Origin of the sequence: Ensifer sp. R-19 (genome assembly GCF_049905105.1) — a bacterium.
GTDB lineage: Bacteria > Pseudomonadota > Alphaproteobacteria > Rhizobiales > Rhizobiaceae > Ensifer.
The window spans coordinates 1,067,015-1,180,398 of the sequence record NZ_CP184569.1 but is presented as its reverse complement, the minus strand read 5'-3'; the positions used below and the strand labels follow the sequence as shown (position 1 = coordinate 1,180,398).

Here is a 113,384-nt window from a genome sequence, read left to right as displayed (position 1 = left end):
CGGCATCGTGTTGCCGGGCTTGACGTCAACGGCCTTCTCCGAAGCGATGACCTTGTCGCCGGCAGCGAGGCGCTGCGGAGCGAGGATGTAGGCCTTTTCGCCATCGGCATAGTTGACGAGCGCGATGAACGCGGTGCGGTTCGGGTCGTATTCCAGACGCTCGACCGTGCCTTCAACGTCGAACTTGCGACGCTTGAAGTCGACCAGGCGGTAGGTACGCTTGTGACCGCCGCCCTGGAAGCGAACGGTGATGCGACCGAGGTTGTTGCGACCGCCCTTGGAGGACAGGCCCTCGGTCAGCGCCTTGACCGGCTTGCCCTTGTAGAGGCCAGCCCGGTCAACGATGACCAGCTGGCGCTGGCTCGGGGTCGTCGGATTGAAACTTTTCAATGCCATTTTCTTGTTCCCTTTTGGGTTTTTACCCTAATGGGCCTATCCGTTAGAGACCGGTGGAGACGTCGATGGACTGACCGTCGGCGAGCGTAATGATCGCCTTCTTCACGTCCTTCTGCTTTCCGGCAAAGCCGCGGAAACGCTTCGTCTTGCCTTTGCGGACGAGCGTGTTCACGGCCGTAACCTTGACGCCGAACAGAGCTTCGACAGCAGCCTTGATTTCAGGCTTCGAAGCGTCCTTGGCGACGTTGAAGACGACCTGGTTCTGCTCGGAAACCAGCGTCGACTTTTCAGTGATCGAGGGAGACACGATCACGTCGTAGTGGCGAAGATCCGTCATTTGAACCGCTCCTCCAGAGCTTCCACGGCAGCCTTGGAAAGCACGAGCTTGCCACGGCGCAGAATGTCGTAAACGTTGATGCCCTGAACCGGCAGAACGTCCACGTTCGGGATGTTCTGGGCTGCGAGCTTGAAATTGTTCTCGATCTCGGCGCCGCCGATGATGAGAGCGTTGGTGAGGCCGAGCGATGCGAATACGCCGGCGAGAGCCTTGGTCTTGGCTTCCTTGGCAACGAGATCGTCGATGACGATGATCTCTTCAGCCTTCAGCTTGGCCGACAGCGCATGACGCAGGCCGAGGGCGCGAACCTTCTTCGGCAGATCATGCTCGTGGCTGCGGACGACCGGGCCATGGGCCTTGCCACCGCCGCGGAACTGCGGAGCGCGAGCGGAGTGGTGGCGGGCGCGGCCCGTACCCTTCTGCTTGTACATCTTGGCGCCGGTGCGCGAAACTTCTGCGCGGCCCTTGGCCTTGTGCGTGCCCTGCTGCTTCTTGGCGAGCTGCCAGCGAACGACGCGGGCAATGATGTCTTCACGGGGTTCGAGGCCGAAAATGGCGTCAGAAAGGGAAACCTTTCCCGCGTCCTTGCCCTCGAGGGTTTTGACGTTGAGATCCATTACTCGGCTCCCTTACTTCGATGCTTCGGCGCGCACAGCGGCCGGGCGCGGAGCGCCTTCCGGGGTGCCCGACTTGATGGCGTCACGAACGACGATCCAGGCACCCTTGGAGCCGGGGACTGCGCCCTTGACCAGGATCAGACCGCGGTCTTCATCGGTCGATACGACTTCGAGGTTCTGGGTGGTGACGCGGGTCTGACCCATGTGACCAGCCATGCGCTTGCCCTTCCAAACGCGGCCCGGATCCTGGTTGGAACCGGTCGAACCATGCGAACGGTGCGATACGGAAACGCCGTGCGTTGCACGCAGACCACCGAAGTTGTGGCGCTTGATCGCACCAGCAAAACCCTTACCGATCGTGGTACCGGTGACGTCAACGAGCTGGCCGGCAACGAAATGGTTGGCCGTCAGTTCTGCACCGATGTCGATCAGGTTGTCCGCGGAAACGCGGAACTCGACGAGCTTCGCCTTCGGCTCGACGTTGGCAGCAGCAAAATGGCCGCGCATTGCCTTCGGCGTGTTCTTGACCTTCGAACGGCCGGCGCCCAGCTGGACAGCCACGTAGCCGTTCTTCTCTTCCGTACGCTGGGCTACCACCTGGCAGTTCTCCAGCTTCAATACTGTAACCGGGATATGCTCACCGGCGTCGTTATAGACGCGGGTCATTCCCACTTTCTGTGCAATCACACCTGAACGCATCGGTTCATTCCTCTTGAGAGTTAGTGATGGGGCGAGCCCCCTCACATCTCTGGTTTAAGGTTTCCTTGAGATCATCCGATCTTGAGGTCGCCCGTTTTCGGAAGCCGTTGGACCGGGGTCCACGTACCTTCCTTGTTATTAAAGCTTGATTTCCACGTCGACGCCGGCAGCCAGGTCGAGCTTCATCAGCGCGTCAACGGTCTGCGGGGTCGGGTCTACGATATCGAGAAGGCGCTTATGGGTGCGCATTTCGAACTGTTCACGGCTCTTCTTGTCGACGTGCGGCGAGCGGTTGACCGTAAACTTTTCAATGCGCGTCGGCAGCGGTACGGGACCGCGCACGCTTGCACCGGTACGCTTTGCCGTCGACACGATTTCGCGCGTCGAGGCGTCGAGGATCCGGTGATCAAACGCCTTGAGGCGGATGCGGATGTTCTGGCCGTTCATACGACTTATCCTTGTTCATGTTGTCTGCGGTTTCCGTGGAAAAACACGCATTGAACTTCGTTTAATGTTCGGCCAGTCCGCTAATTTTCAAAGATCGGAGGGACAGAGTTTCCCCTGCCCCTTCCTATTTGAGCGGCCGTGGCCGGCCTGTCTTTTTGTGAGCGCACAACGTCGAAGCACCGTGCAAATCACGCGTGGGCGCCATTTGCACTATTTCGTCGTCTTCGGCAAGCCGTGCGACCAACTAATTCTTTCGGGGCGGGTATGTTCGAGGCGCATAGCACATGCGCCTCGAATTTCTCCGCCCTCAGTCTCGTCGATTACTCGACGATCGAGGCAACGATGCCTGCGCCGACGGTACGGCCGCCTTCGCGGATCGCGAAGCGCAGCTTTTCTTCCATCGCGATCGGAACGATCAGCTCGACGGCAACGGTGACGTTGTCGCCCGGCATGACCATTTCCGTGCCTTCCGGCAGCGTCACGATGCCCGTCACGTCCGTCGTGCGGAAGTAGAACTGCGGACGGTAGTTCGTGAAGAACGGCGTATGACGGCCGCCTTCTTCCTTCGTCAGGATGTAGGCTTCGGCCATGAACTTCTTGTGCGGCTTGACCGAACCCGGCTTGCACAGGATCTGGCCACGCTCAACGCCGTCACGGTTAACACCACGGATCAGCGCGCCGATGTTGTCGCCGGCCTGGCCCTGGTCGAGCAGCTTGCGGAACATTTCAACGCCCGTAACCGTCGTCTTCGACGTGTCGCGGATGCCGACGATTTCAACTTCTTCGCCGACCTTGACGATACCGCGCTCAACGCGACCGGTCACAACCGTACCACGGCCCGAGATCGAGAACACGTCTTCGATCGGCATCAGGAACGGCTGGTCGATCGGACGCTCCGGCGTCGGGATGTAGGCGTCAACAGCGGCCATCAGCTCGCGGATCGCGTCTTCGCCGATCTTCTTGTCCGAATCTTCTAGAGCTGCAAGAGCCGAGCCCTTGATGATCGGAATGTCGTCGCCCGGGAATTCGTAGGACGACAGAAGTTCGCGAACTTCGAGTTCGACGAGCTCGAGAAGCTCGGCGTCGTCAACCTGGTCGACCTTGTTGAGGAACACGACGATTGCCGGAACGCCAACCTGGCGGGCGAGCAGGATGTGCTCGCGGGTCTGCGGCATCGGGCCGTCAGCAGCCGAGCAAACCAGGATCGCGCCGTCCATCTGAGCCGCACCGGTGATCATGTTCTTGACGTAGTCGGCGTGGCCGGGGCAGTCAACGTGAGCGTAGTGACGGTTCGGCGTCTCGTACTCAACGTGGGCCGTCGAAATGGTGATACCACGGGCCTTTTCTTCCGGCGCAGCGTCGATCTGGTCATACGCCTTGAACTCGCCGAAGTACTTCGTGATCGCTGCGGTCAGCGACGTCTTGCCATGGTCAACGTGGCCAATCGTGCCAATGTTAACGTGCGGCTTGTTGCGCTCAAATTTGCTCTTTGCCATTTCCGGCTCTCCGTTTTCTATCCCCTACCGGGGAAAACTCTTAACTTCTGTCAGCGAAAGGGTATTCCGGTCACTTCTGACCGGAATACTTCGCCTGGATTTCCTGTGCGACGTTCGACGGAACCGGCGCGTAGTGATCGAAGGTCATCGTGTACTGTGCGCGACCCTGAGACATCGAACGCAGGTTGTCGACGTACTTGAACATGTTCGCGAGCGGCACGTTTGCGGCGATGACGACAGCAACGCCACGCGATTCCTGGCCCTGGATCTGGCCACGACGAGAATTCAGGTCGCCGATAACGTCACCGACATAGTCTTCCGGCGTTACGACTTCGACCTTCATCATCGGCTCGAGAAGCTGTGCGCCAGCCTTCTTGGCCGCTTCACGGAAGCAAGCACGCGATGCGATTTCGAAGGCCAGAACCGACGAGTCGACGTCGTGGAATGCGCCGTCGATGAGCGTCGCCTTGACGCCCAGCATCGGGAAGCCAGCGAGCGGACCCGAAGACAGAACGCTTTCGATACCCTTCTGAACGCCCGGGATGTATTCCTTCGGAACAGCACCGCCGACGATCTTGGATTCGAACTTGAAGTCTTCGCCTTCCGGGTTCGGTTCGAAGACGATCTTGACGCGCGCGAACTGACCGGTACCACCGGACTGCTTCTTGTGCGTGTAGTCTTCTTCGTGCTGGCGCGTGATGGTTTCGCGGTAAGCAACCTGCGGCGCGCCGACGTTTGCTTCAACCTTGAACTCGCGACGCATGCGGTCGACGATGATGTCGAGGTGAAGTTCGCCCATGCCGGCGATGATCGTCTGACCGGATTCCTGGTCAGTCTTGACGCGGAAGGATGGGTCTTCGGCAGCCAGACGGTTGAGCGCGAGGCCCATCTTTTCCTGGTCGCCCTTGGACTTCGGCTCGATCGCGATCTGGATGACCGGCTCGGGGAACTCCATGCGCTCGAGGATAACCGGCTTCAGCGGGTCGCAGAGCGTGTCACCCGTCGTGGTTTCCTTGAGACCAGCCAGAGCAACGATGTCGCCTGCGAAGGCTTCTTCGATGTCTTCACGGCTGTTGGAGTGCATCTGCAGCATGCGGCCCACGCGCTCGCGCTTGTCCTTGACCGTGTTCATGACCGACGAGCCCTTTTCGAGCTTGCCCGAGTAGATGCGCGCAAAGGTCAGCGAACCGACGAAGGGGTCGTTCATGATCTTGAACGCGAGCATCGAGAGCGGCTCGGCATCATCAGCGTGACGCTCGATCTCTGCTTCGGTCTTGGCGTCGATACCCTTGATCGCCGGAATGTCGAGCGGCGACGGCAGGTAGTCAACAACAGCGTCGAGAAGCGGCTGAACGCCCTTGTTCTTGAACGCGGTACCGCAGAACATCGGGTGGAACTTCACGTCGATGGTACCGCGGCGAACGAGTTCGCGGATCTTGTCATTCGAGGGCATGTTGCCTTCGAGATAGGCTTCCATCGCAGCTTCGTCGATCTCGACAACGGTCTCGATCAGCTTTTCGCGATATTCTTCGGCCTTGTCCTTCAGGTCGTCCGGGATTTCGACAACGTCCCACTGAGCGCCGAGGGACTCGTCGCGCCAGACGAGGGCGTTCATCTCGATCAGATCGATAACGCCCTTGAATTCGGTTTCAGCGCCGATCGGCAGCTGCATGACGACAGCCGTTGCACCGAGACGGGTCTTGATCATCTCGACCGAGCGGTAGAAGTCGGCGCCGGTCTTGTCCATCTTGTTGCAGAAGATCATGCGCGGAACATTGTACTTCTCAGCCTGACGCCAGACGGTTTCCGTCTGCGGCTCAACACCGGCGTTGGCGTCGAGAAGCGCAATAGCACCGTCGAGAACGCGCAGCGAACGCTCGACTTCGATGGTGAAGTCAACGTGGCCGGGGGTGTCGATGATGTTGAAGCGGCGGGTCTTGCCGTCACGACCCTTCCAGAAGGTGGTCGTGGCAGCAGAGGTGATGGTGATGCCGCGTTCCTGCTCCTGCTCCATCCAGTCCATGGTCGCAGCGCCGTCGTGGACTTCGCCGATCTTGTGGGACTTGCCGGTGTAGTACAGGATGCGCTCAGTCGTCGTGGTCTTGCCAGCGTCGATGTGCGCCATAATACCGAAATTACGGTAGTCTTCGATTTTGTATTCGCGTGCCATAGTGGACTGCCTCTTGAGACGTTCGCGCCAGAATTACCAGCGATAATGCGAGAACGCACGGTTGGCATCAGCCATCTTGTGCGTGTCTTCGCGCTTCTTCACGGCGCTACCACGGTTGTTCGCTGCGTCCATGAGTTCGCCGCACAGGCGATCAACCATGGTCGTTTCGTTACGCTTGCGTGCGGCCGCAATCAGCCAACGGATGGCGAGGGCCTGGCGACGCTCCGGACGAACATCGACCGGAACCTGGTAAGTTGCACCACCGACGCGGCGCGAACGCACTTCAACGTGCGGCGCGATGTTGTCGAGCGCAGAGTGGAATACGGTGATCGGCTCTTGCTTCAGCTTGACCTGAACCGCATCGAACGCGCCGTAGACAATGCTTTCGGCAACAGACTTCTTGCCGTGCAGCATGATGGCGTTCATGAACTTCGTGACAACCAGATCACCGAACTTCGGATCCGGATTGATCTCGCGCTTTTCTGCTTTATGACGTCGGGACATACTTCTCGTCTCTTCAAACTGTTTCAGCGCTTTACCACGCGGAGGACCTCGCGCAGCGCCGGGATTTTCAAAACCGAATTACTTCGGACGCTTCGCACCGTACTTCGAACGACGCTGCTTGCGGTTCTTGACGCCCTGCGTATCGAGAACACCACGGATGATGTGGTAACGAACGCCCGGAAGGTCCTTAACGCGGCCGCCGCGGATCATGACAACCGAGTGTTCCTGAAGGTTGTGACCTTCACCCGGAATGTAGCCGATGACTTCGAAGCCGTTCGTCAGACGAATCTTGGCAACCTTACGGAGAGCCGAGTTCGGCTTCTTCGGGGTCGTGGTGTAAACGCGGGTGCAAACGCCACGCTTCTGCGGGTTTTCCTGCAGAGCAGGAACCTTATTGCGCTTTACCTGTGCCTGACGAGGCTTGCGGATCAGCTGGTTTACGGTAGGCATATACCCATCCCTTGCAAAATCTTATCACGTTACCCTTGCGGGCGGATCGTTGCCGTCGCCGGCAGTTTCGAACGCCTCATGAAATGCGCAAAACAGGGGCCGATCCGCTTTTCCGCAGATGGCCCCAAATAAAGCAGAGGACGCACTATCGTGCGCGTCTTGCGTGCAGCATTGTAGTCGTCGGCGTGCGTTTCGAACCTTGTTTGAGGCGAACTCCAGAACGCGACGTTCCGAACCAGCCAGCCTCACATGGGCTCCGATGCGGCGGGGTGTACTGATTTCAAGGCCAACAGTCAAGGGCAATTAAGAAATATTCTATCGCGCGCAGGCCTGACATGCCTGCAAAACAAGGCTTTTGCACATGGTTTCGAACCTGGTGCCCGCCTCTTTGGCCCTTCGACAGGCGGAGTGTCGGATAGGGTTAAGGAATCGGCAACCACTTTGTGGGGGTTTTCCACCATCTTCGAGTCGGTCGCTGCAGAAGCATTCGAGGCGCGATGCATTTCCATCGCGCCGGACAAAAAAGGGCGCTAAGGTCGCGCCAGCCAATCGAAAGGAAACAATATGGCCGTCACCCCAGACAACGACAATGCCCCGGACGAACCGATGGTGTTCATCATCACCGGCAAGGCCTATGAGACCGACGGCGACGAAGACGGCGTGGACATTCACGTGATGCTCAAGGCGCCCGACGACGATACCGCTGTTCGCGAAGCACTGAACGCCCTTGCCGAAGAGGGTTTTCTCGAGGCTGATCTGGACCAGATCGGCACACTGACCGAGATCCCGAGCGACGAACCCCACGCCTCCGCCTACCAGGGCGCACTCGAAGGCGAAGTGGCGATCATCCGCTTTAGCTAATCTTTGCAGTCAAGTGACCTTCGCCCTCGCCGTTGCCGCGCGGGGCGACCGCCCAAAAGAAGAAGCCGCCGAGATCGCTCTCGGCGGCTTCTTCTTTGTGTGGGTCAGAGGGCGGAATAACCCGCCCTCCCCGCTTATTCGGCTGCAGCGTTCTCGTTGGCGAGATCGGCAAGCATTGGCGTTGCTGCCTCGGCGCCCGTGCCACGACGACGTTCTTCCAGGATCATTTCGTCGCGCGCGGTTGCGATGCGGCGGATCTGGGTCATCGTGCCACCGGTACCGGCCGGGATCAGACGGCCGACGATGACGTTTTCCTTCAGGCCCTGCAGGCCGTCCGTCTTACCAGCGATCGCCGCTTCGGTCAGGACCTTGGTGGTTTCCTGGAACGAAGCCGCCGAGATGAAGGACGGTGTCTGCAGCGACGCCTTGGTGATGCCGAGCAGGACCGGATCGCCGTATGCCGGCTTCTTGCCCTGTTCGATCAGGCCGTCGTTGACGTCTTCGAGCTCGATCCGGTCGACATTGTCACCGACGATGTAGGTCGAGTCGCCGGCATCGGTGATTTCCACCTTCTGCAGCATCTGGCGAACGATGACTTCGATGTGCTTGTCGTTGATGACAACGCCCTGCAGTCGGTAGACTTCCTGGATTTCGTTGACCAGGTAGGAAGCAAGTGCTTCCACGCCCTTGATCGCCAGGATGTCGTGCGGCGCCGGGTTGCCGTCGAGGATGTAGTCGCCCTTTTCGATGTAGTCGCCATCCTGAAGATGGAAGGGCTTGCCCTTCGGGATCAGGTACTCGACCGGCTCGACACCGTCTTCCGCCGGCTCGATCAGAACGCGACGCTTGTTCTTGTAGTCGCGGCCGAAGCGAACGGTGCCATCGATCTCAGCGATGATGGCGTGATCCTTCGGACGACGGGCTTCGAACAGTTCGGCAACACGCGGCAGACCACCGGTGATGTCCTTGGTCTTGGCGCTTTCGAGCGGCGAACGAGCGAGAACGTCACCCTGGCTGACCTTCTGGCCGGGTTCGACCGAGAGGATCGCGTCGACCGAGAGCAAGAAGCGGGCTTCGCCGCCGCGCGACAGCTTGGCAACTGCGCCGTTCTTGTCCTTGATGACGATCGCCGGCTTGAGGTCCGTACCACGCGGGGTCGAACGCCAGTCGATAACCTGGCGCTTGGTGATACCGGTCGACTCGTCGGTCGCTTCGAGCACCGAGATGCCGTCGACGACGTCTTCGAAGTGAACGGTACCTTCTACTTCCGTCATCATCGGACGGGTGTAGGGGTCCCACTCGGCGAGACGCTGGCCGCGCTTCACCTTGTCGCCATCGTCGACGAGGATCTTCGAACCATAGGCAACACGCTGCGACGAACGCTCGACGCCACGCTCGTCCAGGATCTGGACCGCCATGTTACGGCCCATCGCGACGAGTACGCCGTCCGAGTTGCGCAGCATGTTGCGGTTCTTGATCTGGACCGTACCTTCGTAGGACGCTTCCAGGAACGACTGGTCGACCACGGTCGCCGTACCACCCAGGTGGAAGGTACGCATGGTGAGCTGGGTGCCCGGCTCACCGATCGACTGTGCAGCGATAACGCCAACCGCTTCGCCCATGTTGACCGGCGTACCACGAGCCAGGTCGCGGCCGTAGCAGACGCCGCAAACGCCCGTCTGGATTTCGCAGGTCAGCGCCGAGCGGATGCGGATCGACTGGATACCAGCCTTCTCGATCTCGATGACGTCGGGTTCCAGGATCATCCGGCCGGCATCGACGATGCGAGCGCCCGTGACCGGGTGATCGATGTCGTCCAGAGCCGTACGGCCAAGAATACGAGCGCCAAGCGAGGCCACAACCTGACCGGCGTCGACGATCGCCGTCATTGTGAGACCGTTTTCGGTGCCGCAATCGACGGAGTTGACGATGCAATCCTGCGCGACGTCGACGAGACGACGGGTCAGGTAACCGGAGTTCGCAGTCTTCAAGGCGGTGTCGGCCAGACCCTTACGGGCACCGTGGGTCGAGTTGAAGTACTCGTTAACGGTGAGGCCTTCCTTGAAGTTCGAGATGATCGGCGTCTCGATGATTTCGCCCGACGGCTTGGCCATCAGGCCGCGCATGCCGCCCAGCTGGCGCATCTGGTTCGGAGAACCACGGGCGCCGGAGTGCGACATCATGTAGATCGAGTTCATCGGCTTCTGACGACCGTTTTCGTCGAACTCCACCGCCTTAATGCGGGCCATCATTTCGTCGGCGACCTTTTCGGTCGCCTTGCCCCAGGCGTCGACAACCTTGTTGTACTTTTCGCCCTGGGTGATGAGGCCGTCGTTGTACTGCTGCTCGTATTCCTTCACGAGCGCTTCAGTATCGCCGACGATCTTCACCTTGGTGTCCGGGATGACCATGTCGTCCTTGCCGAACGAAATGCCGGCGCGGCAAGCATGGGCAAAGCCGAGCTGCATGATGCGGTCGCAGAAGATGACCGTGTCTTTCTGACCGCAGTGACGGTAAACCGTGTCGATCATCTTGGAGATGTTCTTCTTGGTCATTTCCTGGTTGCAGGTCTCGAACGGCACGTTGACGTTGCGCGGCAACAGTTCGCCGATGATCATGCGGCCAGGCGTCGTTTCGTAGATCTTCGAAACCGGGTTGCCCTCGGCATCGACGGTCTTGAAGCGGCCACGGATCTTGGCATGCAGGGTCACGGCCTTGGTTTCGAGCGCGTGATGCAGCTCGCCCATGTCCGAGAACGCCATGCCTTCGCCCGGCTCGTTCTGGTTCAGGATCGACAAGTAGTAGAGACCGAGAACCATATCCTGCGACGGAACGATGATCGGCGCGCCGTTTGCCGGGTGCAGAATGTTGTTCGTCGACATCATCAGCACGCGTGCTTCGAGCTGGGCTTCGAGAGACAGCGGCACGTGAACGGCCATCTGGTCACCGTCGAAGTCGGCGTTGAAGGCCGTGCAGACGAGCGGATGCAGCTGGATCGCCTTGCCTTCGACCAGGGTCGGTTCGAAGGCCTGGATGCCCAGGCGGTGCAGCGTCGGCGCGCGGTTCAGGAGAACCGGATGCTCGCGGATGACCTCGTCGAGGATATCCCAGACTTCCGGCTTTTCCTTTTCAACGAGCTTCTTGGCCTGCTTGACGGTCGAGGAGAAGCCCTTGGCGTCAAGACGCGCATAGATGAACGGCTTGAACAGCTCGAGCGCCATCTTCTTCGGAAGACCGCACTGGTGCAGCTTCAGTTCCGGACCGGTTACGATGACCGAACGGCCGGAATAGTCGACGCGCTTGCCGAGCAGGTTCTGACGGAAGCGGCCCTGCTTGCCCTTGAGCATGTCGGACAGCGACTTCAGCGGACGCTTGTTGGCGCCGGTGATGACGCGGCCGCGACGGCCGTTGTCGAACAGCGCATCGACAGATTCCTGCAGCATGCGCTTTTCGTTGCGGATGATGATGCCCGGAGCACGCAGTTCGATCAGGCGCTTCAGACGGTTGTTACGGTTGATCACGCGGCGGTAGAGATCGTTCAGATCCGACGTCGCGAAACGGCCACCGTCGAGCGGCACGAGCGGGCGCAGATCCGGCGGGATCACCGGAACGACCTTCATGATCATCCATTCCGGACGATTGCCGGAATCCATGAAGTTCTCGACGATCTTCAGGCGCTTCATCAGCTTCTTCTGCTTCAGATCCGAGGTCGTCTCAGCGAGCTCGGCGCGCAGGTCACCAGCGATCTTCTCCAAATTCATCGAAGCGAGCATTTCATAGATCGCTTCAGCGCCGATCATGGCGGTGAACTGATCTTCGCCGAACTCATCGACGGCGAGCATGTAGTCTTCTTCGCTGAGGAGCTGGTTTTCCTTCAGCGACGTCAGACCCGGCTCGGTCACGATGTAGTTTTCGAAGTACAGAACGCGTTCGACATCCTTCAGCGTCATGTCGAGCAGCGTCGAAATGCGTGAAGGCAACGACTTCAGGAACCAGATGTGGGCGACGGGAGCGGCGAGCTCGATGTGGCCCATGCGCTCACGGCGAACGCGCGACAGCGTGACTTCGACGCCGCACTTTTCGCAGATGATGCCCTTGTACTTCATGCGCTTGTACTTGCCGCACAGGCACTCGTAGTCCTTGATCGGGCCAAAGATGCGCGCGCAGAACAGACCGTCGCGTTCCGGCTTGAACGTACGGTAGTTGATCGTCTCCGGCTTCTTGATCTCACCGTAAGACCAGGAAAGAATCTTCTCCGGCGAGGCGATCGAAATCCGGATGGAATCGAAGGTCTGTGCAGGCACCTGCGGATTGAAAAGATTCATGACCTCTTGGTTCATGCCTGTCTCCTTTACGGGCTTTACGCCCTGAGCTTGGCGAGGGTGCCGACAAATCCCGGGCGCCGGCCCCTGCCCCTTAAACAGCTAAAACCGCATTGGCTGCGGCTCTGTTCCTGCCGAAGACGTCAGCGTCTTCAGGCGGAAACGGTGCGCGCCGCATCGCGGCACGCACCTTGGGTCTCTTTACTCGGCTGCGTCCGGCAACTGTGCCGCCCCAGCCTCGTCGACCTTCGAGTTTTCGAGCTCGACCGAAAGGCCCAGCGAGCGCATTTCCTTGACGAGAACGTTGAAGCTCTCCGGAATGCCCGCTTCGAAGGTATCGTCGCCACGGACGATCGCTTCGTAGACCTTGGTACGACCGGCAACGTCGTCCGACTTGACCGTCAGCATTTCCTGCAGGGTGTAGGCCGCGCCGTAAGCTTCCAGCGCCCAGACCTCCATTTCCCCGAAGCGCTGACCGCCGAACTGCGCCTTACCGCCCAGCGGCTGCTGGGTGACGAGCGAGTACGGACCGATCGAACGGGCGTGGATCTTGTCGTCGACCAAGTGGTTGAGCTTCAGCATGTAGATGTAGCCCACGGTCACCTGACGGTCGAACTGATCGCCGGTACGGCCATCGTAAAGCGTCGACTGACCGGTTACCTTCAGGCCCGCCTGCTCCAGCATCTCGTTGACGTCGGCTTCGACAGCACCGTCGAAGACCGGCGTCGCGATCGAAACGCCGCGACGGGTCTGCTCGGCCAAGCGCACGATCGACTCGTCGTCGTACTGCTTGATCGGCTCGCCCTTCGGGCCCGACCCGATGACGCTGTCGATGGTGTCGCGCAGCGGCTGGATGTCGGCGCCTGCCTTATAGGCATCGAGCATCGCGCCGATCTTCTTGCCCATGCCGGCGCAAGCCCAGCCGAGATGGGTTTCGAGGATCTGGCCGACGTTCATGCGCGAAGGCACGCCGAGCGGGTTCAGAACGACGTCGACATGCGTGCCGTCTTCCAGGAACGGCATGTCTTCGATCGGCACGATACGCGACACGACACCCTTGTTGCCGTGACGGCCGGCCATCTTGTCGCCCGGCTGGATCTTGCGCTTCACAGCGACGAAGACCTTGACCATCTTCATGACGCCCGGAGGCATTTCGTCGCCGCGCTGGACCTTCTCGACCTTGTCCATGAAGCGCTGTTCAAGGCGCGACTTGGATTCGTCGTACTGGGCGCGCAGAGCTTCGATCTCGCCCTGAGCCTTTTCGTCTTCGACGGCGAACATCCACCACTGCGAGCGGGGGTATTCGCTGACGACGAGGTTCGAAAGCTCGGTGCCCTTCTTGAAGCCCTTCGGGCCGGCAACGGCCGTGTGGCCACGCAGCATGTCGACGAGACGTGCGTAGACGTTGCGATCGAGGATCGCCTGTTCGTCGTCGCGGTCCTTGGCGAGGCGTTCGATTTCCTCGCGCTCGATCGCCATCGCGCGTTCGTCCTTCTCAACGCCGTGGCGGTTGAAGACGCGAACTTCGACGACGGTACCGAAGGTGCCCGGGGGCATGCGCATCGAGGTGTCGCGAACGTCGGAAGCCTTTTCACCGAAGATGGCGCGCAGAAGCTTTTCTTCCGGCGTCATCGGGCTTTCGCCCTTCGGCGTGATCTTGCCGACGAGGATGTCACCCGGCTGAACCTCAGCACCGATATAAACGATACCGGCTTCGTCGAGGTTACGCAGCGCTTCTTCCGAAACGTTCGGAATGTCGCGGGTGATTTCTTCCGGACCCAGCTTCGTGTCACGCGCCATCACTTCGAATTCTTCGATGTGGATGGAGGTGAACACGTCGTCGCGCACGATCCGCTCGGAGAGCAGGATCGAGTCTTCGTAGTTGTAGCCGTTCCACGGCATGAACGCGACGAGCGCGTTGCGGCCGAGCGCCAGGTCACCGAGGTCGGTCGAAGGACCGTCGGCGATGATGTCGCCCTTGTTCAGAACGTCACCGACGGTAACCAGCGGGCGCTGGTTGACGCAGGTGTTCTGGTTCGAACGCTGGAACTTCTGCAGACGATAGATATCGACGCCCGACTTCGACGGATCGAGGTCTTCGGTGGCGCGGATAACGATACGGGTCGCGTCAACCTGGTCGACGACGCCGCCACGACGGGCAGCGATTGCTGCGCCGGAGTCACGGGCAACGACCGGCTCCATGCCGGTGCCGACAAACGGCGCTTCGGCGCGCAGCAGAGGCACGGCCTGACGCTGCATGTTCGAGCCCATCAGTGCACGGTTGGCGTCGTCGTTCTCAAGGAACGGGATGAGCGCGGCCGCGACCGAAACGAGCTGCTTCGGCGAAACGTCCATCAGGTTGATGTTGTCGCGCGGAGCCAGCATAACTTCGCCGGCGTGACGGCAAACGACGAATTCTTCCGAGAACGAACCGTCGCTCTCAAGAACCGAGTTTGCCTGCGCGACGTGGTACTTCGCTTCTTCCATCGCCGAGAGATAGACGACGTCGTTCGTCACCTTGCCGTCAACGATCTTGCGGTACGGGCTTTCGATGAAGCCGTACTTGTTGACGCGGGCGAAGGTCGCAAGCGAGTTGATCAGACCGATGTTCGGGCCTTCCGGCGTTTCGATCGGGCAAATACGGCCGTAGTGCGTCGGGTGAACGTCGCGGACTTCGAAGCCGGCGCGCTCGCGGGTCAGACCACCCGGGCCAAGTGCCGAAAGACGGCGCTTGTGGGTGATTTCCGAAAGCGGGTTCACCTGGTCCATGAACTGCGACAGCTGCGAGGAGCCGAAGAATTCGCGGACGGCTGCGGCAGCCGGCTTGGCGTTGATCAGGTCCTGCGGCATGACCGTGTCGATCTCGATCGACGACATGCGTTCCTTGATCGCGCGCTCCATGCGCAACAGACCCAGGCGGTACTGGTTTTCCATCAACTCGCCGACCGAACGAACACGGCGGTTGCCGAGGTTGTCGATGTCGTCGATTTCGCCCTTACCGTCGCGCAGTTCGACGAGCATCTTGACGACAGCAAGGATGTCTTCCTTGCGCAGGATACGGACGGTATCCGCAACTTCAAGGTCGAGGCGCATGTTCATCTTGACGCGGCCGACGGCCGAGAGGTCGTAGCGCTCGGCGTCGAAGAACAGCGTGTTGAACATGGCTTCCGCGGAATCCATGGTCGGCGGCTCGCCCGGACGCATCACGCGGTAGATATCGAACAGAGCGTCCTGACGGTTCTCGTTCTTGTCTACGGTCAGCGTGTTGCGGATGTACGCGCCGACATTGATATGGTCGATGTCGAGAACCGGGATTTCGTCGAAGCCGGCCGACAGAATGACGGGAAGCGTCTTCTCGTCGATCTCGTCGCCTGCTTCGAGGTAGATTTCACCGGTTGCGAAGTTGACGACGTCTTCGGCAAGATAGTTGCCGTAGAGGTCATCATTGGTCGCCTTGAGCGCCTTCAGACCCTTGTCCTGCAACTGACGAAGCAGACGCGGGGTCAGCTTCTTGCCAGCTTCAACGACGACTTCACCGGTGTCGGCGTCGACCATCTCGGTGATGGCCTTCTGACCCTTCAGGGCATCCGGCTGGAACGGCACGCGCCAGCCTTCGCCGTCGCGCTGGTAAAGCGACTTCGTGTAGAAGGTGTCGAGGATTTCCTCGCCGTCCATGCCGAGCGCCATCAGCAGCGACGACACCGGAATCTTGCGGCGGCGGTCGATACGGGCATGCACGATGTCCTTGGCGTCGAACTCGATGTCGAGCCAGGAACCGCGGTAAGGAATGACGCGTGCTGCGAAGAGCAGCTTGCCCGACGAATGGCTCTTGCCCTTGTCGTGGTCGAAGAACACGCCCGGCGACCGGTGCATCTGCGAAACGATAACGCGCTCGGTACCATTGACGATGAAGGTACCGTTGTCGGTCATGAGCGGCATGTCGCCCATGTAGACGTTCTGTTCCTTGATGTCCTTGATCGACTTCGCGCCGGTATCCTCGTCGATATCGAATACGATGAGGCGCAGCGTCACCTTGAGCGGCGCTGCGTAGGTCAGATCGCGCTGACGGCATTCCTCGACGTCGAACTTCGGCGGCTCGAATTCGTAGGACACGAACTCAAGCATCGATGCGCCCGAGAAATCCTTGATCGGGAAAACGGACTTGAAAACAGCTTGGAGCCCCTCATCAGGGCGACCGCCCTTGGGCTCTTCAACCATCAGAAACTGGTCGTAGGATGCCTTCTGAACCTCGATGAGGTTCGGCATTTCTGCGACTTCTGGAATTTTACCAAAAAACTTGCGTACGCGCCTGCGACCGTTAAACGAAAGGGTCTGAGCCATCGTCGCTCCTTGTCAATCTTGCATCCGGGCCTGCAACGGACGGGAACCGATGGCCAGTCGACCCCGTCAATCAATGAGTAGTCCAATCTCGTCCAGCTAACGGAAAACGCTCAGCGCGGATTGCTGTGCTGCCTTCCGTTCGAGACCATCCTCTTGAAGAACCCATTACCCAAAAGCCGTTTTTCGACAGGCTTTTGGGTAATATGTTCCAAAAACGGTCAAAGAGAGGCGGCCGAAATGGCCACCTCCCCTTGCAAAATGCCGAATTACTTGACGTCAACCTTGGCGCCAGCGTCTTCGAGCTTCTTCTTGAGGTCAGCAGCTTCAGCCTTGGAAACTGCTTCCTTAACCGGCTTAGGAGCGCCTTCGACGAGGTCCTTGGCTTCCTTGAGGCCGAGACCGGTGATGGCGCGGACTTCCTTGATGACGTTGATCTTGTTGGCGCCAGCGTCAACGAGGATAACGTCAAATTCGGTCTTTTCTTCTTCAGCAGCAGCAGCAGCACCGCCGGCAGCGCCGCCAGCAACAGCAACAGCTACCGGAGCAGCAGCCGAAACGCCCCACTTCTCTTCGAGCAGCTTGGAAAGCTCAGCAGCTTCCAGAACGGTCAGCGAGGAGAGGTCTTCAACGATCTTTGCGAGATCAGCCATTTTACTTTTCCTTTTGTTCGGTTCGAACTGGTTTTAAATACAACAGCGAAAATCCGCCTTAGGCGGCTTCGTCCTTCTTGGCATAGGCCGAGAACACGCGAGCAAGCTGGCTTGCCGGTGCTGCAACAACCGTTGCGACGCGGGTTGCCGGGGCATTGAGAAGGCCCAGCAGCTTTGCGCGCAGCTCGTCGAGCGAAGGCAGGGTCGCGAGCGACTTGACTGCTTCGGCGTTGAGCGTGGTTGTGCCCATGGCGCCACCGAGAACAACGAGCTTGTCGTTGGTCTTGGCGAAATCCATGACGACCTTAGGAGCCGTGATCGGGTCTTCGCTGTATGCGATCAGCGTCTGACCCTTGAAGAGATTGCTCATCCCTTCCGACTCGGTGCCCTGAAGAGCGATCTTGGCCAGGCGGTTTTTCGCGACTTTGACGGTGCCGCCAGCAGCGCGCATCTTCGAACGGAAGTCGTTCATCTGCGCAACTGTGACACCAGCATAGTGGGCCACGACAACCGAACCGGAAGCCTTGAAGACTTCGTTCAGCTCCGTGACGAATTCGCGTTTTTCCGCTCTTTCCACTGTCTGTCTCCAGTAGGCAGGGTTGCAATACTGCAGCCCCGCCGGGTTTGCCTTTGTCACCCGAGATCGAGCTCGATCCCACGTAACGCTTAAGGATCCTGTCCCTTGGCGTTCCCGGAAGAGCCGGGTCTGACACAAGGCAAGCGAGGTTCGAACCGAATTTCGACGCCTCCGGCGCCATAGCGAAATTCAGATCTTACCCGTCTCATGCAGGCCGAAGTGATTAAGGTAAAACCACCCGCAATCTCGGACAGGAGTTCCGGACTTGACGTCCGGAATTCCCGGCCCCGAAAGGCCGGGAATTTGGTACCGGGCCGAAGCCCGAAAACGATTAAGCGACGCTGAGCGTGGCCGGGTCGATCTTGAGGCCTGGGCCCATGGTCGACGAAATAGCGACGCGCTTGACGTAGTTGCCCTTGGCGCCGGTCGGCTTTGCCTTGATCACTGCGTCTGCGAAGGCACGGATGTTTTCTTCCAGTGCCTTGGCATCGAAGGATGCCTTGCCGATGCCGGCGTGAACGATACCGGCCTTTTCGACGCGGAACTCGACGGCGCCGCCCTTGGATGCCTTGACGGCACCAGCGACGTCCATCGTGACGGTGCCGACCTTCGGGTTCGGCATCATGCCACGCGGGCCGAGAACCTTACCGAGGCGACCGACGAGCGGCATCATGTCCGGGGTTGCGATGCAGCGATCGAAATCGATCTTGCCGCCCTGAACGATTTCAACGAGCTCTTCCGCGCCAACGACGTCAGCACCGGCAGCCTTGGCTTCGTCAGCCTTGGCGCCACGTGCGAAAACGGCGACGCGAACCGAGCGGCCGGTGCCGTTCGGCAGGTTGACGACGCCGCGGACCATCTGGTCGGCGTGGCGCGGGTCAACGCCGAGGTTCATCGCAACTTCGATGGTCTCGTCGAACTTGGCAGTTGCACGTTCCTTGACCATCGAAACGGCCTCGGTGAGACCGTAGATCTTCGTCGGATCGACGCCCTCGCGGGACTTCTGTACACGCTTTGCAATCTTCGCCATGGTCTTAGCCTACCACTTCCAGGCCCATAGCGCGGGCAGAGCCCTCGATCATGGCCATTGCGCCTTCGATATCGGCAGCATTGAGATCCTTCATCTTGGCTTCGGCGATCGACTTGATCTGAGCCTTGGTGAGCTTGCCAGCCGAGCCACCCTTGCCGGGGGTCTTCGAACCGGACTGGATCTTTGCTTCCTTCTTCAGGAAGTAGCTGACCGGCGGCTGCTTCATGACGAAAGTGAAGGACTTGTCCTGGTAATAGGTGATGACGACCGGGATCGGCATACCCTTTTCCATTTCCTGCGTGGCGGCATTGAACGCCTTGCAGAATTCCATGATGTTAATGCCACGCTGACCGAGCGCAGGACCGATCGGCGGGGACGGATTGGCCGACCCAGCCTTCACCTGCAGCTTGAGCTGGCCTGCAACTTTCTTAGCCATTTCTCTCTGCCTTTCTGAAATCCCCTTGCGACGGATCGCACCGGGATCTGTTACGCCGGTTGCCCGGCTTGTTGCCGATCACGGGGATCGGCGGCTGCGGTTGCGTGGTACGGACGATCCGACCCGGCTAAGGTCGCTCCCCTTCCACGCGCATGCGGATTTCTCCGCCAGAACGGGTCGCAACCCGCCCTATCTCTTGAGATCTTCTCAGACCTTCTCGACCTGACCGTATTCCAGCTCGACCGGCGTCGCGCGACCGAAGATCGAAACCTCGACCTTGAGGCGCGAACGCTCTTCGTCGACGTCCTGAACGACGCCATTGAACGAGGCGAACGGACCATCCGAAACGCGGACCTGCTCGCCGATCTCGAACGAGACCGACGGCTTCGGACGCTCGACGCCATCCTGGACCTGACCAAGGATGCGCTCAGCCTCATGGTCCGGAATCGGAACCGGCTTGCTGTCGGTACCGAGGAAACCCGTTACCTTCGGCGTATTCTTGATGAGATGGAAAGCCTCATCCGTCAGATTGGCGCGAACCAGAACGTAGCCCGGGAAGAACTTGCGCTCGGCGTCGACCTTGCGGCCACGACGCACTTCGACAACCTTCTCGGTCGGCACGAGAATCTTCTCGAACAAATGCTCGAGACCCTTCTGCTTGGCCTTTTCTTCGATCGATTCAGCGACCTTCTTTTCGAAGTTCGAATAGGCGTGAACAATATACCAGCGCGCAGCCATACTACCCTCCACCCAATCAAGCGCCAACGTTGAGGATGAGGCCGATCGCCCAACCCATCAACTGGTCCGCAGCAAAGAAGAAGGCAGCGGCAAAAAAGACCATGACAAAGACCATCAGCGTCGAGATCATCGTCTCGCGCCGAGAAGGCCAAGTCACTTTCGACGTCTCCGAGCGAACCTGCTGCAGAAACGTTACCGGATTCGTTTTGGATGCCATGTAATGCTCACGCCATTACGGCGCGTAAAGCCGATGATTCAGCCCCACGCACCGCGTGTCTGTTTGGACCCTACATAAAGACCGATTCTGAAAACCACAAGAGCCAATCAGTCTTTTTTGTGAATTTCGTCGACCGGGTCACCGGTCCTTAAGCTTTAGTTTGCCGTCCCCTCAGCCTTTATGCAAGCGCGAGAGAAATGGCAGGGGCAGAGGGGCTCGAACCCCCGACCTGCGGTTTTGGAGACCGCCGCTCTACCAACTGAGCTATACCCCTATTCAGCTGCGCCTTCGTCTAACGACGCGTCGCCGCCTCAAGTCAGCGGCTTAATATTCAGTTTGCCGGAGGATGACAAGCACCTTTCACCGAAGAAGCGAAAAAATCCTCATCGAATTGCAACAACCCCCTGCCCTGCCGCCTCCGGCGTCACGAACGGGCGCAAGTCATTGTCGAGCCTGCCGTAATTCCCGCGGCGCGCGAAGTCGGGAATCCGCTATCCTGCCGGCAATTGCCGGGAGCCGAATCATACGTCGCGCATCACGCTGGCCGAATACGGTCCCTGCTGGCTTTGTTGTTTGAAGAGCGAGCCTCAGAGATCGCGACGCTGCTTCACCCTTCGTCCGCGAGGTCCATCACATCGGCAGCACCGCAGTGCCCGGATTGCCGGCGAAGCCGAAGATCGATATCGATGCGGTCATCGCGGATCTGAGAAGGCTGCCGGAGCTGACTGCGCGCCTTCGCAGCATCGGCTACACCTTTCACCGCGATCCGCACGCAAGCGGCCTCTGGACCTTCACCACCGATACGCGCCCCTACGGCACGCGCCTCTATCTTTGCTCTGGCGACAACGCCGCTCATGCGGCACGCCTCCTCTTCCGCGACCAGTTGCGTGAACGGCCGGACTATGCCGAGCGATACGAGACGCTGAAAAAGCGGCTTGCCACAGACGCCAATGGCGATTGGGATATCTACACCCACGGCAAGCGCGACTTTATCGATGAAGTCCTGGCAGCTCCTGCAACGAAAAAGGCCCCGCCGTTGCCAGCGGGGCCTCTCTACTGATCTGAAACCAGCAGATTACTCGACGATCGAGGCTACGATGCCTGCGCCGACGGTACGGCCGCCTTCGCGGATCGCGAAGCGCAGCTTTTCTTCCATCGCGATCGGAACGATCAGCTCGACGGCAACGGTGACGTTGTCGCCCGGCATGACCATTTCCGTGCCTTCCGGCAGCGTCACGATGCCCGTCACGTCCGTCGTGCGGAAGTAGAACTGCGGACGGTAGTTCGTGAAGAACGGCGTATGACGGCCGCCTTCTTCCTTCGTCAGGATGTAGGCTTCGGCCATGAACTTCTTGTGCGGCTTGACCGAACCCGGCTTGCACAGGATCTGGCCACGCTCAACGCCGTCACGGTTAACACCACGGATCAGCGCGCCGATGTTGTCGCCGGCCTGGCCCTGGTCGAGCAGCTTGCGGAACATTTCAACGCCCGTAACCGTCGTCTTCGACGTGTCGCGGATGCCGACGATTTCAACTTCTTCGCCGACCTTGACGATACCGCGCTCAACGCGACCGGTCACAACCGTACCACGGCCCGAGATCGAGAACACGTCTTCGATCGGCATCAGGAACGGCTGGTCGATCGGACGCTCCGGCGTCGGGATGTAGGCGTCAACAGCGGCCATCAGCTCGCGGATCGCGTCTTCGCCGATCTTCTTGTCCGAATCTTCTAGAGCTGCAAGAGCCGAGCCCTTGATGATCGGAATGTCGTCGCCCGGGAATTCGTAGGACGACAGAAGTTCGCGAACTTCGAGTTCGACGAGCTCGAGAAGCTCGGCGTCGTCAACCTGGTCGACCTTGTTGAGGAACACGACGATTGCCGGAACGCCAACCTGGCGGGCGAGCAGGATGTGCTCGCGGGTCTGCGGCATCGGGCCGTCAGCAGCCGAGCAAACCAGGATCGCGCCGTCCATCTGAGCCGCACCGGTGATCATGTTCTTGACGTAGTCGGCGTGGCCGGGGCAGTCAACGTGAGCGTAGTGACGGTTCGGCGTCTCGTACTCAACGTGGGCCGTCGAAATGGTGATACCACGGGCCTTTTCTTCCGGCGCAGCGTCGATCTGGTCATACGCCTTGAACTCGCCGAAGTACTTCGTGATCGCTGCGGTCAGCGACGTCTTGCCATGGTCAACGTGGCCAATCGTGCCAATGTTAACGTGCGGCTTGTTGCGCTCAAATTTGCTCTTTGCCATGGGTACGTTTCCTGTGGTCAAGTATGAATGATCAGCCGGCAGGGCCGGTTTGTGGAGCCGTTTAAGGGTTTCAGGGGATTTGCGCAAGACTTAATTGCGTACGCCCGGACCGGTCGCCGACGGCCTTTTCCTGCCGATATGTAAGAACGCTGAAGCGCCGACACAAGGGCAGGCATGCGCGAATCACGGATCGCTCCGCAAGCAAGACAAACAATGACTTACCGCGAAGCGTTGGAGCATCGGATTAATTCGGATAAGGAGGCTGTTCGCTGCTGGAGCGGGTAGCGGGAATCGAACCCGCGTATTCAGCTTGGAAGGCTGCTGCTCTACCATTGAGCTATACCCGCGGGCCTTCGATCCAGAAGCAGAATGGTGGAGGGAGTTGGATTTGAACCAACGTAGGCTGAGCCAACGGATTTACAGTCCGTCCCCTTTAACCACTCGGGCATCCCTCCATTATTCTGTCGGGATCTTTCGACCAAGCATTTGAGATCGTGAGACAACCAGCGACGCGTCGTTGCCGCCTCTCGATCTGTGGCCGGGTATATGACCGCCCTCTTTCCTCCTGTCAACACGGGTCAGTGGAAAATTTCCGAATTTCTCCACAGCGACAATTCCGGACCGCTCATCGAAAACCATTTCGCCACGCCTGCAACCCCTCTATAAGACGCCCATGAGCAAAGATCACACCGGCGACAAGAGCGCCAAGGACACCCATTACGCCAACCTCAGGCGCGCCCACCGCGACGCCAAGCGGGAACGCGGCGAAATCCCAACGCTAAAACAGGAGAAGCGCCGCAAGGCGCCGGCCGACTGGAAGCCACCGCAGCTCGCGCCCGAGCAGGTTCTGCTCTACGGCCTGCATACGGTTCGCGCCGCCCTCGACAATCCGGCGCGCCAGTTCGTTCGCCTCAGCGTGACGCCGAACGCCGCTGCAAGATTGGAGCTCGACGAGCTTTCGGCCCTGCCCTTCCCGGTCGAAACCGTGACGCCGCAGGATCTCGACAAGATCCTCGGCCCCGATGCGATCCACCAGGGCGTGATGCTCGAGACGCGCCCCTTGCCGCATCGCAAGCTCGAAGCGCTTCGCGACTGCCCGCTGATTCTGGTGCTCGACCAAGTGACGGATCCGCACAATGTCGGCGCCATCATGCGTTCCGCCGTCGCCTTCGATGCCGGTGCGTTGATCACCACCATGCGCCACAGCCCGACCGAATCGGGCGTTCTCGCCAAATCCGCCTCGGGCGCGCTGGAAATGATTCCCTATATCCAGATCACCAATCTTGCGGATGCCATCGAAGAACTCCATCGGCTGGGCTTCCAGACGATCGGCCTCGATTCGGAAGGACCGCAGCCGCTTGAAGGAACATTCAGCGGTGAGAAGATCGCGCTCGTTCTCGGCTCCGAGGGCAAGGGACTGCGGCAGAAGACCCGTTCGATCGTGACCGACCTTGCCCGCCTCGACATGCCGGGCGCGATCAAGTCGCTGAACGTGTCGAACGCGGCAGCAATCGCCATGTATGCCGCGCGCCAGTTCCTGAACCGCTGACATCCACGCGCAGCCGGCCGCCCATGGCGACGACCAAGCGGGCGACGGCGTCATCCCACACTGCTGCAAGGGCTGGCGCATTGACGCGAAAATGTGACTGTGGAAATCTCCGCGCGTTGGGATCGGAGAGCTCCATGGTTGTCGCAGTTGCGTCACGCGTTCCTATGTTTCGGCTGCTCGTTCTGGGTGCAGTCTGCCTCGGTTCACACACCGCCTTCGCCGCCGGCGACATCGATCCCGGGATCATCGCGGCGCAGGCGGGCGACTATCTGGTCGCGCCGCTCGATGGCGCCGAAGGATGCAAGCTCACCCTCACCGCCGATGAGGCGATCGGCGGCTACGCAGTTACCGGAGCCGAGGGTTGCGCCAAGAGTGTGCCAACCCTTGCCGACGTCGCCGCCTGGAATTTCGACGGGAACGGCGGCCTGCTGCTGATCGACGTCCTGCGAAAAGTCCATGCCCGCTTTGAAGAGAGCGAGGGATCCCCGCTCCTGACGAACGGCGAGGACGGGCCTCGACTGGCCCTCGTAACCGCGGTGGACGGCATCTCGCATCTGCCGGCGCCGGCAAACATGAAAGGCGCGTGGCAGATGAAACGGCCGGGCGGAACCGCCATCTGCCATGTGCGCTTTAAGGAGGCTGCCGACAGTGACGGCAATTTTGCACTGTCCGTCGAAGAGCCATGCGATAGCGCCGTCAGAAAATTGAAACTGAAGAGCTGGACGGCGAACGGACTTGGCATAACCCTGCTCGGCGAAGACGGCAGCTCGCTCGCGTTCACCGCCACACCTTCCGGCTTCGAAAAAGACCGTAATGAGGGCGGCAAGCCGCTGCTCCTCGTCAGAAACTGACCAATTGCTCCGTAGGGCTCAGCGGCGTGCTCATGCCGGCCGCCGTCGGGCAGCCGTCACGCAGCTTCTTCCAGGTGGAGACGTTGAGGTTCATTTCGCAGCGCGCCATATAGACGTTGCCGTCGACCCTTAGGCAGGCGATCTGTCCGAGCTCATATTTCGAACCGTCGCGGTTGCGGCACGTGCAATTGTGTGCGCGCGCCGCGTCGGCGGCGAGCAGTGCAGCCACCGCAGCGGTCATGCCCAACAGAATTGTCCGCCGGTCCACCATCGATGCATTATAAAGCAGATTGTGAAATCCCAAAACGGACAATGCCGGCTGCGTTTGCAACCGGCACCGTCCGCACGCAGGGCCTGGGCCCCTCCACCGGATCACGTCAGTGACCCGCTGAACCTATATGTTAGCTCGCCAGGCGAAGGACGTTGCCTTCCGCGATGGCCTTTTCAGCCTCAGCGATCGCAAACTGCTTGGAATCGGCGCTGAGGTTGAGACCTTCGGCACGGACAAATTCCACATCTGTGACGCCCAGGAAGCCGAAGACCGTCTTCAGGTAGGATTCCTGGTGGTCCATGACGGCGGCCGGGCCGGCGGAGTAGTGACCGCCGCGGGTCGAGGCGACGATGATCTTCTTGCCCTTGGCGAGGCCTTCCGGACCATTTTCGGTGTAGCGGAACGTCTTGCCGGAGACGGCGATGCGGTCGATCCAGGCTTTCAGCTGGCTCGGGATGCCAAAGTTGTACATCGGGGCGCCGATGACGACCGTGTCGGCCGCCAGGAATTCTTCGAGCATGTCGCGGCCAAGCTTGACGTCGGCGGCAAGGTCGGCATCCACGCCTGCGAGATCGGCGGGAGCCATGATCTGGGCGCCGGTCAAATGCGGGAGCGAGCTGGCGGCGAGATCACGATAGGTCACGGTGGCATCCGGGCGGTCAGCCTTGATCTGAGCGGCGAGTGCGGCCGTCAGGCGACGGGAAACCGAGTGATCGCCGAGGATACCAGAGTCGATATGAAGAACGTTCATGGGAACACCTTTGTGTTTGCGTTGCGGTGCTCCACATATGAGCGGAAAACAATCGACCGATAAGCCAGCGGATATTTGACATACTGTTTCCAGACGGAAACAATCGGGCAAAGCATCCGGACCTCGGAGACAGGACAATGCAGGATCTGAACGATCTCGGGCTCTTTGCCGCCGTCGTGCGCAACAACGGCTTCAGCGCTGCCGCACGCGATCTCAATATACCCAAATCCAAACTCAGCAAACATGTGGCCCGCCTCGAGGAACAGCTCGGCGTGCGGTTGCTTGAACGTTCGACCCGCAAGCTGCGTGTCACCGACATCGGCCGGGTTTTCTATGAACATTGCCAGGGGCTGCTCGACGGCGTCGCGGCCGCCGAAGCCGAAATTGCGGCGGTGCGGGCTGAACCTTCGGGCACCGTCAGGCTCGCCTGCCCACTCGGCTTCACCCCGATGCTCGCGGATATCCTGCCGGCGTTTCACCGGCGTTATCCCGGCGTGCGGCTCCTGATCACCGCCACCAACCGGCGCATCGACCTGATCGAAGAACGGATCGATGTGGCGCTCCGCGCCCGCGGCCAGCTCGATACCGACAATCAGCTGATCATCCGCAAATTCGGCGAGGTTCGCGAGCGGCTCGCCGCTAGCCCGACGTTCCTTGCCCGCTCGGGCGACATCACCATCGACAACCTCAGCCAGCAGGCGACGCTGTCGATGAACGAACAACACCCGACCGACGTCTGGCGGCTCGTCTCATCCGACGGAAACACGACGGAAATCTCCCATCGTCCGATCATCGGCTGCAGCGACTTCCTGATCCTCGAACGCGCCGCGATCGAAGGCATGGGCGTGGCGCTGTTGCCGGACCATATCTGCGAGCGCGCCTTCCGCGCCGGCGTGCTCGTGCCGGTGCTGCCGGAATGGACCTCGAACGACGTCGTGGTGCACCTCGTCTTCCCGTCTCGCCAGGGCATGCTGCCGGCGACCCGGGCGCTGATCGACTATCTCGCCGAAAACCTTCTCAACGCCCTGCAGAAATGCCGGGAGGTTCCGATGCGCATGGCCCCCTCGTTCGACATCTGACATCGCGAGGCAGTCCCGCTCAGCACCGGCAAATCATCAAGACATTGCCGTCGGGGTCGCGGATCGTGAACCATTGCTCGAATTGCACCGGCGTGACGATCTCGACACCGAGGGCGACCGCGTGATGATGTGCCGCAGCCACGTCTTCGGTATCGAAATGAAAGAGCGGCGCATCCTGCGGCCTCCCGAGAGCGAATATTCTCGCATCGAGAATCAATCGTGCGCCGTTACCCTTTGGAAAGACCGCGAGGTGGCCGTGCACGGTTTCCGGTTCGTCGACCTGGATCGGCACGCCTTTCTTATGGCGATCCTTGCTGAACGTGATTGACTGCTCAATTCGCAGCTTGGCCCCGCGTCTCAAATCCGAATGCGGTTAAAGCTTCAAAACATGCGCGATTTCAGCAGAAAAAGGCAGATGTGGTGCCCCCAGAGAGACTCGAACTCCCGACCTACTGATTACAAATCAGCCGCTCTACCAACTGAGCTATAAGGGCACTTGCTGCGGTGGGAGTTACCATAATCTCATCCGGTGTAAAGCAAAATTGCGAATTCTCCCAATTTTTCAGATGCGTTCGGCTTCGGGCCATGCCAGAAACGATGGACAGAGATCGCCGCTAGCGGCATGCAACGCATCGAACGGACCACTGTTTCATGGCCAGAACGTTCAACTCCTTCGCCTTCCTCGCCTCTTCTGCGGAGGAGGCGCAAAAGGCTGCGGCTGATCTCAAGGCGATCTATGGTGACAACGATCCGGCGAAGGCCGATGTGATCGTAGCGCTCGGCGGCGACGGCTTCATGCTGCAGACGCTGCACCAGACCATGAACAGCGGCAAACTGGTCTACGGCATGAACCGCGGCTCCGTCGGCTTCCTGATGAACCGGTACAGCACCGAGAACCTGACGGACCGCATCTGCCAGGCAGTCGAGAACGCGTTCCATCCGCTGGAGATGCAGACGACCGACGTCTACGGCGAGAGCTTCACGGCGCTTGCGATCAACGAAGTCTACCTCTTCCGCCAGTCCTATCAGGCTGCAAAGCTTCGCGTCCTCATCGACGGAAAGACAAGGCTCCAGGAGCTGACCTGCGACGGCCTGCTGGTGGCGACACCAGCCGGTTCCACCGCCTACAACCTCTCCGCCCATGGGCCGATCCTGCCGCTCGAAGCACCGCTTCTGGCCATGACGCCGGTCAGCGCCTTCCGTCCACGCCGCTGGCGCGGCGCGCTCTTGCCGAACCATGTCACGGTCGAGATCGAAATCCTGGAAGCCGACAAGCGGCCGGTGAACGCCGTGGCGGACCATCAGGAAGTAAAGTCGGTGGTCAAGGTGCGGATCGCCGAATCGGAGAACATGACGGCGCGCATCCTCTCGGATCCCGATCATTCCTGGTCGGACCGCATCCTGGCCGAGCAATTTTCGAACTGAACGCACGTTCTCCGCGCGATATGTTATGATCCTCCACGGCTCGTTTTCCGACGGCTACTGCATGTTTTCCTTTAATCGTAGCCGATTAAAGGACAAAAACATGCAGCAATTCAAAGTGCTACAGCGACCTTTGCGCGTCTGATAAGACGCGCGGCGCTGTAGGAGCGAAGCGGCAGCGGAGCTGCGGTTTGAAAGGACGACAATCCCCAATGCAAAGATCCGCCCTCCTCGCGCTTCTCCTGTTCGTGAGCACCGCCGGCGCCAGGGCCGAGGACGCCAACGTCGTGCCGCCGCAGGCTACCTTTGTCACGAGCACCGGCTACTGGGAGGAAAGCGGAGCGCCGCTTTCATCACTCGATCCCAATGCGGCCGCCGAGAAGCAAACCGACGCCCGCCGCGGCTACTACAAGCTGATCGCGCTTCGCCAGACGGATGGCACGGCACAGGTCCATCTGCAGCAGATCGAAGCGACGCCAGCCGGACCGGTGGTGGTTTCCTCGGCGGAGCTCGAAGAGTTCTCGGCGCTCAAAGCCTATGTCACCGACATTCGCCCGGAGACCTCAACCGGCGTCACCGCGCAGCCGGGCATGTTCGCGACCGTCTATCTGAAGACAGATCCGACCGCCCGCGAACCGGAGACCTGGACCGTGCTCATCGATGATCTCGGCGACATCAAGGTCGAGCGCGCCTCGAACTGAGCAAAAGAAAAGGCCGGATGCGAACACCCGGCCTTCTTCAATTCAAGAACTCTCGCAACGACGCTTAGTTCAAATCGTCGACGACTGCATCCGCGCCACCGCTGACACGGTGCGCAAGCGCCGCCTCCATGAACTCGTTGAGCTCGCCGTCGAGCACATCGCCCGGTGCGGTGCTCTCGACCCCGGTGCGCATGTCCTTGACCAGCTGGTAAGGCTGCAGAACGTAGGAGCGGATCTGGTGGCCCCAGCCGATATCCGTCTTTGACGCAGCCTCGGCGTTTGCCGCCTCTTCGCGCTTCTTCAACTCCGACTCGTAGAGACGCGCACGCAGCATGTCCCAGGCCTTGGCCCGGTTCTTGTGCTGTGAGCGCTCCTGCTGGCACTGCACGACGATACCGGACGGCATATGCGTAATACGCACGGCCGAGTCGGTCGTGTTGACGTGCTGGCCACCGGCACCAGACGAGCGGTAGGTGTCGATGCGGCAGTCACTCTCGTTGATGTCGATCTGGATCGAATCGTCGACCACCGGGTAGACCCAGATCGACGAGAACGAGGTGTGGCGGCGCGCATTGCTGTCATAGGGCGAAATGCGAACGAGGCGATGCACGCCCGATTCGGTCTTCAGCCAACCATAGGCATTGTGGCCCTTGACGAGCAGCGTCGCAGACTTGATGCCGGCTTCTTCACCGTCCTGGATTTCAAGAAGCTCGACCTTATATCCCTGGCGCTCGGACCAACGGGTGTACATGCGCAGAAGCATGTTGGCCCAGTCCTGGCTTTCGGTACCGCCGGCGCCGGAATGCACTTCGAGATAGGTGTCGTTCTGATCGGCCTCGCCGGAAAGCATGGCCTCGACCTGCTTCTTGGCCGCTTCGTTGCGCAGTTCACGCAGCGCCTGTTCGGCATCCGCGATGATCGCCGCGTCGCCCTCTTCCTCGCCGAGCTCGATGAGTTCGATGTTGTCGTTGAGCTGCTGCTCGAAACGACGCAGGCCATTGATGCCGTCGTCGAGTTGCTGGCGCTCGCGCATCAGCTTCTGTGCTTCCGAAGCATCGTTCCACAAGGTCGGATCTTCCGCCTTGTTGTTCAACCAGTCCAGTCGTCTTACCGCCTGATCCCAGTCAAAGATGCCTCCTCAGCAGGCTTATGGCCTGCTTGATTTCGTCGACAATGTTCTCGATTTCGCTGCGCATAATCCTGCTTCTTGTGAACCCGATATGAAATTGAGCGTCAAATAGCGATGCCCGCCGCTGATGTAAAGGCGGCGGGCATCGCGAGAGGGGAAAGGCTTAGAACAGACCGTTGGAGCCCGAGGTCACCGCCTGGTTCGCCTGCGGCGAGTTCTTCAGGATTTCCTCCGGCGGCACGTATTGATCGAGCCCGCCGATGACCGAGAAGGTGTCGGCCGGGCCGGTGCCGGGCTTGAAGGCCTCGATGATCGTGTCCGGCTCACCCTCTTGGGCGGCCATGCCGGTCTTGCGGTTGACGGCGACCATGCTCATGCCCTCGGGCACAACGAACTTGCTCGGGCGGGTGTCCTTGACGGCTTCCTGCATGAAGTCGTTGAAGATCGGCACCGCGAGGCTGCCGCCGGTTTCACCATAGCCCATCGGCTTCGGCGTGTCGTAGCCAAGGAAAACGCCGGTGACGATGTTCGGGGTGAAGCCGACGAACCAGGCGTCCTTTTCGTCATTTGTCGTGCCGGTCTTGCCGGCAACCGGACGATCGAGCTTGATCTTGCCGGCGGCCGTGCCGCGCAGCACGACACCGCGCAGCATCGAGGTCACCTGATAGGCGGTCATCGGGTCGAGCACATAGTCGCGATCGTCGACCGGCACAGGCTCTTCCTGGCCGGTCCAGTCGGCGCCGTTGCAATCGTCGCAGCGGCGCTGGTCGTGGCGAAAGATCGTGCGGCCGTAGCGATCCTGGATGCGGTCGACCATCGAGGGCGTGACCGCCTTGCCGCCATTGGCGATGACCGCATAAGCGGAGACCAGCCGCAACAGCGTCGTTTCGCCGGCGCCGAGCGACATCGCGAGCAGATACGGTTGCAGCTCGTCATAGATGCCGAAGCGCTTGGCATATTCTGCCACGAGATCCATGCCGAGATGCCGGGCGAGACGCACGGTCATCAGGTTGCGACTGTTTTCCAGGCCGAGGCGCAAGGTGGAAGGACCGGTGAAGCGCCCGTCGTAGTTCTTCGGCTTCCATGTCCTGACGGCACCGTCGGCAAGGGCGATCGGCGCATCCATCACCAGCGTCGTCGGCGCATAGCCGTTGTCGAGTGCTGCGGCGTAGACGAAGGGCTTGAAGGACGAACCCGGCTGACGCATCGCCTGCGTCGCGCGGTTGAATTCCGACTGGCCATAGGAGAAGCCACCGGCGACTGCGAGGACGCGGCCGGTCTTCGGATCCATCGCGACGAGACCACCCTGCACCTTCGGCGGCTGGCGCAGGCGATATTCGCCCTTTTCGGCGAGCGGCTCAACGTAGACAACGTCGCCGGCGCCGAAGACGCCTTCGGGGGATTTCGCCGACTTGCGGTCGCCAGTCGCCGAACGGTAGGCCCACTGCATGTTCTTGGCGGAGATGTGTCCGGTGACGCGCTCGGCCACGATTTTGCCCGATGCTTCCTTCTCCGGCTGGATGCCGATCTCGGCGCCCTGTGCGTCGACAGAGAGAACAACGGCGAGCTTCCACTCCGGCACGTCGCTGAAGGCGACGACGGCACCAAGCGGCTCACCCCAATCGCCACCGATCTCGATCGACTTCACCGGACCATGGAAGCCGCGGCGCTCGTCGTAGGTCAGCAGACCCGCCTGCAGCGCCTTACGGGCCGCGATCTGCAGACGCGGATCGAGCGAGGTGCGAACCGACAGGCCGCCCTCATAGAGCGCGTTGTCGCCGTATTTCTGAATGATCTGCCGGCGGACTTCCTCGGCGAAGAAATCGGAGGCGAAGAGATGCGCGCCGCCGCGGCGCGGGTTGACACCGAGCGGCTGCTTCTTGGCTTCTTCGCCGTCGGCCTTGGTGACGTAGCCGTTCTCGACCATGCGGTCGATCACCCAGTTGCGGCGTTCGATGGCGGCTTCGGTCTTGCGGAACGGATGGTAGTTGGCCGGTCCCTTCGGGAGCGCTGCGAGATAGGCGGCCTCAGAAACGGTAAGCTCGGTCACCGGCTTGTCGAAATAGGTGAGCGCCGCACTGTGCAACGCCATAGGAACGCCGCGCCGAAGAAGATCTCGTTGAGATAGAGTTCAAGGATCCGGTCCTTGCTGTAGGCCTGCTCGATGCGGAACGAAAGGATCGCTTCCTTGACCTTGCGGTCGATCGTCTGGTCCGAGCTCAGCAGGAAGTTCTTTGCCACCTGCTGCGTGATCGTCGATGCGCCAACCGGGCGACGGCCGGAACCGAAGTTCTGCAGGTTCACCGCGATAGCGCGGGCGAGACCTGTGATATCGACACCCGGATGCTGGTAGAAGTTTTTGTCTTCGGCGGAGATGAAGGCTGCCTTGACGCGATCAGGAATCGCCTGGATCGGCAGATAGAGACGCCGCTCACGGGCATATTCCGCCATCAGCGCGCCATTGCCGGCATGAAAGCGCGTCGTTACAGGCGGCGAGTATTTCGCCAGCACCTCGTAGTCCGGTAGATCCTTGGTGACGACGCCCAGATAAAGCGCCACGGCTCCAGCCACGCCAAGCAGCAGAAACGCACCAATCCCGAAGAAATATCCAATCAGCCTGATCATCAGTCAGATACCGGTACCTTAATTATCGTTCAATTGCCGGACCGCCGAGCGACAGTCCATGCTCTGTCCCGCCGGCTTAATTGCGTCAGTCCGACCAAACTCTTCCGTCAGAAATCGTCTGGCTTCGCAGCAACCCGCTAAGCCCGGCTCCTCATATGGCGAGGAACCCCGGGCTTCAACTCGTTTCTCAACAAATCCGGGCGCAATTCCGGTTAGGTTCCCGGAATGTGCGTAAAATAGGGCTGTTTCCGATTATCGCGTGCGCATCCAGTTGAAAAGCATAACGCTGTTACCAAGGCGACACAAATCACTTCGTTCCTGGGCATGCCTTCAAACGTCAGCCGCCGCTGGCAACCGCCTGCTCGCGATAACGCCGAACCGCGACGGCAAGACGCTCCGAAACCTTCTTGCGCCATTCCGGATCCAGCAGCAATTTCTCATCCTCCTTGTTCGACAGGAAGCCCAGTTCCAGCAGGATCGACGGCACGTCGGGTGCCTGCAACACGCGGAACCCGGCGAAGCGGTGCGGGTTGTTGATGAGATTGATCTGGCCCTCGAAGGAAGAAACCACCGCGCGCGCCATGTTGACGGAAAAGGCCTGCGTCTCGCGGCGGGTCAAATCGATCAGGATATCGGCGACCTCCGCGGGCTCGCTCTGAAGCGGTACGCCGGCGATTTCGTCCGAAAGGTTTTCGCGAGCGGCAAGGCTTGCGGCCAGATGGTCCGACGCCTTGTCAGAGATAGTATAGACCGTAGCGCCGCGGATGTCCTTCTGGCGGAGCGCATCGGCATGGAGCGAGATGAAAAGATTGGCGCCCTTGTTCCGGGCAATCTGCACGCGCTGCGGCAGCGAGAGAAAAACATCCTTGTCGCGGGTGAGAAAAGCCTCGATCCCGGCACCCTTGTTCAGGGCCTCGACGAGATCCTTGGCAAAGGCCAGCGTGACGTGTTTCTCTTCCGTCTTCGTCTCGGCGGCAAGCGCACCGGTGTCGATGCCGCCGTGGCCGGCATCGATCGCGATGATGAAGGGACCGCCGTCCTTGGTGGGCGCAACGGCCACAGGTCTGTCGGTTTTCGTCGCAGCGACGGAACCGGTCCATTGCTGTTCGCCGAGAAGCGCATCGAAGCGCGTCTGGTCGACCCGTTCGGCGTCGATAACCAGGCGGTAGCCCTTGCCCCCCTCCTCCGCGATCACCTCCGCATGGGTTACCGCAACAGGCCCCTTCGCGGAAAGAACGATACGGGAATTGCCCGCGCCCATGCCGCCGTAGCGGATCGCGTCGAACAGGCCGCGCGGTTGGAGGCTGTCCGCCTTCAGGCCGAAGGCTGTTTCCGGCAGGTCGACGACAACGCGAACGGGGTCGGCCACGTAATGAACGGAAAAATCCGGCTTGCGGTCGAACTCGACGACGACCCGGGTGCGCGCGTCGTCGCCGGCGATCCGCGCGCCAAAGGCGAGCAACGGGCCCGGCTCGGCAGCACGAGCGGCCGGCACGCTCAGGAGGAGACCGCCGACGAGCACCGAAGCACCGAACAAACGCCAACCCATCCGCGACATCAACGACAACAGCGAACCGCGCATACAAACCGCCAAAGGCTTCACCTTGGGCTCCCCGCCACTTTCTCAAAACCAGACGGCGGCCGATGCGGCCACCAAACGCATACCTTGATCAATGAACCCTTATGGTTAATCAAAGCTTGACAAAGGCCATCTTCCACCTCGCACCGGCGCCATCGATTCATCATTTGCCGGCCTACTCCACGTGGACAAGCGAATCGATCATTATTGTGGCGGCACGGGCTTTTCCCTTGCCAATGTGACATAGAAAACATAAAAGCGTCACAAGGAGAAAGTGTTGACGGGATAGAACAGTCGACCGGGCAGCCGGAGCTTCTCCAAAGCTTGGCGCCAGGGAGTGGTCGAACCGGATCAACCGGTTAAACGCATCGCACTTCCGCGGTCGCAAGGTGTTCATCCGCCGTCGCTGCATTTCCTCCTCGTACACTGGATCGCAAATTTCCGGCGGTGGCCGGAGTTCTTGATGGTGATTTTTCACCAACGCCCGCAAGCGGGCGAATTCATTGGGTCTTCATGAGACCTTGGACATTGGCATTCTTGTTTGGTCATTGATGTTGACTCAGCAGTATCGGTCAGAAGTAGAGCGGCCCCGGGACACAGGTGTTCCGGCTGTCGTCTGGCTGCTGCACCATCGCCTGCACCAAACAGGAACTTTCATATCCGGCGCACCTTCCGACGTGTTTGGCAGTCTTCCCAAGGAAGCAGGTCTGTCTCCCGTTCCGCTGGTGCGCCGAGGAGCACAGCTTAGATGGCAGAGAAAATGCTTATCGATGCGTCTCACTCCGAGGAGACGCGCGTCGTTGTCGTACGCGGAAACCGCATAGAAGAGTTCGACTTCGAGTCGGAACATAAGAAGCAAATCCGCGGCAATATCTATCTGGCGAAGGTCACCAGAGTGGAGCCTTCGCTGCAGGCCGCCTTCGTCGACTACGGCGGTAACCGCCACGGATTTCTGGCCTTTGCCGAAATTCACCCCGACTACTACCAGATTCCGCTTGCCGACCGTCAGGCACTGCTGAAGGCCGAAGCCGAAGAAGCGCGACGCGACGACGACATCGAACATGTCGAAACCGCCCCGGCGCCGGTGAGCGAACTTTCCGTTCCCGTCGACCTCGAGGTCGTAGCGGAGACCGAAGTCGAGGCGCAGCCGGCAGAAGCCGTCACCGCCGAACCGGTGGTCGAAGAGGAAGTGCCGGTCGAAAAGCCCAAGGCAAAGCCGAAGCGCACCCGCAAAACCAAGGCCAAGGCTGCGGAAGAAGCGGCTGCCGCTTCCGTCGATGGCGACGAAAGCAACGGCGGCGAAATGGCCGCGATGGTCGATACCGACGCGATCTCCGAAGACGTCGACAGCCGTCGTCGCCATGACGACGACGATGATGATGACGACAGCCACGATGGCGAAAAGGAAATCATCGAATCCGTCGGCGCCGAAGATGCCATGGAAGAGGTTCCGGATCGCCAGGTCCGCAAGCCGCGCAAGCAGTACCGCATCCAGGAAGTCATCAAGCGGCGCCAGATCCTGCTCGTCCAGGTTGCCAAGGAAGAGCGCGGCAATAAGGGCGCGGCGCTGACGACCTACCTGTCGCTGGCCGGCCGCTACTCTGTCCTGATGCCGAACACGGCACGCGGCGGCGGCATCTCCCGCAAGATCACCAACCTGCAGGACCGCAAGCGCCTGAAGGAAATCGCGCGCGGCCTCGAAGTGCCGCAGGGCATGGGCGTCATCCTGCGCACCGCGGGTGCGAACCGAACCAAGGTCGAGATCAAGCGCGACTTCGAATACCTGATGCGCCTGTGGGAAAACGTCCGCACGCTGACGCTGAACTCCACGGCCCCCTGCCTCGTCTATGAGGAAGGCAGCCTGATCAAGCGCTCGATCCGCGATCTCTACAACAAGGATATCGGCGAGATCATCGTTTCCGGCGAGGAAGGTTACAAGGAAGCCAAGGGCTTCATGAAGATGCTGATGCCGAGCCACGCCAAGGTGGTTCAGCCCTATCGCGACGTACATCCGATCTTCTCGCGCTCCGGTATCGAAGCGCAGCTCGACCGCATGCTGCAGCCGCAGGTGACATTGAAGTCCGGTGGCTACATCATCATCAATCAGACCGAAGCGCTGGTTTCGATCGACGTCAACTCCGGTCGTTCGACGCGCGAGCACTCGATCGAAGACACGGCGCTGCAGACGAACCTGGAGGCTGCCGAAGAAGTGGCGCGCCAGCTGCGCCTGCGCGACCTTGCCGGCCTCGTCGTCATCGACTTCATCGACATGGAAGAAAAGCGCAACAACCGCGCCGTCGAGAAGAAGCTGAAGGACTGCCTGAAGAACGATCGCGCCCGCATCCAGGTCGGCCGCATCTCGCATTTCGGCCTGCTCGAAATGTCGCGTCAGCGCATTCGCGCCTCGGTGCTCGAATCGACGATGCAGACCTGCCCGCACTGCAACGGCACGGGCCACGTTCGCTCGCAGTCCTCCGTCGCCCTGCACGTGCTGCGCGGCGTCGAAGAACATCTGCTCAAGAACACCACGCACGACATCACCGTGCGCACCATCCCGGATATCGCGCTCTATCTGCTGAACCAGAAGCGCGGCACGATCATGGATTACGAGGCCCGCTTCGGCGTTTCGATCATCATCGAGGCGGACGCTCATGTCGGCGCACAGCACTTCGCAATCGATCGCGGCGAACCGGTCGAAAACCCGGTCAAGATCGAGCAGCTCCTGCACTTCCAGCCGGAGCCGGAAGAAGATGACGTCGTGATCGAAGAGGATCTCGACGAAGAAGAAGCCGAAGAAGTCGTCAGCGAGCCGCGCCAGGAGCAGCCGAAGGCTGCCCAGTCCTCCGACGACCAGAGTGGACGCAAGCGCAAGCGCCGTCGCCGCCGTCGCGGCAAGGGTGGCCAGCAGGCCGAAGGTGCCGTCGGCCAGGCGTCCGAAGCGGCAGGCGATGTCGATGACGACGCCGACGAAGGTGATGCGGACGACGAGGGCGTCGATGCCGAGGCCACAACCGCTGACGGCGAGCAGAAGCGCAAGCGCCGCCGCCGCGGCAAGCGCGGTGGCCGCCGCAATCGTCCGGAGGGCGAAGGTGAAGGCGAAGGCCAGATCGAGGCCGATGCCGAAGGTGATGACGCCGACGAGCCGGAAGCCGTTGACACGCCGGCCGTCGCCGCAGAGATCGAAGTAGCCGTCGCCGTCGAGGAAACCGCGGCAGTCGTCGCGGAAGCCGAGGCCGTCGAGGCCAAGCCGGCCAAGCCGAAGCGGACCCGCAAGAAGGCTGTAAAAGCCGAAGAACCGGTCGCAACCGTCGATGAAGTCGCTCAGGCGGTTATCGAAGACCAGCCGGCAGGCGTCGATGTCGCCGCCGAGGCGGTGGAAGAGGCTGCGGCCGACCTCGCGGAAACCAAGCCGGCGCGCGCGAACCGCGACCTTTCGAAGATCGCCTCGGAGCCTGTCGTGACCTCGAGCTCTCCGAAGGCCGAAGGCGAAGAAGAAGACCCGACCAAGCCCAAGAAGGGCGGCTGGTGGCAGCGCCGCGGCTTCTTCTAAGAAGTCGCCTCTGGTCCCGGCTCGAAGCCGAACCGGGATCCTGACGCCGAAGCGTTGGACGCGAAAGAGCACAAATAAAAAGGCCCGGATCGCTCCGGGCCTTTTCTTTTACGGGTGATGGCCACAGCAGACGGGGCGTCTTCGCTCCCCTGCCCGTCCAGTCGGGCAATCAGGCAAGCCAGCGCGCGATCCGGTCCATTGCCTCGACCATGTCAGCCTCCGCGCCGGCATAGGAAAAGCGCATCGTGCGATGCCCTTCCAACGGATCGAAGTCGAAACCCGGCGTTGCCGCGACATTGATCTCGGCGAGCATCCGCCGGGCAAAGGCCATGCTGTCATTGGTAAAGCGGCTGACATCCGCATAGGCATAGAAGGCACCGTCCATCGGCGAGGCGATCGAGAAGCCGATCTCCGGCAGGCGCTTCAGCAGCATGTCCCGATTGACGGCATAGGCGGCCTTGTAGCGGTCGAGTTCCTCATGCGCGTCAAGCGCCGCTTCAGCGGCGATCTGCGACAGTTCCGGCGGCGAAATGTAAAGGCTCTGGGCGATGCGCTCGAAGCCCCGCACCTTATCGGCGGGCAACACCATCCAACCGATGCGCCAGCCGGTCATGCAGTAATATTTCGAGAAGGAGTTGATGACGATCACTTCGTCGGTAACCTCCAGCGCGCTCGCCTCTTCGCCGGCAAAAGTCAGCCCGTGATAGATCTCGTCGGAGATGAACGCGATCTTTTCCGCGCGGCAATAGTCGGCCAGCGCCTTGAGGCCGGCCCTCCCCGTCACGGTGCCGGTCGGGTTCGCCGGGCTTGCCAGCAACACACCCTTCAGCGGTCGGCCGACCTTTGCAGCGGCCCGCTTCAGGCTTTCCGGCGTCAGTGTGAAGCCGGTCTCGGCATTCGCCTCGACCTCGACCACCGTCAGCCCGAGAGCGGCGAGGATGTTGCGGTAGGCCGGATAGCCGGGCCGCGCGATGGCGACGCAGTCGCCAGGATCAAACAGCGCAAGGAAGGCGAGATTGAAGCCGGCGGACGATCCCGTGGTGACGGCCACCCGCTGCGGATCGAGCGCGATACCGTGGCGCTTCTCGTAGTGGCGGGCGATCGCGGTTCGCAGCGATAGCGTGCCGAGTGCGTCGGTATAGCCAAGGCGCCCATGTTGGAGTGCGTTGCGCGCAGCTTCGAGAGCGGCCTGCGGCGCCGGGTGGGCAGGCTGCCCGACTGCCATCGAGATCACCGGGTGGCCGGCATCACGGCGGCGGGTCGCCTCCGCCAGCACATCCATCGCGTGAAAAGGTTCGACGGCGCTGCGTTTTGACAAGTCTACCAACGGAAAATCCTCGATAAGCGGCTGTTATCCAGCCCCTTTGCCCGATGAAATTGACCTTCACAAGTCCGCGAGTGCCGTATTTCTGCCGATTTTGCCGTTTCGTTTCCGCGGCACCCACCCTATGCTGCCAGCATATTGCGGATACGAGGATTCCTGTTGTCTTTCAGAACTGCCGGTTGACGTGACGACGGGGGATGAACGACACACAGGACACGCAAGGACAACGAGGTAGAAATGAATTTCAGCACCAAGATGATTGCCGCCGGGACGCTCGCAGCGCTCGTGGCCGGGGTCAGCCTGCCGCAAAGCGCGTTTGCGCTCGACGCGAAGCAGAAGGAAGAGATCGGCGCGTTCATCAAGGAGTACCTGATCGCCAATCCGGAGATCATGCTTGAAGTCCAGGAGGCGCTGACGACGAAACAGCGCGCCAAACAGCAGGAAGCGGCTGAGAGCGCGATCACCGAGAACAAGAAGGCGATCTTCAACTCCGACTATGACATGGTCCTTGGCAATCCCAAGGGCGACGTCACCATCGTCGAGTTCTATGACTACAATTGCGGCTATTGCAAACGCGCCCTCTCCGACATGGATGACATCCTCGCCAAGGATAAGAACGTCCGTTTCGTGCTGAAGGAACTGCCGATCCTCGGTCCGGATTCGCTTGCCGCCCATAAGGTGAGCGCCGCGTTCCGCCTGGTCGCTCCGGAAAAGTACGGCGACTTCCATCGTGCGCTGCTCGGCGGCGAAGATCGTGCCACGGAAGAGACCGCAATTGCGGTTGCCGCAAAGCTTGGCGTCTCGGAGAAGGACCTGCGCGCCAAGATGGAAAAGGAGCCGCATGATGCGGCCGTGCGCGAGGCCTATGGGCTTGCCAACGACCTCGGCATCACCGGCACACCGTCCTATGTCATCGGTAACGAAGCGGTCTTTGGTGCCGTCGGCGCCGAAGAGATCGAGGGCAAGGTCTCCAATATGCGCGAATGCGGCAAGACGGCCTGCTGACAAACCTTCCCATGACTGTGGACAAATCCCGCGGGGGCCCAAAGGGCTTTTCCTCGCGGGACCATCAGTCTATAGGTAACCCTCCATCACCGGACCGGAATCCCTTATGCCATCGACCATTTTCGTGCTGAACGGCCCCAACCTGAATGCGCTGGGCAAGCGCGAACCGGGTATTTATGGCGGCCAGACGCTCGCCGATATCGAGGCCATGTGCAAGGCGGAGGGCAAGACGCTCGGTTTCGAGGTCGATTTCCGCCAATCGAACCATGAGGGCACGCTGGTCGACTGGCTGCATGAAGCCGGCAACGTCGCCGCCGGCGTGGCGATCAATCCGGCGGCATACGGCCATACGTCGATCGCACTTCACGACGCCATCCGCGCCATCGGCATTCCAGTCGTCGAACTCCACCTCTCGAACATCCATGCGCGCGAGGAATTCCGTCACAAGTCGATGATCGCGCCGGCTGTCAAAGGCGTCATCTGCGGCTTCGGTGCCCAGAGTTACATTCTTGCGCTGCATGCGCTAAAGAACCTGACACATCCGTCGAAATAAAAAGAACACAAGAGGCTCATATTCCATGGCTGACAAGAAACCAGGTATCGACCAGGCGCTGATCCGCGATCTCGCCAACATTCTCAAGGACACCGATCTGACCGAGATCGAAGTCGAGCAGGACGACTTGCGCATTCGCGTCTCGCGCAACGGCACGCCGGTTGCAATGCCGATGGCCATGCCGCAGATGCCGGCCTACCAGTTCCCTGCCGCAGCCGCAGCGGTTGCCCCTGCAAACGCTGTCGCCGCTCCCGCCGCCGAGAGCGCCCGCGCATCGAAGAACGCCGTGACCGCACCGATGGTCGGCACCGCCTATCTGTCTCCGGCACCGGGCGCCCGCCCCTTCGTTGAAGTCGGCGCCACCGTCAAGGAAGGCCAGACGATCCTGATCATCGAAGCCATGAAGACGATGAACCAGATCCCGGCTCCGCGCTCGGGCAAGGTCACCGAGATCTTCGTCCAGGACGCAGCCCCCGTCGAATATGGCGAACCGCTGATCGTAATCGAATAAGGCGGCGTGGCGATGATCTCGAAAATTCTCATTGCCAATCGCGGCGAAATCGCCCTTCGCGTGCTCAGAGCCTGCAAGGAGCTCGGCATTGCTACGGTTGCCGTTCATTCCACGGCCGACGCTGACGCCATGCATGTGCGCCTCGCCGACGAGAGCGTCTGCATCGGCCCGCCGCCTTCGCGCGATAGCTATCTGAACATTCACCAGATCGTCGCTGCCTGCGAAATCACCGGCGCCGATGCCGTGCACCCGGGCTACGGCTTCCTGTCGGAAAACGCCAAGTTCGCCGAAATCCTGGAAGCGCACGACATCACCTTCATCGGCCCGACGGCGGAGCACATCCGCATCATGGGCGACAAGATCACCGCCAAGAAGACGGCGCAGGAGCTTGGCATCCCGGTCGTTCCGGGTTCCGATGGCGAAGTGAAGCCGGAAAACGCGCTTGAAGTCGCCCGCAAGATCGGCTTCCCGGTGCTGATCAAGGCAACAGCCGGCGGCGGTGGCCGCGGCATGAAGGTCGCTCGCTCCGAGGCTGACCTCGAAGAAGCCGTCTCGACTGCCCGCGCCGAGGCGCTTGCTGCCTTCGGCAACGACGCCGTCTACATGGAAAAGTACCTCGGCAAGCCGCGCCACATCGAGATCCAGATCGTTGGCGATGGTGCCGGCAACGCGGTGCACCTCGGCGAACGCGATTGCTCGCTGCAGCGTCGTCACCAGAAGGTTTGGGAAGAAGCAAACTCCCCAGCCCTCAACGTCGACCAGCGCATGAAGATCGGCCAGGTCTGCGCCGACGCGATGAAGAAGCTGAAGTACCGCGGCGCCGGCACGATCGAATTCCTCTACGAAAACGGCGAGTTCTATTTCATCGAAATGAACACCCGTCTTCAGGTCGAGCATCCGATCACCGAAGCGATCACCGGCATCGACCTCGTGCACGAGCAGATCCGCGTCGCCTCCGGCGGCGGCCTCTCGGTCAAGCAGGAAGACATCGTGTTCTCCGGACACGCCATCGAGTGCCGCATCAACGCCGAGGACCCGCGCACCTTCGTCCCCTCCCCGGGCACGATCACGCATTTCCATGCTCCGGGCGGTCTTGGCGTACGTGTCGATTCGGGCGCCTATCAGGGCTACCGCATCCCGCCGTACTACGACAGCCTGATCGGCAAGCTGATCGTGCACGGGCGTACCCGCGTCGAATGTATGATGCGTCTGCGCCGTGTGCTTGATGAATTTGTCATCGATGGCATCAAGACCACGCTTCCGTTGTTCCAGGACCTGATCAATAATCAGGATATTGCCAACGGCGACTACGATATCCATTGGCTGGAAAAGCATCTGGCCGCCACGTCCGAGTAAGGACCGTACATTGAAAGGGACGCGCAGCAAGCAGCCCGACATTACACCGGACATGCTGCTGCGCGCCTATTCGATCGGCCTGTTCCCTATGGCCGATTCGGCCGATGACCCCGAGCTTTTCTGGGTCGAGCCCGAAATTCGCGGCGTTATCCCGCTCACGGACTTTCACGTCTCCCGCAGCCTCGCCAAGACGATCCGCCGAAAACCCTTCGACATCCGCTTCAACACCGCCTTCGAAGCAGTGATGGAAGGCTGCGCCGCCCCGGCCCCTGACCGCCCGACGACCTGGATCAACAACAAGATCCGCACCCTCTACGCAACGCTGCACACGATGGGTTACGCCCACAGCGTCGAGGCCTGGGAGGACGACCTGTTGGTCGGCGGCCTCTACGGTGTCTCGCTCGGCTCGGCATTTTTCGGCGAAAGCATGTTTTCAAGGCGCACCGACGCCTCAAAGATCTGCCTTGTACATCTGGTGCAGCGCCTGCGTGCCCGAGGCTTTGAGCTGCTGGACACCCAATTCACGACCGAGCATCTGAAATCTTTCGGTGCGGTCGATGTGCCGAAGGCCGAGTACGAGATCATGCTCGGCAACGCGATGAACTCGCCAGACCTTTCCTTCTAGAGCGTCTTCCCGCTTCCAGTGATTCCACTTGAGAGCGGGATACTCTTCGTTGGATATCTCCACCTGGAGATGTACTTCGCTCACATGTTCATCCACAGTTCAACCGTTTTCGAGGGCACATGGATGAACAAGTTTATATTGGCATTGTCGGTTTTCATGGCTTCCAGCGCGATTGCGGAAGCAAAGACATATCGCGAGATGTTCGGCAGCGAACCGAACCTGTCGCCTGAGTACTCGGCCATCGTCGGGTCGCTTGATTTCAAGCAGGGCAAGGTCTCGCTGCCCGCAGCCCAGGCGCAGCTCGATATTCCAGCGGAGTTCTATTTCCTGAATCCTGCCGACACAAAGAAGGTCCTTGTCGACCTGTGGGGCAATCCTCCGGGCTCTGCCGAGGGTCATCTCGGCATGGTGTTTCCCGCCAAGTATGCGCCTGACGCCGACAAAGCCTGGGGATCGGTCATCGATTACCTGAAGGACGGTTACGTCTCGGATGCGGATGCGCTGACCACCGATTTTACCGAACTGCTGGCACAGCTGAAGGAAGCGTCTGCCGAAAACAACATCGAGCGCGAGAAGCAGGGCTACGATCCGATCACGCTGGTCGGCTGGGCCTCCCCTCCCCATTACGATCTGGCAACGCACACGATGCATTGGGCACGCGACCTGATCTTCGGCAAGGATCCAAACGCGCCCCATACCCTGAACTATTCTGTTCGCATCCTCAGCCGCGAAGGCGTGCTGCAGATGAACTTCGTTTCGGGGCTGGAGCAGCTCGACGAAATCAAGTCGGGACTGCCGGGTGTTACGGGCATGGTGCAGTTCGACGCCGGGCAGGCCTACGCGGACTTCAAGGAGGGCGATGCTGTCGCGGCCTATGGAATGGCGGGCCTTATTGCAGCCGGCGCCGGCGCCAAGGTCGCCGCCAAGGCCGGCTTGCTTGCCGTCGCGCTGGCCTTTCTGAAAAAGGGCGGCGTGCTGGTCGTGATTGCAGGTGCTGCGGCTATGCGTTTCTTCAAGGGCCTGTTGGGCCGCAAGGAACCGCCAAGCGCATAGCGCCAAGGTGATGAGGTAGATCGATTACGGGTTAGGCTGCCGCTCTTATGTCCGGCAGCCTCAGCGAATTACTGCTTCGCCGCGGTATCCGGTGGCGGCAGATCGGACGTCGCCTTGCAGGACTGCAGCCAGACGTCATAGACCGGATGCTCCACAGCGTTCAGGCCCGGGCTATCGGCAAACATCCAGCCTGTAAAGATGCGGCGGATCTTGCGGTCGAGCGTGATCTCCTCGACCTCGACAAAGGTCGTGATCTTTTGCGCTTCGGTATCATCGCGGCTGTAGCAGACGCGCGGCGTCACCTGGAGGGCGCCGAACTGGACCGTCTCGCCAATATAGACGTCGAAGGTGGTGATGCGGCCGGTGATCTTGTCGATGCCGGAGAAGACAGCGACGGCATTGGAGAGGCGCGCCGCGTCAACGGCTCCCGCCGAGGCGATCAGCGGCAAACCGGCAAGCAGGGACAAGCCCAACCGCCGTGCTCCTTGGCCGATTGCTTTGCGCAGATCAGAACCTGCCATTGTCGCCTGTCTCCCGCGTGCCCTGTTCATCGTCGATGGATTTCAGGCGCTAACCATCAATTGTGGCCGCGCCGTGATCGAGGAACCTATTCCGCGGCCCGTCGTCGTCTCTGAGAACAGATTATTCAGGAGCCAGGCGTCCAGGCGTCGTAGTCGCCGGTCACGCGCGGACGCTTGCCGGTGGCTGCAATCGAGCCCTGCGGGCGGTAGGCGCTGGCCGTACCGGTCGGGTTCGCGCGATGCGGCTTCTGCCATTCGCGCGGCGTGTATTTCTCATCGGCCGGCGAGACGTCGGTTCGGTGATGCATCCAGCCGTGCCAGCCGGCCGGAATGGCGGAGGCTTCGGCATAGCCATTGTAGATCACCCAGCGGCGGGTGCGGCCTTCTGAGTCCTTGCCGCCCTGATAGTAGACATTGCCGAGTTCGTCTTGACCGACCCGTTGACCATGGCGCCAGGTGTGAAAGCGCGTTCCGATCGTCTGTTCGTTCCACCAGGTGAAAATCTGCAGCAGGAGCTTCATGGATGCCGTCCTTGACCGGCCGTTGGGAAGGCGGCCAGATACCAAAACTATGTTCCCGCTTATGCCCCGCCGCTCATGGCTTGTCCAGTGATTCCGAGGCAAAGGCCGTCATTTCAACGGCATGAGGAAGCCGAAGTGACTGCGCGTGAAGCCGAGCCGCTCGTAGAAACGGTGCGCGTCGGTGCGCACAGCATTGGACGTCAGCCGGACCTTCTTCGCTCCTCGGTCGCGAGCCTCGGCGATCGCGTGGCGCATCATGCGTTCGCCGATCCCACGGCCACGCATATCCTCGCGCGTCTGAACCGCTTCGACGATCAGGCTCGAGCTGCCGCGACCGGAAAGCGACGTATGCAGCGCCGTCTGAAAGGTACCGACGATCTCCCGGGCAAGAACCGCGACAAAGAGTGTCTGCAGCGACGAGGCTTCGATTTGTTCGAAGGCGGCGACGTAGTCTCCGAAGGCTTCCGGAGCGGTCGTATCGCCATGACCACCGAGCTGATCATCGGCAAAGAGTGCCACGATGGCGGACAGATCTTCGCGCTCGGCCTTGCGGATCAAGAGTTCGGCTATCGCGTCCATGGTTCCCTCGGCTCGCTTCGTTCATCGACGGCGGACCAAGCACTGCAGTGCAAAGGTTTCATGACAGAGCCGCCCCCGATGAAGTTATCCACAGGGAGCTGCCAGGACTTGCACTTAGCCGAGAAGCCGCTTTTCCAGGATGATCGCCGGCAGACCGGATTGCTCGTCACCATGGTTGGCCGTCTCACCGACCTCGGCGAAGCCATGCGTTCGATAGAAGGCAAGCGCGTGCAGGTTCTGCGGCTCGACTTCGACGCGCATGCGCTCGGCATCCGGGAAGCAGGTTTCGAGCTCGGCGAAGATGTCGCGGCCGATGCCCTGCCGCTGGAACTTCGGCAGCACATAGAGCTGATGCAGCACGGCAGTCTTGGCTTGCGTGTCGGACATGGCCGCAAAACCCATGCCGCCGATCTGGCGACCGTCATCTGCGACCAGGAACTCGGCGTTCTTGCGCGCGACCCGCGCTTTCAGCGCCGGCAGCGAATGCCAGCGCTCCGTCAGTTCGTTGACCTTCTCGACGCCGTAGAAGGTGTCGTAGGTCGCATGCCACGTCTCGACCAGCAGGGCGCGAACCTTTTCGAGATCACGCTCGCTGGCCGTCCGCACGAAGAACATCGCTTATTCCTCGATGCCGAGCTTGGCCTTCACGAGGGCCTGCACGGCCTGCGGGTTGGCCTTGCCGCCCGTCGCCTTCATCACCTGACCGACGAACCAGCCGGCAAGCGAGGGCTTGGCCTGGACCTTGGCGACCTGGTCCGGGTTGGCGGCGATGATCTCGTCCACTGCCTTTTCGATGGCGCCGGTGTCCGTCACCTGCTTCATGCCGCGGGCTTCGACGATCTCGGCCGGGTCGCCACCTTCGTTCCAGATGATCTCGAAGAGGTCCTTCGCGATCTTGCCCGAGATGGTCTCGGCCTTGATGAGATCGATGATGCCGCCGAGCTGAGCCGGGGAAACGGGAGTCTCTTCAATGGCTTTGCCGGCTTTGTTCAAGGCGCCGAGCAGGTCGTTGATGACCCAGTTCGCGGCGATCTTGCCATCGCGTCCTTCGGCTACAGCCTCGAAGTAGTCCGCGATCGACTTTTCGGAAACGAGCACCGAGGCATCGTAGACCGAAAGGCCGAGGTCTCGAACGAACCGGTCCTTCTTGTCGTCGGGCAATTCCGGCAGATCGGCCTTCAACGCTTCAACGAAAGCATCGTCGAACTCCAGCGGCAACAGGTCCGGGTCCGGGAAGTAACGGTAGTCGTGCGCGTCTTCCTTGGAGCGCATCGAACGGGTCTCGCCCTTGTTCGGATCGAACAGGCGGGTTTCCTGATCGATAGAGCCACCATCTTCGAGGATGCCGATCTGGCGGCGCGCCTCGTACTCGATTGCCTGGCCGATGAAGCGGATTGAGTTGACGTTCTTGATCTCGCAACGGGTGCCGAAGCCCTCGCCCGGACGGCGCACGGAAACGTTGACGTCGGCGCGCATGGAACCTTCGTCCATGTTGCCGTCGCAGGTGCCGAGGTAGCGCACGATCGAGCGCAGCTTCGTCATATAGGCTTTGGCCTCATCCGACGAACGCATGTCCGGCTTGGAGACGATCTCCATCAGCGCCACGCCCGAACGGTTGAGGTCGACATAGGACATGGACGGATGCTGGTCGTGCATCGACTTGCCGGCATCCTGCTCGAGATGCAGCCGCTCGATGCCGACCTCGACGTCCTCGAACTGGCCCTGGCGATCAGGGCCGATCGAAATCATGATCTTGCCCTCGCCGACGATCGGATCCTTGAACTGGGAGATCTGATAGCCCTGCGGCAGGTCCGGATAGAAATAGTTCTTGCGGTCGAAGATCGAGCGCTTGTTGATTGCGGCCTTGAGGCCGAGACCGGTGCGCACCGCCTGCTTCACGCATTCCTCGTTGATGACGGGCAGCATGCCGGGCATGGCGGCGTCGACCAGCGAAACGTTGGCATTCGGCGCATTGCCGAACTCCGTCGAGGCACCCGAGAACAGCTTCGAATTGGAAAGCACCTGGGCATGGACTTCCATGCCGATGATGACTTCCCAGTCGCCGGTGGCGCCGGGGATGAAGCGTTTCGGATCGGGGGTGCGGACGTCGACAATGCTCATATCATGCTCTTCTTTGAAGCCTGAATTCTTGGTTTCTCGGTAGAACAATTGGTCCGCCGGTGCAAGTTGTTCGGCAGCATGCGGCCGCATCTCCGGACAGCCGCGCGTTGGGAGCGCCGCTTAACCATCGTTTAGCACCCTTGCGCCAAGATTTGCCGATGTCCACCGCCACCGCACTCGCCTTGTACGCAGCCTACATCAACATCTTAAGCTTCGGGCTGTTCTGGTTTGACAAACGGGCGGCGCGCGCGGGCCGTTGGCGCATCAGCGAACAGACGCTGTTGACGATTGCTTTTCTCGGCGGAAGTCCGGGGGCGATGGCTGCCCGGCACATATTTCGCCACAAGACACGCAAGGAACCATTCAGAACCCGGCTGGCGCTCATCATCGTCTTTCAGGTGGCAGCCGCGGCGTTCGGCACCCTGGCGTTGCAGGGGCATCTTGACGCGCTCGCGAACGTCTTTTAGGAAAGCACCGTCTTTCTGGAGTTTTGATGTTCTCGTATTCGCCTGAGTCCCGGTAAGGGCCCGTCCCCGCAATCTTCCTTTGATTGCGCGCACGGGCCGGAAACGTCACCCCGCTTTCCCAGTGATTTGCGGAACGTTTTCCTGCGTTCTTCCGAACGCTTTTCCGGAACATTCAGACAATGGACATCTCGCGCGCAGAACAGCGCATTCTTCATCATTTGGCCCAGGGCGGCCGCATCGAAATCATCCGCGAAAGCAAGGCGATCACCGAGATCCGCTGCTTCACCCGTGACGGCTGGGTCTACCCCGGCTTCGACCTGGAGCTCTTCCGCAAACTGAAGCGCAAGAAGGCGATATCGTCTTCCGGCGGAAATCCCTATCGCATCACGGAACGCGGTTTGCAGCTCGTGCGCTCCGAATTCAACAACCGCTGAGCGGCTGAAACGGCGATAACGGACATCGAACGATGTCCGGTATCGCCGGCGCTTCACGCAAGGTGAAGCGACGAGAAGCCTCACCTTGCATCAATACCGGAAGCTGCGCATTTCCGGGTGGCAGCCGTGCACGGATATGCGCAGGGTCGGCGGTTCTAGTCTTGCTCGGTGAGGACTTTGCTCAGACCGATAAACTCGACATCACTGTCGAGTTGCGGGGCGTAGGCGGTGGAAAGCCAACTCACGCCGTAGCCGCGGTTGCGGAAAAGGTCACGGCTCGGTCGTTGCGCGCATGGGTCTTGGTGGTGGCGACATCGAACCCGTCCGCAACGATGCAACGCTCGATCTCGCCGAGGAGCAAAGCACCGAGCCCCCTGCCCTGGACTGCCGGCTCGATCCACAGGTCGGATATCGCGTTGTCGAAGTCCTCTCGCGCCGCCCAACCGCGAATGCCGCCTTCGGCTTCGATCAGCAAAACAGACAACCAGTGATCGGAAAGAAAACGGAAAAACGAGGCTTCTGCCACACGCCGCATTATCTCACCATCGGCAAGACCGGCAATGGCGGATTGCCAAGCGGCGAGACCGATCGCCGTCAGCCGGTCGACATCGCCGGCGCGGGCATGACGGATGGCGGGCATGACGCGGGCTCCTTCCGCGACAAGAGTGACTGATCGCCTTCAGAAACAGTGGCGGCGCCTGTCCGGCACCGCCATCAAAGCCTTACCACCACTTGGTGGGCGTGAAGCGACCGGCGGCCTGTTCGATGATATGCGCCGTCTTGAACAGCGTCTCTTCCTCAAACGGCTTGCCGATCAGTTGGAGGCCAAGCGGCAGACCCTTGTGGTCGAGGCCGCCGGGAACGGCAATGCCGGGAAGACCAGCCATGTTGACCGTTACCGTGAAGATGTCGTTCAGGTACATCTTGACCGGATCGGACGCCAGGTCCTCGTCGGCGATACCGAAGGCGGAGGACGGTGTAGCGGGCGTCAGGATGGCATCGACGCCGGCGTGGAAGGCCAGTTCGAAGTCGCGCTTGATCAGCGTACGGACCTTCTGCGCCTGCAGATAATAGGCGTCGTAATAACCGGCCGAAAGCACGTAGGTGCCGATCATGATGCGGCGCTTGACCTCCTGGCCGAAACCGGCGGCGCGGGTCTTCTCGTACATGTCGACGATGTCCTTGCCGTCGACGCGCAGGCCGTAGCGCACGCCGTCATAGCGGGCGAGGTTCGAGGAAGCCTCGGCCGGAGCGACGATGTAATAGGCCGGCAGCGCATACTTCGTGTGCGGCAGGGTGATGTCGACGATCTCGGCGCCGGCGTCCTTCAGCCAGGCGATGCCCTGCTGCCAGAGCGCCTCGATCTCTTCCGGCATGCCGTCGACGCGGTATTCCCGGGGAATGCCGATCTTCATGCCCTTGACCGACTTGCCGATGGAAGCTTCGTAATCCGGCACCGGCAGATCGACCGAGGTCGTATCCTTGGTGTCGACGCTTGCCATCGACTTCAAGAGGATCGCAGCATCGCGCACGTCACGGGCGATCGGGCCGGCCTGATCGAGCGACGAGGCGAAGGCGACGACGCCCCAGCGCGAGCAGCGGCCATAGGTCGGCTTGATGCCGACGGTGCCGGTAAAGGCGGCCGGCTGGCGGATGGAACCGCCGGTATCGGTCGCCGTGGCACCGGCGCAGAGATGCGCAGCGACGGCTGCAGCCGAACCGCCGGACGAGCCGCCCGGAACGAGGTCGAGATTGGAGCCCTTGGCGCGCCACGGGTTCTTCACGGCACCGTAGTAGGAGGTCTCGTTCGACGAGCCCATGGCGAATTCGTCCATGTTCAGCTTGCCGAGCATGACGGCGCCGTCGTTCCAGAGGTTCTGGGTCACGGTCGATTCGTAGCGCGGCGCGAAACCGTCGAGGATATGGCTGCAGGCCTGTGTGTGCACGCCTTCGGTGCCGAAGAGATCCTTGATGCCGAGCGGGATGCCTTCAAGCGCACCGGCCTTGCCGGCGGCGATACGCGCGTCCGAGGCTTTCGCCATCTCGCGCGCCTTGTCCGGCGTTACGGCGATGTAGGCATTGATCGCCTCATTGGCGGCATCGATCGCGCCGATGTAGGCATCCGTCAGTTCGACGGCGGTGATTTCCTTGGCGGCGAGTTTCGCGCGGGCTTCGGCAATCGTGAGGCTGATAAGGTCGGTCATGATGAAATCGGGCTTTCGCAATCGGGAACGTCGGGGCGGCAGGGGGTCTGGTTATTCGACCACCTTCGGAACGAGGAAGAAATTGCGATCGGAATTCGGTGCATTGGCAACGATATCGTCGGCCTTGTTGCCGTCCGACACGATGTCCGTCCGCTTCTTCATCTCCATCGGCGTGACCGAGGTCATCGGCTCGACGCCATCGACATTAACTTCGGAGAGCTGTTCGACAAAACCGAGGATGCCATTGAGCTCGCCCATCATCCGCTCGGCTTCCTCTTCGCTGACGGCGATACGGGCAAGGCGCGCAACGCGCTTCACGGTGGCAAGGTCTACGGACATGATCGTCTCCGGTAACTGGAACTTCCCCCGCTATAATGGCGCACGGCGAGCCACGCAACGGGGGAATTGCCGGAGTACCGGACCTCTCGTCAAAAGGCCCGGCGCAACATCAGACCTCGACGACGACGCCGACGTAAGGTGTCTCCACCTTGGTGGATGCACTTTCCATGCCGGCAACGAAGGTCGCGGGGGTCTGGTCGATGATCGGGAACGAGCCGTAATGGCAGGGGATCGCCGTCGAGAACTTGAAAAAGCGCTGGCAGGCGAGTGCCGCCACCGCGCCGCCCATGGTGAAACGGTCGCCGATCGGCACGATGCCGATTTCCGGCTGGTGCAATTCGTTGATCAGCGCCATGTCGGAAAAGATGTCCGTGTCACCCATGTGGTAGAGCGTCGGCTCGTCCTCGAAATGCAGCACCAGGCCATTGGCATTGCCGAGCGAATGGGAAACGCCGTCCTCGGTGAGCTGCGCCGAGGAATGGAGCGCGTTGACGAAGGTCGTTGAAAACGCGCCGAGGTTGATGGTGCCGCCGGTATTTCCCATTTCGAGCGCCTTGACGCCATGCCGCCCGAGCCAGGCGGCGAGATCGGCATTGGCGACCACGGTCGCACCGGTCTCCTTGGCGATCGCAATCGTATCGCCGACATGGTCGCCATGACCATGGGTCAGGAGGATGTGGGTGAGCCCGGCGGTCGCGTCCCTGCGATCCTCGTCCCGGAAGGCGGGATTGCCGGTGAAGAAGGGGTCGATGAGGATTTTGGACTTTGCCGTTTCGATGTGAAAGGCGGCATGACCGAGCCATTTGATCTTCATGACGATCTCCCTGATGATTTGCGTGTCGGAACAGCATATGGAACAGACAGCCCTCCGCGCAAAGATCGAATCGACACCGACATGGCAATTCTCACCATCGAAGAGCTGGCATCCCAGCTTCAACAGAACCAGGCGATCGCCGGGCTCGACCTCGGCACCAAGACGATCGGCCTTTCGGTCTCCGATCTCGGCCGCAGGTTCGCAACACCCCGAGAGGTGATCCGCCGGATCAAGTTCGGGGTGGACGCGGAAGCGCTGCTGTCAGTGGCAGGAAAAGAAAAGATCGCAGCCTTCGTCATCGGCCTGCCCGTCAACATGGACGGCAGCGAGGGACCGCGTTGTCAGGCGACCCGCGCCTTCGTGCGCAACATGGAGCAAAAGACGCCGCTGCCTTTCATCTTCTGGGATGAAAGGCTTTCGACCGTTGCGGCCGAGCGTGTGCTGATCGAAATGGATGTGTCGCGACGGAAGCGGGCCGAACGCATCGATTCGGCCGCCGCCTCCTTCATTCTTCAGGGCGCGCTCGACAGGCTGGCTTCGCTCGCGAGGGACGGCCTTTCGGACTGAGCTACGCCGGCACCGAAACGACGGCGATACCAGGCTGCGATCTCACGGCGCTTGCGAAAGCCGATAATGGCAAAAACCACAAAACTATCGAAGACGATCGCACGCGCGACGAGGGGCGGGATCGTCTCTGGCGGAATGCCGAGGACATGGCCGTAGACCTGGAACACGAGATCATGGGTCTGCCGCGTCAGCATGAAGAAGCCGAAGCTCATGTCGTAGTAGGAGAGACCATACCACGACGTGAGGAACATGACCGGGCAGGCCCAAAGGATCAGAAACCACTTCATGCGGCTCCCCTTTCCGAGATGCGGCGGTAGACTAGCGGATATATGGCGCGGTCTGCCAGCAACAAGGCAAGCAGGACCATCGTTGGGACCGCAATATCCAGCGCCAGTCCGGCGAAAAACATCATCATGATGATCAAAAGACCAGTTCTCACCGAACCGCTCCACTCCGGATCTGTTGAAATTCCTGGTCAATTTCGCGCCTACAGGCAAGGCGTGCAACGTAAACCATTTGTTAAGGTTAATTTTCACAAGCTAGGTTTTCTTGCGCTCACGCTTGCGGTTGCGCCCGATCATTCACCACAAAGCTGCAAGCCCATTCCGGTCTCTGCAAAATTCGGGTAGCGGTATCCCTCCCCCTCGCAGGTCCTCCTCCATGACCGTCGTCTTTGAAAGCATCCTTCCGATCTTCCTGCTGGTTCTGCTCGGCGTCTGGCTCAAACGCTCGACATTCGTCGACCAGAGCCTTTGGCTCGGGCTCGAGCAGTTCGGCTACTTCATCCTGTTCCCTGCCCTGCTGTTCTCGACGCTTGCCCAGGCAGACTTTGCCGGGTTGAAAGCCGACGCGACGGCCATCGCGACGATCGGCAGCGTCAGCCTGATGTCGGCCTTCGTGCTGCTCCTCTGGCCAGTGCTGCGAGACCGGCACGTGTCCGGCGCCTCGTTCACCTCAGTCTTCCAGACCGCAACACGCTGGAACGGCTTCATGGCGCTGGCGATCGCGCAAAAACTCTATGGACCGATCGGCCTGACGCTGACCGCGCTGGTGATGACGCTCGTGATCATCCCCATCAATCTCTACAATATCGGCGTGCTGGTCTGGTTCGGCGGGGGCAATCGTGACTTCAGGCGCTTCTTCGCAAAGATCGCCACCAATCCGCTGATCGTCGCCTCGGTGCTCGGCATTCTCGTCAACCTGGTCGGACTTAAGATCTACGGCCCCGTGATGACCACGATCGAGATGCTGGCAAGCGCCTCGCTCAGCCTCGGGCTGGTGATGGTCGGGGCAGGTTTGCGCGCTTCCGATGCGCTGAAGCCGAGCGCGACGGCGCTGCTCGCGGTCTTCCTCAAGTTGATCGTCATGCCGGTCTTCATGGTGAGCGCGAGCTATCTGCTCGGCATTCGGGGGGACGCCCTGCTGGTCATCGCGCTTGGCGCGGCCGTGCCGACGGCGATGAACGGCTATCTGCTGGCCAAGCAGATGGATGGCGACGCCGAACTCTATGCGGCGGTCGCAACCGTGCAAACGGTCGTCTCGTTCTTCACGATACCACTCGTCCTTTACCTGACGACCTACGTCGCAGGGATCTGACGACGTACATGGCAGCGGACTGACGACGTACGTCGCAGCGGCTGACGGCATACGCCGCCGGGACCTGACGACGTACGTCGCAGGGGGCCGACGGCCTACGCCGCAGGGGGATAGAGAAGATCGAGGATGTAGGCGGAATCGAAGCGCGAATCGAGCATGCCGTAGGTCGAGCGCCATCCGGCAGCCAGTCGCGATTCGAGGAAAGCGTCGGCGATGCGGCCGGCACCGAGACGATAGAGTTCGGCGGCGGCGGCGGCGAGCGCCAATTGCTCGACCAGCATGCGCGCAGCACCCTCGTCCCGTTCGCAGAGCGACATGGCGGCGCGCAACACGTCGATCGTCTTGCGGCCGGCTGGTCCGAGATCGCGCGCCAAAACGACGAAGAGCTGCTCGAAGAGGTCCTTGCCCTTGGCGAGTACGCGCAGCACGTCCAGCGCCATGACGTTGCCGGACCCTTCCCAGATAGCGTTGACAGGTGCTTCGCGGTAATGGCGCGCCAGCGCGCGCTCTTCCACATAGCCGTTGCCGCCAAGGCACTCCATCGCCTCGTAAATCAGTGCCGGGGCGATCTTGCAGGCCCAGTACTTGGCAACAGGCGTCATGATCCGCGCATAGGCCGCGTCTTCAGGGCTGTTGCGGGCCTTGTCGAACGCTTCAGCCAGACGGAACGAAAGGGCGCTTGCCGCCGCCACATCGAGCGCCATGTCGGCAAGCACGCGCGTCATCATCGGCTGGCTCACGAGCGGCTTGCCGAAGACCTTGCGGCCGCGGGTGTGGTGCACGGCTTCGGCAAGCGAGGCACGCATCATGCCTGCGGATGCCAACGCGCAGTCGAGGCGCGTCAGCGTGACCATGTCGAGGATCGTCCGGATGCCGGCGTCCGGAGCGCCGAGGATGAAACCGAACGTGTCGGAGAACTCGACCTCCGACGAAGCGTTGGAGCGGTTGCCGAGCTTGTCCTTCAACCGCTGGAAGCGCAGGCCGTTGGCGCTGCCGTCTTCCAGAAGACGCGGCACGAGGAAACAGGCAAGGCCCTCGCGGGTCTGCGCCAGCATGACGAAGGCGTCGCTCATCGGTGCCGACATGAACCACTTGTGGCCATTCAACCGATAGATGCCCTCGCCTACACGCTCGGCCGTCGAGGTATTGGCGCGGACATCGGTACCGCCCTGCTTCTCGGTCATGCCCATACCGACGGTGACGGCCGACTTCTGCATCCAGGGACGGTTCGTCGAGTCGTATTTGCGTGACAGGATCTTCGGCGCCCATTCCTTCTGCACCGCCGGAGACGCGGTGATCGCGGCAAGCGACGCGCTCGTCATCGTCAGCGGGCAGAGATGGCCGCATTCCAGCTGCGCCGTCAGATAGAAGCGGATGGCGCGTGTCTTGTGCGACTGGTTGCGCTCGTCGGCCAGGTTTTCCCAGGCCGACGCATGCAGGCCCGACGACATTGAGCGGCGCATCAGCGCATGCCAGGCCGGGTGGAACTCGACGACATCGAGACGCTCGCCGCGCGGGCCATGCGTCTTCAGCTTCGGCGGACCTTCATTCGCCATACGCGCCAGTTCCTGCGCTTCGGGCGAGGTGACGTAACGGCCGAGCACATCGAATTCGTCGCGCAGCGTCTTGCTCATCGACGAGGTGATGTCCACCACGAGCGGATCGGAGCGATAGGCGTTGACACCGGACCAGGGCTTGGGCTGGTTCAGCTCGGCGAGTTTCTGTTCAGTCCGGTTCATCTGATTCATGGGCCGGTTCTAGCGCAAGTTTCTCGACCACGGAACGGGGCGCGAAAAAGATAGGATGGCCGTTGCAAGTTTTCTGCGGACGATGACGCCCAAGCCTTGCCGTACCGGGGGCCAAGTCTTATAGAGCGACCACATTTCCAGAGCGCAAGGGCGGCCCATGATCACTTTCCCGCATCGCCACCTGCTCGGCATCAAGGGGCTCACGGAGCAGGATATAACCTATCTGCTCGATCGCGCCGATGAAGCCGTCCAAATCTCCCGTCAAAGAGAGAAAAAGACCTCCACGCTGCGGGGGCTGACGCAGATCAACCTCTTCTTCGAGGCTTCGACCCGCACGCAATCGTCCTTCGAGCTCGCCGGAAAGCGGCTTGGCGCCGACGTCATGAACATGTCGGTCGGCAACTCCTCGGTGAAAAAGGGCGAAACGCTGATCGATACGGCGATGACGCTGAACGCCATGCACCCGGACGTGCTGGTGGTGCGCCATTCCTCGGCGGGTGCTGCCGCACTCCTGGCGCAGAAGGTCTCCTGCTCCGTCGTCAATGCCGGCGACGGTCAGCACGAGCACCCAACCCAGGCCCTGCTCGACGCGCTGACGATCCGCCGCGCCAAGGGTAAGCTCTCGCGCATCATCGTGGCGATCTGCGGCGACGTGCTGCACTCGCGCGTGGCGCGCTCCAACATCCTGCTCCTGAACCAGATGGGCGCCCGCGTGCGCGTCGTCGCTCCGGCGACGTTGCTTCCCTCGGGGATCGCCGAAATGGGCGTCGAGGTCTATCACTCGATGGCCGAGGGCCTGAAGGATGCGGATGTCGTCATGATGCTGCGCCTCCAGCGCGAGCGCATGGCCGGCTCTTTCGTGCCTTCGGTGCGCGAATACTTCCACTACTACGGACTCGATGCGCAGAAGCTGAAGGCGGCCAAGGACGATGCGCTCGTCATGCACCCCGGGCCGATGAACCGCGGCGTCGAGATCGCCTCGGAAATCGCCGACGGCCCGCAGAGCGTGATCGAACAGCAGGTCGAGATGGGCGTTGCCGTACGCATGGCGGTGATGGAAACGCTGCTTCTCTCGCAGAACCAGGGGCCGCGCCTATGACCAGACCACTCGTTCTGAAGAACCTCCGCATCGTCGATCCCTCGCGCAGCCTTGACGAGGTCGGCACTGTCATCGTCGGAAACGACGGCCGCATCCTGGCCGCCGGCGCGGATGCACAGAACCAGGGCGCGCCCGATGGCGCCTTCGTCAAGGACTGCGATGGCCTGACCGCCGTTCCCGGCCTCGTCGATGCCCGCGTGTTCGTCGGCGAACCGGGCAGCGAACATCGCGAAACCTTCGAATCCGCGTCGCGCGCAGCAGCGGTCGGTGGCGTCACCACCTTCATTGCGATGCCCGACACGGATCCTGTGATCGACGATATCGCGCTGGTCGAGTACGTAAAGAAGACGGCGCGCGACAAGGCCCTCGTCAATGTCCATCCTGCCGCGGCCCTGACCAAGGGACTGGCCGGGGAAGAGATGACCGAATTCGGCCTGCTGCGCGAAGCCGGCGCCGTCTGCTTCACCAATGGCCGACGGTCGATCCACGACACGCTGGTTCTGCGCCGCGCCATGACCTATGCGCGCGAATTCGGCGCCGTCATCTCTCTTGAGACCCGCGACAAGTATCTCGGCGCCAACGGCGTCATGCACGAAGGCCTGCTCGCAAGCTGGCTCGGCCTTGCCGGGATCCCGCGCGAATCGGAGATCATCCCGCTCGAGCGCGACCTGCGCATCGCCGGCCTGACGAAGGCCGCCTACCACGCCGCCCAAATCTCGGTTCCCGAATCGGCTGAGGCCATTCGTGCAGCACGCCAGCGCGGCGCCAACGTCACCTGCGGCATCTCGATCAACAATCTGGCGCTCAACGAAAACGACATCGGCGAGTACCGCACCTTCTTCAAGCTTTCGCCGCCCCTTCGCAGCGAAGACGACCGGGTGGCCATGGCCGAGGCGCTGGCCGACGGCACGATCGACATCATCGTCTCCTCGCATGACCCGCAGGACGTCGACACCAAACGCCTGCCGTTTGCCGACGCTGCCGACGGTGCGATCGGCCTTGAAACGCTGGCAGCGGCCGCTCTTCGGCTGTACCACAGCGGCCAAGTTCCATTGATGCGCCTGATCGATGCCATGTCGACCCGCCCGGCGGCGATCTTCGGTCTTAACGCCGGCACGCTGAGGCCGGGCGCCAAGGCCGATATCGCGGTCCTCGACCTCGACGAGCCGTGGGTGCTCTACAAGGAAGCCATCGTCTCGCGCTCCAAGAACACGCCGTTTGAAAATGCACGCTTTACCGGCCGGGTTGTGCAAACCTATGTTGCCGGCAAGCTTGTGCATTCCGCATAAGCCCAAAGCGGTCGCGCGGGAGGGGAACCGGTGGATCTATTTTCCTGGCAGCTTGGGCTGCCCTTGACGTTGTTGAGCCTGGGCTTCGGTTATCTGCTCGGCTCGATCCCATTCGGACTGATCCTGACCCGCATGGCCGGGCTGGGCGACGTCAGAAAGATCGGCTCGGGCAACATCGGCGCGACCAATGTGCTGAGAACCGGCAACAGGAAACTTGCGGCAGCAACATTGCTTCTGGACGCCCTGAAGGGCACCGCCGCGGCCTTCATCGCCTCCTACTGGGGCGTGGAAGCGGGGATCGCCGCCGGCTTCGCCGCCTTCATCGGCCACCTCTATCCGGTCTGGCTCGGCTTCAAGGGCGGCAAGGGTGTTGCCACCTATATCGGCGTCCTGCTCGGCCTCGTTCCCGCCATGGTGCTTGCCTTTGCGGTGATCTGGCTCGCCATGGCGAAAATCAGCCGTTACTCCTCATTGTCCGCCCTGGTTGCAACGGCTATCATTCCGGTACTACTTTACGCGGTAGGGAACGAAAAGGTCGCCCTGCTCTTCGCGGCAATGACCATCATTAGCTGGGTGAAGCATCGCGCCAATATTCAACGGCTGATCGCCGGCACGGAAAGCAAGATCGGGGACAAGGGATAATGTCTGAGGACAGCGCAGGACGAACCGGAGTGGCGCTGACTGAACGACAGAAAATATCCTGGCTGCGGCTGATCCGCAGCGACAATGTCGGCCCCATCGCCTTCAGGGACCTGATCAACCACTTCGGCACCGCGGAAAACGCGCTCGACGCGCTTCCAGAACTATCCCGGCGCGGAGGGACCAAACAGGCCTATCGCGTGGCAACGGTAAGCGAGGCCGAACGGGAACTGGAAGCGGCGCGACGCTGCGGCGCGGTCTTTGTCGGCATCGGCGAGCCAGGTTATCCTTCAGCGCTTCGGCAGATCGACGGCGCTCCCCCTCTCCTCGCGATGAAGGGCGATCTCAAAGCAGCAACCCGCCCGTCGCTCGGCATTGTCGGCTCGCGCAACGCGTCGGCCAGCGGCGCCAAGTTCGCGGCGATGATTGCCCGCGATGCCGGTCGCGCCGGCTATGTCGTCACCTCGGGTCTCGCGCGCGGCATCGATACCGCCGCCCATCGCGCAAGCCTCGAAACCGGCACGATCGCCGCGCTTGCCGGCGGCTTGGATCGGCCCTACCCGCCCGAAAACATCGGCTTGCTGGATGAGATCACCGCTGGCCGGGGTCTGGCGATCAGCGAAATGCCCTTTGGCTGGGAGCCACGTGCACGCGATTTCCCGCGGCGCAACCGGCTGATTGCCGGCGTCAGCCTCGGCGTGACCGTCGTCGAGGCGGCCAATCGCTCCGGCTCGTTGATCACCGCGCGTTATGCCGCCGATTTCGGCCGGCTGGTCTTTGCCGTTCCGGGATCCCCACTCGATCCCCGGTGCCATGGCACGAACGACCTTTTGAAGCAGGGCGCGATCGTCACGACGTCATCGGACGATGTCCTTGAAGCATTGGCGCCGCTCAGCCAGTTCGAGCTACGCTTGCCAAGTGTCAGGGAACCGGAGGGGCATGCGCAACCGAGCACCCCTGCCGCGACCAATGACAGCGACCGTGCGGCCATCATCAATGCGCTTGGTCCGACGCCGGTCGAAACCGACGACATCGTCAGGCACACCGGGCTTTCGCCGGCACAGGTCTACCTTCTTCTCCTAGAGCTCGATCTCGCTGGGCGGCTCGATCGCCACGCCGGAGGACTCGTGTCTCTCACGGCAAGCGAATGAGCACCGGCGATGGCGACCCCGCGGCCGTGAGGAAGCGAGCAGGCACCCATTCCAGATTGCAGATGCGATGCAATCTTGCATGAGTTGCATCACCTCCTCTCGTCGTTATTTTGGGTGAACCCTCTTGACCCCGCACGAATCCCTGTCCATTTCGGGGCATCGATACCAGGCGACACACGGCGCTGACAGCGCTGACGCCCGAACCAGAACCGGTTGTCTCAGAAAATGACGATGAATGTTGTAGTGGTGGAGTCGCCTTCCAAGGCAAAGACGATCAACAAGTACCTCGGGCCTAACTACAAGGTGCTGGCTTCGTTTGGCCATGTGCGCGATCTGCCGGCGAAGGACGGTTCGGTCCGTCCGGATGAAGACTTCGAAATGTCCTGGGAGGTCGATGGCGCCTCGGCCAAGCGCATGAAGGACATTGCCGACGCGGTAAAGTCCGCTGACGGCCTCATTCTCGCAACCGACCCGGATCGCGAAGGCGAAGCCATTTCCTGGCACGTGCTCGACCTCTTGAAGAAAAAGAAGGTGCTCGGCGACAAGCCGGTGAAGCGCGTCGCCTTCAACGCCATCACCAAGAAGGCCGTGCTCGAGGCGATCGCCCATCCGCGCGACATCGACATCTCGCTGGTCGACGCCTATCTGGCGCGCCGCGCGCTCGACTATCTCGTCGGCTTCAACCTGTCGCCGGTCCTCTGGCGCAAGCTTCCGGGCGCCCGCTCGGCCGGCCGTGTGCAGTCCGTCACGCTGCGCCTTGTCTGCGATCGCGAGTCCGAGATCGAGCGCTTCATCTCCGAGGAATACTGGAACATCTCCGCGCTGCTGAAGACCCCGCGCGGCGACGAGTTCGAGGCCCGCCTCGTCTCGGCCGATGGCAAGCGCCTCGCGCCAAGGGCTGTCGGCAACGGCGAAGAGGCCAACCGGCTGAAGACCCTGCTCGATGGCGCCGCCTATGTCGTCGACAGCATCGAGGCAAAGCCGGTCAAGCGTAACCCGTCGCCGCCTTTCACCACCTCAACACTGCAGCAGGCCGCCTCCTCCAAACTCGGCTTCTCCGCATCGCGCACCATGCAGGTCGCGCAGAAGCTCTATGAAGGCGTCGACATCGGCGGCGAGACGGTCGGTCTGATCACCTATATGCGTACCGACGGCGTGCAGATGGCGCCGGAAGCGGTCGAGGCCTCGCGCAAGGCGATTGCCAGCCAGTTCGGCGACCGCTACCTGCCGGAAAAGCCGCGTTTCTATTCGACCAAGGCGAAGAACGCCCAGGAAGCGCACGAAGCCATCCGCCCGACCGACTTCAATCGGACGCCGGACCAGGTCCGCCGCTTCCTCGACGGTGACATGCTGCGCCTCTACGATCTGGTCTGGAAGCGTGGCATCGCGAGCCAGATGGCATCGGCCGAGATCGAGCGCACCACGGCAGAAATCACTGCCGACAACGGCGGCCAGAAGGCGGGCCTGCGCGCCACCGGCTCGGTCATCCGCTTCGACGGCTTCATCGCCGCCTATACGGATGCCAAGGAAGACGGCGAGCAGACGGATGATGGCGAGGAGGATGGCCGCCTGCCGGAAATCAACGCGCGCGAAAACCTCGCCAAGCAGAAGATCAACGCCTCGCAGCACTTCACCGAGCCGCCCCCGCGCTACTCGGAAGCGAGCCTGATCAAGAAGATGGAAGAGCTCGGCATCGGCCGGCCGTCGACCTATGCCGCGACGGTCACGACCCTGCTCGACCGCGACTACATCACCAACGACAAGCGCAAGCTCATACCCCAGGCCAAGGGGCGGTTGGTGACGGCGTTTCTGGAAAGCTTCTTCACGCGCTATGTCGGCTACGACTTCACGGCGTCGCTCGAAGAAAAGCTCGACCAGGTCTCGGCCGGTGAGGTCAACTGGAAGGATGTACTTCGCGACTTCTGGAAGGATTTCTTCGCACAGATCGAGGAAACAAAGGAGCTGCGCGTCACCAACGTGCTCGATGCGCTGAACGAGGAACTGGCGCCGCTGGTCTTCCCGAAGCGCGAAGACGGCGGTGATCCACGCATCTGCCAGGTCTGCGGCACCGGCAAGCTGTCGCTGAAGCTTGGCAAATATGGCGCCTTCGTCGGCTGCTCGAACTATCCGGAGTGCAACTTCACCCGCCAGCTTTCCTCCGAAAGCAACGGCGACCAGGAAGCGGCGGTCTCCAATGAACCGCAGGCGCTCGGCAAGGATCCGCATACCGGCGAGGAAATCACCCTGCGCAGCGGCCGTTTCGGCCCCTATGTCCAGCGCGGCGACGGCAAGGAAGCGAAGCGCTCGAGCCTGCCGAAGGGCTGGACGCCATCGACGATCGACCATGAGAAGGCGGTCGCGCTGCTGTCGCTGCCGCGCGATATCGGCGCGCACCCCGAAAGCGGCAAGATGATCTCGACCGGCCTTGGCCGCTACGGACCGTTCGTGCTGCACGACGGCACCTATGCCAATCTCGAATCGATCGAAGACGTCTTCTCGATCGGCCTCAATCGCGCCGTGTCGGTTCTCGCCGACAAGCAGTCGAAGGCCGGTGCCGGGCGTGGCCGCACCGCCGCCGCCTCGCTCAAGGAACTTGGCGACCACCCGGACGGCGGCTCCATCACCGTTCGTGACGGTCGCTATGGCCCCTATGTAAACTGGGGCAAGGTCAACGCGACGCTGCCGAAGGGCAAGGATCCGCAGTCGGTGACGGTCGAGGAGGCACTCGTGCTGATTTCGGAGCGTGCCGCCAAGGGTGGAACTACCAAGGGCAAGCCCGTGAAGGCCAAGACGACCAAGGCGGCGGCAAAGTCCGAGGACGGCGCAACCAAGTCGACCAAGGCCAAGGCACCTGCCAAGAGCAAAACGAAGACGGCCGCCAAGGCCAAGAAGGGCTGATCTTGACCAGAATACCGCGCGATCCGACCGAACAGTCCGGCAGAAGAGCCATGGGCAAGAAGCCTGCTCGCGCGGCCAAGGGAGGACCGGCTCCGGCAAGCGAGCCCATCATCCACGGCGCGGTTCCGCCGCGTGACGTGCTGATGCGTTTCATTGCCGAAAACCCGGACCGCGCCTCCAAGCGCGAGATCGCCAAGGCCTTCGGGCTCAAGGGCGATACCCGTGTCGAGCTCAAGGCGCTGCTGAAGTCGCTGGAAGTGGACGGCCTCGTCGAAAAGAAGCGCAAGTCGCTGGTGCGTCCCGGCGCCCTGCCCCCGGTGACCGTGCTCGACATCACCATCCGCGACGTCGACGGCGAACTGATCGGCCGTCCCGCCGAGTGGCTGGACGATGACGGCGTCGCGCCGGCGGTGCTGATCAAGCAGTCGGTTGTCGGCAAGGCCAAGGGCAAGGTACCGGTCGGCGGTCTCGGCGACCGGGTGCTCGCCAAGATCTTCCCCGCCAAGGAGCGTGGCGGTCCTGCCTATACGGCGCGCATCATCAAGGTTCTCGACAAGCGCAAGGACGCCGTGCTCGGCGTCTTCCGCGCCACTCCAGGCGGCGGCGGCCGGCTGATGCCGATCGAGAAGCGCGGCGAAGAAGTGCTCGTCGATCCGGAGTTCACCGGCAACGCGCAGGATGGCGATCTGGTCGAAGTGCAGCTCTCGCGCCTCGGTCGCTACGGTCTGCCACGGGCCCAGGTCCAAAACGTCATCGGCTCCGTGGCCTCGGAGAAGGCAATCTCGATGATTGCCATCCACGCGCATGGCATCCCCCACATCTTCCCCGAGCGTGTGATCGAAGAGGCGAACGCCGCCGGTCCCGCCACCATGGCCCATCGCGAGGATTGGCGCACGCTGCCGCTGATCACCATCGACCCGGCCGATGCCAAAGATCACGACGATGCGGTTTATGCCGAACCCGACCCGTCCGAGGACAATCCCGGCGGCGTCATCGTCACGGTCGCAATCGCCGACGTCTCCTATTACGTCCGTCCGAAATCGGCGCTGGACCTGGAAGCGCTGAAGCGCGGCAACTCGGTCTATTTCCCCGACCGGGTGGTACCGATGCTGCCCGAACGGATTTCGAACGACCTCTGCTCGCTGAAGGAAGGCGTCGATCGTCCGGCGCTTGCCGTGCGCATGCGCTTCTCCAAGGAAGGCCGCAAGGCCGGCCACACCTTCCACCGCATCATGATGAAGAGTGCTGCCAAGCTCTCCTATCAGCAGGCACAGGCGGCGATCGACGGCAACCCGGACGACAAGACCGGGCCGATCCTCGACGCGATCCTGAAGCCGCTCTGGGAAGCCTATCGGATCCTCACGCGCGGGCGCGACCGGCGCCAGCCGCTCGAACTCAACATGCCCGAGCGCAAGATCATCCTGAAGCCCGACGGCACGGTCGATCGCGTTTTCGTCCCGGAACGCCTCGACGCCCACAAGCTGATCGAAGAGATGATGATCCAGGCAAACGTCGCGGCCGCCGAGACGCTGGAGCAGAAGCGCCAGGTGCTGATCTATCGCGTGCACGACCAGCCGTCGCTCGCCAAGCAGGAAAGCCTGCGCGAGTTCCTGGCGACGCTCGACATCTCGCTCGTCAAGGGCGGCAACATGCGCTCGAACCATTTCAACGGCATTCTCGCCAAGGCCGAGGGAAAACCCTTCGAGACGATGGTCAACGAGATGGTGCTGCGGTCGCAGAGCCAGGCGATCTACAGCCCCGAGAACATCGGGCACTTCGGCCTGAACCTTTTGAAGTACGCACATTTCACCTCGCCTATCCGGCGCTATGCCGACCTGATCGTGCACCGGGCGCTGGTTGCCTCGCTCGGCCTTGGCGAAGGCGGGCTGACGCCGCAGGAAGAGGGCGTGCTCGACGACATCGCCGCCGAGATCTCGACCTTCGAGCGTCGCGCCATGGCGGCGGAGCGCGACACCGTCGACCGGCTGATCGCACACCATCTGAATGGCCGTGTCGGCGAGGAATTCGAAGGCCGCGTCTCCGGCGTCACCAAGGCGGGACTCTTTGTCACCCTGCCCGCCTATGGCGCCGATGGCTTCGTTCCGATATCTACGCTCGGGCGCGACTACTTCATCTATGATGAGGCGCATCAGGCGCTTTCCGGCGAAAAGACCGGGCTCGGCTATCGCCTCGGCGATCCGGTGCGCGTTAAGCTCGTTGAAGCTGTGCCGCTTGCGGGTGCGCTCAGGTTCGAGATGCAAAGCGAGGGGCGCAAGATGCCGACGGCAACGCGCTCCTTCCACAAGTCCGGCCGGCGCGATCGCACCGGAGCACGTAAGACGCCGGGAACGCGGCCGCCGCGAGGCAGGCGTTAGAACTCCCGTAAGGCAGAGGATTAGGCATGAAAGCAGCGGCAGGCGAAACACTTCAACTGGGCGGTAGCGAAAGCGACAAGCGCTCCGTTGGCCTTTCGATGAAGCGCGGCTTTCTCGGCCGTTGCCCGGCCTGTGGCAGCGGCAAGCTGTTTCGCAGCTACGTCAAGTCCGTCGATGCCTGCGCCGCCTGCGGCGAACGCATGGACCATCACCGCGCCGATGACTTCCCGCCCTATATCGTCGTGACGATCGTCGGCCACGTCGTGCTTGCGGGCTACATGATGACCGATCTCATCCTGCCGCTGACAACGTGGCAGCATCTGGCAATCTGGGCACCGATCACCGTGATCAGTTCGTTGGCGCTGCTGCAGCCGATCAAGGGTGCCGTCATCGGCTTGCAATGGGCGCTCAGGATGCACGGTTTCGGCGGCCACGAAGACGCACCGGAAGATGTCCTGCCGCCGCGAGACGACAGGGCATGACGTCTGCGCGGGGCCTGGGCGGCGAGGTCGAACGCCAACGTTCCGCAGCCGTCAGGCCACGCGATGCGGCCTCCGTCATGCTGCTTGACCGCCAAGGGGGACGCGTGCGCGTCCTGATGGGCAAACGGCACAGCGCCCATGTCTTCATGCCGGATCTCTATGTCTTCCCCGGTGGGCGGCGCGATGCCGGCGATCACCGCATCGGCTTCGGCTCCGACCTGCACCCTTCCGTCCTGCATGCGCTGAAGGCGGCCGGCACGCGCGAGCTGACGGATGCACGCGCACGCGCGCTCGCCCTTGCCGCACTGCGCGAACTTTACGAAGAGGCCGGCATCGCCGTCGGGCAACCGGCTCCCTCTGCCACAGCGCCGGTTCCATTTCTTCCCGATCTTGCAAAGTTGCGCTATATGGCTCGGGCCATTACCCCTCCGGGCCACGCGCGGCGGTTCGATACGCGCTTCTTCGCATTGTTTGCGGACGAGGCCAAAATCGATCCGACACGCTTCCTGGACAGCCGGGAGCTTCAGGATTTGCAGTGGATCGATGTGAACGATTCTCCGTCTCTACGGATACCCGACATCACCGCCATCATACTTGCTGACCTCAGAAGCAGTCTCGACACCGATCCGTCGCTCCCCTGCGAACGAGAGGTGCCACTTTATGCCGCGCGCCGTGGGCGCCTCGTCCGCACGTTGCTCTAAGGACCCTCGTCGCATGTCACAGCCGTCGCCCGGTACAGTTGCACCGGTTGAGGAAATTCACTGGCGGTCGCTGATCGCCGCCGTTGCAGCGATCAGTGCGGTCGGCATTGCAATTGGTCTCGGTCTGCCGCTCCTGTCGATCATCATGGAGAAGCGCGGAATCTCCTCGACGCTGATCGGCTTGAACTCCGCCATGGCTGGCGTGGCATCGATGGTTGCCGCCCCGTTCACGACCAAGTTCGCTCATAGACACGGCGTCGCGCCGACAATGCTGTGGGCCGTCCTGATCGCAGCAACGAGTTCGTTCGGCTTTTACTACATTACCAACTTCTGGCTCTGGTTCCCGCTGCGGATCGTTTTCCATGGGGCGATCACCGTCCTCTTCATTCTCTCCGAGTTCTGGATCAACGCCACGGCGCCGCCGGCAAAGCGCGGCTTCGTGCTCGGCATCTATGGCACGTTCCTGTCGCTGGGCTTCCTGACCGGGCCGCTGTTGTTTTCAATCCTCGGCAGTGAAGGCATCCTGCCTTTCATGGTTGGCGCCGGCGTCATCCTGCTTGCCTCGGTGCCGATCTTCCTCGCACGCGACGAAAGCCCCGTCATAGACGAGAAGCCGGAGCGGCATTTCCTGCGCTACGTCTTCCTCGTGCCCACCGCAACCGCCGCCGTGTTCATCTTCGGCGCGGTCGAATCAGGCGGTCTTTCGCTGTTCCTCATCTTCGGCACGAGAGCCGGTTTCAGCGAATCGCAGGCGGCCCTCCTGCTGACTGTCATGGGGGTCGGAAATTTCATCTTCCAGATCCCGGTCGGCATGTTGTCCGACCGCGTCAAAGACCGGCGAACCCTGCTCTCGGCCATGACTGTTATCGGCCTTGTTGGCGCGCTGTTCCTGCCGCTTCTGGTCGAAAGCTGGTTCCTGATGGCGATCGTATTGCTGTTCTGGGGCGGCTGCGTCTCCGGGCTCTACACGGTCGGTCTCAGCCACCTTGGCTCGCGGCTGCAGGGCGCCGATCTTGCCGCCGCCAACGCCGCTTTCGTGTTCTCCTATGCCGTCGGCACGGTTGCGGGGCCGCAGGCCATCGGTGCTTCAATGGATGCCACCGGCAACAATGGCTTTGCCTGGGCGATCGCCGGCTTTTTCGGCCTCTATGTCGCGCTTTCGGTGGTCAGGATCGTTTTGAAGCCAAAACGGCCTTGACTTTTCGGCCGCGATTTGTAGTTTCGCGCCAACCTTGCCCGTGGCCCGCAACCGGTTGTCCACGGCTTTCATTGTTACAAAGGCAGGACGACCATGGCAAAAGCCACCACCATCAAGATCAAGCTGCTTTCGACAGCCGACACGGGTTTCTTCTACGTCACGACCAAGAACAGCCGTACGATGACGGAAAAGATGACCAAGACCAAGTACGACCCGGTCGTCAAGAAGCACGTTGAGTTCAAGGAAACCAAGATCAAGTAAGATCGACCGTTTCTCGGGAATTTAGGGCGCCGACCGCAAGGTCAGGCGCCCTTTCCTTTTGGACGTCCGGGAAACGGCGCGCAAGGCACCGCTGGCTTCGGTGACAGGTCAAAGGATGCTTGAAAGACATGCCGACACGGCGCCCCCTCGCCCGGTGCCGAGAAAGCAAAAACGCCGCCCCAAGATGGGACGGCGCTTCGGAAAAGGGGGTCGGCTGGCGTCTGACTGCGGCACGAGGATTCCGCAGAAGTCAAAAGCCAACCGACCGACCCCACGACCCAGGAGATGCGGCGGACCTGAGCATCATGGGGTAAGTAAAATGTTGGTAGGCGATGCCTACTTGTTCATCAGCATCACCTGAAAATGGAAAAAAATCAACGAATTCTTAATGCGCGAAGCGGTGCCGCTAAGCGCATGGTTAATTTTGTATCAGACTGAGACAGGCACACGCATGGGCGCCGCGGCTACCCAATCTCCCCGGTAGCATCGGCTGTGGCGAGAATACAACTTTAAATGCAACCCGCAAGAGGTGACCCAAGAAAATCACTGGGTCGCGGAGCGCCCGGATTGGACGGCCAAACGCTCAGGCGGCCGCCGCCACCACTCGGTTGCGGCCCTCGTGCTTGGCTTGGTAGAGCGCCGTATCCGCGCGCTTCAACAGAGCCTCGGCCGTGTCAGCACCCGGCCTGAGCGTCGCTATTCCCATCGACGCCGTTACCTTCAAAACGCCATCCGCCTGCGGAACCGGGAACGGCAGGCTTTCGATAATCGTGCGCAAGCGCTCGGCGACGCCCGCCGCCATTTCAGCCGACGTATCCGGCATCACGACGACGAATTCCTCTCCGCCGAAACGGCAGGCAAGATCGGCACCGCGCACGGTGGTGCGAATGCGGTTGGCGAACTCCCGAAGCACTTCGTCGCCGGCATCATGGCCGTAGGTATCATTGACCTGTTTGAAACGGTCAATGTCGGTCATGCAGATGGAGAGCGGCCGGCCGCGCGCCGCAGCCCGGTCCATCAACAGTTTCAGGTGGGTGTCGAAATAGCGGCGGTTGTGCAAGCCTGTCAGGCCATCGGTGACGGCAAGTTCGATGGTCTGCTGCACGCTCGAGCGCAGCCTGTCATTGCAATGCTTGCGCCGGATCTGGGTCATGGAGCGGGCAATCAGTTCATTGGGATCAACCGGCCGCATCAGATAATCGGTCACGCCGAGATCGAGCGCACGCACCACCATCTCGTCGCTGCCCTGCTCCGCGATCAAGAGGATCGGGATGAAGCGCGTCCGCTCCAGCGAGCGCAACTGCGAACACAGCCGCAGGGGATCGTAGTCGTCGAAATTCGCATTGACGATGACCAGGTCGAAGTTGTTCTCGGCCGCTTCGAAGAGCGCCGCCTGCGGATCGGAAATCACCGAAACATCGGCGATCGGCTTGAGGGCGCGTTGCAGCCGCTCCTGTGACGAGCCACGGCCATCGACGAGCAGAACATTGCCCGGCTCGTCCGGACGATCCGCACCGCCGACGTCTTCGAGGCCGATGGTCTGCGCCGTCTGGGCGCGCAGGCGCAATTCATCGCTGACATTCTTCAACCGCACCAGGCTCTTCACGCGCGACATTAGCTGGAGATCGTTGACGGGCTTGGTCAGGAAGTCGTCGGCGCCGGCCTTCAGGCCGCGCACGCGATCCGACGGCTGGTCGAGCGCCGTCACCATGACGACGGGAATATGCGCCGTGCGCGGATTGGCCTTCAGACGTTCGCAGACCTCGAAGCCATCGAGGCCGGGCATCATAACGTCGAGAAGCACGAGATCGATGGGCGTCTTCTCGCAAAGCGCCAGCGCCGAATAGCCGTCATTGGCCGTCAGTACATCGAAATACTCGGCGAGCAGCCGGGCTTCGAGCAACTTCACATTGGCCGGAACATCATCAACGACAAGAATACGCGCAGTCATATCAATTTTCCCGCCGCTCAGGCATCGCCCAGGTAGGTTTTGATCGTTTCTATGAACTTCGGTACGGAAATCGGCTTGGAAACATAGGCTTCGCATCCACCCTGGCGGATCCGTTCCTCGTCGCCCTTCATCGCAAATGCGGTGACCGCAATGACCGGAATGACGTGAAGCTCGTCATCTTCCTTCAGCCATTTCGTCACTTCCAGACCGGATACTTCCGGCAACTGGATGTCCATGAGAATGAGATCGGGCCGGTGCTTGCGCGCGAGCTCGAGCGCCTCCATGCCGTTGCGCGTCTGGATCGTCGCGTAGCCGGAAGCCTCAATCAGGTCGCGGAACAGTTTCATGTTCAGCTCGTTGTCTTCAACAATCATTACCTGTTTGGGCATGTCGATCCCTTGCTGTCCATCATCGTCTTGCAAGTCTCCTCAGGACATTTAACTTGCAGAGCCGACGACTCGACCCATTTCCTCAACTTCAGAGATAGGCCTATTTGGTTGAAAAATAGGTAACTCCGCACGTAAAAACCATACGGGGACGAAGCATTGAAGAGCGCTGACGAAATCGCCATCGACATCCTTGCCTGGCTCGCGGGCGAGCCTGAGCTTCTGTCCCGTTTCCTGGCACTGACGGGCACCGATCCAACGGCGTTGCGCAATGCCATTGCCGAACCCGGCTTCATGGGCGGTCTCATCGCCTTTCTCATGGACCACGAGCCGACGCTGATGGCATTCTGCCAGGCAACCGGCACGGCACCGGAAGATGTCGTGCGCGCCCATGCGGCGCTTTCTGACCATTCGGGTTTTGAGGATTGAGCGTGCCAGGCACGTCCACGAGCGACCGCATTCAGCTTCGAGAGCGCCCGCTGATCGTCAGTGACGTCGATGAAGTCGTGCTCGAATTCATCAATCCCTTCAAAGCCTTTCTCGATAGCTGCGGCCACGTGCTGCTGCCCCGATCGTTCCGCCTGACCGGCAACATCATCGATCGCGCGAACGAACAACCGCTGGCGGAGGCGGAGGTCAAAGCCCTGCTTAATTCCTTCTACGGGACGCAGGATCGCTGGCAGACGCCGGCTGCACAGGTCGTCGAGACTTTGGCTGCTCTGTCGAAAGAAGCGGACATCGTTTTCCTGACGGCGATGCCGCCGCATCACGCGGCGGTCCGCCGTGCCTTGCTCGACCGGCTTGGCCTTCCCTATCCGCTGCTTGCCTCCGAGGAACCGAAGGGACCGATCGTCCAAAATTTGCACGGCGGACGCCCGGTTCCGCTGGTCTTCGTGGATGATATTCTTCGCAACCTGCAGTCGGTCCAGCATCACACGCCGTCCTGCCTGCTGATCAACCTGATGGTTAACGCGGAGTTTCGCGCCCTTGCCCCAAAGCCGGACGCCGGCATCCGCGCTGTGGCCGACTGGCCGGAAGCGGCGGCCACCATCCGCGCGCATTTCGAGGGTTAGTTCAGCGCCGGTTCCCATCAGTGCAAATCCAAGCGCATCAGCGGTCTACCATCCTTGCGGCGCGCCACGACATCGAATCCCGCAGCCTCGAAGACCGTCGTCGCGCCGACCCAAAGGGCGACTGACTTGGACTGTTTGGCACGATCGATCGGACAAGCATCGAGATAACGTGCGCCGCCCGCCCTGGCGTGGTCGATCGCGGCGCGCACGAGTTGATGGCTCAAGCCCCTGCCGCGTAGCTTCGACTGCATTAACAGACAGCTCAGCGCCCAGATCGTCGGATCGGTCGCCTCGCGGTCCTCCAGCGGTCGCGCGACCGTGCGCGGCGAATTGAACTGCGGAACATCCTGGCGCGGACCAATCTGAACCCAGGCCACCGGCGTTCCCTCGAAATAGCCGAGGATACCGGGCGACGGCGCGGTATCGATACGAGCCTTGATAAAGGCCCTGCGCTCCCTTGCCGGCATCGCCGTTCGAACGGAATGCGGCAGGCGCAACGCGGTGCACCAGCAACCGCCATAGGCACCGTTCGGCCCAAAAAGCTGCTCGAAATCCGCCCAACTATCCGCCGTGACAGGTGAGAACTGGAGTGTGATTTCCAACAGAGCCTCCCTTGAGACTCACTAGCGTAGAGCGTAAGGTCGCGATGTTCAATATTTGTTCCTGATATGCCCGACAGCGCTGCTCAATCTCCAGGCTTCTGCCGCGACTGCCTCAAGGAACAGGCCGCTAGCGCGCGGCGCTGCACGGCCTGCGGCAGTCCGCGCCTGCTGCGCCATAGCGAGCTCTACGATCTCACCTTGGCGCATATCGATTGCGACGCGTTCTACGCGTCGATCGAGAAACGCGACGATCCGGAGCTTGCCGACAAGCCGGTGATCATTGGCGGCGGCAAGCGCGGCGTGGTGTCCACGGCTTGCTACATCGCCCGCATTCACGGCGTGCGCTCGGCAATGCCGATGTTCAAGGCGCTGGAGGCCTGCCCGCAGGCCGTGGTCATCAAACCCAACATGGAGAAATATGCGCGCGTCGGCCGCGAGGTGCGGACGCTGATGCAGGAGTTGACGCCGCTGGTGCAGCCACTGTCGATCGACGAAGCATTTCTTGAGCTCAGAGGCACCGAGCGACTGCATCACGATCCGCCGGCCCGCACCCTCGCGCGCTTCGCCCGCCGTGTCGAGCAGGAGATCGGCATCACCGTTTCGGTTGGCCTCTCCTACTGCAAGTTCCTCGCCAAGGTGGCTTCCGATCTGCAAAAGCCGCGCGGCTTTTCCGTCATCGGTCAGGCCGAGGCGCTGGAGTTCCTGAGGGAAAAGCCGGTCACTCTGATCTGGGGCGTCGGCAAGGCCTTCGCCGCCATCCTGGAACGCGATGGCGTGCGCACGATCGGGCAATTGCAGACCATGGAGGAAGCCGACCTCATGCGCCGTTATGGCACCATGGGGCAGCGGCTCTATCGGCTGTCGCGCGGGCTCGACGAGAGGGCGGTCGAAATCGACGGCGAGGCGAAGAGCGTTTCCGCGGAGACGACGTTCAATGACGACATCGCACGCTACGACGACCTGGTCACGCACCTTAGGCGCCTGAGCGAGCAGGTGGCCCACCGGCTGCGAAAGTCCGAACTCGCGGGTCAGACCGTCGTTCTGAAGCTCAAAACCACCGACTTCAAGCTTCGCACCCGCAACCGGCGGCTCGACAGCCCCACCCGGCTTGCCGACCGCATTTTCCGCACCGGGCTTCAGCTTTTGGAGAAAGAGGCGGATGGCACGAAGTATCGCCTGATCGGGATTGGCGTCAGCGATCTATCCGCCCCAGATCTGGCCGACCCTCCGGACCTTGTCGATCCGGCGGCAACCCGCCGGGCAGCGGCCGAAGACGCCATGAACAAGCTGCGCGACAAGTTCGGCAAGGAGAGCGTCGAGACCGGCTATACCTTCGGTACCCGGAAACGCGATCACTGAACGTAAACGTGCGGCGATCACGCAACCTTGATGTGGCCGACACACGGACTGGATGAATTCCTTAAAGATTGCCGGCTAGGCTCGTTCGCCAAGTCACGTGTTGGGTTGAGTGTATGGTATCGCGTTTCGCTCTCACCGCCAGCTTCGTCGCTCTGCTTTTGTCGCCGGCCACCGGCTTTGCAGGCAGTCGCGGGCCGCTGCAAATCATTGTCTCGAAAGACCAGCAATCGCTCGTGGTCTATGACGGCGATGCCGTGATTGCGACGTCACCGGTGTCGACCGGCAAGGCCGGCCATGCGACGCCGACCGGAATCTTCTCTATCCTCGAAAAGCGGCGCCATCATAAGTCGAACATCTATTCGAATGCGCCGATGCCGTTCATGCAGCGGCTCACCTGGTCGGGCATTGCGCTGCACGGCTCCAACCACGTGCCCGACTACCCCGCCTCACACGGATGTGTGCGCCTGCCAAGCGCTTTCGCCGCGTCGCTCTACAAGATGACCGAGCGCGGCGTGCATGTGCTGATCTCGGACCGGCAGATATCGCCCGCAGAGGTTAAAAGCGCCCTCCTCTTCCGTCCGGTTCCGGTAAATATCCAGCCGCCGCTTTCCGATGTTCCGCTCAGACCGGCGATCAGCCAGGCCGGAGATACGCCGGTGGAAGTGGCGATGAGAGAGCCGACCGGCGGTGCCGGCACCTCCAGATCCATGGAAGAACCGATCCGCATCCTGATCACGCGCAGCGACGCGCGCGACACCATGCGCGAGGTTCAAACCTCGTTGGAATTCCTCGGATACGCGCCCGGCTCGATCGACGGCCATGCGGGCACGGCAACCACTGCGGCGCTCCGCGCCTTCCAGACGGGCGAAGGTCTCGAGAGCGATGGCAAGCTGACGCCGGAACTGACCGACAAGCTCCTGCGTAAGGCCGGCCGAACGCCGCCGCAGAACGGCAAGATCCTCGTGCGGCAAGGTTTCAAGCCGCTTTTCGAAGCCGGCCTCACCATCGACAAACCGGAAGAGGCCCTTGGGACGCATTTCCTCCAGTTCCGGCACAATGAAGAAGAAGGCGCCGAAGGCAAATGGTTCGGCGTTTCGCTTGAAAACCACCTGCCCGCCTCGATGAAGAAGCGGCTCGGCATTTCCATTGAGGCGGACCCCTTCGCTTATAACGGCATACAGCGCACGCTGGCGCGAATGACGATATCCGACGACGTTCGCAAGCGGGTTGAAGGACTGCTGGCCGAGGGCTCTTCGCTCTCGATCGCCGACACGGAAAGCGGGCTGGAGACCGGCCAGGGAACCGATTTCATCACCGTCACCCGATCGCGTCCGGGTGACTGATCCCGGGGAACCGCAGGAAAGCACAATGTGCGCTTTCTGTCCCAGCTGCCCACCCTCAAGGTGATCGGTGTGATTTCTTCGCTTCGAACGAAACGGAGAAACCTGCCGATCAAACCAACTCGACGTCGACCACGCCCGGCGCCGAGCGCAGCGCCGCAGCGATCTCGGGCGAGATCCGGAACTTCTCGCTCAGTTCCACCTCGATCTCGCGCTGACCGTTGTCCTTGATGACGACGAAGGAGACGAGACCGTCGCCCCTGGTGTTGAGGTGCGAGGCGATCGATTTCAGTGGGCCGGAATCGCGCACATAGACGCGCAGCGCCTTCTGCAGTTGCAGCGATTCTTCCTCGAGCGAGCGCAGGGTCTGGATGCGCAGCCCGATGCCTTCCGGCCGCTCCTCGGCGGCAACGGTCATGACCAGCGATTTGCCCGGCTCCAAGAGGTCGCGATACTGGTGCAGCATTTCGGAGAACAGCACGGCCTCGAATTGGCCCGAAGAATCCGAGAAGGCGACGATTCCCATCTTGTTGCCGGTGCGCGTCTTGCGCTCCTGCTTCGAGGTCACTGTGCCGGCAAGCCGGCCGGCGGTTGCCCCCTTCTTCACCGCGCCGGCGAAATCGCCGAAGGTCTGCACGCGCATCTTGGCGAGCAGCGCATTGTAGGTGTCGAGCGGGTGGGCGGAGAGGTAGAAACCCAGCACCTGGAATTCGCGATGCAGCTTCTCCGAAGCGAGCCAGGGCGTGTAGGTCGGGAGCGCGATACGCTCCGGCCCGGTTGCCGCCCCTGCCCCGAACATGTCGCTCTGGCCGCTCGTCTTGTTCTCCTGCGCACGCTGGGCGAAGCCGAGGATGCGGTCGAGCCCGCCGACCAGTTCCGCACGGTCATAGCCGAAGCATTCGAACGCACCGGCAGCGATCAGGCTTTCGAAGACGCGACGGTTGAGAAGCTTGGGGTCGATCCTGAGGCAGAAATCCTCAAGGCTCACGAAGGTCCGGTCGCCGCGCACTTCGACGATATGCTCAACCGCGGATTCGCCCACGCCCTTGATTGCGGCAAGCGAATAATAGATGCGGTTTTCGCCCGTCTGGAAATGTCGGAATGAAGACTGCACCGACGGTGCAATCACCTCGATGCCCAGGCGCTTTGCGTCCTGACGGAAGTCGTTGACCTTTTCCGTGTTGGACATGTCGAGCGTCATCGACGCCGCCAGGAACTCCACCGGATAGTGCGCCTTCATATAGGCGGTCTGGTAGGAGACGATGGCGTAGGCCGCTGCGTGCGACTTGTTGAAGCCGTAGTTGGCGAACTTGGCGAGCAGGTCGAAGATCAGGTCCGCCTGCGGCTTCGACACCTCGTTCTTCACCGCGCCGTCGACGAAGCGGGCGCGCTGCTTGTCCATCTCCTCCTTGATCTTCTTACCCATGGCGCGGCGCAGAAGATCGGCCTCGCCGAGCGAGTAGCCCGAGAGCACCTGGGCGATCTGCATCACCTGCTCCTGGTAGACGATAACGCCCTGCGTTTCCTTGAGCAGATGATCGATCTTCGGATGGATCGACTCGACTTCTTCCTCGCCATGCTTGCGGGCATTGTAGACCGGAATGTTCTCCATCGGGCCCGGGCGATAGAGCGCCACCAGCGCGATGATATCCTCGATGCAGTCGGGCCGCATGCCGATCAGCGCCTTGCGCATGCCGGCGCTTTCCACCTGGAACACGCCAACCGTTTCGCCGCGCGACAGCATCTCATAGGTCTTCGGGTCGTCGAGCGGGATGCTCGCCAGATCAACCTCGATGCCGCGCTGCTTCACGAAATCGACCGCGACCTTCAATACGGTCAGGGTCTTCAGGCCGAGGAAGTCGAACTTGACGAGGCCCGCCTGCTCCACCCATTTCATGTTGAACTGGGTGACCGGCATGTCGGAGCGCGGATCGCGATACATCGGCACGAGCTGAGACAGCGGACGGTCGCCGATCACGATACCGGCGGCGTGGGTCGAGGCGTGGCGATAGAGGCCTTCGATCTTCTGGGCGATGTCGAGAAGCCGCGCGACGACTGGCTCCTTCTCGGCTTCCTCCTGCAGGCGTGGCTCTTCCTCGATCGCCTTGGAGAGCGGCGTCGGATTGGCCGGGTTGTTCGGCACCAGCTTGCAGATCTTGTCGACCTGGCCATAGGGCATTTCGAGCACGCGGCCGACGTCGCGCAGTGCGGCACGCGCCTGCAGCGAACCGAAGGTGATGATCTGCGCCACCTGCTCGCGACCATACTTGCGCTGCACGTAGCGGATCACCTCTTCGCGCCGGTCCTGGCAGAAGTCGATGTCGAAGTCGGGCATCGAGACGCGCTCGGGATTGAGGAAGCGCTCGAACAGCAGCGAGAAGCGCATCGGATCGACGTCGGTAATCGTCAGCGCATAGGCAACGAGCGACCCTGCACCCGAACCACGGCCCGGCCCAACGGGAATATCGTGCTGCTTCGCCCATTTGATGAAGTCGGCAACGATCAGGAAGTAGCCGGGGAACTTCATGCGCTCGATAACGCCGAGTTCGAAGGCCAGGCGCTCGCGATACTCCTCTTCGCTATAGCCGGGCGCCATGCCGAGCCTGGCGAGACGCTCTTCGAGCCCCTCCTCCGCCTGGCGGCGCAGTTCGTCCGCCTCGGCGCGCTCCGCCTCTTCCGGATCTGCGGTGGCGCCGGTAAAGCGCGGCAGGATCGGTCCGCGGGTCTTCAGCATGAAAGAGCAGCGCCGTGCGATCTCGACAGTGTTTTCCAGCGCCTCCGGCAGATCGGCAAAAAGCGCAGCCATCTCCTTGCGGCTCTTGAGGTAGTGGTCCGGCGTCAGGCGGAAGCGGCTGTCGTCCGAAACCATCGCGTTGTGCGCGACCGCCATCAGGGCGTCATGGGCGTCATAGTCGGACGGTGACGGAAAGAAGGCTTCGTTGGTGGCAACCAGCGGAATGTCGAACTTGTATGCAAGGTCGATAATCCGGCTCTCATGGCGGCGGTCAAATCCGCCGTGCCGCTGCAGCTCGATATAGAGCCGGTCGCCGAAGAGATCATGCAGCGCCTCGAGACGCGCTTCGGCCAGTGCCGTCGAGCCCGCCTTCAGGGCCAGGTCCACCGGACCGCCCGACGCACCGGTCAGCGCGATCAATCCGTCCGTACCGTTTTCGGCAAGCCAGGAGCGCGTGATCCGAGTCGCCTGGCTGCCCTCGCCGCTGAGATAGGCACGGCTCACCAGATCCACGAGCCGGGTGTAACCATCATCGGTCGCGGCGATCAGGACGATCGCGGGCAGCTTCGCGAGATGTTGCGCGTGGCCGCGCCGTTCGCCATCCGCCTCGTCTTCCATGTCGATGGAAAGCTGGCAGCCGGTAATCGGTTGCAGTCCGTCGTCGGCTGCTTTCTGCGAAAACTCGAGCGCGGCAAAGAGATTGTTGGTGTCGGCGATCCCGATCGCCGGCTGATTATCGGCAACCGCCTTGCCGATGACCTTCTTCAGCGGCAGCGCACCTTCGAGCAGGGAGAAGGCCGAGTGGACGCGCAGATGCACAAACTGCGGGTCCGAACCAAGCGCCTCGCTCGATGCTGCTTTGCCGTCGTCTGCCATTATTCGCACCCTGATTCCTGTCTGGTCGGCAGGATATCCCGTTTATCACCCGACATGTCCAGTTTCACCTGACACGTCGCCCCCCTTATTCAATCCAGGGGGCGCATTTCGGGAGGTGCTTGAGAGGAAATATCGACGCTCCTCAGAGGCCGAGCGCGATGAAAGAGATGCTTGCGATGAACAGGCTCATCGAAGCGAAGGCGGCGAGGTCACGAACAAAATCAGTCATAACATGGCTCCTTTTCCGTTATGTTTTTACTTTGTTCTATTTTTGTTCACGCGTCAAGCCGAGCACAGACGTTCTGTTGACGATGGTTAACACGGCAGTCGAATGCAGGTTAACTGCCAGGAAGCCGCTTGAGGAAAGCGCCGCGCCCGCATATCAAGAGGAACAACCAAGCGGAGCGTTCCGACATGCATGCACGCCTGATTCTGCCATTGCTGTTTCTGGTTCCGGCCGTCGCCTCCGCGGCCGAAACGATCGACCCTGCCCGCATCGTCTCCGCGGCGACCGGCGACTGGAACAAGGACGGTGACGCGGACCTCGCCCTGATCGTGCGCCCCGCAGATGGAAGCGACGATGACAACGGTGTCTATCTCTATCTGACCGGTGAGAATGGCGCTCTTGAGCTGAAGGCGGCGATCCCGAACAAGATTTGGGGCGACTTTGACTTTGCCGGACAGGCGCCGTGGGTCGAGGCGCTGCCGAGCGGTTCTTTGCTCATCTCCAGCCACAACGATTCCATCGGACGTGACCGCTGGGAACAGAAACTGACGGTCGCCTACCGCAATTTCGAGTTCGTGGTCGCCGGCTATACCTACTCATCCTACGATACACTCGATCTAGACAACACGTTGAAGTGCGACCTCAACGTTCTGACAGGCAAGGGCAAATCCAACGACAAGGCCATAGCCACCAAGGGCGAACTCGTCCTGCTCAAGGACTGGAACGACGATCGCGGCCAGAAGGCTTGCGGCGTTCAGTAATCAGGTGATTGTTCTCTATTTGTTCTTTACAACCAACACGGACCACGGCATCCTCGGCCAGAACATATGAGGAACCCACATGGCCGCGCTCGAACAACTGAAGGACTTTATCGTCGAAGCCAAATCGAAAACCTATGTCGGCGGCGGCGTGCCGCGGCCTTCCTCTCGCCAAGGCTCCCATGACATCGGCTACGAAACGGGCAGTTGGCGCTATCTCGACAGCTATTACGGCGGAACCGATTTTGCAGGACAGGAAACGGTCTGGCAGGATGGCGAACCGCGCTGGGCGATGAACTACTTCGGCCGGATTATGCGCCCCGAGCTCATAACTGGAGAGAAGGCAGGTCTGGTCATCAAGGCTGCGCTACAGGCGATGTATCGTGAGAAGCGGCACTTCCTCGGCGGTATGGAGTTTCGGCATGCACATGGCTACTACATCGATAGCAGCCGCGGCGACACCGAACATTTTTCCGGCCGCGAGGTCATCTTCGTCGATGGCGAGGAAGCTTACGAACTCGACTATCGTGGCGGGCTGATCCGGCGTTAAAAGCGGCGCCAGAAGACGCGTACGCCGCGCCCAGGGCGGCGTGGGACGTGAACTGTGAGACGTTTCTTCCGCGCTGGCCAAAGACAGTGAGCGGCAACGGCGCTGGGCGATCAATGCGCCCGCTCGGCCGGTGCCATCAGTTCATCTCGACGACTTTGCCGTCCTCGATCGTCACGCGCCGATCCATCAGCCCGGCGAGTTCATGATTGTGCGTGGCGATCAGGGCCGCGAGACCCGACTGGCGCGCGAGCGCCTCAAGCGCTTCAAAGACATAGCCGGCGGTTTCCGGATCGAGATTGCCTGTCGGCTCGTCCGCAAGAAGCACGAGCGGCGCGTTGGCGACGGCGCGCGCGATCGCGACGCGCTGCTGCTCGCCGCCGGAGAGCTCCGTCGGGCGATGATCGGCACGGTGACCGATGCGCATGTAGTCGAGCAGCGCCCTTGCCCTATCGGCGGCCTCAGCCTTGGGCAAGCCGGCGATCAGCTGTGGCATCATGATGTTCTCAAGTGCCGAGAACTCGGGAAGCAGATGGTGAAACTGGTAGACGAAGCCGATCTCGTTGCGGCGGATCGCCGTGCGCCGATCGTCGTTGAGGCCACCACAGGAGACGCCGTTGACCAGCACTTCGCCGCCATCCGGGCGCTCCAGCAGGCCGGCGACATGCAGGAGCGTCGACTTGCCGGTTCCCGAAGGCGCGACCAGCGCAACCGTCTCGCCACTTCTCAGGGTAAAATCCGCACCCTTGAGGATGGACAGGAACGTTTCGCCTTCCCCGTAGTGTCGCTCGACGCCGGAAAGCTGCAGTGCCACGCGCGCATTCATTCAGTTGATGTCCTTGTCATTCGTAACGCAGGGCCTGCACCGGATCGAGGCGCGAAGCACGCCAGGCCGGGAAGATTGTGGCGAGGAAGGAAAGGGTAAGTGCCATGACGATGACGAGCGCGGTCTCATCGGCATTCATGTCGGCCGGAAGCTGGCTCAGGAAATAGAGCTCTGGGCTGAAAAGTGTGGTTCCAGAGATCCAGGAGAAGAACTGCCGAATGGATTCGATGTTGAGGCAGACGACGACGCCGAGCGCCACGCCCGCGACCGTTCCCGCCGCGCCGATCGCGGCACCCGTCATGAAGAAGATGCGCATCACCGAGCCGGAGGTCGCGCCCATCGTTCTGAGAATCGCGATGTCGCTGCCCTTGTCCTTCACCAGCATGATCAGGCCGGAAATGATGTTCAGCGCGGCGACCAGCACGATCAGCGTCAGGATCATGAACATGACGTTGCGCTCGACTTCGAGCGCCGAGAAGAAGGTCTTGTTGCGGTCGCGCCAGTCGGTAATGAAGATCTGTCGTCCCGCGGCATCCTCGATCGGCTGGCGCAGTTCGTCGACGACATCAGGATGCTCGACGAAGATCTCGATCGACTGCGCAAGCCCCTCCGCGTTGAAGAAAAGCTGCGCCTCTTCAAGCGGCATGAAGATGATCGTCGAGTCGTATTCCGACATGCCGATCTCGTAGATCGCCGAGACGGTGTAAGCCTTGACGCGCGGATTCATGCCAAGCGGCGTCACGTCGCCATTGGGCGAGGTCAGCGTGATTGTTCCGCCGACGCGAATGCCGAGTTGCTCGGCCATGCGGGAGCCGATCGCGACACCGGAGCCGGAGGCAAAGCCGACCATGTCGCCGGACTGGATATGGTCGGAGACCGACTTCATCTTGCCGAGATCGTCGGCGCGGATGCCGCGCACCAGAGCACCAGTAGAACTGTCGCCGATGCCTTGCGCCAGAACCTGGCCCTCGACCAACGGGATTGCCATGGTGACGCCCTTGACGCCCGAGAACTTGGTCGCCAGCTCCGCATAGTTGTTGAGTGGCCCGTCGATCGGCTGCACGATCATGTGACCGTTGATGCCGAGAATGCGGGAAATGAGCTCGGTGCGGAACCCGTTCATCACGGCCATGACGATGATTAGCGTCGCAACGCCGAGCATGATGCCGATGAAGGAGAAGCCGGCGATAACCGAAATGAAGGCTTCCTTGCGCCTGGAACGCAGGTAGCGCCACGCCACCATGCGCTCAAAGGCGGAAAAGGGACGGCTGGAGGACTTTTCAGGCTGCGTTGCGGCCTGCACCTGATCTTCAGTCACGGCGGTCATCCTGCCTTCCCTCGCCTCTTCACTTCGTTGCTATCAGCTTGTTGATCGCAGCTTCGACGGTCATGGTCTCGCGCTCGCCGGTCTTGCGATCCTTGACCTCGACTTCGCCGTTGGCGATCGAACGCGGGCCGACGATGATCTGGACCGGGACACCGATCAGGTCCGCAGTCGCGAACTTTGCACCGGCGCGGTCGTCCGTGTCGTCGAGCAGTGTGTCGAATCCCGCCTTGCCGAGTTCGGAGTAGAGCGTCTCGCAGGCGCCGTCGCAAGCGGCATCGCCCGCTTTCATGTTGATGATGACGCCATCGAACGGCGAGATCGACTTCGGCCAGATGACGCCGTTGTCGTCATGCGACGCTTCGATGATCGCCGGCACGAGGCGGGTCGGGCCGATGCCGTAGGAGCCCATGTGCACGGCATGCTCCTTGCCGTCGGGGCCGAGAACCTTGGCGCCCATGGCTTCGGAATACTTGGTGCCAAAGTAGAAGATGTGGCCGACCTCAATGCCGCGGGCCGACAGGCGGTCGCCTTCGGCAACCGCATTGAAGGCGGCCTCGTCGTGCATTTCCGATGTTGCGGCGTAACGCGAGGTCCACTTGTCGAAGATCGCCTTCAGGCCGGCGACGTCCTCGAAGTTGGTTTCTTCGCCCGGAATATCGAAGCCGAGGAAATCCTTGTGGCAGTAGACTTCAGATTCGCCGGTGTCGGCGAGGATGATGAATTCGTGGCTGAGGTTACCGCCGATCGGGCCGGTGTCGGCACGCATCGGAATGGCGCGAAGACCCATGCGCGCAAACGTGCGCAAGTAGGCCGCGAACATGCGGTTATAGGCGTGTTCTGCCCCCTCGCGATCGAGATCGAAGGAATAGGCGTCCTTCATCAGGAACTCGCGCGAACGCATGGTGCCGAAGCGCGGACGGATCTCGTCGCGGAACTTCAGCTGGATATGGTAGAGGTTGAGCGGCAGGTCACGATAGGACTTCACGTAGGACCGGAAGACGTCCGTGATCATTTCCTCGTTCGTCGGGCCGTAAAGCATCGGCCGGTCCTGGCGATCCTTGATGCGCAGCATCTCCTTGCCATAGGCGTCGTAGCGGCCGCTTTCCTGCCAGAGCTCTGCGGACTGCAGCGTCGGCATCAAGAGTTCGATTGCGCCTGAGCGGTTCTGCTCTTCGCGGATGATCGCATTGACCTTGTCGAGAACCCGCTTGCCCAGTGGCAGCCAGGTATAGATGCCCGAGGACTGCTGCCGGATCATGCCGGTACGGAGCATGAGGCGGTGGGAAACGATTTCCGCTTCCTTAGGATTTTCCTTCAGGATGGGCATGAAAAAGCGGGACAGGCGCATGACGGGTTCCAGAACTTGATGAACGTCGCACTATCGGCGGATTCGGGCGAAATGACGTTGAGCTCGGGTGCCTTCTTCGCCGGTAGACTGGCAAGGGCGACCGTTGCTTCTCGGGGTCGAGCTCTCCATTATCCATCGCCGGCAAAGCCAACGTGAACCTTTATGAGCCTTGCGTTCATAGCTGCTTCGCAGGCGGAAGAAAACCCTACTCTCAGGCCATCGCCGGAAAGATCGGAGCCACTGATTTTGAGGGGAAAAGACCGGAAAAGCCTGCGTCAAAGAGCACGCTAGTAACAAGATTACGACAGGAGTTGTCAACGGGAATATTTTACCCAACTGTAGCAAAAATGCAAAAAAACAGGATGACACAGCTTAATGTTTGGGCTAATTTCGGCTCACAAAACAGGCATGAAGACTAAATTCTTGCCGACTTTCGCGGTCAAGTCTTGGGAGGATAAGATCTTAGGCGCGCCTCGTCGCTGCCGCCGGAAACGGATTAGGATCACGCGAAACTTGAAAAACAAGGCTTTTAGCCTTGTTTTTTTTTGCTTTTCTCGACTCCGTCGCGAGCACGAAGCAGGTGTAGAAATTGAACTATGTCAATTCGGCGGCGGTCAATCCTGCAATTGCGCTGGTTCCACCCACAGCATCGCGCGCGGCGTCATCATGACGCAGAAATCCAGCACTCGGCATCCTGAAAACTCTCCGATTGCCTTGCGGTTCGGCTCAGCCCATCCGCCTTGCCGAAATTCTCAATAGAATTTCGGGTAAAACCGCGGAATAGAATCGATCCCGTAGCCAAGTTTGACGGAGACGATATACCAGGCGAGTTGGATGACAGCCGCGATGGCCGTGGTCAAAAGCACGACCCGTTTCGCATTGAACTTGGCCGGCGCGCTTTCGACGCTTCCCGGGACGACGCTGTTTTCTTCCGCTTGCGTGCGCACTCCCAAGGGAAGAACGGCAAACAGCGTGATCCACCAAATGATGAAGTAAATAGCAAAAGTTGAAAACAGTGGCATTTCCGGCTCCCGGTGAAGGCGATCGACGCAACGACCGCAGGCCGTTTCGCCGCGACTTCCGCGACATTCTGTCCGCCTTATAGCGCCGCCTGCCCGATCAGACAAATGCGCATCGCGCGGTCAACTGTCACACCTCTTCGAGTTCGATCAGCGTACCCTGGAAATCCTTGGGGTGCAGGAAAAGCACCGGCTTGCCATGCGCACCGATTTTCGGCTCGCCGTCCCCCAGAACGCGAGCGCCGGCCGCACGCAGCGCGTCGCGCGCGGCGAGGATATTGTCCACCTCGTAGCAGATGTGATGCATCCCGCCCGAAGGGTTCTTCGCCAGGAAAGCGGCGATCGGCGAGGTCTCGCCGATCGGCTCCAACAGCTCGACCTTGGTGTTGGCCAGCGTGACGAACACCACGGTTACGCCGTGTTCCGGCAACGTCTGCGGCTCGGTGACGGATGCACCAAGCGTCGAGCGGTAGCTTTCGGCGGCGGAGGCAAGATCCGGCACGGCGATGGCGATATGGTTCACTCTTCCCAGCATTGCGATCCTCCCGCGTCCTGTACCGGCCCCGCTTACACTGCCGCGAGGCGACCGCCAATCAGACTTTGGTGACGAACACCGTCACAATCGGCTTCTTGCCCCACGTCTGGTTGGCTGTGCTGCGAACGGCGCGGCGCACCGCCTCCTGCAGCATGGCCAGATCCTTGCGCTTTGCCCGCGGAATGCTCTCGACCGCACCGAGGATCGCGTCATAGAGCGTATCCTCCATGTCTTCGCCCTCGTCATCGAATTCCGGCAGACCGATCGCAACGATGTCCGGGTCGCCAAGGAAATCGTAGCGGCCATCAAGAACGACGTTGACGGCGACGTGCCCTGCGAAGGAGAGCTTGCGGCGTTCGCCGATGCCCATCTCTTCGAAATCGCCGATGAGGTTGCCGTCCTTGTAGATGCGGCCATGCGGCGCTTCGTCGATGACCTCGGCCGGGCCTGGTGCAAGACGCAGCATTTGACCGTTCCGAAGGCGCGGAACGCTGGCGATGCCCGACTGCTGACCAAGTTCGGCATGGGCCGTCAGATGCGCGGCTTCGCCATGAACCGGAACGAGAATCTGCGGGCGCAGCCATTGATACATCTGCTGCAGCTCGGTGCGGCGCGGGTGACCGGACACATGCACCAGCGCCTCACTGTCGGTGATGATGTGTATGCCTTGCTCGACCAGGCCATTCTTGATGTCGTTGATCGCCTTCTCGTTGCCGGGGATGGTGCGCGAGGAGAAAACGACCGTATCGCCGGCGGAAAAAGCCACGTTGCGCATCTCGTCGCGGGCAATCTTGGCGAGTGCTGCCCGAGGCTCACCCTGGCTACCGGTCAGGATGACCACGACCTTGTCGCGCGGCACGTAGCCGAACTCGTCTTCGGCAAGGAAAGGCTTGATCCCTTCCATCAGGCCGAGATCCGCGGCCACGGCGACGACCCGCTTCATCGAACTGCCGAGCAGCAGCACATCCCTGCCCGCCTCTTCCGCCGCCTCGGCGATCGAGCGAATGCGCCCGACATTCGAGGAGAAAGTCGTTATCGCGACCCGGCCCTCGGCGTTGGCGATGATCTTCGTCAGGCTCTCGGAGACTTCCTGTTCCGACGGCGAAACACCATCACGCATAGCATTGGTGGAATCGCAGATAAGCGCCAAGACGCCTTCGTCACCAATCTGGCGGAAGCGCGTCTCGTCGGTCAGGGGCCCAAGCGACGGATGCAGGTCGATCTTCCAGTCGCCGGTGTGAACGACAGTGCCGACCGGCGTGCGGATGATCAGCGACATCGGCTCGGGGATCGAATGGTTGACACCGACCGCCTCGATCTCGAACGGGCCAACATTGATGCGGTCGCCCTGTTTGAAGATCGTCACCGGGATCTCACTGCGGCTTCTCTCGAAATCGCGCTTGGCTTCCAGCATGCCTGCCGTGAACGGCGAGGCATAGACCGGAACGTTGAGGCCCGGCCAGAGATCGTTCAGGCCGCCATAATGGTCCTCGTGGGCGTGGGTAATGATGATGCCCTTGAGATTGCGGCGCTCTTCCGCCAGGAAGCTGATATCTGCGAGAACCAGATCCACGCCCGGAAGGTCCGGCCCCGGAAAGGTGACGCCGCAATCGACCATGATCCACTGGCGGCTTCCGGGCCGCCCGTAGCCGTATAGGCCAAGATTCATGCCGATTTCGCCGACGCCGCCAAGCGGCAAGAACACCAGTTCTTCGTCTTGCGCCATATTGTAACGCGCCCTTGTTCTAGGAATTATCCGAAAAATACGTCGCCGGCGGCAATCGCGTGCATCGTGCCTGACCCGGTATCGAGCATCAACCGCCCGGTCTCATCAATACCGGCAAAGCGGCCCGAAAGCGACCGGTCCGGCAGGTTCACAGTTATCGTCTCACCGATGCCGCGGGCGGCCGACCGCCACTGCTCGATGGTCTTTGCAATACCCGCGCCGCGCTCCCACACCGACAACGTCTCCGCCATCGTCATGAACAGCCGCGCGAAAAGTTCGTCCGGAGAAACCGACGCACCTTCACTCCTCAACGAGGTCACGGGATAGAGGGCCTCGTCCGGCTGGACGGCAATGTTGATGCCACAGCCAATGACCAGTGCCTGGCGCCCATCTGCAAGCGCCTCACCCTCGAGCAGGATGCCGCAGGTCTTTTTGCCGTCGATGAGAATATCGTTCGGCCATTTGATCTCGACCGGTGCAGCGCCCGGCGGCATCACCTGGCGGATTGCCCGGTGCACGGCAACAGCAACCGCGAGCGGCAGGGAATGCAAATGCTCGATCGGCGCCGGATCAATCAGGAGAAGCGATGCGTAGAGATTGCCGGGTTCTGAAAACCAGGCGCGGCCGCGGCGTCCCCGGCCACCGGTCTGCCTGACAGCCGTGACCCAGAGATTGCCCGGGTCGCCCTGGCGCGCACGCGCCAGGCATTCGCTGTTTGTCGATCCGACCGCATCGAGAGCGACGTGCCGGAAATCGTCGGGCGATATCCGGCCGCCGCTTTCAAGGGCGATCAAAAGAAGGTCCGCGCCGCGGCCTCGGCAGCGCTTCCAAGCGGACCGCCGATCAGGACGTATCCAAGGACGAACAGACCCGAGAGACCGAACACCAGTTTCAGTTCGCCAGCCGTACGGGCGAACTCGCCCTTGGCATCATCGAACCACATCACCTTGATGACGCGCAGGTAGTAATAGGCGCCGACAACGGATGCGAGGACGCCGATGATGGCGAGTGCATAGAGCTGCGCTTCGATTGCGGCCATGAACACGAAGTACTTCCCGAAGAAGCCTGCCATCGGCGGAATGCCGGCGAGCGAGAACATCAGGACGGTCAGTACGGTCGCCATGAAGGGGTTCGTCTGCGAGAGACCAGCGAGGTCGTCGACGTTTTCAACGTTTTCGCCTTCCTTGCGCCGCATCGCCAGGATGCAGGCGAAGGTGCCGAGCGTCATGACCATGTAAATGAGCATGTAGAGCAGCACGCCGCGAACGCCCGCCATCGAGCCGGCAGCAAGGCCGACCAGCGCGTAGCCCATGTGGCCGATCGAGGAATAAGCCATCAGACGCTTGATGTTCTTCTGGCCGATCGCCGCGAAGGAACCGAGCAGCATCGAAGCGATCGAGATGAAGACGATGATCTGCTGCCAGTCGGCAACGACGGGTTCAAAGGCATTGATGACGATACGCACAAGGATCGCCATGGCCGCAACCTTCGGCGCTGCCGCGAAGAAGGCGGTGACCGGCGTCGGCGCACCTTCGTAAACATCAGGCGTCCACATGTGGAACGGCACGGCCGAGATCTTGAAGGCGAGACCGGCGAGCACGAAGACGAGACCGAAGATCAGGCCGAGCGAACGTCCCTCCGCCGTCAGTGCAGCGGCGATCTGGGTAAAGCCGGTGTGGCCAGTGAAGCCGTAGATCAGCGACATGCCATAGAGCAGCATGCCCGAGGAAAGCGCACCGAGCACGAAGTACTTGAGGCCGGCCTCGGTCGAGCGAATGCTGTCGCGGTTGATCGCAGCGACGACGTAGAGCGCCAGCGACTGCAGTTCCAGCGAGAGGTACAGCGACATCAGGTCGTTGGCCGAGATCATCAACAGCATGCCGAGCGTTGCCAGCACCAGAAGCACCGGGAACTCGAAGCGATCAATCTGGGCGGAACGCGCGTGACCGACTGTCATCACCAGTGCCGTGATCGAACCGATCAACGCCAGCACCTTCATGAACTTGGCGAAGGGATCCGACAGGAAGGCGCCGCCATAGGCCGAGCCTTCGCCGGTCTTTAGCACGAGCCAGAGACCGGCGATGATCAGAACGGCAACCGCAAGGCCGGTGACCGTCGACGCCGATTTTTCGCCGGCAAACACGCCGATCATCAGCAATGCCATCGCGCCGACCGCGAGGATCAACTCGGGGATCGAGAGTTGCAGGCTTGCAAGGAGGGTTTCAGCAGTCATGTCCAATCACGTCCTGTGGTCATTGCACCGAAAGCGCAACGTTTTGCGCTGCCTGCAGGGCTGCGGAGTAGTTGTTGACGAGCAGATCCACGGAAGCCGCGGTTGCATCGAAGATCGGTGCCGGATAGACGCCGAAAAAGATCGTCAGGATCACCAGCGGATAGAGGATCGCCTTTTCACGACCGGAAAGATCGAGCAGAGACTTCAGGCTTTCCTTCTCCAGCGCACCGAAGATCACTCGTCGGTAGAGCCAGAGCGCATAGGCGGCCGAAAGGATCACACCGGACGTGGCGAAGAGCGCCACCCAGGTGTTGGCGCGGAAGGCGCCGACCAAGGTCAGCACTTCACCGACGAAGCTAGACGTGCCCGGCAAGCCAACATTGGCCATGGTGAACACCATGAAGGCGACGGCGTATTTCGGCATATTGTTGACGAGACCGCCATAGGCCGCGATCTCGCGGGTGTGCAAACGGTCATAGACGACGCCGACGCAAAGGAAGAGTGCGCCGGAGACGATGCCGTGCGACAGCATCTGGAAGATCGCGCCCTGAACGCCCTGAACATTGGCGGCGAAGATGCCCATCGTCACATAGCCCATGTGCGCCACCGACGAATAGGCGATCAGCTTCTTGATGTCGGTCTGCATCATCGCGACCAGCGAAGTGTAGATGATGGCAACGACCGAGAGCGTGAAGACGAACGGAGCGAAATAGTCGGATGCCAGCGGGAACATCGGCAGCGAGAAGCGCAGGAAGCCGTAGCCGCCGAGCTTCAGGAGAATGCCCGCCAGGATAACGGATCCCGCCGTCGGCGCCTGAACGTGCGCGTCCGGAAGCCAGGTGTGAACCGGCCACATCGGCATCTTCACCGCGAAGGAGGCGAAGAAGGCCAGCCACAACCAGGTCTGCATCTGGCGCGGGAAGTTGTAGGCGAGCAGCTGCGTGATGTCGGTGGTACCGGCCTGCCAGTACATCGCCATGATCGCGAGCAGCATCAGCACCGAGCCGAGCAGCGTGTAGAGGAAGAACTTGTAGCTGGCGTAAACGCGGTCCTTGCCACCCCAGACGCCGATGATGAGGAACATCGGGATCAGGCCAGCTTCGAAGAACACGTAGAACAGCACGATATCGAGCGACACGAAGACGCCGATCATGAACGTTTCCAAGACCAGAAACGCGATCATGTATGCCTTGAGACGCTTCTCGATCGACAGCCAGCTTGCGAGCACGCAGAACGGCATGAGGAAGGCCGAGAGCACGACGAAGAGCACCGAGATGCCATCGACTCCGAGATGGTAGGAAATGCCGGTGCCGAGCCACTCGTGCTTTTCGAGCATCTGGAAGCCGGGGTTCGACGCGTCGAACTGGTACCAGATGTAGACCGACACCGCGAAGGTGAAGATCGTCGTCAGCAGCGAAACGTTCAGGATGTTCCGGCGGCCGTAGGCGCTGTCTTCCCTGACAAGCAAGAGAAGCAGTACGCCGACGAGCGGCATGAAGGTGACCGCGGAAAGTACGGGCCAATCGGTCATCAGAAGGAACTCCTGAACATCATCCAAGTAACAAGCGCGGCAATGCCGATCAGCATCGCGAACGCGTAGTGATAGAGGTAACCAGTCTGCAGGCGGACAACGCGGTCAGTAACGTTGAGCACACGTGCGGCAATGCCGTTCGGGCCGTAGCCATCGATCACGCGACCGTCGCCTTCCTTCCAGAGGAAGGTGCCGAGCCACTTGGCCGAGCGCACGAACAGCAGGTCGTAGAGCTCGTCGAAGTACCACTTGTTGAGCAGGAACTGGTAGAGGCCACGGTGCTGGTCTGCCAGATACTTCGGCAGTTCCGGCCGGCGGATATACATGTACCAGGCGGTGAAGAGGCCGAGCGCCATGGCGCAGAACGGGCTCCACTTAACCCACAGCGGTACGTGGTGGTACTCATGCAGGACTTCGTTTTCAGCCGATGTGAACAGCGCACCCTTCCAGAACTCGGCATAGCCTTCGCCGAAGAAGTGGTCGTGGAAGAGGAAACCTGCGATCAGTGCGCCGGCGGCGAGAATGTAGAGCGGCACCAGCATGACCTGCGGCGACTCGTGCACGTGATGCATGACATCCGACGACGCACGGGGCTTGCCGTGGAACGTCATGAAGGCCAGGCGCCACGAATAGAAGCTGGTGAAGAGCGCGGCGACCACCAGCAGGGCGAAGGCGAAACCGGATACCGAGCTGTGCGCGGCAAACGTCGACTCGATGATCGCGTCCTTCGAGAAGAAGCCAGCCGTACCGAAGAGCGTACCGGGAATACCGACACCGGTCAGCGCGATCGTACCGATGAACATCATCCAGTAGGTGACCGGGATGTGCTTCCTGAGGCCACCCATGTAGCGCATGTCCTGCTCGCCATCGACGGCGTGAATGACCGAACCGGCACCCAAGAACAGGAGAGCCTTGAAGAAGGCGTGCGTGAACAGGTGGAAGATCGCTGCGCCATAGGCGCCGACGCCGAGCGCCACAAACATGTAGCCGAGCTGCGAGCAGGTCGAGTAGGCGATGACGCGCTTGATGTCGTTCTGAACGAGACCGACGGTCGCGGCGAAGAAGGCGGTGATGGCACCGATGATCGTCACGACGGTCAGTGCGTCCGGCGACAGTTCGAAGAGCGGCGACATGCGGGCGACGAGGAAGACGCCGGCGGTAACCATGGTTGCGGCATGGATAAGTGCCGAAACCGGAGTCGGGCCTTCCATGGCATCCGGAAGCCAGGTGTGCAGCAGGAACTGCGCCGACTTACCCATCGCGCCCATGAAGAGCAGAAGGCAGGCCGCAGTGATCGCGTCAGCCTTGTCAAGGTGCATGCCGAACAGGGTGACAACCGCCTCCCCTGCTGCAGCGCCTTCGGCCGGCAGGTAGGTCTGGGCGGCGGCGAAGATCGTCTCGAAGTTGACCGAGCCGAACAGCACGAAGACGAGGAAGATGCCGAGCGAGAAGCCGAAGTCGCCGACGCGGTTGACGATGAAGGCCTTCATCGCGGCAGCATTCGCCGACGGCTTCTTGTACCAGAAGCCGATGAGCAGGTAGGACGCGAGACCCACACCTTCCCAGCCGAAGAACATCTGCACCAGATTGTCCGACGTGATGAGCATCAGCATCGCGAAGGTGAAGAGCGACAGATAGGCAAAGAAGCGCGGACGATGCGGATCGTGGTGCATGTATCCGATCGAATAGACATGCACGAGCGTCGACACCGTGTTGACGACGACGAACATGACCGATGTCAGCGTATCGACGCGGAACGCCCATTCGACATCGAAGCTGCCGGATTGGATCCAGCGCAGCACCGAAACCTTGATCATCTCCTGGTGGCCCAAGGCGACGTCGAAGAAGACGTACCAGGACAGCGCAGCGGCGATGATCATCAGACCGCTTGTCACATATTCCGATGCCTTGGCGCCGATCGAAGTACCGAAGAGGCCGGCGATCAGAAAGCCGATCAAAGGCAGGAAGACGATAGCCTTGATGATGGTATCCATAGCCCAATCAGCCCTTCATCATGTTGACGTCTTCAACAGCGATCGAGCCGCGGTTGCGGTAGAAGACGACGAGAATTGCAAGTCCGATAGCCGCTTCCGCAGCCGCGACGGTCAGGATGAACAGGGCGAAGACCTGGCCAGTGATGTCGTTCAGGAACGCCGAGAAAGCGACCATGTTGATGTTGACCGCGAGAAGAATGAGTTCGACCGACATCAGGATAACGATGACGTTCTTCCGGTTCAGGAAGATGCCAAAGACGCCCAGCGTGAACAGGATGGCGCTGACGGTGAGATAGTGGGAAATTCCGATTTCCATTTTATGTTCCTCGATCTCGCGTCCGACTTAGATGCCCTGGCCCGGCTTGACCGTGACCACTTCGACGGCGGTCTCGGGCGTACGGGCAACCTGCTGCGGGATATTCTGGCGCTTGATGTTTTCGCGGTGGCGCAGGGTCAGCACGATGGCGCCGATCATGGCGACGAGCAGCACAAGGCCAGCGATCTGGAAGAAGTAGACGTAGTGCGTATAGAGCACGTCGCCGAGGGCAGCCGTGTTCGTGCGCTCCGTGACGGCCGGGATCGGCATCGAAATCGCCTTGGCGATCTCAGGCGAGAATGTTGCGCCGCCGACCACGATGATAAGCTCGGCAGCCAGGATCAGGCCGATCAGCGCGCCGATCGGCGCGTATTCGAGCACGCCCGCCCGCAATTCCGCGAAGTCGATGTCGAGCATCATGACGACGAACAGGAACAGCACCGCGACCGCACCGACATAGACGACCAGCAGGATCATCGCGAGGAATTCGGCGCCGGTCAGCAGGAACAGGCCTGCCGAGTTAAAGAAGGTCAGGATCAGGAACAGAACCGAATAAACCGGGTTCCTGGCCGCAATGACCATAAATGCCGACGCCACCGCGATGAAGGCAAAGAGATAGAAAAAAAGAACCTGCAGACCCATGATCGGTGCCTTCTTCGTCTTGCACGGCGTGAGGCGCTTCAGGCCCCACTCCACAGGCAAAGCCGGACACGCGTCCGGCCGTTGCCCAAACCTATGTCACATGCACCGCCCTCCCCGGGGCGGCGCGACGCTCTGGCCTCAGCGATAGGGCGAGTCCATTGCGATGTTGCGGGCGATTTCGCGCTCCCAACGGTCGCCGTTGGCGAGGAGCTTGTCCTTGTCGTAGTAAAGCTCTTCGCGCGTCTCGGTGGCGAACTCGAAGTTCGGGCCCTCGACGATGGCATCAACCGGACAGGCTTCCTGGCAGAAGCCGCAATAGATGCACTTCACCATGTCGATGTCGTAGCGCACCGTACGGCGGGTGCCGTCGTTGCGGCGCGGTCCAGCTTCGATGGTGATGGCCTGTGCAGGACAGATCGCCTCGCAGAGCTTGCAGGCGATGCAACGCTCTTCACCATTCGGGTAGCGGCGCAGCGCATGCTCGCCACGGAAGCGCGGGCTGACCGGCCCCTTTTCAAAGGGGTAGTTCAACGTCGCCTTCGGCTTGAAGAAATAGCGCATCGACAGAAAGAACGCGCCGACGAATTCCTTCAGGAACAGCGAGCTGACGGCTTGCGAAAGACCGGCCATCATTTACCTCCAGAGTTGCCGGCCTGGGAGCGACCGGCGGTATGCTGCCAAACGTGAGCCATCGTCATGCGGCTCCCGTCAGCTTGAGAACGAATGCAGTGATCACGACCATTGCAAGAGAGATCGGCAGGAAGACCTTCCAGCCGAGACGCATCAGTTGGTCGTAGCGGTAACGCGGAACGAAAGCCTTCACCATTGCGAACATGAAGAACACGAAGGATGCCTTCAGAACGAACCAGATGATGCCGGGAACCCAGTTCAAGAACCAGACGTCAACCGGGGGCAGCCAGCCGCCGAGGAACAGGATCGTCGTCAGCGCGCACATCAGGCAGATGGCGGCATATTCGCCGAGCATGAACATCATGTACGGGGTCGAGCCGTACTCGACCATGAAGCCGGCGACGAGTTCGGATTCGGCTTCCGGCAGGTCGAAGGGCGGGCGGTTCGTTTCGGCAAGTGCGGAAATGAAGAACACGATGAACATCGGGAACAGCGCCAGCCAATGCCAGTCGAGGAACGACGCCGGCAGGCCGAGATTCGTGCCGATGCCCGTGGACTGAGCGTTGACGATGTCCGTCAGGTTCAGCGAGCCGACGCAGAGCAGGACGGTAACGATGACGAAGCCGATAGAGACTTCATAGGAGACCATCTGTGCCGCGGAGCGGAGCGCGCCGAGGAAGGGATATTTGGAATTCGACGCCCAGCCGCCCATGATGATGCCATAAACTTCAAGAGAAGATATGGCGAAGACGAAGAGGATGCCGACGTTGACGTTCGCGATGACCCAGCCGGCGTTGAGTGGGATCACCGCCCAGGCGGCAAGCGCCAGCGTCACGGAGACGAGCGGTGCGAGCAGGAAGATCGCCTTGTTGGCGCCAGCCGGAATCACCGGCTCCTTGAAGACGAACTTCAAAAGGTCGGCGAAGGACTGGAAAAGTCCCCACGGGCCTACCACATTCGGACCACGGCGGAGCTGAACTGCAGCCCAGATCTTACGGTCGGCAAGCAGAATGTAGGCGATGAAAAGCAGCAGCGCGACCAGGAGCAGCAGCGACTGGGCGACCATGATGATCGTGGGCCAGACATAGGTCGAAACGAAAGCGTCCATGATACTCTATTCCCTCGCGCTCATTCCGCCGCAGCTTTGAAGTTGTTGCGTGCCAAAGCCGAGCATTCGGCCATGACGGCGGATGCGCGCGCTATCGGGTTCGTCAAATAGAAGTCTTTGACCGGAGACGCAAACACGGATTTGCCCATCTCACCGGCTTTTTGGCCGAGTGCGGCAATTTCGTCGCCGTTGCCGGTCGCGATCGCGTCGACATCCGCGAAATGCGGGTGAGCCGCATAGAGCTTCGAGCGCAATTCGCCAAGCGAATCAAAGGGCAGCTTCTTGCCGAGAACGTCGGAGAGTGCGCGAATGATCGCCCAGTCCTCACGCGCATCACCCGGTGCGAAGCCGGCACGGTTGCCGACCTGAACGCGACCTTCCGTGTTGACCCAGGTGCCGGACTTTTCGGTGTAGGTCGCACCCGGCAGGATGACGTCGGCGGCATGCGCGCCGTTGTCGCCGTGCGAACCGACATAGACGGTGAAGCCGGACTTGCGACCGGCAAGGTCGATCTCATCGGCGCCGAGCAGGAAGAGAACGTCGGAAGCGGTAACCATTTCGGCCGCCGTCTTGCCGTTCGCACCCGGTACGAAGCCGAGGTCGAGACCACCGACGCGGGAAGCAGCCGTGTGCAGAACGGCAAAGCCGTTCCACTCGGCAGTGACCGCACCGACGGCGCCCGCGAGCTTGGCGGCGGCAGCAAGAACGGCAGCGCCGCCCTCCCCTGCAATCGCGCCCTGGCCGATGAGAATCATCGGGCGCTGCGCCTTCTTGAGCGTCGCGGCAAACTTGCCCTTGCCGGAGACGAGTTCGGCGAGCGTTTCGGTGCCGGCGCCGAGATATTCGTATTCGTAGCGCAGCTCGCCGGGCTCCCCGATCACGGCGATCGGGAAGTTGCCCATGCGGTAGCGCTTGCGGATACGGGCGTTGAGGACCGAAGCCTCGAAGCGCGGGTTGGAGCCGATGATCAGCAGCGCATCAGCGCTTTCGATGCCGGCGATGGTCGGGTTGAAAAGGTAGCTGGCGCGGCCAAGCGACGGGTCGAGTGCGGCGCCGTCCTGGCGGCAATCGACGCTCTCGGAGCCGAGTGCTGCGATCAACTGCTTCAGCGCGTACATTTCTTCGACCGAAGCGAGGTCGCCGGCGATGGCGCCGATCTTGTCGCCGGAGGTCTTGGCAACGGCAGCCTTGACCGCCTGGAAGGCTTCGCCCCAGGTCGCCGGCTGCAGTCGGCCGTCCTTCTTGACATAGGGACGATCGAGACGCTGCGTCTTCAGGCCGTCCCAGATGAAGCGGCTCTTGTCGGAGATCCACTCTTCGTTGATGTCCTCATTGACGCGCGGCATGATGCGCATGACTTCGCGACCGCGGGTGTCGACGCGGATCGCAGAACCGAGTGCATCCATCACGTCGATGGATTCGGTCTTGTTCAGCTCCCACGGACGAGCAGTGAAGGCAAATGGCTTCGAGGTCAGCGCGCCGACCGGGCAGAGGTCAACGACGTTGCCCTGCAGTTCGGACGTCATCGCCTGCTCGAGATAGGTGGTGATCTCGGCGTCTTCGCCGCGGCCAATCAGGCCAAGCTCGGCAATACCGGCGACTTCGGTCGTGAAACGGACGCAACGCGTGCAGTGAATGCAGCGGTTCATCACGGTCTTGACCAGCGGGCCGATATACTTGTCTTCGACGGCGCGCTTGTTTTCCTGATAACGCGAGCTGTCGATACCGAAGGCCATCGCCTGGTCCTGCAGGTCGCATTCGCCGCCCTGGTCGCAGATCGGGCAGTCGAGCGGGTGGTTGATCAGCAGGAATTCCATCACGCCTTCGCGGGCCTTCTTGACCATCGGCGTGGTCGTGAAGACTTCCGGCGTCTCGCCGTTCGGGCCCGGACGGAGGTCGCGCACGCCCATGGCGCAGGAAGCGGCGGGCTTTGGCGGCCCTCCCTTCACTTCGATAAGACACATGCGGCAGTTGCCGGCGACCGACAGCCGCTCATGGAAACAGAAGCGCGGAACCTCGGCTCCGGCCTCTTCGCACGCCTGAAGCAGCGTGAAATGATCCGGTACCTCGATCTCTTTTCCGTCGACTTTCAGCTTTGCCATCTTCGTACTCAATCCTGTCTTCCGTCCATCGGCCTTCCGGCGACGGACAATTCCAACACAGCCTTGCTGCTTGCGGGCGATGACCGTCTCAGGTCCCCGCCCCTATTGTCTCACGCGCCCTTCAGCGCCTTGGCCTGTCCAACCCAATCGTCCCGCTTGATGCGGCCGCCGAAACCGAGCTCGTCGTCAAAGCGGGCAACGTCCGCCTCGCTCCAGCCGGCGATATCGGCAAAACCGCGAATGCCCTTCGCGTTGAGCACCTGCTCCAGCTTCGGGCCAATACCGGAAATCCGCTTGAGGTCGTCAGCAGCTTGCGCCTTGGCGCGCGCCGCGCGAACCTTGACCGGCTTCTCGACCGCGACCTTCTCAACGGCCGGTTTTGCCGCAATACGATTTGGCGAAGCGGCGGGCTTCACGACCGTTTTCGCTTCTGCTTCTGCCGGGAGCGCCGTCTCGGCGACAACGGTGGTTACGTCCTGCTCTGCCGGCTCCACCCGCTTCTGAGCCGCCTCGACCGCACCCTGCATCGCGCCGAACATCGCGCCAGCAAAGTGGCTGGTCAGACCGAAACCGATCGCTGTCACCGCCGCCATAGCGGCAGCCGGGTGAACCATCAGCGGGTGCAGCGACACCTGCGGCAGGCCCTTCATCCATTCGGCCATGCCGAACGGATCGGCCGGATCACCGCCGAGCGGACGCGCGAATGGAATGCCTGTTTCGGCCTGCCCTTTCATCTGTCCCTCCTCGCGTGCACCGGCCATCGCCTGTTACTCCGCCGCTTCCAGAACCGCGCCGTGCGACGAGGCATTGCGCGTGTATTCGTCGATGCGCTTTTCCATTTCCGGACGGAAGTGCTTGATCAGACCCTGGATCGGCCAGGCGGCTGCGTCGCCAAGCGCGCAGATCGTGTGGCCTTCCACCTGCTTGGTGACGTCGAACAGCATGTCGATCTCGCGCTTCTGGGCGCGACCCTGAACCATGCGTTCCATGACACGCATCATCCAGCCGGTACCTTCGCGGCACGGCGTGCACTGACCGCAGCTCTCGTGCTTGTAGAAGGCCGAGAGGCGCCAGATCGCCTTGATGATGTCTGTCGACCTGTCCATGACGATGACGGCGGCGGTTCCAAGACTGGAACCGACTTCGCGCAGCCCGTCGAAATCCATGATCGCGTCCTTCATCTGCGCGCCGGGCACGCAGGGAACGGACGAACCGCCGGGGATGACCGCGAGCAGGTTGTCCCAGCCGCCGCGAATGCCACCACAATGCTTTTCGATCAGCTCATGGAACGGGATCGACATCGCGTCTTCGACCGTGCACGGACGATTGACGTGGCCGGAAACCGAATAGAGTTTGGTACCGTGGTTGTTCGGACGGCCGAAGCTCGTATACCAGCCGGCGCCGCGGCGCAGGATGGTCGGCGTGACGGCGATCGACTCGACGTTATTGACGGTGGTCGGGCAGCCGTAGAGGCCCATGTTGGCCGGGAACGGCGGCTTCAGGCGCGGCTGGCCCTTCTTGCCTTCGAGGCTTTCGAGCAGGGCCGTCTCTTCGCCACAGATATAGGCGCCGGCGCCGTGGTGCACATAGATGTCGATGTCGTAGCCGAGCTTGTTGTTCTTGCCGAGCAGGCCGAAGGCGTAGCACTCGTCGATTGCCGCCTGCAGCGCCTCGCGCTCGCGGACGAACTCACCGCGCACATAGATATAGGCGACATGCGCACCCATGGCGAAGCTGGCGATGACGCAGCCTTCGATGAGCGTGTGCGGATCGTGACGCATGATGTCACGGTCCTTGCAGGTGCCGGGCTCCGACTCGTCGGCGTTGACGACGAGATAGTGCGGACGGCCGTCGCTTTCCTTCGGCATGAAGGACCACTTGAGGCCGGTGGGGAAGCCGGCGCCGCCACGACCGCGAAGGCCGGAAGCCTTCACTTCGTTGACGATCCAGTCGCGACCCTTTTCGAGCAGCTGCTTGGTGCCGTCCCAGTGGCCGCGCGCCATGGCGCCCTTCAGGGACTTGTCCTTGAGGCCGTAGATGTTGGTAAAGATGCGGTCTTCATCTCTGAGCATAATTCACCTCTTTACCGCGGCTTCTTGCCGAAGACCTTGATGTATTCGGCTTCGCCGCCCTTGGCGAGCGCCTTGGCCTGCTTGACCCAGTCGTCGCGTTCGATGCGGCCCTTGAAATTCAGGTATCCGTCGACCCACTCGCGCTCCGCCTTCTTCCACGAAGCAAGTTGCGCGTAGGTGTAGATGCCCAGTTCGTTCAGCGTACCCTCGATCTTCGGACCGACGCCCGAGATCAGCTTGAGGTCGTCGACGGCCGCCGGCTTTTCGATGCCGGCCGGGCGGTTCTTGTCCTCAAGCGGCGGCTTGCCGGAAACGGTTGCCGCCTTGGCGGGCTTCGACTTGTCGACGGTGTCGCCTTCGACCTTGGCGTTGGCGGCAGCCTCGGCCTTTGCCGTAGCCGGCGTCTTCAGGGAAGCATTGGTCTCGCTGGCAGCCGTCTTGACACGGCCGGCGTTGGACGGCGGCACGGAGACGGCCGGCGCGTCGCTGACCTTCTTGGCGCTGGTCGCCGCCTTGGCCGGAGCCAGATCAGCCAACATCAGCGACGTCAGACCGCCTTCCGGTGCGGAATAGATACGGTCGATCTGCGGACCGGGGGTGACTTCGGCACCCTTGCCTGCTTCGAAACGGTCGATGATCTGCTCGAGTTGCTCGGGCGTCAGGTCTTCGAAGGTATCCTTGAAGATCATGACCATCGGCGCGTTGACGCAGGCGCCCTGACATTCGACTTCTTCCCAGGAGAGCGTGCCGCTCTCGTTGAGCGTGAAGGGATCCTGGGCGATCTTGCTCTTGCAGACCTTGATCAGGTCTTCGGCGCCACGCAGCATGCACGGCGTCGTGCCGCAAACCTGAACGTGCGCACGCGTACCGACAGGCTTCAGCTGGAACTGGGTGTAGAAGGTCGCGACTTCGAGCGCGCGGATATAGGCCATGCCGAGCATGTCGGCGATCGACTCAATGGCGGCCTTCGTGACCCAGCCGTCCTGGTCCTGAGCGCGCATCAAAAGCGGAATGACGGCGGACTGCTCACGGCCCTTGGGGTATTTCTTGATCGTTTCCTTCGCCCAGGCGGCGTTCTCCTTGCTGAAGGCAAAGCTCGCTGGCTGGACGGTGTCTTCGGCTAGTCGACGAACGGACATTCTAGTGGACACCTTATCAGTTAATCGAACCGCACCGCGATTTCGTCACAGAGACGAATTCGCAGGCATAGGCTGACTGGTCTTTCTGCAAAAATACGATGTAGCGCGTGCCATTGGCGACCGCGGCCTTGATCTCGTAGCCCTTGGCCACAAGGTCGGCCATCGAGCCCCCGCGCATGCCGCCCGACGTCGCGCCGCTATCGACCGATTCCTGTGCGGAAGCGGTCGATGCAAACGCGAGAAGAGCAAGCGTGGCCAGGGGCACGAGACGCATCAGCGGTCCACCTCACCGAACACGATATCGAGGGAGCCCAGCACGGCCGAAACGTCGGCAAGCTGGTGTCCCCGACAGAGGAAATCCATCGCCTGGAGATGCGCGTAACCCGGCGCACGGATCTTGCAGCGATAGGGCTTGTTGGTGCCGTCGGAGACGAGGTAGACGCCGAACTCGCCCTTCGGCGCTTCGACGGCGGCGTAAACTTCGCCGGCCGGCACGTGATAGCCTTCGGTGTAGAGCTTGAAGTGGTGGATCAGCGCTTCCATCGAGCGCTTCATCTCGCCGCGCTTCGGCGGAACGATCTTGCCGTCGAGCGACGAAACCGGACCGACTTTGGCATCGCCGAGCAGGCGATCGACGCACTGGCGCATGATGCGCGCCGACTGGCGCATTTCGATCATGCGGATCAGGTAGCGGTCGAAGCAGTCGCCGTTCTTGCCGATCGGAATGTCGAATTCCATGTCGGAATAGCATTCGTAGGGCTGCGAGCGGCGCAGGTCCCAGGCAGCACCCGAGCCACGCACCATCACGCCCGAGAATCCCCAGGCCCAGGCGTCATCGAGCTTGACGACGCCGATATCGACGTTGCGCTGCTTGAAGATGCGGTTGCCCGTCAGGAGCTCGTCGATGTCGTCGACGGTCTTCAGGAACGGATCGATCCACTTGCCGATGTCTTCGACCAGCTCGTGCGGCAGGTCCTGATGGACACCGCCCGGACGGAAATAGGCCGAGTGCATGCGCGCGCCGCAGGCACGCTCATAGAACACCATCAGCTTTTCGCGCTCTTCGAAACCCCAGAGCGGCGGCGTCAACGCACCGACGTCCATGGCCTGCGTGGTCACGTTCAGCAGGTGCGAGAGGATGCGGCCGATTTCCGAGTAGAGGACGCGGATGAGCTGGCCGCGGATCGGCACTTCCGTGGCCGTCAGCTTCTCGATCGCCAGCGCAAAGGCATGCTCCTGGTTCATCGGCGCCACGTAGTCGAGGCGGTCGAAATAGGGCACGGCCTGCAGATAGGTCTTGGTCTCGATCAGCTTCTCGGTGCCGCGATGCAGCAGGCCGATATGCGGATCGACGCGCTCGACGATCTCGCCATCAAGCTCGAGCACCAGACGAAGAACGCCGTGCGCCGCCGGATGCTGCGGGCCAAAGTTGATGTTGAAATTGCGGACGTTATGTTCGGTCATACCGATTGCTCCAGGCCGGACGGCAGCCGTTCGACGGCTACCGCGGGCCATTTAGTCTCACCGTGCCTTCGCCTTCTCGTCGCCGGGCAGGACGTAATCCGTGCCTTCCCAGGGAGAGAGGAAGTCGAAGTTGCGGAATTCCTGCTTCAGCTCGACGGGTTCGTAGACGACGCGCTTGGCCTCGTCGTCGTAACGGACCTCGACAAAACCGGTGACCGGAAAGTCCTTGCGCAGCGGATGTCCTTCGAAACCGTAGTCCGTCAGGATGCGGCGCAGGTCCGGATGGCCGGTGAACAGGATGCCGTACATGTCGTAGGCTTCACGCTCGAACCAGTCGGCGCCGGGATAGACCGGCGTCGCCGACGGCACAGGCTCGTTCTCGCCGGTCTGGACCTTAATGCGCACGCGCAGGTTCTGGCGCGGCGACAGCAGGTGATAGACGACATCGAAACGGTCGGGACGCTGCGGCCAGTCGACGCCGCAGACATCGACGAAGTTGATGAAAGCGCAGTGCACGTCATCGCGCAGGAAGGTGAGCAGCGCGATGAGGTTCGCAGACGTAGTCGTCAGCGTCAGTTCGCCATAGTTCAGCGACGCGTCGGAGATCAGCGCACCGCGTGTTTCGCGCAGGTAGGACGCAAGCTCGTTCAGGGCTTCACTCATATCAAAGACCCCCTGCCTTAGCGCTCGATCGTGCCGGTCCGGCGAATCTTCTTCTGCAGCAGAAGCACGCCGTAAAGCAGCGCTTCTGCTGTGGGAGGACAGCCTGGCACATAGATGTCGACGGGAACGACGCGGTCGCAGCCGCGAACAACCGAATAGGAATAATGGTAGTAGCCGCCACCGTTGGCGCAAGAACCCATCGAGATGACGTAACGCGGCTCCGGCATCTGGTCGTAGACCTTGCGGAGCGCAGGCGCCATCTTGTTGGTCAGCGTGCCGGCGACGATCATGACGTCGGACTGACGCGGTGAGGCGCGCGGCGCGAAACCGAAACGCTCGGCATCATAACGCGGCATCGACATCTGCATCATCTCGACCGCGCAGCAGGCGAGACCGAAGGTCATCCACATCAGCGAGCCGGTACGGGCCCAGTTGATGAGCTCATCCGTCGAGGTGACGAGAAAACCCTTGTCGGCGAGTTCATTGTTGATCTCGCCGAAGAATGCATCATTGCTGCCGATCGGCTTGCCGGTGGAGGGATCGATGATCCCCTTCGGCTTGGGCGCAACGAGCGTAGTGCCGGATGCTGCTAGTTCCATTCCAGCGCTCCCTTCTTCCATTCATAGATAAAGCCGATCGTCAGCACGCCGAGGAAGACCATCATCGACCAGAAGCCGAACCAGCCCAGCTCATGGAACGAGACCGCCCAGGGGAAGAGGAAGGCCACTTCGAGGTCGAAGATGATGAAGAGGATCGACACGAGATAGAAGCGGATGTCGAACTTCATGCGGGCGTCATCGAACGCATTGAAGCCGCACTCGTAGGCCGACAGTTTTTCCGAATCAGGAGCCTTGAAGGCGACGGCGAAGGGAGCAATCAGAAGCGCCACACCGATCACCAATGCGATTCCAATGAAAATCGCGATCGGAACGTAGGAACCGAGAAGTTCAGTCATTGTTATCCGTCCCTGCCTGCGGGAGGGCGCATGGGAGAGCGCCAGAACAACAGATCTCGCAGGCCGAAAAATATGTTGCAACGCCAGAGTGGTTAGCGCAGCCCGCGCCCGTGCGCAAGCCTTCAAGGGTCAATTAAACCGGTTCGCGACACAGGATCGAATGGGTGGAGACGACAAAGCTCGGAATCGCAAGCCGTGACCGACTTTACCGTAAACAGCGGCAAGGAGAGACAGATTGCCGCAGTGCACAAATCAGGGCTAGCGCACGCAAAAACAGGAGGAGTGTAAGAAGAAGAAATGGCGCGAGTGACGGGGCTCGAACCCGCGACCTCCGGCGTGACAGGCCGGCACTCTAACCGACTGAGCTACACCCGCGCATGATGACCGCGAACGATCATTATTACCACCATCGGCGCTTCCTGAGAATGCCTAGGCAATTCCAGATCAAGAGTGGCGCGAGTGACGGGGCTCGAACCCGCGACCTCCGGCGTGACAGGCCGGCACTCTAACCGACTGAGCTACACCCGCATCATCTTGACTTGGTTGGAGCGTTTCCGCCCCGGCACCGAGCGGGCTTGCCCGTTCGATGAGCGGCTAACTAAGCGGTTCGCATTTGGGTGTCAAGCGTGTTTGAAGACAAATCCGTGACGGAATGAAAATAGATCCACAGGACAAAGTGACGACAAAGTTCAGGAGGCCGGATCATGCACACGACGCAGCCACATGCCCACTCCGATCGCCTCTTCCATCCCGTGCAGTGATCCCGAACGGCAAATCTTTATCTCTCGCCCTCCCCTGCCACGGGTGACGGCCAAAGACACGCTTTCTTGTCCACAACCAGGAACCCCGGCAATTCAGGGCATCGCGCGATCCAAGACAAAAAAAATCATAAAAACGATACAAATGCTCTTGCGGTTTTTTTCGGTTACGCCTAGATCACGGCCACCGACGCGGCGGACTGATCCGGTCCAAACGCTGAAGGGCGATTAGCTCAGTTGGTAGAGCGCCTCGTTTACACCGAGGATGTCGGGAGTTCGAGTCTCTCATCGCCCACCATTTTCCTTCTCCTCCCAATTCATCGCATAAGATAGCGACCTCGCGGCGTTAGAACCTTGTTGCGTTCGTGACTGTTCATAGGCCGAGAATGCGTTCGCTCCGGCGACGCCTATCTGTGCCACGATAGCGCTGATGTTGAGCGGCGCCTGTCGGGGACAGAAGCGGCTGTGCCTGACAGCCGCCGTCAGCCATGCACTCCCCACCATCGACGTGACCGGCCGTTCCTGTCGGTCAGCTGATTCTGTCGCGTGGCTCTACGCCCCGCGATACTGTTCGTCGGTCACATGCTCCAGCCAATCCACAGCCTTGCCGTCGAGCGCTTCCTGAATCGCAAGATGAACCATTGCGGTATCGGGTGCGGCACCGTGCCAGTGTTTTTCGCCCGGCAGGAACCAGACCACGTCGCCGACACGAATCTCGCGCACCGGGCCGCCCCAGCTTTGCGCGAGGCCGCGGCCGGCGGTCACGATCAATGTCTGACCGAGTGGATGGGTGTGCCAGGCGGTGCGGGCGCCCGGCTCGAAGGTAACGCTGACGGCGCGGATCCGCGCCGGATCTGCGGTCTCGATGACCGGATCCTGCCGCACCGTACCGGTGAAATACTCAGCCGGCGCGCGCGTCGAAGGTCTCGACCCACCGGGTATGATGTCCATCTCTCGTTCCTCCGGGTTTTTCGTTTGCGGCGCTTCTTTTCAGCGAAAGCGCGTCACGCCAACAGGCACTACCTCGCCCGCGAGCCTATCATAACCTGTGGATTGTCACAGTCGGGCAGGCACTGCGGGCGATCTCGCAAAGATGTTCGTGGTGCGTCAGGTAGATCACCTGGCCCACGCGCGCCATTTCGGCCATTTGCTCGAAAGCGCGGCCAGCACGCCCGTCATCGAAGGTCTCCATGATGTCGTCGGCGATAAAGGGCAGCGATTCGCGCGCTGCCGCGATTTCGTGATAGCCGGCGATCCTGAGCGCCAGATAGAGTTGGAATCGGGTGCCCTTGGAGAGATCCTTGGCAAGTTTCGATCCACCACCAGCGGCATTGGCGATCAGGAACTCCTGCCCCTTGTCGGACTGCGCCGATAGGCCGGAATATTCTCCGCCACTGATCCGGCTGAAGGTTTCGGAGGCGCGGCGCATCATCGCGCTGCGATGCCGCTCGCGGAAAAGCCGGAGCGCCATCTCCGCTGCGATGACGCCGGCCCGGAGCCGCAAATAGCCAAGCGCCCTGTTCTCGATGTCGAGCAGCAGCGTTCGCCGCTTCTGATCGAGATCGGCAACCGTGTCCCCGCCTTCGACATCGACGAGTGCCTTCTCCTTGCCGCGCATATCCGTGTGCAACTCGCTGACTTCGCGGTCGCTGTCTTCAAGCGCCGCATCGAGCCGCGCCAATTCCAGCAGGACCGCGGCCGCATCGAGCTCTGCGAGCAACGCCTCGGCCTGCTGGCACATGGAAACGCCCAATCGGGAAGCGATATCCGCTTCCAGTTCGGCGATTCGCTGGCGCAGGCGCCCCTGCTCGCGCGCGGCTTCGAACTGCTGCATGGCATCGTCGACCGTTTCACAGTCGAAAAACTCGAGGACGAGGCGCCGGCGCGCTATATGGAGCTCTTGCTCGGCACAGATTGCGCGTCGCTCGTCGTCCAAGCGGGCCAGCTCCGACAGGAATGTCGCCCGGCGGTCGGAAAGCCGCTGGGCCTCGGCAGCACGCGCCTTGAGCGCCGTAAAGGTTGTGAACGTATCGTCTGTCAGCGGTCCGCCAGCGAGGTCGGCGATGGCACGTTCGAATGCCGCCTGATCCTTGCGCATCCCGGCGACACGATACTCGAGATCGGCCTTGCGCTGTACGAGCTTGTCCAGGTCCTGCAGGACCGCAAGCATCGCGCCAATCTGCTCCGGCACGAGCCGGTCGCTGCGTTCCGCAAGCCAGCTCTTGGCAAGAAGCGTATTCCACTGCTCCTGCCAGGTAGTCATTTCGGTTTCAGCAAGATCAAGGGTCGAGCGTCGGCCTTCAAGAACCGTCGCGCTGCGCTTTGCCGCCTCGCGGGCTGTGTTGCGGGCGGCGGCTGAGGTCTGTGCCTGCGATACGACGCGCTCTGCGATCTGCAGGAGATCGTCGAGTCGCTCCGACAGCCCTCCTTCCATGCCGATGCCGGCGAGTTCGTCGCTGAGCCCGCGAATCGCTTCGGCCTCCTCGGCATGCGCCCGGTCGAACTCCAGACGGACAGGGCGCAATTGCGCGCGAAGTTCGAGCGCCGAACTCCGGATAGCGAGCCAGGCTTCCAGTTGGAGCAAGCCCGTGACGCTCGGCAAGCCGCAGGACGTGACGACGACTTCCAGAGACTGCGCCTGGAGCGCCACCTCCTCGCTGCATCGCTGCTGCTGCTCGCGCAGCGCCGCAAGGCGGGCGCGTCTCTCGGCGATCGAAAGAGACAGGCCGCGCATATCGGCAAGCCGCGCCGTTTCGGCGAGGCGCAGCGCGGTAACTTCGTCATCCCTACCCATCGCCTCTTCGAAAGCGACAGCCGTTTCCTGAAGAAGCCGGCCCTTGTGCCGCTCCCAGGCCTCGTCACGACGGCGACGCAGTGCCGCGGCCGAAACATCGTCCAGAGTGCCGCCAACGGCGGACTGCGCGGCCAGCCGCGCCTCCTCGCCCACAAGCAGCTCCTGCTCGCCGGCAACGCGATCGGATACGCGCGCTTGCCGCTCTTCCAAAGTGGCTGCGGCCCTACGCAACGCCTCAAGCGCTCCGGGCGCTGGAACGCTGAGCGCCAGCAGATCGTCGGCGCTTCCAGCGAAAGGCTTCAGCTGCAGCAGCTTGTCGGCAAGTTCCGCTTCCAGCCGATCCAGAGATTGCGCCGCGGCCTGTTTCCGAAGCAGGCAGTCACTGCGACGCAGCAGCGTCAGTCGCCCCGAAAGACCGGAGGTGTCCGCCAGCCCCCCTTCTCCATCAATCCGCACCAGCTCACATTCAGCGATCCGTTTTTCCTCGACCGCGGCTTGCACTTCGTGGTGAGCCGAAGCGCACCGTTCGGCCAGTGCAGAATGTCGGCGCGCCAGATCCTGCAGTCGCGCACCGACCCCTGCCGGCAGCAGCAGATCGGCAGGGTCGCGGTCTGCCGGTTCACCGAGCCGCAGCAGGCAACCGACGATCTCCGTCGACGTTCTCGCCAACTCTTCCAATCGCGACGGCATATCGCGCGCGGCCGTGACATAGCGCGCATCGAGGGCCGTCTCCTGCAGCGCCGTCAGCCGTTCGGCCAGGCACAGCCCTTTTTTGTCGAGCGGAAGCTCTTCCAACGCATTGCGGCGGTGCTGCATCTCGCTTTGGTTCTGCCGAAGCCTGACCTCGATCTCCGCTTCCTGGCGGCGAAGCGCCGGCAGCTCGGCTGCCCACTCGGTCGGCGGGACCGGCAGCACCGGCGCGCTCGCCAGTTCCATGCGAAGCGCACGCAGCCGGCCAAAGTGCGGCAGGGCCTCGATCTCCGCCTTCAGGCGAGACTGCGCGACTCGAAGTTCGGCGCGACGTGTGATCGCTTCCTCATGCCGGTCGCGTGCTTGCGCCAGCGTCTTGCGCAGCGCCGCATATTCGCGTGCGTTGATGTCGAGGGCATTTCGCTCCGTCCTCAGGGCGTCAAGCTGCGCCTTCAGCTCTGCAAGCTGATGCTTGCGCGCCTGTGGCCGGTAGAAGGCGTCGGCCTGGCCGCGCAAGGCGGCAAGGATCGCCGTACTGTCCGGCAGTCCCGAGCTTGCGGAAAACAACAGCGACCCAAGCTCTCCCTCGCTCTTCAGGATCGCCTCGCCGCCCTTCTCGATGCTCTCGTCATCGAGCGAAAACATTGTCTGATAGGTGTCGCGATCGATCGCGCCCAGCACACCGGAGAAGAGATTGTCGGGCAAAGGCTGGTCGTCGATGCCGACCAGCGAGTTCGACTTGCGTTTGACCCGGAACACGCGGTGCGTCCGATCAGCCGCCCCGATGGTGCCACCGACCCGCATTGTCGGATAGGGATGCAGGAACCCATAGGGGCTCGAGTGTTCTATCCCGAAGAGCAGATCGAGGAAGCCCGAGAACATCGTTGACTTGCCCGCCTCGTTCGGCCCGTAGACGATATGCAGATCGGGCACGCCGGCCACGCTCTCACCGAAGTCGAGGCGGCGATCGGTGAATTTGCCATAGCGGACGAGATCGAGGGCGCGGAGCCGCATCAGTGGATGCCCTCGCCGGAACCGCTGCCATGAAGATGGGCAAGCACTTCCGTGCCTCCCGACGCGCTGGCCTCGAAAGCGAGGCGCTCGATCGCGTCTTCATCGGGTGCCAACGCCTGGCGCAGCTCAGGAGGCAGTTGTTGCAGCAGATCTTCCACGGCTGCCCGGACTTCCTGGCGAAATCCGTGAGCCGGCAGAACATCGGCCTCGACGAGGGCCACCAGCTCATCGACCGGATCCAGCATTGCACCCGCTTTTTCCACCAGGGGATTGCCGCAGGCGAGTTCCAGCTTCTCGATCCAGCAACCGACGATGCCGGCCGCGATGTTGTCGATCTCGGCGCGCAGCAAATCCGTGTCGCGGCGAAGGCGCCAGGCCAGCGGTGTTGCGCCCGTCAGCGTTACGCGCAGGATCACATTTTCCGCCGGCGTATCCACAGATGTCCGCACAAGCGCCTGCCTGACCGCATCGAGCACGTCGCGCCACTCGGAGAGGCCGGCAATATCGACTGACAGGCGCTCGAAACTGGCGATGCCGATCGGCAGCTCGTTAATCTCGATCCGGCCGTCGTCATCGATCGCCACCAGCGTCACGCTCTTCACACCGGCTTCGTTGACATCGCGGCCCTGCGGTATGCCGGGCATGACGACGAAGGGGGCCGTTGCATGGATCTGGCGTTGATGGATGTGGCCGAGAGCCCAGTAGTCAAAACCATGTGCCACGAGGTCGGCGGCGCTGCAGGGCGCGTAGAGATCATGGCCGGCCGCACCGGCAAGGCTTGTGTGCAGCATGCCGATGTTGAGCGCCCCCGACATCGGCGGCTGAAAGGCCGGCAGCAGGCTTTCCGGCGCGTGCGGGCTGGCGAAACTCACCCCGTGCACATAGACGTCGCGCCCGCTTGCCAAGGTCTTGGCAAGAACGGCCTTCGCTCTGCCTTTGAACACATGCGCCGAAGGCGGCAAAGTGAGCTCGTTGGTGACCTGCGACTGGGCATCGTGGTTGCCACGGATGATGAACGCCCGGATCCCCGCCTCATCCAGCCGGCGCAACTCCCTCCCGAGAAACAGCGCCGTGTTCATCGACGTCTGGCTGCCGTCATAGAGGTCGCCTGCGATCAGCAGCGCATCGACCTTTTCGGCAATGCAGAGATCGACGATCTTGACGAAGGCGCGCCTGGACGCGCCGCGCACGATCTCAGCGAGGTCGGCGTTTCTAAGGGCGAGGCTGCGGAGGGGCGAATCGAGATGAAGATCTGCGGTATGGACGAAGCGGAAGGGCATGGCCGACCATGGCCCGGCAGGCCGCCGCCCGTCAATCAGCGTCGACCCTTCATCCACGGTGGGAGATTGGCCTGCTGCAGACGAGCATATTTCAGACCAGCCAAGTAAAGCCAAGACTAATACAGAACATCCCCGCAGGATTTGCCGAAAACGAATGGTCAACAGCACCGCCGGAGTACCTGCAAATATCAGATTATACTCACTTTAATCGATTAGGGCTTTTGTAACATCTTGTTCGCTAGGTTTCCGCCGGCTGCGCTCCCAGCGCATCCAGGCAACGGAATGATTCCTGCTTCGGCATCCGCTCCGTCATGACGATCAAGAGCCGGAACGACTTCATCAAGTACAGCTTTTATGGACGGCCGTCCTTCCGGGGGGAACCTATGTCACGGCTCAAGATTTCACATACGCTCATTGCCCTTTTCCTCGTGGTCGCCGTCATCGTCGCGGCGCTTGCCGTCTCGTCGCTCGGCGGCATCAAGATGATGAACGAGCGCAACAACGAGATCGCCACCACCTGGCTGCCGCGTGTCTCGCTTTCCCGCGCGCTCGAAACCCAGCTTTCCGATACGCGCATGGCCTTTGCGCGCCACCTGATCTCGCTAACGCCCTTCGAGAAGAAGGCCGCGGAAAAAGTCATCGGCCAGACCGTCGAAGGCTTCAACAAGCTCGCCGACGACTATGCGGCGCTGATGGTAACGGACGCCGACAAGGCCGCGCTGGAAAAGGTACGCGCTGCCTATCAGGCCTACCTCGCCATCGCCGATGGCATGGTCAAGCTCTCGAACAACCTTGAGAACATGAAGGCGCAGAGCGTCTTCAAGGTCGAGATGCGGGAGACCGAACAGAAGGTCGACGAGGCGATCAAGGAAGTGCGCGCGCTCAACGTCGCCGGCGCCGACGCCGCGGTTGCAGCAAGCTCGGCAACGCACGACCAGATCCGCATGATCGAAATGGCCGTCATCGCCGTCGCGGCGATCATCGTGCTCGGCGCCATTCTCTATGCCGTGCGCGGTATCGCCCGCCCGATCCAGATCATCACCCGTTCGATGGCGCGCCTTGCGGAAGGCGACACGGACAGCAGCATCCCCTACGGCGCCCGCAAGGACGAAATCGGCGAGATGGCCCGTGCCGTCGAAGTCTTCCGTCAGGCGGCAATCACCAACCAGCAGCTCGAAGCGGATGCCCAGGCACAGCGCGCCCAGGCTGAGGCCGATCGCCTGCGTCTGACCGAGGAAGCCGAAACTGCGGCTCAGCACCGCCTCCAGGAAGCGACGGCCGGTCTTGCTGGTGGCCTGCGCAGGCTTGCCTCCGGCGATCTCGCCTTCCAGCTCGACGAACCCTTTGCGCCGGACTTCGAGCAGCTCCGCCACGACCTGAACCAGGCCGTCGCTCAGTTGGCCGATACGCTTGCTGCCGTTTCGGCCAGCTCCGGCAGCATCGACAGCGGTGCGCGCGAAGTCAGCCAGAGTGCCGACGACCTGTCGCGCCGAACCGAGCAGCAGGCGGCCTCACTGGAAGAAACCGCAGCAGCACTCGACCAGATCACCGTCAATGTCGGCAATTCGTCGAAGCGCACCAACGAGGCCCGTGCCGTCGCCAGCCAGGCAAACGAAAGCGCCCGCAAATCCGGCGCCATCGTCTCGGGCGCCGTCGATGCCATGGGCCGCATCGAGCATTCGTCGAGCCAGATCTCGAACATCATCGGCGTCATCGATGAAATTGCCTTCCAGACGAACCTTCTGGCGCTGAACGCCGGCGTCGAAGCAGCCCGCGCCGGTGATGCCGGCAAGGGTTTCGCCGTCGTCGCTCAGGAAGTCCGCGAACTTGCCCAGCGCTCGGCCAATGCGGCCAAGGAGATCAAGGACCTGATCCGCAACTCCGCCGTCGAAGTCGAAAGCGGTGTCCGGCTCGTGCGCGAAACCGGCGAGGCTCTGCGCACCATCGAAGGCTTCATCGTCACGATCAACCAGCACATGGATGCGATCGCCATCTCGGCGCAGGAGCAGTCCGCCGGACTGTCGGAGGTCAACACCGCCGTGAACCAGATGGATCAGGTGACGCAGCAGAACGCAGCCATGGTCGAGGAAGCCAATGCCGCAAGCGCCACGCTTGCCCAGGAAGCCGGCCGCCTGCGCGAGCTGATCGCCCGCTTCACGCTGGAAGAGGCTCAGGCCTACGGCTACGCGCCGTCGGCCGGCTCGACACGCCGGGCGGCATAACCACGACGCACGCCCGTGCTTGGTTTTTCGCGGGCGGGTTCGAGACACGAAATTCTTGACAAACCAACAGAAACGGCCGCCGGAAACGGCGGCCGTTTCTTTGCCTCCAAGTGCTTACCGTGAAGTCTCAGAGGTTTCTGTCGACAAAGGTGGCAATTGTAACTATCACTAATGTTACTGCCATTTCACATGGCACCTCATGAAATTCCAGCGACGATCATGAAGAAGACATTTGAAGTTTCCGATAGACTGTTCGAGCTCTACCACCGGGTCCATCGGCTGGTGAACGAATCGATGACCGAAGAAGGCGTGTCGCTGGCACGCAGCAAGTTCCTCTTCTTCCTGAGCAAGCTCGGTCCCTGTCGCTCGACAGATATCGCCTGTGCGCTGAACTTCGCGCCGCGCACGGTCACCGAGGCCATCGACGGTCTGGAACGCGACCGCCTGGTGATGCGCAAGCCCGATCCCGAGGACCGGCGCGCCAAGATCGTCTCGATTACCGAAACGGGTCGCGTCGTGCTTGAAGCCGCAGAGCATCCACGCAAGCAGCTGCTCGAGGAGATTTTCTCGGCGCTCGACGACGAGGAGCTCGATGCCCTCTACGGCATCGTCGGCAAGCTGGTCGACAGGACGGATGAGATCCGCAAGCGCAAGGATGGGGCCGAAG

General features: G+C 61.4%; 102 protein-coding genes, 7 tRNA genes and 1 pseudogene (2 of these 110 running past the window's edge). 38 read left to right on the top strand and 72 right to left on the bottom strand.

What is annotated here, in order from left to right; genetic code table 11:
• The 9 genes from rplB to rpsL form a co-directional block, all read right to left on the bottom strand.
• Window positions 1-396: the beginning of a 50S ribosomal protein L2 gene (rplB, locus tag ACN9MO_RS05755; RefSeq protein WP_057255572.1), read on the bottom strand. Its footprint begins 441 nt before the window's first position; 396 of the gene's 837 nt are visible here — the first part of the coding sequence; its start codon is at window positions 394-396; the stop codon falls past the left edge of the window.
• Window positions 397-439: 43 nt separating this feature from the next.
• Window positions 440-733: a 50S ribosomal protein L23 gene (locus ACN9MO_RS05750; protein ID WP_057255571.1), complete on the bottom strand. Its 294-nt coding sequence runs from the start codon at window positions 731-733 to the stop codon at window positions 440-442.
• The gene (rplD, locus tag ACN9MO_RS05745) at window positions 730-1,350 is read right to left on the bottom strand and encodes a 50S ribosomal protein L4 (protein ID WP_057255570.1); all 621 of its coding nucleotides are present in this window, start codon (window positions 1,348-1,350) and stop codon (window positions 730-732) included. Before rplD ends, ACN9MO_RS05750 begins: the two co-directional genes overlap by 4 nt.
• Window positions 1,351-1,362: 12 nt before the next feature.
• Window positions 1,363-2,049, bottom strand: coding sequence for a 50S ribosomal protein L3 (gene rplC / locus ACN9MO_RS05740; protein WP_057255569.1), 687 nt, complete (start codon window positions 2,047-2,049; stop codon window positions 1,363-1,365).
• A 138-nt stretch (window positions 2,050-2,187) separates the two neighbouring features.
• Complete coding sequence (rpsJ, locus tag ACN9MO_RS05735; RefSeq protein WP_003507767.1) at window positions 2,188-2,496, bottom strand: 30S ribosomal protein S10; 309 nt, start codon at window positions 2,494-2,496, stop codon at window positions 2,188-2,190.
• A 320-nt stretch (window positions 2,497-2,816) separates the two neighbouring features.
• Window positions 2,817-3,992: an elongation factor Tu gene (gene tuf, locus ACN9MO_RS05730; RefSeq protein ID WP_034795467.1), complete on the bottom strand. Its 1,176-nt coding sequence runs from the start codon at window positions 3,990-3,992 to the stop codon at window positions 2,817-2,819.
• A gap of 70 nt (window positions 3,993-4,062) precedes the next feature.
• Window positions 4,063-6,162 (bottom strand): elongation factor G, encoded by a 2,100-nt coding sequence (gene fusA, locus ACN9MO_RS05725; RefSeq protein WP_057252176.1) that lies wholly within the window; start codon window positions 6,160-6,162, stop codon window positions 4,063-4,065.
• 33 nt (window positions 6,163-6,195) lie between these two features.
• Window positions 6,196-6,666: a 30S ribosomal protein S7 gene (gene rpsG, locus ACN9MO_RS05720; RefSeq protein WP_057252175.1), complete on the bottom strand. Its 471-nt coding sequence runs from the start codon at window positions 6,664-6,666 to the stop codon at window positions 6,196-6,198.
• A 78-nt stretch (window positions 6,667-6,744) separates the two neighbouring features.
• Window positions 6,745-7,116 carry a 30S ribosomal protein S12 gene (rpsL, locus tag ACN9MO_RS05715; protein ID WP_003507760.1) on the bottom strand — a complete coding sequence of 124 codons (372 nt, stop codon included), beginning with the start codon at window positions 7,114-7,116 and terminating at the stop codon, window positions 6,745-6,747.
• Window positions 7,117-7,680: 564 nt separating this feature from the next.
• Here rpsL and ACN9MO_RS05710 point away from each other — a divergent pair.
• Entirely contained in the window at window positions 7,681-7,977 is a 297-nt protein-coding gene (locus ACN9MO_RS05710) for a transcriptional regulator (RefSeq protein WP_113133384.1), read from the top strand.
• A 134-nt stretch (window positions 7,978-8,111) separates the two neighbouring features.
• Here ACN9MO_RS05710 and rpoC read toward each other — a convergent pair whose 3' ends face one another.
• From rpoC to ACN9MO_RS05665, 9 genes are all read right to left on the bottom strand, one after another.
• Entirely contained in the window at window positions 8,112-12,317 is a 4,206-nt protein-coding gene (gene rpoC / locus ACN9MO_RS05705; RefSeq protein WP_057252173.1) for a DNA-directed RNA polymerase subunit beta', read from the bottom strand.
• A 183-nt stretch (window positions 12,318-12,500) separates the two neighbouring features.
• A complete protein-coding gene (gene rpoB / locus ACN9MO_RS05700; protein ID WP_057252172.1) occupies window positions 12,501-16,640 on the bottom strand; it encodes a DNA-directed RNA polymerase subunit beta in 4,140 nt (1,379 codons plus the stop codon).
• Between the two features lie 266 nt (window positions 16,641-16,906).
• Entirely contained in the window at window positions 16,907-17,290 is a 384-nt protein-coding gene (gene rplL, locus ACN9MO_RS05695) for a 50S ribosomal protein L7/L12 (protein ID WP_057252171.1), read from the bottom strand.
• A gap of 58 nt (window positions 17,291-17,348) precedes the next feature.
• Complete coding sequence (gene rplJ, locus ACN9MO_RS05690) at window positions 17,349-17,867, bottom strand: 50S ribosomal protein L10 (RefSeq protein WP_057252170.1); 519 nt, start codon at window positions 17,865-17,867, stop codon at window positions 17,349-17,351.
• 331 nt (window positions 17,868-18,198) lie between these two features.
• Window positions 18,199-18,897: a 50S ribosomal protein L1 gene (rplA, locus tag ACN9MO_RS05685; RefSeq protein WP_057252169.1), complete on the bottom strand. Its 699-nt coding sequence runs from the start codon at window positions 18,895-18,897 to the stop codon at window positions 18,199-18,201.
• A 4-nt stretch (window positions 18,898-18,901) separates the two neighbouring features.
• Window positions 18,902-19,333 (bottom strand): 50S ribosomal protein L11, encoded by a 432-nt coding sequence (gene rplK / locus ACN9MO_RS05680; RefSeq protein ID WP_043626293.1) that lies wholly within the window; start codon window positions 19,331-19,333, stop codon window positions 18,902-18,904.
• Window positions 19,334-19,540: 207 nt separating this feature from the next.
• On the bottom strand, window positions 19,541-20,071 hold the full coding sequence (gene nusG / locus ACN9MO_RS05675; protein ID WP_034795476.1) for a transcription termination/antitermination protein NusG: 531 nt from the start codon (window positions 20,069-20,071) through the stop codon (window positions 19,541-19,543).
• Window positions 20,072-20,087: 16 nt separating this feature from the next.
• Window positions 20,088-20,288, bottom strand: a complete 201-nt coding sequence (secE, locus tag ACN9MO_RS05670) for a preprotein translocase subunit SecE (RefSeq protein WP_034795473.1) — start codon at window positions 20,286-20,288, stop codon at window positions 20,088-20,090.
• Between the two features lie 198 nt (window positions 20,289-20,486).
• Window positions 20,487-20,562, bottom strand: a tRNA-Trp gene (locus ACN9MO_RS05665).
• 375 nt (window positions 20,563-20,937) lie between these two features.
• Between ACN9MO_RS05665 and ACN9MO_RS05660 the strand changes: the two genes are divergently transcribed.
• A complete protein-coding gene (locus tag ACN9MO_RS05660; protein WP_244495666.1) occupies window positions 20,938-21,348 on the top strand; it encodes a GrpB family protein in 411 nt (136 codons plus the stop codon).
• 15 nt (window positions 21,349-21,363) lie between these two features.
• On the opposite strand, the gene tuf (ACN9MO_RS05655) is transcribed toward ACN9MO_RS05660, so the two are convergent.
• The 3 genes from tuf (ACN9MO_RS05655) to ACN9MO_RS05645 all read right to left on the bottom strand — a co-directional run bounded on the left by tuf (ACN9MO_RS05655) (window position 21,364) and on the right by ACN9MO_RS05645 (window position 22,994).
• Window positions 21,364-22,539 carry an elongation factor Tu gene (gene tuf, locus ACN9MO_RS05655; protein WP_034795467.1) on the bottom strand — a complete coding sequence of 392 codons (1,176 nt, stop codon included), beginning with the start codon at window positions 22,537-22,539 and terminating at the stop codon, window positions 21,364-21,366.
• 273 nt (window positions 22,540-22,812) lie between these two features.
• A tRNA-Gly gene (locus ACN9MO_RS05650) sits at window positions 22,813-22,886 on the bottom strand.
• A 23-nt stretch (window positions 22,887-22,909) separates the two neighbouring features.
• Window positions 22,910-22,994, bottom strand: a tRNA-Tyr gene (locus tag ACN9MO_RS05645).
• Window positions 22,995-23,212: 218 nt separating this feature from the next.
• On the opposite strand from ACN9MO_RS05645, the gene ACN9MO_RS05640 reads away from it, so the two are divergent.
• Window positions 23,213-24,088 (top strand): TrmH family RNA methyltransferase, encoded by an 876-nt coding sequence (locus ACN9MO_RS05640; RefSeq protein ID WP_113132767.1) that lies wholly within the window; start codon window positions 23,213-23,215, stop codon window positions 24,086-24,088.
• A 134-nt stretch (window positions 24,089-24,222) separates the two neighbouring features.
• A complete protein-coding gene (locus tag ACN9MO_RS05635; RefSeq protein ID WP_082615946.1) occupies window positions 24,223-24,939 on the top strand; it encodes an AprI/Inh family metalloprotease inhibitor in 717 nt (238 codons plus the stop codon).
• Here the strand turns inward: ACN9MO_RS05635 and ACN9MO_RS05630 are convergent.
• Complete coding sequence (locus ACN9MO_RS05630; protein WP_162261311.1) at window positions 24,929-25,180, bottom strand: hypothetical protein; 252 nt, start codon at window positions 25,178-25,180, stop codon at window positions 24,929-24,931. The two genes, ACN9MO_RS05635 and ACN9MO_RS05630, sit on opposite strands and share 11 nt — an antisense overlap.
• Before the next feature lie 160 nt (window positions 25,181-25,340).
• Window positions 25,341-25,961 (bottom strand): FMN-dependent NADH-azoreductase, encoded by a 621-nt coding sequence (locus ACN9MO_RS05625; protein ID WP_113132766.1) that lies wholly within the window; start codon window positions 25,959-25,961, stop codon window positions 25,341-25,343.
• Window positions 25,962-26,098: 137 nt separating this feature from the next.
• Between ACN9MO_RS05625 and ACN9MO_RS05620 the strand changes: the two genes are divergently transcribed.
• Window positions 26,099-27,040: a LysR family transcriptional regulator gene (locus tag ACN9MO_RS05620; protein ID WP_057252255.1), complete on the top strand. Its 942-nt coding sequence runs from the start codon at window positions 26,099-26,101 to the stop codon at window positions 27,038-27,040.
• A gap of 19 nt (window positions 27,041-27,059) precedes the next feature.
• Here ACN9MO_RS05620 and ACN9MO_RS05615 read toward each other — a convergent pair whose 3' ends face one another.
• Both ACN9MO_RS05615 and ACN9MO_RS05610 read right to left on the bottom strand, forming a co-directional pair.
• Window positions 27,060-27,302, bottom strand: coding sequence for a VOC family protein (locus tag ACN9MO_RS05615; RefSeq protein WP_158539375.1), 243 nt, complete (start codon window positions 27,300-27,302; stop codon window positions 27,060-27,062).
• A 156-nt stretch (window positions 27,303-27,458) separates the two neighbouring features.
• Window positions 27,459-27,534: transfer RNA gene (locus tag ACN9MO_RS05610), tRNA-Thr, on the bottom strand.
• A 157-nt stretch (window positions 27,535-27,691) separates the two neighbouring features.
• Here ACN9MO_RS05610 and ACN9MO_RS05605 point away from each other — a divergent pair.
• Together ACN9MO_RS05605 and ACN9MO_RS05600 are read left to right on the top strand one after the other, a co-directional pair.
• Window positions 27,692-28,465 carry an NAD kinase gene (locus ACN9MO_RS05605; protein ID WP_057252257.1) on the top strand — a complete coding sequence of 258 codons (774 nt, stop codon included), beginning with the start codon at window positions 27,692-27,694 and terminating at the stop codon, window positions 28,463-28,465.
• 209 nt (window positions 28,466-28,674) lie between these two features.
• A complete protein-coding gene (locus tag ACN9MO_RS05600) occupies window positions 28,675-29,163 on the top strand; it encodes a hypothetical protein (RefSeq protein ID WP_057252258.1) in 489 nt (162 codons plus the stop codon).
• Window positions 29,164-29,227: 64 nt separating this feature from the next.
• Here ACN9MO_RS05600 and prfB read toward each other — a convergent pair.
• From prfB to ACN9MO_RS05585, 3 genes and pseudogenes are all read right to left on the bottom strand, one after another.
• Window positions 29,228-30,359, bottom strand: a protein-coding gene (prfB, locus tag ACN9MO_RS05595) for a peptide chain release factor 2 (RefSeq protein ID WP_112995481.1) whose coding sequence is annotated in 2 segments (ribosomal slippage) — window positions 29,228-30,289 and window positions 30,291-30,359 — 1,131 coding nt in all. Because the reading frame shifts where the segments join, the coding sequence is not laid out codon by codon here.
• A 96-nt stretch (window positions 30,360-30,455) separates the two neighbouring features.
• Window positions 30,456-32,917, bottom strand: a pseudogene (locus ACN9MO_RS05590) (penicillin-binding protein 1A).
• A 337-nt stretch (window positions 32,918-33,254) separates the two neighbouring features.
• Window positions 33,255-34,466: an N-acetylmuramoyl-L-alanine amidase gene (locus tag ACN9MO_RS05585; protein ID WP_348272233.1), complete on the bottom strand. Its 1,212-nt coding sequence runs from the start codon at window positions 34,464-34,466 to the stop codon at window positions 33,255-33,257.
• A gap of 778 nt (window positions 34,467-35,244) precedes the next feature.
• Between ACN9MO_RS05585 and ACN9MO_RS05580 the strand changes: the two genes are divergently transcribed.
• A complete protein-coding gene (locus ACN9MO_RS05580; protein ID WP_113132765.1) occupies window positions 35,245-38,046 on the top strand; it encodes an Rne/Rng family ribonuclease in 2,802 nt (933 codons plus the stop codon).
• Between the two features lie 169 nt (window positions 38,047-38,215).
• Here the strand turns inward: ACN9MO_RS05580 and ACN9MO_RS05575 are convergent, their stop codons facing one another.
• The gene (locus ACN9MO_RS05575; protein WP_112995483.1) at window positions 38,216-39,373 is read right to left on the bottom strand and encodes a pyridoxal phosphate-dependent aminotransferase; all 1,158 of its coding nucleotides are present in this window, start codon (window positions 39,371-39,373) and stop codon (window positions 38,216-38,218) included.
• 234 nt (window positions 39,374-39,607) lie between these two features.
• Here ACN9MO_RS05575 and ACN9MO_RS05570 point away from each other — a divergent pair, with 234 nt between their 5' ends.
• The 6 genes from ACN9MO_RS05570 to ACN9MO_RS05545 all read left to right on the top strand — a co-directional run bounded on the left by ACN9MO_RS05570 (window position 39,608) and on the right by ACN9MO_RS05545 (window position 44,473).
• Complete coding sequence (locus ACN9MO_RS05570; RefSeq protein ID WP_057252264.1) at window positions 39,608-40,375, top strand: DsbA family protein; 768 nt, start codon at window positions 39,608-39,610, stop codon at window positions 40,373-40,375.
• Between the two features lie 106 nt (window positions 40,376-40,481).
• Window positions 40,482-40,928, top strand: a complete 447-nt coding sequence (gene aroQ / locus ACN9MO_RS05565; protein WP_057252265.1) for a type II 3-dehydroquinate dehydratase — start codon at window positions 40,482-40,484, stop codon at window positions 40,926-40,928.
• A 25-nt stretch (window positions 40,929-40,953) separates the two neighbouring features.
• Window positions 40,954-41,439, top strand: a complete 486-nt coding sequence (gene accB / locus ACN9MO_RS05560) for an acetyl-CoA carboxylase biotin carboxyl carrier protein (RefSeq protein WP_057252266.1) — start codon at window positions 40,954-40,956, stop codon at window positions 41,437-41,439.
• Window positions 41,440-41,451: 12 nt separating this feature from the next.
• Window positions 41,452-42,795, top strand: a complete 1,344-nt coding sequence (accC, locus tag ACN9MO_RS05555; protein ID WP_057252267.1) for an acetyl-CoA carboxylase biotin carboxylase subunit — start codon at window positions 41,452-41,454, stop codon at window positions 42,793-42,795.
• A gap of 10 nt (window positions 42,796-42,805) precedes the next feature.
• Window positions 42,806-43,420 carry a leucyl/phenylalanyl-tRNA--protein transferase gene (aat, locus tag ACN9MO_RS05550; protein ID WP_057252268.1) on the top strand — a complete coding sequence of 205 codons (615 nt, stop codon included), beginning with the start codon at window positions 42,806-42,808 and terminating at the stop codon, window positions 43,418-43,420.
• A gap of 123 nt (window positions 43,421-43,543) precedes the next feature.
• Window positions 43,544-44,473, top strand: a complete 930-nt coding sequence (locus ACN9MO_RS05545) for a DUF2167 domain-containing protein (protein WP_425986859.1) — start codon at window positions 43,544-43,546, stop codon at window positions 44,471-44,473.
• Between the two features lie 68 nt (window positions 44,474-44,541).
• On the opposite strand, the gene ACN9MO_RS05540 is transcribed toward ACN9MO_RS05545, so the two are convergent.
• From ACN9MO_RS05540 to gatB, 5 genes are all read right to left on the bottom strand, one after another.
• A complete protein-coding gene (locus ACN9MO_RS05540) occupies window positions 44,542-44,994 on the bottom strand; it encodes a DUF2155 domain-containing protein (protein WP_057252269.1) in 453 nt (150 codons plus the stop codon).
• Window positions 44,995-45,119: 125 nt separating this feature from the next.
• On the bottom strand, window positions 45,120-45,515 hold the full coding sequence (locus tag ACN9MO_RS05535) for an NADH:ubiquinone oxidoreductase subunit NDUFA12 (RefSeq protein WP_057252270.1): 396 nt from the start codon (window positions 45,513-45,515) through the stop codon (window positions 45,120-45,122).
• 108 nt (window positions 45,516-45,623) lie between these two features.
• The gene (locus ACN9MO_RS05530) at window positions 45,624-46,094 is read right to left on the bottom strand and encodes a GNAT family N-acetyltransferase (protein ID WP_093232281.1); all 471 of its coding nucleotides are present in this window, start codon (window positions 46,092-46,094) and stop codon (window positions 45,624-45,626) included.
• Between the two features lie 114 nt (window positions 46,095-46,208).
• On the bottom strand, window positions 46,209-46,709 hold the full coding sequence (locus ACN9MO_RS05525; RefSeq protein ID WP_057252271.1) for a GNAT family N-acetyltransferase: 501 nt from the start codon (window positions 46,707-46,709) through the stop codon (window positions 46,209-46,211).
• Between the two features lie 3 nt (window positions 46,710-46,712).
• Window positions 46,713-48,215: an Asp-tRNA(Asn)/Glu-tRNA(Gln) amidotransferase subunit GatB gene (gene gatB / locus ACN9MO_RS05520; protein WP_057252865.1), complete on the bottom strand. Its 1,503-nt coding sequence runs from the start codon at window positions 48,213-48,215 to the stop codon at window positions 46,713-46,715.
• 158 nt (window positions 48,216-48,373) lie between these two features.
• On the opposite strand from gatB, the gene ACN9MO_RS05515 reads away from it, so the two are divergent.
• Window positions 48,374-48,682, top strand: a complete 309-nt coding sequence (locus tag ACN9MO_RS05515; protein WP_112995485.1) for a DUF1294 domain-containing protein — start codon at window positions 48,374-48,376, stop codon at window positions 48,680-48,682.
• Between the two features lie 179 nt (window positions 48,683-48,861).
• On the top strand, window positions 48,862-49,116 hold the full coding sequence (locus tag ACN9MO_RS05510) for a YjhX family toxin (RefSeq protein WP_057252273.1): 255 nt from the start codon (window positions 48,862-48,864) through the stop codon (window positions 49,114-49,116).
• Window positions 49,117-49,357: 241 nt separating this feature from the next.
• Here the strand turns inward: ACN9MO_RS05510 and ACN9MO_RS05505 are convergent, their stop codons facing one another.
• From ACN9MO_RS05505 to ACN9MO_RS05490, 4 genes are all read right to left on the bottom strand, one after another.
• Window positions 49,358-49,756 (bottom strand): GNAT family N-acetyltransferase, encoded by a 399-nt coding sequence (locus ACN9MO_RS05505; protein ID WP_425986854.1) that lies wholly within the window; start codon window positions 49,754-49,756, stop codon window positions 49,358-49,360.
• Window positions 49,757-49,838: 82 nt separating this feature from the next.
• A complete protein-coding gene (gatA, locus tag ACN9MO_RS05500) occupies window positions 49,839-51,320 on the bottom strand; it encodes an Asp-tRNA(Asn)/Glu-tRNA(Gln) amidotransferase subunit GatA (protein WP_057252275.1) in 1,482 nt (493 codons plus the stop codon).
• Window positions 51,321-51,371: 51 nt separating this feature from the next.
• On the bottom strand, window positions 51,372-51,659 hold the full coding sequence (gatC, locus tag ACN9MO_RS05495; RefSeq protein ID WP_057252276.1) for an Asp-tRNA(Asn)/Glu-tRNA(Gln) amidotransferase subunit GatC: 288 nt from the start codon (window positions 51,657-51,659) through the stop codon (window positions 51,372-51,374).
• A 109-nt stretch (window positions 51,660-51,768) separates the two neighbouring features.
• The gene (locus ACN9MO_RS05490) at window positions 51,769-52,473 is read right to left on the bottom strand and encodes a metal-dependent hydrolase (RefSeq protein WP_057252277.1); all 705 of its coding nucleotides are present in this window, start codon (window positions 52,471-52,473) and stop codon (window positions 51,769-51,771) included.
• An 81-nt stretch (window positions 52,474-52,554) separates the two neighbouring features.
• On the opposite strand from ACN9MO_RS05490, the gene ruvX reads away from it, so the two are divergent.
• On the top strand, window positions 52,555-53,040 hold the full coding sequence (ruvX, locus tag ACN9MO_RS05485) for a Holliday junction resolvase RuvX (RefSeq protein WP_057252278.1): 486 nt from the start codon (window positions 52,555-52,557) through the stop codon (window positions 53,038-53,040).
• Here ruvX and ACN9MO_RS05480 read toward each other — a convergent pair.
• A complete protein-coding gene (locus ACN9MO_RS05480; protein ID WP_057252279.1) occupies window positions 52,986-53,327 on the bottom strand; it encodes a DUF6105 family protein in 342 nt (113 codons plus the stop codon). The genes ruvX and ACN9MO_RS05480 overlap by 55 nt on opposite strands.
• Before the next feature lie 126 nt (window positions 53,328-53,453).
• On the opposite strand from ACN9MO_RS05480, the gene ACN9MO_RS05475 reads away from it, so the two are divergent.
• Complete coding sequence (locus tag ACN9MO_RS05475) at window positions 53,454-53,669, top strand: hypothetical protein (RefSeq protein WP_156414687.1); 216 nt, start codon at window positions 53,454-53,456, stop codon at window positions 53,667-53,669.
• A 31-nt stretch (window positions 53,670-53,700) separates the two neighbouring features.
• On the top strand, window positions 53,701-54,636 hold the full coding sequence (locus ACN9MO_RS05470) for an AEC family transporter (protein WP_093232273.1): 936 nt from the start codon (window positions 53,701-53,703) through the stop codon (window positions 54,634-54,636).
• 95 nt (window positions 54,637-54,731) lie between these two features.
• Here the strand turns inward: ACN9MO_RS05470 and ACN9MO_RS05465 are convergent, their stop codons facing one another.
• Window positions 54,732-56,384 (bottom strand): acyl-CoA dehydrogenase family protein, encoded by a 1,653-nt coding sequence (locus ACN9MO_RS05465; protein ID WP_057252281.1) that lies wholly within the window; start codon window positions 56,382-56,384, stop codon window positions 54,732-54,734.
• 157 nt (window positions 56,385-56,541) lie between these two features.
• Here ACN9MO_RS05465 and ACN9MO_RS05460 point away from each other — a divergent pair, with 157 nt between their 5' ends.
• The 10 genes from ACN9MO_RS05460 to rpmG all read left to right on the top strand — a co-directional run bounded on the left by ACN9MO_RS05460 (window position 56,542) and on the right by rpmG (window position 68,477).
• Window positions 56,542-57,483, top strand: coding sequence for an aspartate carbamoyltransferase catalytic subunit (locus ACN9MO_RS05460; RefSeq protein WP_057252282.1), 942 nt, complete (start codon window positions 56,542-56,544; stop codon window positions 57,481-57,483).
• A complete protein-coding gene (locus ACN9MO_RS05455) occupies window positions 57,480-58,772 on the top strand; it encodes a dihydroorotase (RefSeq protein WP_057252283.1) in 1,293 nt (430 codons plus the stop codon). Before ACN9MO_RS05460 ends, ACN9MO_RS05455 begins: the two co-directional genes overlap by 4 nt.
• 30 nt (window positions 58,773-58,802) lie before the next feature.
• Window positions 58,803-59,414: a glycerol-3-phosphate 1-O-acyltransferase PlsY gene (gene plsY / locus ACN9MO_RS05450; protein ID WP_057252284.1), complete on the top strand. Its 612-nt coding sequence runs from the start codon at window positions 58,803-58,805 to the stop codon at window positions 59,412-59,414.
• Window positions 59,414-60,562: a DNA-processing protein DprA gene (gene dprA, locus ACN9MO_RS05445; protein WP_057252285.1), complete on the top strand. Its 1,149-nt coding sequence runs from the start codon at window positions 59,414-59,416 to the stop codon at window positions 60,560-60,562. Before plsY ends, dprA begins: the two co-directional genes overlap by 1 nt.
• A gap of 231 nt (window positions 60,563-60,793) precedes the next feature.
• Window positions 60,794-63,460, top strand: a complete 2,667-nt coding sequence (gene topA, locus ACN9MO_RS05440) for a type I DNA topoisomerase (protein ID WP_112995488.1) — start codon at window positions 60,794-60,796, stop codon at window positions 63,458-63,460.
• A 2-nt stretch (window positions 63,461-63,462) separates the two neighbouring features.
• Complete coding sequence (gene rnr, locus ACN9MO_RS05435; protein WP_057252286.1) at window positions 63,463-65,835, top strand: ribonuclease R; 2,373 nt, start codon at window positions 63,463-63,465, stop codon at window positions 65,833-65,835.
• Between the two features lie 26 nt (window positions 65,836-65,861).
• Window positions 65,862-66,317 (top strand): DUF983 domain-containing protein, encoded by a 456-nt coding sequence (locus ACN9MO_RS05430; RefSeq protein ID WP_057252287.1) that lies wholly within the window; start codon window positions 65,862-65,864, stop codon window positions 66,315-66,317.
• The gene (locus ACN9MO_RS05425; protein WP_057252288.1) at window positions 66,314-67,018 is read left to right on the top strand and encodes an NUDIX hydrolase; all 705 of its coding nucleotides are present in this window, start codon (window positions 66,314-66,316) and stop codon (window positions 67,016-67,018) included. The genes ACN9MO_RS05430 and ACN9MO_RS05425 overlap by 4 nt, the downstream gene beginning before the upstream one ends.
• A gap of 13 nt (window positions 67,019-67,031) precedes the next feature.
• Complete coding sequence (locus ACN9MO_RS05420; RefSeq protein WP_093232267.1) at window positions 67,032-68,216, top strand: MFS transporter; 1,185 nt, start codon at window positions 67,032-67,034, stop codon at window positions 68,214-68,216.
• A 93-nt stretch (window positions 68,217-68,309) separates the two neighbouring features.
• Complete coding sequence (gene rpmG, locus ACN9MO_RS05415; protein ID WP_034795357.1) at window positions 68,310-68,477, top strand: 50S ribosomal protein L33; 168 nt, start codon at window positions 68,310-68,312, stop codon at window positions 68,475-68,477.
• 583 nt (window positions 68,478-69,060) lie between these two features.
• Here rpmG and ACN9MO_RS05410 read toward each other — a convergent pair.
• Both ACN9MO_RS05410 and ACN9MO_RS05405 read right to left on the bottom strand, forming a co-directional pair.
• Window positions 69,061-70,428, bottom strand: coding sequence for a PleD family two-component system response regulator (locus ACN9MO_RS05410; RefSeq protein WP_112995489.1), 1,368 nt, complete (start codon window positions 70,426-70,428; stop codon window positions 69,061-69,063).
• A 17-nt stretch (window positions 70,429-70,445) separates the two neighbouring features.
• Entirely contained in the window at window positions 70,446-70,817 is a 372-nt protein-coding gene (locus ACN9MO_RS05405) for a response regulator (RefSeq protein ID WP_003537642.1), read from the bottom strand.
• 156 nt (window positions 70,818-70,973) lie between these two features.
• Here ACN9MO_RS05405 and ACN9MO_RS05400 point away from each other — a divergent pair, with 156 nt between their 5' ends.
• Both ACN9MO_RS05400 and ACN9MO_RS05395 read left to right on the top strand, forming a co-directional pair.
• Complete coding sequence (locus ACN9MO_RS05400; protein WP_058329343.1) at window positions 70,974-71,243, top strand: DUF3572 domain-containing protein; 270 nt, start codon at window positions 70,974-70,976, stop codon at window positions 71,241-71,243.
• Between the two features lie 2 nt (window positions 71,244-71,245).
• Window positions 71,246-71,887 (top strand): hypothetical protein, encoded by a 642-nt coding sequence (locus ACN9MO_RS05395; protein WP_112995490.1) that lies wholly within the window; start codon window positions 71,246-71,248, stop codon window positions 71,885-71,887.
• A gap of 17 nt (window positions 71,888-71,904) precedes the next feature.
• Here the strand turns inward: ACN9MO_RS05395 and ACN9MO_RS05390 are convergent, their stop codons facing one another.
• Complete coding sequence (locus tag ACN9MO_RS05390; protein ID WP_113132764.1) at window positions 71,905-72,489, bottom strand: GNAT family N-acetyltransferase; 585 nt, start codon at window positions 72,487-72,489, stop codon at window positions 71,905-71,907.
• Window positions 72,490-72,555: 66 nt separating this feature from the next.
• On the opposite strand from ACN9MO_RS05390, the gene ACN9MO_RS05385 reads away from it, so the two are divergent.
• Entirely contained in the window at window positions 72,556-73,848 is a 1,293-nt protein-coding gene (locus ACN9MO_RS05385) for a DNA polymerase IV (RefSeq protein ID WP_112995491.1), read from the top strand.
• A 113-nt stretch (window positions 73,849-73,961) separates the two neighbouring features.
• A complete protein-coding gene (locus tag ACN9MO_RS05380) occupies window positions 73,962-75,191 on the top strand; it encodes a L,D-transpeptidase family protein (protein ID WP_112995492.1) in 1,230 nt (409 codons plus the stop codon).
• 109 nt (window positions 75,192-75,300) lie between these two features.
• Here ACN9MO_RS05380 and dnaE read toward each other — a convergent pair whose 3' ends face one another.
• Complete coding sequence (gene dnaE, locus ACN9MO_RS05375) at window positions 75,301-78,798, bottom strand: DNA polymerase III subunit alpha (protein ID WP_112995493.1); 3,498 nt, start codon at window positions 78,796-78,798, stop codon at window positions 75,301-75,303.
• Between the two features lie 414 nt (window positions 78,799-79,212).
• On the opposite strand from dnaE, the gene ACN9MO_RS05370 reads away from it, so the two are divergent.
• Both ACN9MO_RS05370 and ACN9MO_RS05365 read left to right on the top strand, forming a co-directional pair.
• Entirely contained in the window at window positions 79,213-79,785 is a 573-nt protein-coding gene (locus ACN9MO_RS05370; RefSeq protein ID WP_057252297.1) for an FG-GAP repeat protein, read from the top strand.
• Between the two features lie 79 nt (window positions 79,786-79,864).
• Window positions 79,865-80,332, top strand: coding sequence for a DUF5680 domain-containing protein (locus ACN9MO_RS05365; protein ID WP_112995494.1), 468 nt, complete (start codon window positions 79,865-79,867; stop codon window positions 80,330-80,332).
• Between the two features lie 136 nt (window positions 80,333-80,468).
• On the opposite strand, the gene ACN9MO_RS05360 is transcribed toward ACN9MO_RS05365, so the two are convergent.
• From ACN9MO_RS05360 to ACN9MO_RS05240, 25 genes are all read right to left on the bottom strand, one after another.
• Entirely contained in the window at window positions 80,469-81,155 is a 687-nt protein-coding gene (locus tag ACN9MO_RS05360; RefSeq protein ID WP_057252300.1) for an ABC transporter ATP-binding protein, read from the bottom strand.
• A gap of 16 nt (window positions 81,156-81,171) precedes the next feature.
• A complete protein-coding gene (locus tag ACN9MO_RS05355; RefSeq protein ID WP_057252301.1) occupies window positions 81,172-82,482 on the bottom strand; it encodes a lipoprotein-releasing ABC transporter permease subunit in 1,311 nt (436 codons plus the stop codon).
• A 19-nt stretch (window positions 82,483-82,501) separates the two neighbouring features.
• Window positions 82,502-83,830 (bottom strand): proline--tRNA ligase, encoded by a 1,329-nt coding sequence (gene proS / locus ACN9MO_RS05350; protein WP_112995495.1) that lies wholly within the window; start codon window positions 83,828-83,830, stop codon window positions 82,502-82,504.
• Between the two features lie 752 nt (window positions 83,831-84,582).
• Window positions 84,583-84,852, bottom strand: coding sequence for a DUF1467 family protein (locus ACN9MO_RS05345; protein ID WP_057252306.1), 270 nt, complete (start codon window positions 84,850-84,852; stop codon window positions 84,583-84,585).
• A 127-nt stretch (window positions 84,853-84,979) separates the two neighbouring features.
• Window positions 84,980-85,384, bottom strand: a complete 405-nt coding sequence (gene mce, locus ACN9MO_RS05340) for a methylmalonyl-CoA epimerase (RefSeq protein WP_058321489.1) — start codon at window positions 85,382-85,384, stop codon at window positions 84,980-84,982.
• 58 nt (window positions 85,385-85,442) lie between these two features.
• On the bottom strand, window positions 85,443-87,110 hold the full coding sequence (locus ACN9MO_RS05335; protein WP_058329350.1) for a ribonuclease J: 1,668 nt from the start codon (window positions 87,108-87,110) through the stop codon (window positions 85,443-85,445).
• A gap of 26 nt (window positions 87,111-87,136) precedes the next feature.
• A complete protein-coding gene (locus tag ACN9MO_RS05330) occupies window positions 87,137-87,901 on the bottom strand; it encodes a biotin--[acetyl-CoA-carboxylase] ligase (RefSeq protein ID WP_162728065.1) in 765 nt (254 codons plus the stop codon).
• A complete protein-coding gene (nuoN, locus tag ACN9MO_RS05325; RefSeq protein ID WP_057252312.1) occupies window positions 87,901-89,343 on the bottom strand; it encodes an NADH-quinone oxidoreductase subunit NuoN in 1,443 nt (480 codons plus the stop codon). Before nuoN ends, ACN9MO_RS05330 begins: the two co-directional genes overlap by 1 nt.
• A 19-nt stretch (window positions 89,344-89,362) precedes the next feature.
• Window positions 89,363-90,874: an NADH-quinone oxidoreductase subunit M gene (locus ACN9MO_RS05320; RefSeq protein WP_057252314.1), complete on the bottom strand. Its 1,512-nt coding sequence runs from the start codon at window positions 90,872-90,874 to the stop codon at window positions 89,363-89,365.
• The gene (nuoL, locus tag ACN9MO_RS05315) at window positions 90,874-92,868 is read right to left on the bottom strand and encodes an NADH-quinone oxidoreductase subunit L (RefSeq protein WP_058321491.1); all 1,995 of its coding nucleotides are present in this window, start codon (window positions 92,866-92,868) and stop codon (window positions 90,874-90,876) included. The genes ACN9MO_RS05320 and nuoL overlap by 1 nt, the downstream gene beginning before the upstream one ends.
• A gap of 7 nt (window positions 92,869-92,875) precedes the next feature.
• The gene (gene nuoK, locus ACN9MO_RS05310; protein WP_034803568.1) at window positions 92,876-93,184 is read right to left on the bottom strand and encodes an NADH-quinone oxidoreductase subunit NuoK; all 309 of its coding nucleotides are present in this window, start codon (window positions 93,182-93,184) and stop codon (window positions 92,876-92,878) included.
• A 27-nt stretch (window positions 93,185-93,211) separates the two neighbouring features.
• On the bottom strand, window positions 93,212-93,826 hold the full coding sequence (locus ACN9MO_RS05305; RefSeq protein WP_057252871.1) for an NADH-quinone oxidoreductase subunit J: 615 nt from the start codon (window positions 93,824-93,826) through the stop codon (window positions 93,212-93,214).
• A 138-nt stretch (window positions 93,827-93,964) separates the two neighbouring features.
• Window positions 93,965-94,456, bottom strand: a complete 492-nt coding sequence (gene nuoI, locus ACN9MO_RS05300; protein WP_025426590.1) for an NADH-quinone oxidoreductase subunit NuoI — start codon at window positions 94,454-94,456, stop codon at window positions 93,965-93,967.
• A 64-nt stretch (window positions 94,457-94,520) separates the two neighbouring features.
• Window positions 94,521-95,564, bottom strand: a complete 1,044-nt coding sequence (nuoH, locus tag ACN9MO_RS05295) for an NADH-quinone oxidoreductase subunit NuoH (protein WP_057252316.1) — start codon at window positions 95,562-95,564, stop codon at window positions 94,521-94,523.
• A gap of 20 nt (window positions 95,565-95,584) precedes the next feature.
• Window positions 95,585-97,666 (bottom strand): NADH-quinone oxidoreductase subunit NuoG, encoded by a 2,082-nt coding sequence (gene nuoG / locus ACN9MO_RS05290; RefSeq protein WP_112995496.1) that lies wholly within the window; start codon window positions 97,664-97,666, stop codon window positions 95,585-95,587.
• A gap of 110 nt (window positions 97,667-97,776) precedes the next feature.
• Window positions 97,777-98,427, bottom strand: coding sequence for an NADH:ubiquinone oxidoreductase (locus tag ACN9MO_RS05285; RefSeq protein WP_112995497.1), 651 nt, complete (start codon window positions 98,425-98,427; stop codon window positions 97,777-97,779).
• A gap of 6 nt (window positions 98,428-98,433) precedes the next feature.
• The gene (gene nuoF / locus ACN9MO_RS05280) at window positions 98,434-99,738 is read right to left on the bottom strand and encodes an NADH-quinone oxidoreductase subunit NuoF (RefSeq protein WP_058329354.1); all 1,305 of its coding nucleotides are present in this window, start codon (window positions 99,736-99,738) and stop codon (window positions 98,434-98,436) included.
• 11 nt (window positions 99,739-99,749) lie between these two features.
• A complete protein-coding gene (locus ACN9MO_RS05275) occupies window positions 99,750-100,877 on the bottom strand; it encodes an NADH-quinone oxidoreductase subunit E (protein WP_113132763.1) in 1,128 nt (375 codons plus the stop codon).
• A 16-nt stretch (window positions 100,878-100,893) separates the two neighbouring features.
• Window positions 100,894-101,151, bottom strand: coding sequence for a hypothetical protein (locus tag ACN9MO_RS05270; protein ID WP_093232255.1), 258 nt, complete (start codon window positions 101,149-101,151; stop codon window positions 100,894-100,896).
• Window positions 101,151-102,341 carry an NADH-quinone oxidoreductase subunit D gene (locus ACN9MO_RS05265; RefSeq protein ID WP_058321497.1) on the bottom strand — a complete coding sequence of 397 codons (1,191 nt, stop codon included), beginning with the start codon at window positions 102,339-102,341 and terminating at the stop codon, window positions 101,151-101,153. The genes ACN9MO_RS05270 and ACN9MO_RS05265 overlap by 1 nt, the downstream gene beginning before the upstream one ends.
• Before the next feature lie 57 nt (window positions 102,342-102,398).
• Window positions 102,399-103,004 carry an NADH-quinone oxidoreductase subunit C gene (locus ACN9MO_RS05260; RefSeq protein WP_057252333.1) on the bottom strand — a complete coding sequence of 202 codons (606 nt, stop codon included), beginning with the start codon at window positions 103,002-103,004 and terminating at the stop codon, window positions 102,399-102,401.
• A gap of 17 nt (window positions 103,005-103,021) precedes the next feature.
• Window positions 103,022-103,603, bottom strand: coding sequence for a NuoB/complex I 20 kDa subunit family protein (locus ACN9MO_RS05255; protein ID WP_057252335.1), 582 nt, complete (start codon window positions 103,601-103,603; stop codon window positions 103,022-103,024).
• Window positions 103,594-103,959, bottom strand: a complete 366-nt coding sequence (locus ACN9MO_RS05250) for an NADH-quinone oxidoreductase subunit A (protein ID WP_034803593.1) — start codon at window positions 103,957-103,959, stop codon at window positions 103,594-103,596. Before ACN9MO_RS05250 ends, ACN9MO_RS05255 begins: the two co-directional genes overlap by 10 nt.
• Before the next feature lie 298 nt (window positions 103,960-104,257).
• Window positions 104,258-104,334 (bottom strand) — tRNA-Asp (locus ACN9MO_RS05245).
• 76 nt (window positions 104,335-104,410) lie between these two features.
• A tRNA-Asp gene (locus ACN9MO_RS05240) sits at window positions 104,411-104,487 on the bottom strand.
• A 452-nt stretch (window positions 104,488-104,939) separates the two neighbouring features.
• Between ACN9MO_RS05240 and ACN9MO_RS05235 the strand changes: the two genes are divergently transcribed.
• A tRNA-Val gene (locus ACN9MO_RS05235) sits at window positions 104,940-105,015 on the top strand.
• A gap of 254 nt (window positions 105,016-105,269) precedes the next feature.
• On the opposite strand, the gene ACN9MO_RS05230 is transcribed toward ACN9MO_RS05235, so the two are convergent.
• From ACN9MO_RS05230 to ACN9MO_RS05220, 3 genes are all read right to left on the bottom strand, one after another.
• A complete protein-coding gene (locus ACN9MO_RS05230) occupies window positions 105,270-105,668 on the bottom strand; it encodes a (R)-mandelonitrile lyase (RefSeq protein WP_113132762.1) in 399 nt (132 codons plus the stop codon).
• Window positions 105,669-105,756: 88 nt separating this feature from the next.
• Window positions 105,757-109,215 carry an AAA family ATPase gene (locus ACN9MO_RS05225; RefSeq protein ID WP_113132761.1) on the bottom strand — a complete coding sequence of 1,153 codons (3,459 nt, stop codon included), beginning with the start codon at window positions 109,213-109,215 and terminating at the stop codon, window positions 105,757-105,759.
• The gene (locus ACN9MO_RS05220; RefSeq protein ID WP_057252872.1) at window positions 109,215-110,495 is read right to left on the bottom strand and encodes a metallophosphoesterase family protein; all 1,281 of its coding nucleotides are present in this window, start codon (window positions 110,493-110,495) and stop codon (window positions 109,215-109,217) included. The genes ACN9MO_RS05225 and ACN9MO_RS05220 overlap by 1 nt, the downstream gene beginning before the upstream one ends.
• Before the next feature lie 383 nt (window positions 110,496-110,878).
• Here ACN9MO_RS05220 and ACN9MO_RS05215 point away from each other — a divergent pair, with 383 nt between their 5' ends.
• Both ACN9MO_RS05215 and ACN9MO_RS05210 read left to right on the top strand, forming a co-directional pair.
• Complete coding sequence (locus tag ACN9MO_RS05215; RefSeq protein ID WP_162728064.1) at window positions 110,879-112,717, top strand: methyl-accepting chemotaxis protein; 1,839 nt, start codon at window positions 110,879-110,881, stop codon at window positions 112,715-112,717.
• A 219-nt stretch (window positions 112,718-112,936) separates the two neighbouring features.
• A protein-coding gene (locus tag ACN9MO_RS05210) for a MarR family transcriptional regulator (protein ID WP_113132760.1) crosses the window boundary here: on the top strand, window positions 112,937-113,384 show its 5' portion. Its footprint extends 29 nt past the window's final position; the window shows 448 of its 477 coding nt (coding positions 1-448); its start codon is at window positions 112,937-112,939; its stop codon lies beyond the right edge, outside the window.

Excerpts from the sequence above, each read along its gene's own strand:
- ACN9MO_RS05405 (WP_003537642.1), bottom strand. The coding sequence starts at position 70,817 with ATGCCCAAACAGGTAATGATTGTTGAAGACAACGAGCTGAACATGAAA.
- ACN9MO_RS05465 (WP_057252281.1), bottom strand. The coding sequence starts at position 56,384 with ATGAATCAGATGAACCGGACTGAACAGAAACTCGCCGAGCTGAACCAG.
- ACN9MO_RS05335 (WP_058329350.1), bottom strand. The coding sequence starts at position 87,110 with ATGGCGCAAGACGAAGAACTGGTGTTCTTGCCGCTTGGCGGCGTCGGC.
- ACN9MO_RS05430 (WP_057252287.1), top strand. The coding sequence starts at position 65,862 with ATGAAAGCAGCGGCAGGCGAAACACTTCAACTGGGCGGTAGCGAAAGC.
- ACN9MO_RS05480 (WP_057252279.1), bottom strand. The coding sequence starts at position 53,327 with ATGAAGTGGTTTCTGATCCTTTGGGCCTGCCCGGTCATGTTCCTCACG.
- ACN9MO_RS05260 (WP_057252333.1), bottom strand. The coding sequence starts at position 103,004 with ATGAGTGAAGCCCTGAACGAGCTTGCGTCCTACCTGCGCGAAACACGC.
- ACN9MO_RS05380 (WP_112995492.1), top strand. The coding sequence starts at position 73,962 with ATGGTATCGCGTTTCGCTCTCACCGCCAGCTTCGTCGCTCTGCTTTTG.
- accC (WP_057252267.1), top strand. The coding sequence starts at position 41,452 with ATGATCTCGAAAATTCTCATTGCCAATCGCGGCGAAATCGCCCTTCGC.
- ACN9MO_RS05420 (WP_093232267.1), top strand. The coding sequence starts at position 67,032 with ATGTCACAGCCGTCGCCCGGTACAGTTGCACCGGTTGAGGAAATTCAC.
- ACN9MO_RS05620 (WP_057252255.1), top strand. The coding sequence starts at position 26,099 with ATGCAGGATCTGAACGATCTCGGGCTCTTTGCCGCCGTCGTGCGCAAC.
- nuoH (WP_057252316.1), bottom strand. The coding sequence starts at position 95,564 with ATGGACGCTTTCGTTTCGACCTATGTCTGGCCCACGATCATCATGGTC.
- ACN9MO_RS05345 (WP_057252306.1), bottom strand. The coding sequence starts at position 84,852 with ATGCCACTGTTTTCAACTTTTGCTATTTACTTCATCATTTGGTGGATC.
- ACN9MO_RS05635 (WP_082615946.1), top strand. The coding sequence starts at position 24,223 with ATGGTTGTCGCAGTTGCGTCACGCGTTCCTATGTTTCGGCTGCTCGTT.
- ACN9MO_RS05515 (WP_112995485.1), top strand. The coding sequence starts at position 48,374 with ATGTCCACCGCCACCGCACTCGCCTTGTACGCAGCCTACATCAACATC.
- ACN9MO_RS05385 (WP_112995491.1), top strand. The coding sequence starts at position 72,556 with ATGCCCGACAGCGCTGCTCAATCTCCAGGCTTCTGCCGCGACTGCCTC.
- nuoG (WP_112995496.1), bottom strand. The coding sequence starts at position 97,666 with ATGGCAAAGCTGAAAGTCGACGGAAAAGAGATCGAGGTACCGGATCAT.
- ACN9MO_RS05355 (WP_057252301.1), bottom strand. The coding sequence starts at position 82,482 with ATGACCGCCGTGACTGAAGATCAGGTGCAGGCCGCAACGCAGCCTGAA.
- ACN9MO_RS05215 (WP_162728064.1), top strand. The coding sequence starts at position 110,879 with ATGTCACGGCTCAAGATTTCACATACGCTCATTGCCCTTTTCCTCGTG.
- ACN9MO_RS05605 (WP_057252257.1), top strand. The coding sequence starts at position 27,692 with ATGGCCAGAACGTTCAACTCCTTCGCCTTCCTCGCCTCTTCTGCGGAG.
- nuoF (WP_058329354.1), bottom strand. The coding sequence starts at position 99,738 with ATGCTCAGAGATGAAGACCGCATCTTTACCAACATCTACGGCCTCAAG.
- ACN9MO_RS05540 (WP_057252269.1), bottom strand. The coding sequence starts at position 44,994 with ATGGCAGGTTCTGATCTGCGCAAAGCAATCGGCCAAGGAGCACGGCGG.
- ACN9MO_RS05230 (WP_113132762.1), bottom strand. The coding sequence starts at position 105,668 with ATGGACATCATACCCGGTGGGTCGAGACCTTCGACGCGCGCGCCGGCT.
- ACN9MO_RS05455 (WP_057252283.1), top strand. The coding sequence starts at position 57,480 with ATGACCAGACCACTCGTTCTGAAGAACCTCCGCATCGTCGATCCCTCG.
- ACN9MO_RS05535 (WP_057252270.1), bottom strand. The coding sequence starts at position 45,515 with ATGAAGCTCCTGCTGCAGATTTTCACCTGGTGGAACGAACAGACGATC.
- ACN9MO_RS05320 (WP_057252314.1), bottom strand. The coding sequence starts at position 90,874 with ATGACCGATTGGCCCGTACTTTCCGCGGTCACCTTCATGCCGCTCGTC.
- rplL (WP_057252171.1), bottom strand. The coding sequence starts at position 17,290 with ATGGCTGATCTCGCAAAGATCGTTGAAGACCTCTCCTCGCTGACCGTT.
- nusG (WP_034795476.1), bottom strand. The coding sequence starts at position 20,071 with ATGGCTGCGCGCTGGTATATTGTTCACGCCTATTCGAACTTCGAAAAG.
- secE (WP_034795473.1), bottom strand. The coding sequence starts at position 20,288 with ATGGCATCCAAAACGAATCCGGTAACGTTTCTGCAGCAGGTTCGCTCG.
- ACN9MO_RS05360 (WP_057252300.1), bottom strand. The coding sequence starts at position 81,155 with ATGAATGCGCGCGTGGCACTGCAGCTTTCCGGCGTCGAGCGACACTAC.
- ACN9MO_RS05265 (WP_058321497.1), bottom strand. The coding sequence starts at position 102,341 with ATGACCGAACATAACGTCCGCAATTTCAACATCAACTTTGGCCCGCAG.
- ACN9MO_RS05580 (WP_113132765.1), top strand. The coding sequence starts at position 35,245 with ATGGCAGAGAAAATGCTTATCGATGCGTCTCACTCCGAGGAGACGCGC.
- ACN9MO_RS05365 (WP_112995494.1), top strand. The coding sequence starts at position 79,865 with ATGGCCGCGCTCGAACAACTGAAGGACTTTATCGTCGAAGCCAAATCG.
- ACN9MO_RS05525 (WP_057252271.1), bottom strand. The coding sequence starts at position 46,709 with ATGTTCTTCGTGCGGACGGCCAGCGAGCGTGATCTCGAAAAGGTTCGC.
- ACN9MO_RS05250 (WP_034803593.1), bottom strand. The coding sequence starts at position 103,959 with ATGACTGAACTTCTCGGTTCCTACGTTCCGATCGCGATTTTCATTGGA.
- rplA (WP_057252169.1), bottom strand. The coding sequence starts at position 18,897 with ATGGCGAAGATTGCAAAGCGTGTACAGAAGTCCCGCGAGGGCGTCGAT.
- rpsG (WP_057252175.1), bottom strand. The coding sequence starts at position 6,666 with ATGTCCCGACGTCATAAAGCAGAAAAGCGCGAGATCAATCCGGATCCG.
- rpoC (WP_057252173.1), bottom strand. The coding sequence starts at position 12,317 with ATGAACCAAGAGGTCATGAATCTTTTCAATCCGCAGGTGCCTGCACAG.
- ACN9MO_RS05460 (WP_057252282.1), top strand. The coding sequence starts at position 56,542 with ATGATCACTTTCCCGCATCGCCACCTGCTCGGCATCAAGGGGCTCACG.
- gatA (WP_057252275.1), bottom strand. The coding sequence starts at position 51,320 with ATGACCGACCTTATCAGCCTCACGATTGCCGAAGCCCGCGCGAAACTC.
- proS (WP_112995495.1), bottom strand. The coding sequence starts at position 83,830 with ATGCGCCTGTCCCGCTTTTTCATGCCCATCCTGAAGGAAAATCCTAAG.
- tuf (WP_034795467.1), bottom strand. The coding sequence starts at position 3,992 with ATGGCAAAGAGCAAATTTGAGCGCAACAAGCCGCACGTTAACATTGGC.
- ACN9MO_RS05505 (WP_425986854.1), bottom strand. The coding sequence starts at position 49,756 with ATGCCCGCCATCCGTCATGCCCGCGCCGGCGATGTCGACCGGCTGACG.
- nuoL (WP_058321491.1), bottom strand. The coding sequence starts at position 92,868 with ATGGATACCATCATCAAGGCTATCGTCTTCCTGCCTTTGATCGGCTTT.
- ACN9MO_RS05305 (WP_057252871.1), bottom strand. The coding sequence starts at position 93,826 with ATGGGTCTGCAGGTTCTTTTTTTCTATCTCTTTGCCTTCATCGCGGTG.
- ACN9MO_RS05410 (WP_112995489.1), bottom strand. The coding sequence starts at position 70,428 with ATGACTGCGCGTATTCTTGTCGTTGATGATGTTCCGGCCAATGTGAAG.
- topA (WP_112995488.1), top strand. The coding sequence starts at position 60,794 with ATGAATGTTGTAGTGGTGGAGTCGCCTTCCAAGGCAAAGACGATCAAC.
- gatC (WP_057252276.1), bottom strand. The coding sequence starts at position 51,659 with ATGTCCGTAGACCTTGCCACCGTGAAGCGCGTTGCGCGCCTTGCCCGT.
- ACN9MO_RS05545 (WP_425986859.1), top strand. The coding sequence starts at position 43,544 with ATGAACAAGTTTATATTGGCATTGTCGGTTTTCATGGCTTCCAGCGCG.
- rplD (WP_057255570.1), bottom strand. The coding sequence starts at position 1,350 with ATGGATCTCAACGTCAAAACCCTCGAGGGCAAGGACGCGGGAAAGGTT.
- ACN9MO_RS05470 (WP_093232273.1), top strand. The coding sequence starts at position 53,701 with ATGACCGTCGTCTTTGAAAGCATCCTTCCGATCTTCCTGCTGGTTCTG.
- ACN9MO_RS05640 (WP_113132767.1), top strand. The coding sequence starts at position 23,213 with ATGAGCAAAGATCACACCGGCGACAAGAGCGCCAAGGACACCCATTAC.
- ACN9MO_RS05510 (WP_057252273.1), top strand. The coding sequence starts at position 48,862 with ATGGACATCTCGCGCGCAGAACAGCGCATTCTTCATCATTTGGCCCAG.
- ACN9MO_RS05370 (WP_057252297.1), top strand. The coding sequence starts at position 79,213 with ATGCATGCACGCCTGATTCTGCCATTGCTGTTTCTGGTTCCGGCCGTC.
- rplC (WP_057255569.1), bottom strand. The coding sequence starts at position 2,049 with ATGCGTTCAGGTGTGATTGCACAGAAAGTGGGAATGACCCGCGTCTAT.
- ACN9MO_RS05220 (WP_057252872.1), bottom strand. The coding sequence starts at position 110,495 with ATGCCCTTCCGCTTCGTCCATACCGCAGATCTTCATCTCGATTCGCCC.
- ACN9MO_RS05275 (WP_113132763.1), bottom strand. The coding sequence starts at position 100,877 with ATGTCCGTTCGTCGACTAGCCGAAGACACCGTCCAGCCAGCGAGCTTT.
- ACN9MO_RS05475 (WP_156414687.1), top strand. The coding sequence starts at position 53,454 with ATGATGATCAAAAGACCAGTTCTCACCGAACCGCTCCACTCCGGATCT.
- nuoN (WP_057252312.1), bottom strand. The coding sequence starts at position 89,343 with ATGACTGCTGAAACCCTCCTTGCAAGCCTGCAACTCTCGATCCCCGAG.
- ACN9MO_RS05270 (WP_093232255.1), bottom strand. The coding sequence starts at position 101,151 with ATGCGTCTCGTGCCCCTGGCCACGCTTGCTCTTCTCGCGTTTGCATCG.
- ACN9MO_RS05225 (WP_113132761.1), bottom strand. The coding sequence starts at position 109,215 with ATGCGGCTCCGCGCCCTCGATCTCGTCCGCTATGGCAAATTCACCGAT.
- rpsL (WP_003507760.1), bottom strand. The coding sequence starts at position 7,116 with ATGCCTACCGTAAACCAGCTGATCCGCAAGCCTCGTCAGGCACAGGTA.
- ACN9MO_RS05255 (WP_057252335.1), bottom strand. The coding sequence starts at position 103,603 with ATGGAACTAGCAGCATCCGGCACTACGCTCGTTGCGCCCAAGCCGAAG.
- accB (WP_057252266.1), top strand. The coding sequence starts at position 40,954 with ATGGCTGACAAGAAACCAGGTATCGACCAGGCGCTGATCCGCGATCTC.
- mce (WP_058321489.1), bottom strand. The coding sequence starts at position 85,384 with ATGCTGGGAAGAGTGAACCATATCGCCATCGCCGTGCCGGATCTTGCC.
- nuoI (WP_025426590.1), bottom strand. The coding sequence starts at position 94,456 with ATGGCCGGTCTTTCGCAAGCCGTCAGCTCGCTGTTCCTGAAGGAATTC.
- dnaE (WP_112995493.1), bottom strand. The coding sequence starts at position 78,798 with ATGGCAGACGACGGCAAAGCAGCATCGAGCGAGGCGCTTGGTTCGGAC.
- ACN9MO_RS05530 (WP_093232281.1), bottom strand. The coding sequence starts at position 46,094 with ATGGACGCGATAGCCGAACTCTTGATCCGCAAGGCCGAGCGCGAAGAT.
- fusA (WP_057252176.1), bottom strand. The coding sequence starts at position 6,162 with ATGGCACGCGAATACAAAATCGAAGACTACCGTAATTTCGGTATTATG.
- ACN9MO_RS05285 (WP_112995497.1), bottom strand. The coding sequence starts at position 98,427 with ATGGCCGGTGCACGCGAGGAGGGACAGATGAAAGGGCAGGCCGAAACA.
- ACN9MO_RS05570 (WP_057252264.1), top strand. The coding sequence starts at position 39,608 with ATGAATTTCAGCACCAAGATGATTGCCGCCGGGACGCTCGCAGCGCTC.
- ACN9MO_RS05750 (WP_057255571.1), bottom strand. The coding sequence starts at position 733 with ATGACGGATCTTCGCCACTACGACGTGATCGTGTCTCCCTCGATCACT.
- ACN9MO_RS05585 (WP_348272233.1), bottom strand. The coding sequence starts at position 34,466 with ATGGGTTGGCGTTTGTTCGGTGCTTCGGTGCTCGTCGGCGGTCTCCTC.
- rpoB (WP_057252172.1), bottom strand. The coding sequence starts at position 16,640 with ATGGCTCAGACCCTTTCGTTTAACGGTCGCAGGCGCGTACGCAAGTTT.
- rpsJ (WP_003507767.1), bottom strand. The coding sequence starts at position 2,496 with ATGAACGGCCAGAACATCCGCATCCGCCTCAAGGCGTTTGATCACCGG.
- ruvX (WP_057252278.1), top strand. The coding sequence starts at position 52,555 with ATGGCAATTCTCACCATCGAAGAGCTGGCATCCCAGCTTCAACAGAAC.
- dprA (WP_057252285.1), top strand. The coding sequence starts at position 59,414 with ATGTCTGAGGACAGCGCAGGACGAACCGGAGTGGCGCTGACTGAACGA.
- tuf (WP_034795467.1), bottom strand. The coding sequence starts at position 22,539 with ATGGCAAAGAGCAAATTTGAGCGCAACAAGCCGCACGTTAACATTGGC.
- ACN9MO_RS05630 (WP_162261311.1), bottom strand. The coding sequence starts at position 25,180 with ATGACCGCTGCGGTGGCTGCACTGCTCGCCGCCGACGCGGCGCGCGCA.
- rplK (WP_043626293.1), bottom strand. The coding sequence starts at position 19,333 with ATGGCTAAGAAAGTTGCAGGCCAGCTCAAGCTGCAGGTGAAGGCTGGG.
- ACN9MO_RS05625 (WP_113132766.1), bottom strand. The coding sequence starts at position 25,961 with ATGAACGTTCTTCATATCGACTCTGGTATCCTCGGCGATCACTCGGTT.
- gatB (WP_057252865.1), bottom strand. The coding sequence starts at position 48,215 with ATGAGCATTGTCGACGTCCGCACCCCCGATCCGAAACGCTTCATCCCC.
- nuoK (WP_034803568.1), bottom strand. The coding sequence starts at position 93,184 with ATGGAAATCGGAATTTCCCACTATCTCACCGTCAGCGCCATCCTGTTC.
- ACN9MO_RS05600 (WP_057252258.1), top strand. The coding sequence starts at position 28,675 with ATGCAAAGATCCGCCCTCCTCGCGCTTCTCCTGTTCGTGAGCACCGCC.
- ACN9MO_RS05490 (WP_057252277.1), bottom strand. The coding sequence starts at position 52,473 with ATGAAGATCAAATGGCTCGGTCATGCCGCCTTTCACATCGAAACGGCA.
- ACN9MO_RS05710 (WP_113133384.1), top strand. The coding sequence starts at position 7,681 with ATGGCCGTCACCCCAGACAACGACAATGCCCCGGACGAACCGATGGTG.
- aroQ (WP_057252265.1), top strand. The coding sequence starts at position 40,482 with ATGCCATCGACCATTTTCGTGCTGAACGGCCCCAACCTGAATGCGCTG.
- ACN9MO_RS05425 (WP_057252288.1), top strand. The coding sequence starts at position 66,314 with ATGACGTCTGCGCGGGGCCTGGGCGGCGAGGTCGAACGCCAACGTTCC.
- rpmG (WP_034795357.1), top strand. The coding sequence starts at position 68,310 with ATGGCAAAAGCCACCACCATCAAGATCAAGCTGCTTTCGACAGCCGAC.